Consider the following 112,750-nt stretch of genomic DNA (forward strand, 5'->3'; position numbering starts at 1 on the left):
ACGCGGTCTCCATCATCAAGGCCGGGCTGACGGCGATCGGCCGTCCGGCCGGTCCGGTGCGACCGCCGCTGACCAACCTCACCGAGGACGAACGCGCCGAACTCGGCACGTTGATCCGGACCGTCACCGGAGCGGACGCGGCATGACCGGCGCGGCAACGCTGGACACCATCACCGGAGTCACCCTCTCCTCGGTCACGCTTCCCCTGCCGACCGGAATCAGCGACGCCAAAGTGCTGACCGGTCGACAACAGCCGATGACCGAGGTGGCGGTGCTGTTCGCCGAGATCACCGCCGCATCCGGGTTGGTCGGCCTCGGCATCAGCTACTCGAAAAGAGCAGGCGGCCCTGCGCAATTCGCGCACGCCCGTGAGCTCGCCCCCGTGCTGCTCGGCGCGGATCCCAGCGACATCGCCAAGATGTGGGACAAGCTCATGTGGGCGGGTGCGTCGGTCGGTCGCAGCGGGCTCGCGGTGCAGGCGATCGCGGCCTTCGATATCGCGCTATGGGATTTGAAGGCCAAGCGTGCCGGGCTGCCATTGGCCAAACTACTGGGTGCCCACCGGGATTCGGTGCGCTGCTACAACACCTCCGGCGGATTCCTGCACGCGCCGATCGAGGAGGTGCTCGAACGGGCGACGGAGGCCCTGGCCGGCGGGATCGGCGGCATCAAACTCAAAGTGGGACATCCGGACAGCGCCGTCGACCTGGCGCGGGTCACGGCGGTGCGGGAGAAGCTCGGCGACCGGGTGCCGTTGATGGTCGACGCCAACCAGCAGTGGGATCGGGCGACCGCGCGCCGGATGTGCCGGGCGTTCGAACCATTCGGGTTGGTGTGGATCGAAGAACCCTTGGACGCCTACGATTTCGACGGCCACGCCCGGCTCGCGTCGGCCTTCGACACTCCGATCGCGACGGGCGAGATGCTGACCAGCGCGGCCGAGCACGCCCAGCTCATCCGGGCGGGCGGGGCAGGCGTCGTGCAGCCCGACGCGCCACGGATCGGCGGCATCACCCCGTTCCTGCGGGTGCTGGCCATGGCCGACAGCGAAAACCTGCAACTGGCCCCGCATTTCGTGATGGAAGTGCACGTCCACCTCGCCGCGTCGTACGCACGCGAGCCCTGGGTCGAGCACTTCGAATGGTTCGATCCGCTCTTCGACGAGCGCCTCGAGATCGCCGACGGACGAATGCACCTGTCGGCCCGTCCCGGCCTCGGCGTCACGCTCAGCGACCGAGCCCGCGCCTGGACCGTCGCCGAATACTCGGCCCGCGCCTGATCTTTCGGAGGAATCATGGACACCGACCCGAACAACCTAGCCCGAATCATCGACGCGGCAGCGGAATCCGCCGTCGCGCTCGCCGACGCCACCCCGGCCGACCGCGCGCGCTGGCTCGCACACGCCGCGGACGCGATCGATGCGGCGGCCGACGAGCTGGTCCCACTCGCCGCCACGGAAACACATCTCCCGGAAAACCCGCGCCTGCGTGGCGAATTGGCGCGCACCACCTTTCAGCTGCGCCTGTTCGCCGAGGTGCTGGCCGATGGCGAGTTCCTGCGCGCGACTGTCGACCACGCCGACCCGCAGTGGCCGATGGGCCCGCGACCGGATATCCGCCGCAGCGTCGTGCCGATCGGTCCGACGCTGGTGTTTGCCGCGAGTAACTTCCCGTTCGCGTTCAGCGTCGCGGGCGGCGACACCGCCTCCGCACTGGCCGCAGGCTGCCCGGTCGTACTCAAGGCGCACCCCGGGCACCCACGGTTATCAGCGCGCACCGGAGCAATCGTCCGCGAAGCACTGATCGAGGCAGGCGCGCCGCACGGCATCTTCGAGGTCATCCACGGCATCGACGCCGGCACCACCGCACTGCGCCACCCTGCCATTGCCGCAGCAGCATTCACCGGGTCGGTGCCGGGCGGACGGGCCCTGTTCGACGTAGCGACCGCCCGTCCCCGGCCGATCCCGTTCTACGGCGAACTCGGCAGCGTCAACCCGGTCGTCGTCCTGCCGGAAGCCGTCCGCGCGCGCAGCCGCCAGATCGTGGCGGGTTTCCTCGGCTCGTTCACCCTCGGCGCCGGACAGTTCTGCACCAAACCCGGCCTGCTGCTGCTTCCCGCAGGCCATGGTCTCACCGACGCACTCCGCACCGCCGTTCGCGACGCACCCGGGCAACGGCTGCTCAATGACCGCATCGCCGACGGTTTCCGAGCGCGAGTCACGAACCTGCGCGAACACCCCACTGTCACAGCGCTTTCCCTGCCTGACATCGAGGCCGACCTGCTGGCACCGACGTTGTTGCAGGTGTCCGCCGCCGACTTCCTCGCCGGAGCAGAGCTGCTCCACCAGGAATGCTTCGGTCCCGCCGCACTGATCGTCGAGTACGCGAATTCCGCTGAGCTACAAACACTTCTCGTAGCGCTCGAACCAGGTCTGACCGCCACGGTTTTCGCAGAGGACAGCGAGATCGAGGCGGTCCGCCCGCTATTGCCCGCGCTCACCGCGCTCGCCGGACGCCTGATCTGGAACGACTGGCCGACCGGCGTAACAGTCACCTGGGCCCAACAACACGGCGGCCCCTACCCCGCCACCACCGCGCCCACCACGACCTCGGTCGGCACCGCCGCCATCGACCGGTTCCTGCGCCCCGTCGCCTGGCAGGGCTTCCCCGACAGCCTGCTCCCGCCCGCCCTACGCGAGGGCAACCCGTGGCACCTCCCCCGCCGCATCGACGGAAAGCGTGACTGACCATGTCCCCTGTCATCACCGACGTCCGCCTCACCCCGATCCTCATCGCCGACGCGCCACTGCTCAATGTCGGTGGCGTACACCAGCCGTACACGCCACGACTGATCGTGGAGATCGAAACCGACAGCGGCACGGTAGGTCTCGGCGAAACCTACGGCGACCACCAATACCTATCCCGCGCAACGGAACTAGCACAGCACCTGGTCGGCATGCCGGTCTCCGCCATCAATGCGATCCGCTTGCTCGGCGCGGGCGACACCCGCCTACTCGACGACAACCCCGTCGCGGGCGGCCTGCGCGGCACGCTGACCACCGACAAGGTCCGCCTCAGCGTGATCTCCGCCTTCGAGACCGCGGCACTCGACGCGTACGGCCACGAGCTCGGCCTGCCCGTGCACGCCTTGCTCGGCGACAAGGTACGAGACCACGTCGACTACTCCGGCTATCTGTTCTACAAGTGGGCCGAACACCCCACACCGGACACCCCGATCGACGAGTGGGGCGAGGCACTCGACCCCGACGGCGTCGTCCACCTCGCCGAAAAGTTCAGCGCCCGCGGCGGATTCCGCTCCTTCAAGCTGAAGGGCGGCGTGTTCCCGCCCGAGGAAGAGGTCGCCGCGATCACCGCGCTCGCCAAGACCTTCCCCGAACACCCACTGCGCCTCGACCCCAACGGCGGCTGGTCCCTGACCACCGCGACAACCGTCGCCGAACAACTCACCGGCATCGTGGAATACCTCGAAGACCCCACCGCCCGCGTCGACGACATGGCCGAACTGCACCGCCGCACCGGAATGCCGTTGGCCACCAACATGATCGTCACCGCCATCGACGAAATCCGCCCCGCCTTCGACGCGAACGCCGTCCAGGTCGTGCTGTCCGACCACCACTTCTGGGGCGGCCTGCACGCCACCCGCGACCTCGCCGCGATCTGCCACGCCTACGGCAAGGGCATCTCGATGCATTCCAACACCCACCTCGGCATCAGCCTCGCCGCGATGACCCAGGTCGCCGCCACCGTCGCCCACCTCGACTACGCCTGCGACACCCACTATCCGTGGCAGGCCGAGGACGTCATCACCGCGCCGTTCACCTTCGCCGACGGTGCCATCGAGGTCACCGACACCCCCGGCCTCGGCGTCGAGCTCGATCGGGACGCGCTGGCCCGGCTACACGAACGCTGGCAGTCCATGCCCACCTTCCGCGATCGCGACGACGTCGCCGCCATGCGCGCCGCCGATCTCGAATACCGCCCACCCAGTTCGCCGAAATACTGAACTCCTTGTGATCCGCATCCGTACTCATTGCGAAATGGTCATACGGCTATCTACTGTCGGGTCTTCGGCCCGACGGTTCAGTCGTGCTGGTCACGCAGCGCTGTGTGGCCGAGAGGAGCGGTAGATGGATCTCCAGGACGTCGTAGCGGCGGGCGTGCTCGAGCAGCGAGAGCTGCTCGAACAAGGAGTCCTGTCTTCGCAGGAACTGGTCGCCGCCACGCTGACCGGCATCGACGCGGCCGCTGACCTCAATGCGTTCACTCAGGTGCGCCACGAGCAGGCCAGGGCCGAGGCCGTCGAACGGGACCGCGAGCGTGCCGCAGGCGGCGTCGGCCCGCTGCACGGCATCCCGATCGCGATCAAGGACGAGATCGACGTCGCCGGTCTGGTCACCACCTTCGGCACCCGGGCCAACTCGACGCCCGCCAAGGCCGACGCCGAGGTCGTGCGCCGGCTGCGGGCCGCGGGTGCCGTGATCGTCGGCAAGACCACGATGCCCGAATTCGGGCAGTGGCCGTTCACCGAGTCGAGCACCTACGGCGTGACCCGCAACCCCTGGGATCGGAACCACACGACCGGCGGTTCCAGCGGTGGCTCGGCGGCGGCGGTGGCGGCGGGCCTGGTCCCGGTCGCCATCGGCAGCGACGGTGGCGGCTCGATCCGGATTCCCTCGGCCTGCTGTGGACTGTTCGGCCTCAAGCCGCAGCGCGGGCGGGTGCCGGTCGCGCCGTTCGAGCATCTCTGGTGGTCGCTCGGGGTCACCGGGCCGTTGACGCGCGGCGTGCTGGACTCCGCAGTCGTGTACGACGTGATCCGCGGCAACACCCCCGATGACCGGTTCACCGCACCGGAGCCGGTGATGTCGTTCGAACAGGCCGCGCGGCAATCCAGCACCGGCCTGCGCATCGGCTACAGCACGAAATCGCCCAACGCACTGGCGAAACCGGATCCCGAGCACGTGCGCGCGGTGCACGACACCGCGAAACTGCTTGCCGACCTCGGCCATTCGGTGTTCGAGGTGGACCCGAACTACCCGGAATCACTGCAGGCCTTCTTTCCCCAGTTCTTCGGCGGCGTGCGCGACGAAGCTGATCATGTCGAGCATCCGGATCGCCTCGAACGCCGCACCCGCCAGACCGTCACGATGGGCACCTGGGCCCGGCGTCCGGTCGTCGAATGGGCCATCCGGCAGGGTGAAGCGTTGGCGCGCAAGGTCGATCGGGTTTTCGTCGACTGCGACCTGCTGCTCACCCCCACCCTCGCGGGCCGACCGCCGCGCATCGGCGCGCTCGATGGCGCGAGCACCGTTCGCGCCCAGCTCCGGTCCATTCCACTGGTGGCCTATACAACGCTGTGGAACGTGACCGGCCACCCGGCGGCGTCGCTGCCCGCGGGCGTCGGCGCGGACGGCCTGCCGCTCGCGGTTCAGCTGATCGGCCCGAGCAACGGCGAAACGACCATCCTCACGGTCGCGGCGCAACTGGAACAGGCCAGACCGCACGCCCGACCAGTGGTCTGAGACCAGGCGCGACGCTACAGTGGCCGATGTGACCGAATTGGACGATATCGCACCACGTTTCGTGGAGTTGGCGCACGGCATTGTCTGGTCCACCGTGTCGACGACCGATCCGGCGGGGCGCCCGCGCAGCCGCATCCTGCATCCGATCTGGCAGTGGGACGGGCAGGAGCTGACCGGGTGGATCGTCACCGGTAAGACTCGGCCCAAGGCGGCGCAGCTGGCACACAGTCCGTATGTGGCCTGCAACTACTGGGCGCCGACGCAAGACACGTGCCTCGCGGAATGCGCGGCCGAATGGGTCGACGACCCCGAGACGAAGACCACGGTGTGGGAACTTTTCCGGAGCACACCCGCACCGCTCGGCTACGACCCCGCCAGCCTCGGCATCCCCGGCTGGACCGGACCGGACTCGCCGCACGTCAGCGTGCTGCGGCTGCGTCCGTGGCGGCTGCGCGTGCTGCCGGGCGCAAACATCCGCAATGGGCTGCCTGCCACCTCGTGGCGCGCATAACAATAGCGAAACCCCCGTTCGGCGAATATCATTCATAAATAAGGCGGATTTACGAACAAGATTCTGTACGGTCGAGGTATGCGTAAGAGTGATTCACCCGGCGGCTCGACCCCTCCCGTGTCGCCGATCCACCCGCCGGCCGGCGTACCGATCGATGATATCGACCGAATCCTGCTCGACCAGCTCGCGCGGGACGGCCGGATGACGAACAACGCGCTCGCCGCCGCGGCGGGGATCGCGCCGTCCACCTGCCTCGGACGGGTGCGCGCACTGGTGGAACGCGGCGTGATTCGCGGGTTCCACGCCGATATCGATCCGGCCGCGCTCGGCCGGAGCCTGCAGGCCATGATCGCGGTGCGGTTGCGGGCCAGCGCACGCCAGCACCTGGCCGAATTCGGCGAGCAGATGTCGGAATTCGAGGAGGTGCTCAACGTGTACTTCATCGCGGGCGCCGACGACTACCTGATCCACGTGGCCACCTCGCACACCGACGAGCTGCGCCGCTTCGTGCTGAACAACCTGAGCGAGCATCCGGCGGTCGCCTCGACCGAGACGATCCTCATCTTCGAGCACATGCGGCCGCGGACGAATCCCACTACGTGACAAAGGCGGCCGACCCACGTGGGTCGGCCGCCTTTGCGAAACGTGTTACGCGGCCAGGCTTTCGGCCACGTAACCGTGCGCGGCCGCGACGGAAGCGGACAGCAGCACACCACCATGCGTACTGAGACCGTCCGCCAGGCCCTGGTCCTTGGCCACCGCCTCGCGCCAGCCGTGCTGGGCCAGCGAGACCACGTACGGCAGTGTGGCATTGGTGAGCGCGACGGTCGAGGTGTAAGGCACCGCGCCGGGCATGTTGGCGACGCAGTAGAACACCGACTCGTGCACCCGGTAGGTCGGGTCGGCGTGCGTGGTCGGCCGCGAATCGGCGAAGCAGCCGCCCTGGTCGATCGCGATATCGACCAGCACCGAACCCGGCTTCATCTGCGCGACAAGGTCATTGGAGACCAGCGTGGGCGCCTTCGCGCCGGGCACCAGCACCGCGCCGATCACCAGATCCGCTTCGCGCACGGCCTTTTCGACCTCGAGCCGGTTGGACATGATGGTGCGCACCTGACCCTTGTACTGCGCGTCGATCTCGCGCAGGCGGGCGATGTTCAGGTCGAGCACGGTCACCTCGGCGCGCATGCCGTGCGCGATGGCGATCGAGTTGCCGCCTGCGACACCGGCGCCGATCACGACCACGTTGGCGGGCGGGGTGCCGGGCACGCCGCCCATCAGCACGCCGCGGCCGCCGCCGTTGCGCATCAGGTGGTAGGCGCCGGCCTGCGGGGCCAGCCGGCCCGCGACCTCGCTCATCGGGGCCAGCAGCGGCAGCGAGCCGTCGCGGCCGGTGACCGTCTCGTAGGCGATCGAGGTGATGCCGGAGCTCAGCAGCGCGTCCGTGCACTCCTTGGACGCGGCGAGGTGCAGGTAGGTGAACAGCACCTGGCCCTCGCGCATGCGTGAATACTCCTCGGCGACCGGCTCTTTCACCTTGAGCACCAGTTCGGCGGTGCCCCAGACCTCGTCGGCGGTGTTCAGCACCCGCGCGCCCGCGACGGTGTATGCCTCGTCCTCGAACGCCGAGCCACGACCGGCACCGGACTCGATGTACACCTCGTGCCCGCGCGACACGAGCTCGTGCACACCGGCCGGGGTAATCGCGACCCGGTACTCGTGGTTCTTGACCTCGCGGGGGACCCCGATCTTCACCTGCGCTCCTGAATGTCGATGGATGTCGATAGTCGATCCGCATAATATGGACCGTTACTGCTAAAAGTATGAATATCCTGCGTGATCAGGTCTATATCTATGAAGATAATTCTTCAGATTGTAGATACAGTCGCCGAATCATCGGATCAGAGCCAGCTTGGATGCCCTCGCCCGCAAGATGTTCGACCGAGAAGCCTGGCGGTAACAAACCTCACAGTCGGTCGGCCGCCGATCGTGCCTAAGATACAACTTGTGTCTAAGACGTATTCATCAGCTGAGCAGGCCTATCGCGAGGTCAAGGAACGCATCCTGACCGGCACCTTGGCCGGTGGCGAGCTGATCAGCGAGGGCGAGATCGCCGCCGACCTCGGCACGTCGCGGACGCCGGTGCGCGAGGCGTTCCTGCGGCTGGAGACCGAAGGGTGGATGAAGCTCTACCCGAAGCGAGGCGCGCTGGTGGTACCGATCCCGCCGGACGAGGCCGAGCATGTCGCCTACGCCCGCTATGTGGTCGAGGCGGCCGCGGTGCGCGCGCTGGCCACGACCGATCGCACGGCGCTGACGTCGCTGTTCCGTTCGTCGCTCGACCGGCAGCGCGAGCTGGCCGCGGCCGGGGATCTCGACCAGTTCGCACTGGTGGACACCGACTTCCATCGCTCGTACGTGATCGCGGCGGGCAATCCGCTGCTGGCCGCCTTCTACGACTCGCTGCGCGAGCGGCAGCGGCGGATGAACAGCGTCGCGCTGCGCCGCGGCCCGATCGACATCGACCGGATCATCGAGCAGCACGCCCACCTGGCCGGGCTGATCGAAGCGGGCGAGGTGGACCGCTTCAGCACCGCCTTGGCCGAGCACCTCGCCGGCGTGCACCAACTAGAACTACGCGGACTGTGATGGCGACGCTGACCACCGCGGTCCGGCCCGCGCCCACCACGGTCAAATCGAAGGCGTGGTGGGGTGTCGCCGCCACGATGTTCGCGATCGCCTGGGGCGGCAACGAATTCACGCCGCTGCTGGTGATGTACAAGAACCACGGGCTGCCCGCCACCACGGTGGATCTGCTGCTGTTCTACTACGTCCTCGGCATCGTGCCCGCGCTGCTGATCGGCGGGCCGCTGTCGGATCGGTTCGGGCGTCGCGCGTTGCTGCGGCCCGCGCCGCTGATCAGCGCGGCGGGCTCGCTGCTGCTGGCGTTCGGGTCGGCGTCGGTGCCGGTGCTGTCCGCCGGACGAGTGCTGTGCGGGGTGGCGCTCGGGCTGGCGATGGCGGTGGGCAGCAGTTGGTTGAAGGAGCTCGCGCAACCGCCGTTCGGGCCCGCGCTGCCCGGCGGTACCGGGGCGCGGCGCTCGGCGATGAGCCTCACCGGCGGTTTCGCGGTCGGCGCGGGATTCGCCGGGGTGCTTGCCCAGTGGGCGCCATGGCCGAACACGCTCGCCTATCTGATCAACGTGACGCTATGTCTGGTCGCCGCACTATGGGTCGCTCGAGCACCGGAAACGGTACTCCCCCAAGAGAATCCGGGCCGGTTGATCGATGACCTGAAGGTGCCCGCGGCCGCGCACCGCCGCTTCCGTTGTGTGGCACTGCCGGTCGCGCTGTGGTTGTTCACCTCCGCCGGTACCGCGTACGCGATCATGCCGACGCTGATGGCGCCGCACATCCATGGCGCGCCGATCGCGTTCTCGGCGCTCGTCGGTGTCCTCACGCTGAGTTGCGGTTTCGCGATCCAGTCGGTGGCGCGGCGGATCGATAAGCCGGGCACCGCCCGCGCAGCCGTCGTCTCGCTGGTCTTCGTCACCTGCGGGATGGTCATGGCGGCTTGGGCTTCCGGTGCGCTGACACTCTGGGCGACGCTCACGACGGCCGTCGTGCTCGGCGCGGGATACGGCATCGGGCTGGTCGCCGGGCTCCAAGAGATCGAGCGGATCGCGCGCCCGGACGATCTGGCCGGACTGACCGCGGTGTTCTACTCGGTCAGCTACCTCGGCTTCGGCGTGCCCGCCCTGCTGTCGTTCCTGCATCAGCAGGTGAACTTCGGCTACCCGGCCATGTTCGCGGTCGCCGCACTCGCCGCGGCGGGCGGCTTGGGGCTCGTGATACGCGACTATCGCGCGTGATCGGCCGCGACGGCAAAATCAGTGGCGGCCCGCGAACTCCCGTTGCTACCGTTGCTGCCGCGCTGGTGGAAGCGCCCGAGCGATCGGTTACCGGGCCGACGGCCCAGGAAAGAGTGTCTATGCCCCGGATCGCGCCGAGCGCGCCTCACCGCGTCGAGTCGAACCGCATCGGTTCGTCCGCGCCCGCACAGCCAACCGCCGCTTAACCAAGCTCCGAGGCGCGCTCGGCCTGCTCCTGCTGTTACTGCATTCAGCCCTCAGCAAAGGAGTGATCCGGGTGTCAGACAACACCTCTCACAGTCCGAGCGCAGCACTGCGCACCGACACTTTCACCTGCGTCCGCTGCGGCCTCGCCGTGGCGGCGCTCGCGCCGGACAACAGCTGGCGCAACCACTGCCCGAGTTGCTTGAACTCGCGGCACACCCACGACCAGGTCGAGGGCGGCCCGTCCGACTGCCGCGCCAGAATGGCGCCGCTGTCGATCGCCGTGCTGCGCACCGGCGAATGGGCCGTGGTGCATCGCTGCACCCGCTGCCACGAGCTGGCGCTGCATCCGGTGTGTGGCGACGACAATCAGCTCATCCTGATGCGCATGGCGGTCCGGCCGCTGGCCGAACCACCGTTCCCGCTCGAAGTCTTCGGCGACCTGTAGGGGGTGCGACATGCCACGCAGAAAACCGGCGGGCCGCCGCCCACAACGCGCCAAGGACGTATTACACGGTCGCACAGGCGAATCCGGCGACGCGTTCCGCTGTATCGGGTGCCGGATGGATGTGCCGATCACCGCGCCTGGCACCGCCCACCGCAACCACTGCCCGCACTGCCTGACCAGTCGTCATGTGGACCGACGCGTCCCCGGCGACCGTGCCCAGCAGTGCCGCGGGCGGATGGACGCGGTGAGCATGTCCGCGCGGGACAACGGGGAATGGCAGCTGGTGCACCAATGCCTGGCCTGCGGTTCCGTCAAGGCGAATCGGATAGCGGGCGACGACAATGCCCTCGCATTGATGCGAATAGCGTTGCGTCCGTTGGCCGATCCGCGTATCGGACATCGCGCGCTGCTGGCGCTGTGACGGTTGTCCGGTGTCTACCGCGCGCTCGGTGGACACCGGATCTCCACCGGCTCAGGAGGATTCGCTGAGCAGTCCGGCCGGTCGGGTGTCGGCCTGGAGTGCGCGGCGCACGTGCGCGGCTTCCGCGTCCAGCGCGGCGGCCTGCAGGTAGGCGGCGGTGGTTTCGGCGAGCAGGGTGGTCCAGCGGGTGACGCGTTCGATGCGGTGGGCGAGTTCTCGTTCGGTCGCGGTGTCGTCGTCGCTCGCCGCCGCCTGTGCCGCGCGGAGCTTCTGCTCGGCCCGGAACTGGAGTTCGCGGCAGTGGTCGGGATCGAAGACCTCCGAGCGGATGTCGGCGGCTTCGGCTTCCAGTTCCGCGATGCGGGCCAGGCGTGGATCCGACTGGTCGATCGTTTCGTCCGGAGTCCACTCCTCCTCGGTGGATTCCCATGGCAGATCGAAGGTTTCGTCGTTCAGTGCCTTCTGCTCGAGGAACCGCCGATGGTCCTCCTCGGCCCACTCGAGGTAGTCCCGATACTCCGCCATGTCCGTGTCGGTGATCGGGCGATGCCGCGGATGGGCGGTCATCGACACCGCGATGCTGCCGTCCGCATAGCGGAGATTCACGGTGACGACGGTGACCGGGCGTGGTTCGGTTCGCTCCTCCACCCGCGCCATCATCACCTCGTAACGATGCTCCTCCACCGCACTGTCACACGCCTGCTCGAACACCCCGCACGCGATCTCGTAATGCTGGCCCGCGGTGCTACCAGTCAGCGGATGCGCCTCACCTAGGCGGGTCTCGCCCGATTCGACGGCCGCGCCGTCATGAACGACCTCCCAGGTGTAGGACTCGCCGACCTCGTCGGCGGACGTCCCCGACCGCGCCTCAGTGGTATCGCTGACGTCGTGCACAGTCCGCTCCCATCTCCTGGAACGTGGCGGGCGACCTGACTTCGCCGATGCCGTCCCGCCGGCGGTTTGCACGCCTATATTTCTCCATCCGCGCCCAGCACGCCAGCGGCAAATCTGGGGATCTAGTGCTGGACGGCCAGCCGGACGCCGAGCCCGATGAAGATCCCACCGGTGGCGACTTCGATCCGCCGCCGCGCGGCGTGCCGACGGCGCAGCCAGCCACCGATCCGCCCGGCGAGAACGCCGACCGCCCCGTCGACCAGGAACTCGAAGACGATCATGATCGCGCCGAGAATCACGAACTGCAGCCAGATCCGGCCGAGGCTCGGATCGATGAACTGTGGCAGGAAGGCGATCGTGAACGTCACCATCTTCGGATTCAGGAGATTGGTGAGCAGCCCGGACAAATACGCCTTCCGCCCGGAAACCCCCACCGCCTCGTCCTCCACCGGAAGGCCCGACCGCCGCCGAAGCGCTTGCACCCCAAGATAAATCAGATACGCGGCACCGAGCACCCGGACCACGGTGAAAGCCACCGGTACCGCGGCGAACAGCGCGGCCAGCCCGGCCGCCGCCACCGCGACATGGATCGCCTCGCTGGTCGCGACCCCGGCCGTGGCGAGCAGCCCGGCCCGCGCACCACCACGCATCCCGCAACCGAGAACAAAGAACATGTCCGGGCCCGGAATGATCATCGCGAGGAACGTGGTCGCCACGAAGGCGAGAAGAAGATTGTGGTCGACCGGCATCGACCGATTCTCGCAGCACAGTTCATATCCGGCTACCCAATATCGACCGTGTGGTCGACCGCGATGTCACCGAGCGACAGACAATATCGCGACGATATAGGTGGTATCTCGACCGTTCTGCACGCAGTGATGCTGGTCGCGTTCAACGAATCCGAGTCGGCGAACCAACTTTCTGCTCCGCAGGTTCCAGGCTTGGATGGCCGCGCGGATCGGCGTCGCTGGATTGTCTCGGCGCAAGTATTCGAGCACGGTGCCGCCGAAGTCCATGCCGTGACCTTTGCCGACCCATCGCGGATCCATGCCCACCCCGAGGTCGATCACATCGGGTTCCGCATCGAGGCCGGGAACTCGCGCTTCTGCTCCGGTGCAGAAGAATCCGACGATCCGGCCGGTGTCGCCGTCGGCCACGGCCGTGTACCCGTCCGCGGCATTCGGCGGGTCATCGGCAGCGGCGAGGTCATAGATCGCCCATGGACCGTCGTACTGCCAGCTCGCCACCTGGTGAGCGTCGCTGCGGGTCAGGGGACGCACTATCAGGCGATCGGGCCATCCATCATGCATTTCGCCATCGTCTCGCAATTGCCTGTTGGGGTCGAAGCAGTTTCGTGCTCACTGCGATCGCGGGTCAGCGGTTGGCGGCGGGAACGTCAGGTGGAAGACGGTGCCGCCGCCGGGGGCTGGTTCGGCGGTGGGGGTGGCGCCATGTAGATCGGCTACCTGTTTGACGATGGCCAGTCCTAGGCCGTGGCCGGGTTTGGTGCGGGCGGTAGTGGAACGGTAGAAGCGGTCGAAGATGTGGGGAAGGTCGGCGGGTGGGATGCCGGGGCCGTGGTCGCGGACTGTCAGATCGTGGTGATGGAGGGTGACGTGGATAACGCCTTGGGGTGGGCTGAATTTGGCGGCGTTGTCGAGCAGGTTGGTGATGGCGCGGGTGAGGCGGGCCGGTACGCCGCAGATGGTGGTCGGATCCAGTTCGGACTCGAACATCATTGTGGGCCAATGACGTTCGGCGGTACGGAGACAGTCGGCGACGAGTAGGTCGAGGCGTAGGTCTTCGAGCGATTCCGCGGTGGCGGAGGGGTCGTCGGCGCGGGCCAGATCGATGAGATCGGTTACCAGGCCGGAGAGTTCGTCGGACTGGGTGCGTAGCGCGGAGGCGGTGGCGTCCAGTTGTTCGGTGCTGAGGCGGGAGGCTCGGCGGAGTAGGTCGATGTTGGTGCGGAGGGCGGTGAGTGGGGTGCGGAGTTCGTGGGAGGCGTCGGCGATCAGGCGGTGCTGGGCGGCGCGGGAGTTGCGTTCGGCGGTGAGGGCCTGGTCGAGTTCGTCGAGCATGGTGTTGAAACTGGTTGCCAGGCTTTGGAGTTCGTTGGGGCCGGTGATGGCGATGTGGTGGCGGGGGTTGCGGGTGTCGGCGATGCGTTCGGCGGCGGCGGTCAGGGTGGTGACGGGCGCTACGGCTCGGCGGGCGACGATGAGGCCCGCGGCGATGGCGAGCAGGGTGCCGGTTGCCGCTGCGGCGAGGAGGGCGTAGGCGACGCGGCGGAGGCTGGTGTCGATCGGGTCGGCGCGCTGGGCGATCTGGACTGCGGTGCCGGAACGTAGTGGGGCGGTGTACATCCGGAGTGGGTAGCCATCAAGGCCGATATCGGTGAAGAACGCCGACCGGGTGCCTGCCGCGACCGCTCTGGTGGCGGAGTCGACGGGCAGTGGCTGGTTCGGGTCGTGCTCGGATTCGATGTGGCCGTCGGCGGCGACGACCTGGACGCAACTGGGCGCGGTCAAGTATCGGCAGGGTCCCGAGGCGGTGGCGACGTCGGCATCCGTGCCGATGGTGCGGCTGATGCGGGTCGCCTCCCGGCGCAGGCCGAGGTCGAGGGAGCTGTCGAGTTCGTGGGCGACCACGGCGTAGGCGGCCAGGCCCATGCCCGCCAGCGCGAGTGCGATGGCGGCAACACAGAAGAGCGCGATGCGGGCGCGCAGCGAGCCCGGCAGCCTCACGGCGGGGCCAGCCGGTAACCGATGCCGCGCAGGGTGTGGATGAGCCGGGGTTCGTGGCCGGCCTCGAGTTTGCGGCGCAGGTAGCGGATGTAGACCTCGAGCGAGTTCGACGTCGAGCCGAGGCCGGCGCCCCAGACGCGTTCGATGAGCGTCTCGCGCGGCAACGCCTGGCCCTCGTTGCGCAGCAGCACCTCGAGCAACGCGAACTCGGTGCGGCTGAGTTCGACGAGGCGGGTGCCGCGGCGGACCTCGTGGGCGGTGGTGTCCAGCACGAGATCCGCGCAGGACAGGACCGCGCCGTCGTCGGGGTAGGTGCGCCGGACCAGCGCGCGCACCCGGGCGAGCAGTTCATCCAGGTCGAACGGTTTGACCAGGTAGTCGTCCGCGCCGGCGTCGAGTCCGTCAACCCGATCGGCGACCGCGTCCCGCGCGGTGAGCATCAGGATCGGCGTGCGGTCCCCGCGCGCCCGCAGCCGTCGGCAGGCCGTCAGCCCATCCATGAACGGCATCAGCACATCCAGCAGCACCACCTCCGGCTGCCACCGCTCGATCTCGGCGAGCGCGGCGGCACCGTCGCCCGCGGCGCGGGTCTCGTAGCCCTCGCTGTCCATCGCGCGCACCAGTGCCGCACGGACCGCGTCCTCGTCATCCACCACCAAAACGCGCATCTTTCGGATACTACGGATCGGATCCGCGCAGGCCCGGGACCCGACGTCGTCTCATCGAACTCTCATCCGGCTCCGGAACCGTGCCCGGCATGAGACGTCGGAGCATCGAGCGAGGGATCGCCCTCACCACCGTGGCACTGATCGCGGGCCTCACCAGCACGGCCTGCGACAGCGACACCGCGAGCACGCGACCGGAGCAGCGCGGCAACCACGTGCTGGTGCCGATCAGCGGCGGCCAGGCGGACGTGGACACGGCATCGCTGTCGATCACCGGCGTCACCGGCGACGGAACGCGCATCGCGATCTCCGACACCGCGGTGGGTGACCTCGGCACGGCGGGCCCCATTCGGATCAGCGGCGATCTGGCGACGTGGACGTATCCCGACAAGGGACTGACCGTCGCCGCCGACGCCGCCGACGGCCGGCTGCGGGTCGTCCTGCACAGCGACCGCGACGAGCGGCTGGCTTGGCCGGTGACCGGCACCGACCCCGCCACCACGGCACTGCAGCTGCCGCGCGGCGAGGGCCTGTCGTTGCCGGTGACCGATCCGTTCTGGAACTCCCCCGACGCCGCACTCGTCGACAGCCCTTTGGACCTCAGCTACGCACTCACAATGCCGTTCTGGGGCAACAGTATTGGCCGGCGGGGCGTCAGCTACCTCACGCCGACCGACATCGGCACCACCCTGACCGTCACATCGCGTGACGGGAAACTGCGGGCACGGGCCGAACACGACTTCGACGCCAGGGCCGACACCCGCACCTACCAGGTGTCCTTCGCTCTCACCGATTCGTCTCCGGTGGCCGCGGCCGAGGACTACCGCGCGTGGCTGATCCAGCACGGCCAGTTCCGATCGCTGGCGGACAAGATCCGGCAGAATCCCTCGATCACCAAGCTGCTCGGCGCTTTCCACGCCTATGTGTGGGGCGATGGACGAGCACCGGAGGCGGTGCGGCGGATGCGTGAGCTCGGGCTGAGCCGAATGTGGTTGGGCGATGGCGCCGGCGGTGAGCCGATGTCACGCGCGACCATCGACGCCGCCACGCAGGCGGGATACCTTGCGGGACCCTACGATACGTACTACAACGCCCAAGACCCGGCGACCGCCGACGGTCCCGAGTCGATCTGGCCCGACGGCGTGTGGCCGACCGGTTGCGTCCACGACGCGGCCGGGGCCCCGGAGGCCGGTTTCCACGACCGCGGCTGCTACCTCAGTTCCGAAGCGCTGGCACGGAATCCGCGACTGCTCGAGGACCGGTACACGACCGTGACCGCCAACGGCGCCACCACGTACTTCCTCGACGTCGATGCCTCGGGTGAATTCTTCGACGATTACAGCCCCGGCCATCCGATGAATCAGGCGCGCGATCGCGACAACCGGCTCGCACGGATGCGGCGGCTCGCCGAAGACCGCAAGCAGGTGCTCGGATCGGAGTCCGCGGGCTCCTGGGCCAGCACGGTGGTCGCGTTCAGCCACGGCTCACAGACTCCCGTCTCCGATCTGCTGTGGAAGTCCGAGCGCGACAAGGAAACCTGGGGCGCCTGGACCCCGGAGCGCGCCCCGCGGTTCTTCTTCCAGCCCGCCGAGCTACCCGCCGCCGCGGCCAAGGCCATGTTCGACCCGGCCTACCGAGTCCCGCTGTACGAAACAGTCCTGCACGACTCGGTGGTCAACTTGGACCGCTGGGAACTCCCGTACTACAAACTGCCGCAACAACAAACGATGCGAGCACTGACCGCGATCCTGAACAACACCCCGCTGAACTTTGTGCTCGACCAAGCGCAGCTCACCACGCACGGACCCGAAATCGCCCGCCTGCAACAGTATTTCGCACCACTACACGAGGCGGCAGGCACCGCACCGATGACCGGCTTCCAGTGGCTCACCGAGGACCACCTGGTGCAGCGCAGCACCTTCGGCGACGGGAAGCTGACCGTCACCGCCAACTTCGGCTCGCAAACCTACGGTGATCTCGCACCGGGTTGCGTCGACGCGAAACTCGCGACCGACAGCACTCCGAGGCGACTCTGCCCCGGAAAGTAACCCGCATGACAAGCGGAGATACAAATAGACTGAGCGGCATCGGCATCCGAGGCCGGCAACCTTTGTGCGACAAAAGGACTATTTCGACCGGCCGGTCGGCATTGACCTGCCCAAGGTCCTATGGGCTTGTGGTGCCCGAAGTCTGCGCATTACGATTTATTCATGGAGGGAACCGGGGGGTTTACGGAATCGTCGAATAGCGTTTTCGTCGTTCCGGACGAGGTCAGCGCATTCGGGCGCAACGTCTACGACATCGCGAATGTCCTGCATTCAGCTCTCGATTCGGCGGCCAAGGATGTCGACGAGCTGCTGTCGCAGCGATGGTCCGGCGCCGCGGCGGACGAATTCGCGGACGGCTGGCGCGAAGCTCAGGACGCCGGACTGCGGATCGCGCGCACATTGACCGATATGGCCGCACAGTTAGGTGTCAGTGCGGACAACTACCGGAGCAATGACAGCGGCAGCGCGAGCAAATTCACGGAGCTGTAGATATGAGTTCGGAATTCAAGGTCGATCTGGATCATCTGGACCATGTTGTCGGTCGGCTCAACGCCTTGGCCGGGTTCGTCCATGATCACTTGGACCACCTCGACGAAGGAGTGGCCGCATTGCCCGGCAGCTGGGAGAGTATCGGCTCGCGGGCATACACCGACGCCCACCGCAAATGGGCCTCCGACGCAAGGGAATTCGCCGATGGCGTGGCCGAGATGAGTGCCGCCGCCCGGGCGGCCCATCGCGGGTATACCGGCGCGCTGCACGCCAATCGCCGCATGCTGCGCGGAGGGTAGTCGATGCCTCCAGCAGACACCGCGCTGATCGTCGATGCCAAGGTCTACTACGCCGCTGCCAAGAAACTGACTATGCTACGGGATGACTTGAAAAAGGCCGTTTCCGGGATCTTGGTTCCCGGGCTGAGTGCGACCGGCGGAATGGCCGGGACCTTCCCGGCCAACAGCGGCTGGTCTTCGGCGTACACGAAGTTGAGCGGTGACATCCGCGACGCGACGATTGCGTGCGCGAAATCGCTCGACCATTTCGGCGATGTGCTCGATATCGCCGGATACAACTGGGAGACGGCCGAATACAACAGCGCGGGCCCGGAACATCGCGCGGGGCCAGCACCGGTCGCGCCCGTTCCGTCGACGACGATGCCGATCAGCGAAGGCGATTTTCCTGCCGTGCCTGCGCCGAATCACGACAACGGACCCGGAATTCTGTTGGCGCCGAGCCCGGCCGGCATCCCGACGACCGTGCCGAACGGCCGGACCGACCTGCTCGACGCGGCCGCCAGCACCTGGGATGCGTTCGCGAAGTCCGAGCTCGACCTGGCCGGGCTGCGGCAAGTGGCCGAGAGTTTTGCTGCCATCAGTGCTCCCGAGGTCCCCGACATCGTCGAAGGGTTGTATGCGCTGCTGGACGGGATCGGCGATCTCTTCACCGGCGCCGGCCTGCTCGGCAACGCGGCGCGCGGATACCACGCCGGCCTCGTCGAGCTCAGAACGAGACTCGTAGCTGCTGGGCCCCAAGCATTTCCCAGCGCGAGCAAGATCGATGCGACGATCGAGAACAGCGCGGTGAGTTTCTCGGTCGACATGGTGACTCTGCTCGATCTGTATGGCGCGGAGCAAGTTTTCGACAATGTATTCTCGGCCAGCCCGCTGAACGGGATACTGGCAAACCCTGACTTCTACGGGCTCCATACCCTCGACGGCCTCGCGAAAATGGAGGCGCTGGCACGGTTGCCGCTTCTCGTCGAATCCGGAAATCCGAACGACAACACCGCGCTCCACGGGGAATTGGACAAACTCGCGAAATGGGAGGGTCCGGTGCCGACCCTGACAGCCATGGATCTCCAAGCACTGGACAAGTACGGTCCGCAGATGAAGTATTGGGCCCTCCTTGCCGTGAAGTACGGCAGGGAGGCCGGGATCGATCCGCGCCTGGTGCTTGCCATGGTGCTACAAGAGGGCGCGCCCCTGCGGACCGGCCTGGAGTCCGGCCTTTACAACGCATTGCAGGATCCGTCGACCTATCACCCCAACCCGGCCGGCCCCGCCGCCGGGAAAATGTGGGATGAGCTGCGGGTGCTCGGCTCCATGGCCCACATCGACAAGCACGGTGCGGGTAATTCGATCGGCCTGACCAATCAGAAAATAGCCCCGTTCAACGAGGTCAAGGCCAAATACCCGGACAAGTTCCAGGGAAAGGAGTGGACCGATCTGATCGGGAACGATGATCTGGCGGTCAAAGCGGCTGCCTACAACCTGCGAATGCTCAAGGACGACGCGGCATCCCACGCCACGCCGGAAGTACGGGCGAGTCAACCGTTGGACCAGTTCCTCGGATCAAGCTATAACGCAGGCGGAGTAGTCGCACGGTCGCGAGGCGTCGCCGACGGGGGCGATACATTTCTGTCGAACGAGGAAGAGCACGGCCGGAGCACCGTCAATGTTGTCGCACTCGCGAACGAAATCCTGGTTGGCAGTGGGGCTTTCCGGTAAGGATTCAATGAGCCGGTGCCCGCGCGGGGTGCGCTACGAAGACAAGGGACCCGGCGCCCCTCCGGCTCCGGGTCCCTCGCACCGACCGTGGCCGGTCAGGCAGGCGTGAATCGCGTTGGGAGGGACTCCAGTCCGCGGATCACGACGTTCGGCTTGTACGGCGGGGTGTCGGTGAGCAGGTCGATGTCTTTGACCTTGCGCAGCAACACCTCCAGGAGCACCTCCATCTCCAGCAGGGCCAGCGGCGCGCCCAGGCAGTAGTGGATGCCGAGGCTGAAGCCGAGGTGCTTCTTGGCCGGGTTCTTCGGGTCGGAGTAGCGGGCGACGTCGACCCGGTCGGAGTCGAGGTAGGCGGCGTCGTCGCGGTTGGCCGAATTGATCAGCACCACAACGCCTTCACCGGTCTCGAAGTCGTGGCCCGCCACGGTGATCGGCCGGGTGGCGGCCCGGGTGGTGATCTGTACCGACGGCTCCAGCCGAAGCAGTTCGTCCGGTGCCGAGGCACACAGTTCGGGACGCGCTCGCAGTGCGGCGATCTGGTCCGGATTGCGCATCAGCTGCAGCAGGCCGGTGCCGACCAGGTTCGCCGTGGTCTCGTGGCCCGCCACGAAGGTGGTGATGCAGGTGGCCAGCAGCTCCTGCTCGGTGAGCACATCGCCGCGATCCTCGACCTGGGACAGCACGCTGAGCAGGTCGTCCTTCGGGTCCTTGCGCCGCTCGTTGAGCAGTTCCCGGAAGTAGCCCATGAAGCCGCGCGATCCGGCGCTGCGCGCCTGCAACGCTTCCTCGGGCAACGTGTAGTCGTGGTCGAACCCGCGCGCCAGGTCCTGCGACCACTGGTGCACCTGGCCGTAGGCCTCCTTCGGCACACCGATCAGCTCGCAGGCGATGATCAACGGCAGCGGGTAGGCGATGAACTCGATGAGATCGAATTCGCCTGCCTCCAGGGCCTTGTCGACGAGTTGCTCGGTGAGCTCCTCGATGCGCGGCCGCAGCCTGGTCACCATGCGCGGGGTGAAGCCCTTGGTCACCAGGTTGCGCAGCCGGGTGTGGTCCGGCGGCTCCATCCAGAGGAACGAGGTGGGCAGCTCCTCGGGCGCGTCCTCCGGCGACACTGTGGGATGCATCATCGCGGCCTCTTCCGCGTGACTCCACGCGGTCGTCGAGAGCACGGCGACGCAGTCGTCGTAGCGGGTCAGCAGGCGATGACCGAGCGGGGTCTGGTGCACCCGGCCCGCCTCCCGCAAGACGCGGGCGGGGGTGTACGGGTCGGCTCTGCCTTCAGGGCCGAACAAGTGGGCGATCGCGGTCTGTACGGAATCCTGTTCCGCGACAGCCGTGCTCGCGTGCGACGAGTCCATGTCGAGTTGGTCCCTCCTGTGCGGTGCACCGGCGTGCTGCCGGTGCTGCCGGTCGTTCGGAATGCTCAGCGTTCGAAATGGGTAGGGAGGTGCGGGCCCGCGACGCTGCGGGCCGTCACCTCGTCGGCTCGATGGGGATCGGTGTGCGGTCGGCGGACGGTTGTGCGCCGGAGTCGGCGACGGCGACGGTTCTGCCGTTGCCGCGCAGCAGGATTCGGCTCGCGACGCGCGGATGCAGCAGTGCGGTCGGCGGTTCGACGAGGTTGGCCACGCGCATGAAGGTCCGCGCGACCAAGGAATCGACATGCGCGGCCCGGTGGACGCGCGCGACATAGGCGTTGGTGAGCCGGGTCCGCGGCGTACGCGAGCCGAGCACGCCGGGATGGCCGAGATCCGCGCCTGCCGCGAGCTGCCAGGCGACATCCACGACTTTGCCTGCGGCGGAATAGAACCGGGCGGGCAGCTCGGCATCGGCACCGCCGCGCAAGCAGTCACGCAGTGTGAGGGCCTGCTGTGCGGCCACCGCCATGCCCTGGGCGTACAGCGGGTTGAAGCTGCACAGCGCGTCGCCGAGCACCAGAAAGCCTTGCGGCACCGCGTCGAGTCGCTCGAACCGGCGGCGCACGGGCGACCGGAATCGGTGCGGCACAGCAGCACCGAGCGGTTCGGAGGTGGTGACGATCTGGTGGATATCCGGCGCCGAGATGGTGCTCGCGAAGGCCGCGAAACCGATGGGATCGGTCGGCGGATGGTCGCCGAGCATCCCGGCCAGGGTGACGTGCCAGCGGTCGCCCTCGACCCGAATCGATCCGCCACCACGGCCGTTCGCGCCGGTCGAGATGATCACCGACGAGTGGCCGTCCAATTGTCCTGGGGTGCGCCGGAACATCCGGGACGCGTACCCGAGGTCGACCTCGAGCTGGTCCTCCGCCGGTGCCTGCGCGCCGAGTGCGGTGAGCCACACGGGCGCCCGCGAACCACGGCCGGTCGCGTCGACCACCAGATCAGCCGGGTACGCCTGCGTGCCGTACGCACCGGAAACCGATACCGCATGCACCCGTCGGGCGTCGCCGATCAGTCCGCGAGCGGCCCCCTCGCACAGGCGAACCCCCGGTGCGGCCAAGGTCCGTTGCCGCAGCACCGATTCCAGCAGCGGCCGCGTTGCCATCACCGAGGTGAGTCCCGTCGAGGTCGGCGCGACCCGCAATCCGCCGACATACCAGCGGGTTCCGACCAGCGCCTCGGCCGTGGTCGCGCCACGCTCGGCCAGCTCGGAGGTGAACCCCGGATACAGCTGTTCGATGATGGTGCGACCGCGATCGAGCAGCCCGTGCAGATGCCGCGCCTGCGGCACCCCGCGCCGCACCTCGGCACCCTCGACATTGTCCCGCTCGACGATGGTGACCTGCGCGAAATGGTCGGAAAGTACGCGAGCCGCCAGCAATCCGGCGATGCCCGCCCCGAGCACGACCGCGTGCTGCGACGCTGTCACAACGTCACCGGCAGGGCCAGAATCCCTCGATGAATGAGGCTCGGCTGGTACTCGACGGTGTCGGTCGCGAGCGCCAGCTTCGGGGCTTCGCCGAGCAGCTGACCGAGCGCGGCTTCGGCCTCGATCCGGGCCAGCGGCGCGCCGACGCAGTAGTGGATGCCGAGGCTGAACCCGAGATGCTTTCGGGCGGGCCGGTTTCCGGCGTAGCGGGTGATGTCGAACGTGTCGGCGTCCGGGAAGACCCGATCGTCGCGGCTGGCCGACGCGGTCAGCACGACAACGCCGTCGCCGCGCTGGAACCGATGCTCGCCAACTGTGGTGTCCGCCAGCGCGACCCGAATGGTGAACTGTGTCGGCGCGTCGTAACGCAGCATCTCCTCCAGCGCCGGGCCCATCAGCTCCCGGTTGTCCCGCAGCAGCGCAAGCTGTTCCGGATTGCGCAGCAGCGCGAGCATGCCGTTGCCGATCAGGTTGATCGAGGTCTCCATGCCCGCGACCAGGGTGAGCAGCGCGATGCCGATCACCTCGGGCTCGGTCAGCTGACCGGCCACGCTCGCGGCGACCAAGGCGCTCAACAGATCCGGCGTCGGGTTCGCCTTCTTCTCCTGGATCAGCCGGGAGAAGTAGCCCATGCACTCCATCGCCGCCATGCCCCGCGCGGCCACCTCCGCCTCGCCGAGCAGCGAATCCGGATCGCTGCCCCGGGCGATCGCCAACTGCCACTGCCGGAACAGCGCACCGTCGGCCGGGTCCGCGCCGAGCAGCCGCACCGGCACCATCGCCACCGCCAGCGGCACGGCCAGCCCGTTCAGCACGTCCAGTGCACCCCGACGCGACGCCGCCTCGACCAGATCGCGCACGACCTGCCCGGCCAGGGGCACCATCTCGGCCATCATCTTCGGCGTGAACGCCTTGGCCACCAGCTTGCGGTAGCGGCCGTGCTCGGGCGGGTCCATCCGGACGAACGAGCCGGGGATCGCGGCGGTGGTGTCGCGGAACGGGCTGATGCCGGCGGCGTAACCGTGTCCCCAGTCGGAGCCGGTCAGGATCGCCGCGCACTCCTCGTAGCGAGTGATCAAAGTGACCGGCACGTCGCCGAATTCGTAGGGGAACAGCGGCGCGGCGTCGCGCACCCGGCGATAGGCGGGATACGGATCGGCCCGCTCGCTCGGCTCGAAGGCGTCGAAGGTGACGTCGGCGGGAACGGCAGTGCTCATCGGGGCTCCTGGTTCAGTGCGCGGCCGTGCCTCATCTGCTTTCCAGCCGGACGCGAAGTTGCGACATGCCGCGCACGACCACGTTCGGCCGGTACGGCGGTTCCTCGAGCAAAGTCATGGTGGCGACGCGCTCGGTGATGGCGCGCAGCACCACCTGCATCTCCAGCCGGGCCAGGGGCGCGCCGAGGCAGTAGTGCAGGCCGAGCCCGAAGGACAAGTGCCGCTCCGACTTTCGGCCGCGGGCATAGCGCGCGATGTCGAAGCGGTCGGCGTCGGGGAAGGCGAGCGGGTCCCGGTTGGCCGAGGCGAGCAGCACGATCACCGCGTCACCGGGCGCGAAAGTGCGTCCGGAGAGGGTGATTTCGTCGTGCGCGGTCCTGGTGGTGAGGTGCACGGGCGCGTCGTAGCGCAGTACTTCGTCCACCGCGGGCTCACACAGTTCGGGGTAGGCGCGCAGCCGCTCGAACTCGTCCGGATTGCGGATGAGCGCGAGCACGCCGTTGCCGATCAGATTCACCGTGGTCTCGTGCCCGGCCACCACGAGAATCAGCAGGGTGCCGAGCAATTCGGTGGCGGTGAGCTTGGCGCCCGCGTCGTCGGCCTGCACCAGCGCCGTGATCAGGTCTTCGCGCGGGGTTTTGCGCCGCTCCTCCACCAATTCGCCGAAGAAGTCCAGGAAGGCGTATACGGCGGCGGTCCGGGCCGCGAGTTCGTCCGGCGACAACAGCACGTCGGGATCGAGGCCACGGGCGATAGCCGTCGAAATCTCGCGCACGTGGTCGTGCGATTCCGCGGGCACGCCGAGCAGCTCGCACACCATGGTCAGCGGCAGCGGATAGGCCAGCGCGTCCAGCAGATCCACGTCGCGCTCGGCCAGCATCTTCGCCATCAGGTCGTCGACCAGCTGCTCGGCCCGCTCCCGCATGCCGCTGATGGTGCGCGCGGTGAACGCCTTGCTGACCAGCCCGCGCAGCCGGGTGTGGTCCGGCGGCTCCATCCACAGGAACGAGCCGGGCAGCTCGACATCGCTGTCGCCGTGCAGCAGCTGCGGTTCCTCCGCGTGGCTCCAGCGCGGGTCCTGCATGATCGTCTGCGCCTCGTGGTGGCGGGTCACCAGGTGCATGTCGTGCGGGCCCGGGACGAACGGCCCGGCGGCGCGCAGCACCTCGTAGCTGCCATACGGGTTGTGCCGCATGTGCGGTGCGACGCTCTCGATGACCGCCAGCTGGACCGGGGTCAATTCCTCGACCGCCGAATGGTCGGAACTCACCGGCAACTCCTGGATAACTGGAAACGGGATAAATTGCGGTAGCGAAAGCAATTCCGCGGTCCATCGTCGGGCTTCCCGACACCTCGGAGCGGCGGCGATCACCCGTTCCTATCGCGCCATAGCCGAATTCCTTTATCGTGCACTGCGATTGGTTGATCGCCCTTCTTTATCGAACACCGCAATTCACAATCAGTTCAAGGGGCCGTCACAATTCGCTGTTGTCGTGGCAGTCATGAATTCTGCGGAATCGGTCGAAACCCTGCACGGCCGCATGGCCGAGATCGCGGCCGGACACCCCGGGGTGTCGGCCACGTTCTGGTCGGTGTCGGAAACCGTGGACTATGCCGAGCTGCACCGGCGGTCTCGGTCGGCCGCGGCCGCCTTGGTGCGGCGCGGCGTCTCGCGTGGCGAGCCGGTCGGCATCCTGTGCCCTAACGCCCCTGAGTTCCTGATCAGCCTGTTCGGGGTGGCGGCGGCGGGTGGTGCGGCCACTCCCCTGCCGTTGCCCGCCGGTGCGCGGCAGATGAGCGGATACCCACAGAAACTGGCGGCCATCGTCGAGGCCGCGGGCATGCGGACCGTGCTGATGTCGCATCGGTTCGCGGAGCTGGCGGCGGTGCTCGGTGAGGCGGTGAACGTCGAATTGATCGACACCGCAACACTGTTCGCTGAGGGCGAGAACGACGACGCTCCGCTGCCAACCCTCGGCGCGGACGATCTCGCCATCGTGCAGTTCACCTCGGGCAGCACCGCGACACCCAAAGGTGTCCGCCTGACCCATCACAACGTGCTCAGCGGGTTGGCCGCGATTCGTACCGGCATCGCGCTCGACCTCGCCGACACCGGCGGCTTCTGGCTGCCGCTGTTCCACGACATGGGCCTGTTCGGCACGCTCTCGGCGATCCTGCGCGGCATCCCCGCGCACGTCTGGTCGCCGCTGGCGTTCGTCAAGGATCCGGCGCGCTGGCTCGCCGAATTCGCCACCAGCGGAACGACGATCACCGCGATGCCGAACTTCGGCTACGAGGCACTGCTCGCCGCGATACCGCCGGAGCAGGTGACCGACTACGACCTGAGCAAATGGCGGATCGCGTTCAACGGCTCCGAGCCGATCTCACGGGACGTGGTCACCGCGTTCTGCGCGCGTTTCGCGCCAGCGGGTTTCGCGCCGACGACCATGTTCGGCGTCTACGGCATGGCCGAGGCCACCCTCGCCGTCGCCTTCCCGCCGCTGGGCCGAGAGCCGCTGTTCGAGTTCGTCGATCGCGCGACCCTCTCCGAGGACGCACAGGCACAACAGGTTTCCCCGGACGCGTCGGGCGCGAAGGCGGTCGCGGCGGTCGGTTCCGCCGTCGACGGCCTGCGACTGCGCATCGTCGACCAAGACGACGACCACGAGCTGCCGGACGGCGCGGTCGGCGAGATCCTCATCCAGGGCCCATCGGTCACCGACGGCTACCTGACCGCCCAGCCCGAGACCGTGGCCGGCCTGTGCACCGATGGCTGGCTGCGCACCGGCGACCTCGGATACCTGCGCGCCGGTGAGCTTTTCGTCACCGGCCGGTGCAAGGACATGATCACCGTGCGCGGCGTGAACTACTACGCCCAGGACGTCGAGGCGGCCGTGCGCGACCTCGACGGCGTCTACAAGGGGCGCTGCACGGCCGCCACCGACCCCGACGGCGCGGACGTGATCGCGCTGATCGCCGAATCCGAACTGACCGACGCGGCCGCCGCGGCCCTCGGCGAACGCATAAGGGCGCAGGTCGCGGCCGAACTCGGGCTCGCCGCGGTCGAGGTGTACCTGGTCGCGCCGCGCAGCATTCCACGCACCAGCAGCGGCAAGCTGCAACGACTCGCCGCCCGCGATCTCGTCACCGCTCGAAAGCACTAACCACCAAGCCGATTCGCACCAACCGAACTGGAGTCACCTGTGCACAGCTATGAAGTCTTCCGTCATTACGAGCGCCTGCATTGGAAGCTGGCCGACCTGGACCTCGACGCCGTCGACCGCGCACTGGTCCGTCCCGAATACATCACGCTGGCCAAGAGCGCGACGATGGGCGAGTCCAACGTCATCGCCGCCGTGCACGGCTTCATGAACGAATTCGTCGACGACTACGACTTCTCCACCTTCGCGGTGGTGTGGGGCTACCAGGAGGTGCAGCACCACTACGCGTTTCGCTCCTGGCTCGGCGCGATCGGCGAAAGCGTGGACGACAAGGTGGTCGACTCCATGCGTGAGCCCTACGCACCGGGCAGCACCCCGTCGGCGACGCTGGCCACCAACATCATCTCCGAGCTCACGGTGAATCACATCTACCGCGCCGTGGCGAGCTGGGTACAGGAGCCGGTGCTGAAAGGGTTGCTGCTCAGCGCGAGTCGCGACGAGGCGGGGCATGCGCGGGAGTTCATCCACTATGCGACGAAGCGGCTGGAGCAGCGTCCGGAGGAACTGCCCTCGGTGCTGGAGACGCTGTACGTGTACAGCTCCGAGGCCAAGATCAAGCATCCGGTGAGCACCTTCAAGGCGGGCATCGCCGAGATGGGCGAGCACGAGACCATCGACACCGGCTTCGACCTGTTCCTCGAACAGGTCGCCGCCGAGGGCGAGCTGGATGTGTTGCACGACAAGGTGCGTCGCACCTTCGCCAACATGACGGGGCTGGATCTGTCCAGCAACGCCAAGGTCCGCCGCGCACTAGCCGACACGATCGCTTAACGCGATGGACCGCGCTATCGCCGTCGACGGCGCCGCCGTGCAGGTGCCGTGGTCGGTGATCCCCGACTACCACTGCTTCGGCTGCTCGCCACACAACCCGACCGGCCTGCGGTTGGCGTTCACCCCGCACCCGGACGGCCTGCAGGCCCGGTTCCGGCTCGGCCGCGAGTTCGAGTCGTATCCCGGTGTCGTGCACGGCGGTCTGATCGGCGTGATCTGCGACGAGGTGATGGGCAACCTGATCGTGCTCGCGCGCAACTACCCCGCGTTCACGGTGTCGCAGCGCACCCGCTTCCTCACGCCGCTGCTGGTGGACCACGAATACCGCTGCGTCGCAACACTGTCCGACCAGGCCCCGGATCGGCCGATCCAGGCCGCGGCCGAGATCCTCGACGGCAACGGCGCCGTCTGCGCCACCGCCACCGCCGCCTACCAACGGTTCGCGCTCGACGACGTGCGCCACCAACTCACGCTGGGCGACGACGAAGTCGCCCTGCTTTCCGACGCGCTCTCCGCCGCGAATACCTTCTCTACGAATGGAGTTCACTCATGACGAATCCCGCCGACACCCTGCGCACCGTCACCGAGATCGCCGCCACCGAGACCGGCATCGCCGCGGCGGACCTGCTGCCCGACGTCGACCTGCGCGGCATGGCGGGCGTCGACTCGGTGCGGGTGCTGCGCATGGTCGCCAAGATCGAGCGCACCTACGACATCGAGCTGGAGGACGAGGACGTCTTCGGGCTGTCCACCCTCAATGATGTCGTCAAGGTCGTCGATCGGGCGTTGCAGGAGGCGGCGGCGTGACCGTCACCGACCTGCCCGTCACCGCCGATACCAATCAGCACTACGACCTGGACCCGGACATCTTCGGCCAGTTCCTCGACCCGCTGCGCAAGTACAGCTCCGCGCTGTACGCCTCGGACACCGACACCCTGGAGCAGGCGCAGCGCAACAAGCTGCGCTTCGTCGCCGATCGGCTCGGGCTGCGCGGCGGCGAGCGGCTGCTCGACGTCGGCTGTGGCTGGGGTTCGCTGATCCTGTTCATGGCCGAGGAATTCGGTTGTGACGCACTGGGTGTCAGCCCGGCGCCGCGGCAGCACGAGTACATCGCGGAACAGGCGCTCGCGCGCGGTGTCGCCGAACGGGTACACACCCAGGTCGGGCATTTCGAGCGGCTAGAGCTGCCGCCGCGCAGCTTCGATGCCGTGACCCTGCTCGGTTCGATCGTGCACATGCCCGATCTCGGCGAGATCTTCCGCCGGGCCCGCGCGGTGCTGCGTCGCGGCGGCACGCTGTATGTCTCGGAGAGCTGCTTCCGGAATGCCGCGTCGCACAACGCCTTCGACACCAAGGTCGGCACCGAGTTCGTGCGCGAGGACATCTTCGGCTGGGGCGATCTGCGGCCGCTGTCGGATCTGGTGACGGCCGCCGAGGACGCCGGCTTCTCCATCATCGCGGTGGACGATCTCACCGACCACTACCGGCGCACCATCGACGACTGGATCGCGAACGTGTACGCGTCCGCCGAGCGCATCGACGCGCACGGGCCGGGTCTGGCCGCGAAGCTGCGGCACTACCTGGAGATCGCGAATGCCGGATGGGGTTACACGACAAAGCATTACGCGCTGACGTGTCGTAACGCCCGCTGACGGTCAGGAGAGCCACATGGATATCGAGTCAACACTGATTCCGGTCGGCGAGGTGGCCGAGGCGGTCGACGGCTTCCTCGCCGCCTCCCCCTCGTCGCGGGCCTGGGATGTGGAGACCGCGTTCGACTGGTCCCGCGCCGACGCGGGCAGGCTCACCGACGGCCAGCAGTCGGCGGTGCAGTTCGTCACGCTCATCGAGGACCATCTGCCCGGCTATTTCGAGGTCTACCACCGGTATTTCCCGGTGGACGACACGGTCAGCCGGGAGGCCTTCATCCACAACCGCGAGCTGTACCACTTCACCGTCCGCTGGGCGTTGGAGGAGGACACGCACTCGCGCGCACTGACCCGCTATCAGGAGGCCTCCGGGATCGCCGAACGTAGTTCGCTGCGTGCGGAATTGGCGATCGAGGGGCAGAAGCCGTTCGATCTGCCCTACGACCATCCGGTGCAGTTCTTCGCCTACGCGCTGGTGCAGGAGAAGGCGACGCAGATGTACTACCAGCATCTGCGCGACGTGGTGGCGGATCCGGTGCTCGCGTCGGTGCTGGCACGACTGTCGCGCGACGAGGCAAGGCATTTCAGCTTCATGGCCGATATGGTCGGCCGGTATCTGCGGGTGCACGGCGACGCGACGGTGGAGCCGATCCGTGACGTGATCGCCAACTTCCGGATGCCGTTGGCCGACACCATGCGTGGGTATTGGCGGTGGGCGTTGAAGATCGCCGATGTGGCGTCCTATGACCACACCGAGGCGTACGAACATCTCGTGAAGGTGATCGACCGAACGGTGGATACCCGCACCGATCGTTTGGACGAATTGGTGCGATTCATCGAGGAATGCCACACCCTCGCTTGATCCTCGGGCACAGAAATGGCCCTGCTCCCGAAATACATTCGGAAGCAGGGCCATTCGCGGTGCTTACTTCTCCGGGTTCAGCACCAGAATCGTGGTGGAGCCGTGCGCGATCAGTTTGCCGTTTCCGTCGACAATCCGGCCCTCGGCCGTCGCGGTCCGCCTGCCGACGTGAATCGCGTTGGCCTCGCAGGTGAGTCGCGAGCCGTCCAGGGTGACCGAGCGGATGAAGTTCACCTTGAGCTCCAACGTCGTATAGGCGACGCCGTCACCGAGTTTGGTGAACACGGCGCTGCCCATCGCGGTGTCCATCAGGGTCGCGATGACGCCGCCGTGCACGGTGAACATGGCATTGATGGTGGCCGGGTTCGGGTCGAGATAGTACCGGGTGTAGCCGTCGCCCGCGGTCTCCAGCCGGATCCCCAGCGACGCGCCGACACCCAGGTTCTCCTGCAGTCCGCGCTCGAAAACCGTGGTCAGTTCATGGACTCGGGACGCCACGGTGGCGTCGGCCGGTGTGCCTGCGCCGTTGGTGTGTGTGGCCGGCTCGTTGGCATGTGTCTCGGTGCTGGTCATGGCCTCTTCCTCCCTGGCGAACGATGCCAGGCCATTCGATCAGCGCCCGGTGAACGCCAGCAGGCTTGCCGCCATTGCATATTCAGCTTCGATCGGGTGATCGAAACAAGAGGGCGATCAGACGTGCACCAGGACGTTGGTGTCGTCGGCGTTGACCAGGCCGAAGCCGGTGCGCTGCTCGAGCTCGGTGAGCCTGCGCAGGATCGTGTCCGGGTCGGGGAAGCCGTGCAGGGTCAGTTCGGCCAGTAGCTGACCGCGGAAGGGCATGAGCGGGGCCACCGCGCCGAGGATGACCAAGGCTTCGAGAAGGTCGCGGTCGTCATCGAGCAGGGCGTACACGCCGCCGGAATCAAGGGTGCGCAGGACGTCATCGAGCCGGTCATCGGGCACTGTGTTGAGGCCGCTGTCCAGGTAGAGGTTCCGGGCGACCTCGGGGAGCTGCTCTTGAACGGTGGCGAGAAGGGCGGCCTGGGGTGTTCCGGCGAGGACACTGTCGACGACGAGTCGCATCCGCTCGAAGAGCTCGACGTACCGCTCGCCGGGGTGGGCGTGGGTGTGCAGCAGCGCCATTTCGTCGGCGTCGTCGGGCGCGATGCCCGGTGCGACGATATCGATCACCGACTCCGGACCGTGCACGACGATCGCCCGGTACAGGCCCGAGGACAGCGCGCTGAACACCAGTTCCACTGTGCCGGGCCCGGATTGCGGCGACGCCTTCGACGTCCGCCCGCGCAGCAGCACCCGGTTGCCGAGCCGCACAACGTATTTGCCGCGTCTGGCGACGGTCACCTGGACATCCTCGGTGCCGAGCCGCACGATATGACGGCGGTCGAGCAGCACGCCGAACGCCTGGCGCAGCCCCTCCGCGAGCTCAGCGTCGGCGCTGTCGGCCACCTCCTCCGGCTCGGTACTCAGCTCCGTCAGCAGCGTCGCATACTCACGTTGGCCCGCGCGCCAGTGGGCAGACGAAACATGCAGCGGGGAAGCCCATTTCGCTGAGTCCGTCGGCTCACCACGCAGAATCAGCTCTTCGAGCGTCGCGACGTCGGCCTCGGTGATATGTGCCAGCTCGCGTACCCGTCGGGTTATCTGGCCGACGATCAGGTTGGCCAGCTTGCCCATGTCCTTTTCGCCGGTGCCGAGCAGGATTTCGACGAGCCGCCGGTCCTCGAAGAAGAACCCGCGCAGCAAGGCGAGTGTCAGATCTGTTTCGGCGTACAGCCGCCCGCAGCGGCGACGCACGTCGCGCCACATGCTCTTGGCGCCCAAATAACCGAGCAGGTAGCCGTCGCTGTCGTCGGCGAGACTGGTCGCGAGCACGTTCACCTTGCGGCGGATGCCCGCCTCGCTGACCCGAATCGTCCTGAGGTGCACGCTGATCGGCAGGGACATCGCCAGCGTGGCCGCGCGATCACCGACCATCGGCGCGAGCTCGCCGTCCGCCGCGGGACTGAGGATGTGCGGCGCCTTCCCGGAGAACAGGTTGATCGCGGCCAGCATCGGCGCCGTCGCCACCGGGCTGCGGACGGTGTTCGCATCGAACTCGGCGAACAGCGCCAGTCCCTCGATCAGCGGCCGCAGCACCGCGGTCACCGTCTGATAGGCCACCGCGTCCCGCTGGATACGATCCACGGCACGCTCGTCACCGCTCAGCGCGGCCCGCGCCATCCGGTATTGCAGCCCGGTGATCGCGAAGCCGACCGCCGAGTGAAAGCACCAGTGGTGGGTGAACTCGTGCAGGCAGCCGAGCGTCAGGTCCGGCGAGGCTTTACCCGGATGCAGCAGCTCGTCGAGGTGGTCGGCGAGCCGGACGGCACCGAGGTGGGTGAGGTTGCTGGAAAGGTCGGTCCAGCTACGGGTTTGCGCCACCGTCGCCCTCGGGCAGGCCCTGCAGGCCCAGACCGTCGATGAGCTGCTTGATCACCTGCGCGTCCGGCGCCTCGCTCTCGCTGAACGAGATGATCGCCGAACGGTCCACCTCGCTGCCGTCGGAGTACAACACCTTGGCGCGCAACTCGATTCGCTGTTTGCGGCGATTCTTCAACGCCCACGCGGCCAGCGCCTGGATCGTCGGGATCGCGAAGGCCACGGCGAGCACCAGCATGGTCGGCTCGCCGTACCGGCTGCCCGGCACCGCCTCCGGCGTCAATCCCGGTGACTGCGTGGCCAATTCGCGGCTGATATCCCGGACATCGGCGTGGTCCAGGTCGAACAACGTGATCTTCACCGGTTCGGCGGTCATCGGACGACTCCCAGCTCTCGACCCGCCGCGACCCTTTTCGCCGCAAGCGCTGGCACCCGAGTATCGAGCAATTTCGCCCCGCTGTTAGCGAATCCGGATTACTCGTGTTCCGGCACGCCCAGCACCTGCCTGCCGATCTCGCCCGCGAGCACCTCGGTCGAGTACGCCATCAGCTGGCCGGCTTCGGCGTCGCGCAGATGGCGTTGGATGGGTGACTGTTTCAGGTAGCCCGAGGCGCCGCCCACCCGTACGCCCAGCTGGGCGACCGCCACGGCGATCTTGTTCGCCAGGTACTTGGCCCGCGACAGGTCGAGATAGAAGCTCGGCAGGCCGTTGTCGGCCTCCCACAGCGCGCGCTCGTACAGCGCGTGCGCGGCCGCCAGCTTGATCTGCATGTCGGCGACCTCGTACTGCACCCACTGCTGATGCGACAGCGGCCGGCCGAGGATCACCCGCGACTGCGCGTGCTCGATCAGCGCGTCCAGCGCCGCGTCGGCGACGCCGAGCGAGATCGCGGGCAGCCCGGCTTGAATCACCGCGTAGTCACCGAATCCCGGTGCACGACCACGATATTCGGCCCGCAGCAGCGTGTTGTCGAAGGACAGCAGCTGACTGCGGGTCGCCCGCAGGCCGAGGGTGTCCCAGATCGGGATGGTCGAGACCGTCTCGTCGGGCAGCACGCCGAAGAACGCGGGCACACCGTCGACTCGCGCGTTCACCAGCAGGTACTCGGCGATCTCGCAGCCGGAGACGAAGCGCTTCGCCCCGGTGAGCGACCAGCCGCCGTCGACCGCGACGGCGTCCTGCTGCGGATTGAGGAAGCGGTTCCCGCTGGCCGGTTCCGACAGCGCGTTGGCGAAGCGCTTGCCGGCCAGAAACTCGTCGGCGAAGAACGAGCCGAGCGTCGCCGCGGTGAGTTCCGCGAGTGCGACGCCTGCGCCCGCGTGCATGGTCCAGATCGTCGCGGTGGACGGATCCGCCTTAGCGAGTACACAAACCACATGCCCGAAGGCCGCGTAACTCAGCCCTAGGCCGCCCACCCGCTCGGGTAACACGGCCCGATCGAGGTCCGCGTCGTGTAGCGCCGTCAGATGCCCCACTGCGATTTCGGCCCGCTCGTCGTAGTCAGCCGCGGCGGCCCGAAACCCCTCCGCCAACTCGGCAACTCGGTCGAGCACCTTGCGCTCGACATCGCGGACCGGAAAAGAAACCTGGGCTGTAGTCACGAAACGCTCGCTGGTCGAAGGGATTCGGCTGACACCGCGGTCTCTGGGCGATCGCCGACCCAGGGTACGCAGCAGGCGTGCCGAACGCGGGTGGAACGGACAAGCCTGGCGCCTCGAGTCGGCGGGCGAAGGCCGGGCGAGCCGACCCCGCTATGCCGGTGCGGGGCGCCCGGTTCCGGTGCGGCGCAAGCCTTTGTAGTCGTAGTAGCGGGTGATCGCGAGGCCGAGGACCAGGCCGACGGCCAGGCCGAGGGCAGCCATCCAGACGCCTCGGCTGAGACCGGCCGGACCGCTGGCGTCGAAGTAGAGGATCGCGCGGACACCGAGGAAGACCTGGTGCATCGGCTCGAAAGAGGCCAGCCAGCCGAAGTATTTCGGGGTCGCCTCGATCGGCACGGTGCCGCCCGACGAGGGCAGGCCGAGGATGATGAACAGGATCAGGTTGATCAGCAGGCCCGCCGAGCCGACGGCCGCGAGCACGGACAGACCCGTGACGCCGACGGCGATGATGGCCAGCGCGCTGAAGAGGAACAGTCCGAGCGGGTGATCGATCGGCATGCCCAACACCTTGGCGACGATAAGGAACACGCCCGCAACAACATTGGCGGTCACCACCATCACGCCCCACTTGATCAGCAAGGTGTGGAACCGCGAGATGGGTGTCGGCGGGAAGTGGACGAACCACGGCCCGTATTCGGTGGGCACGAAGCCGAGTTGCGCGTCGATCATGGTGTGGATGGTCATCGACCCGACCAGACCGGCCAGCAGAAGCAGCAGTGCGTAGAAAAATGCCGTCAGGCCTTGACCGGTGCCGCTGGGCAGCGGATGGAACGGCTGGGTGACGATCTGCAGCGGTTCGGCGAGGGCCACCCGGGTGGCGCCGCTCAGCTCGGGGGCAGGCGGCCCGCCCGGCGGCGGCGTCAGCTGCGCCTGCACCTGCTCGGTCAACTGCGCGCCGACCTGCTTGTTCACCGCGTCCAGGGCCTGAGTGCCGATCTGGGTGACGATCTCGGTCACGAAGGCACCGCTGCGCGGATTGGTCTGCAACGTGATGATCGGGCGTTGGATGTCACCGGGGATCACGCTGCCGACGCCGAGGATGCCCAGCCGTTTGCTGAAGTCGCTCGGAATCAGGATGGTGCCGTAGACCTTGTTGTCCTGCATCCGCTGCGACGCCTCGTTGACGGGCAGGATCTGCAGATCGATCTTGTCTGCGGGTACCGCCTTTTTCAGCCCCTCGGTCACCTCGTCACCGAACTTGACCAGATGCTCCTGCCCCGGTGTGCCGATCATGTCGCCGACGTCCTGATTGACCAGCGCGATGGGAAAATCGTGCATGTTCTCTTCCGGATCGACCACATAGTCGAGGTACATCGTGCCGAGCAGGGCCATGAACACGGCCAGGATGGCGACCGGTAGGAGCCACAGGCGTAGCCCGAGGCGGCGGTCCGAACGAGCTGCATCCACGCGGTCCGTAGTCACGGTCTCGGACGGTAGCAGCAGACCGGACGCGGATTCGGGAGCTTCGCCGGGCTGTTTGCTGTGAGGATGCGAAGTAAGCCGACCACGGCGGATCCAGCAAAGCGATTGCGAAACGCAACCGGATGACTTAGCGTGATCTCACCGATTGCAGATTGCAAGCAGATTGTGGGAGAAGATGATGAGGGACACCGAGCCGCAGATCGCCGACGGAAAAGTGCGCTGGCACTTCACGATGTCCCTGGACGGGTTCGTCGCCGGACCTGACAACGAACTCGACTGGCTGACCGGTTTCTCGTTCCGTCCCGGACTGATCGGCGAATATGTCGAGACCACCGGCGCTGTGCTCGGCGGCCGAAAGGGTTGGGACGCAGCGGGTGACAACCGTCCGTACGGCGGCGCCTGGCACGGACCGATCTTCGTGATCACCCACCACCCCGAGGACGCGCAGCCCGCCGACCGGGTCACCTTCCTGAATTGCGACCTCGCCGAAGCGGTGCGAATCGGGCTAGCGGCGGCGGGCGGCAAGAACCTCGAGGTATTTTCGCCGACGATCGGCCGTCAGTTGCTAGAACTGGGACTGATCGACGAGATCGACCTGCATATCGCGCCGGTCCTGCTCGGCGACGGTATCCGGTTGTACGACAACCCCGGTGGTGTCCCGATCCGACTGCACGACGCAGCCTCAGCCGACCTGCCGACGGCCGTCAACGTGCGGTACCGACCGAGCAAGGCGTCCCACTAAGGCGACCGCAGATCGAGACGGCGCATCACTCGATCCACCAGATCCGGTGGCACGCCGGGTTCCCGCCGAGCGGTCATCGCCTCGGTGCGTCCGGCCGTCAGTATCTCCTGGTTGATCCGGTCGAGTTTGCGATTGAGACGGAAGCTCCGCTCGGCCGCCGCCTTGGTATCGTCGGCGGCTTCGGGATCGGCTCTGGCGAGCCGTCTTTCGATGCCGACATGCAATCGGTCGTAGACCTCGTCGGGCAGGTTCTCGGTGTGCGCCACCTCCTGCAGGCGGCTGAGCTCCGCGCGCAGAATGCGGGTCCACAACTGGCGCTCCATGTTTCGCTCCGCTTCGGTATCGACGCGAACTCCGGTGGCACGCACCACCAGTGACAGCGTCGGCCCCTGGATGAGCAGGGTGAACAGCACCAAAGCGAAGGCGGTGAACAGGATTCCGCTGCGCCACGGGAAGTCGGCGCCCGACTCGGTGGTCAGCGGTACGGCCAGGGCCAGCGCGACCGTGGCCACGCCGCGCTGCCCCGCCCACCATGTCACCATCGTCTCGCGCCAGGTGTACGGCTCGTCGGCCTCCCGGCGCCGCCACCAACGACCGAACACCGCCCAGGTCGCCATCAACCAGACCAGCCGGACGCCGACGACCGCGCCGATCACCGCACCGGAAACACCGAGGAAGCGCGGCCAATCCGGGCCGACATCGCGCAGCACGGTCGCCAGTTCCAGCCCGATCAGGCCGAAAGCGATTCCGGTGACGAGCATTTCGATGATCGACCAGAACGAATCGCCGATCAGCCGATAGTCACTGTCACCGAAATCGGTGGCGGCGTCGGTCAGATACAGCGCGCACACCAGCACCGCGAGCACCGCCGAACCACCCCAGGCCTCGGCAAGCCGATAGGCCGCGAACGGGAGCGCCAGACCCAACGCCACCTGCCACGCCGCCTCGTCCAGCCGCCGCATCAGCCAACTGCCGCCCCAGCCGAACACCAGGCCGACCGCGACGCCGACGACCGCGGACATCACGAAATCCAGCGCCGCGGACATGGCGGAGAACTCGCCGGTGACCACCGCCTGCACCGCGATCCCATACAGCACGATCGCGGTGACGTCGTTGAACAGCCCCTCGCCCTCCAGCACCGCGACCAGCCTGCGCGGCAACCCCAGCCGACCGGCCAGCGCGCCGACGGCCACCGGGTCCGGCGGCGCCACCAGCGCGCCGAGCACGAACGCGACGGCCAGCGGCACCGCGGGCTCCCACAGATGCACCGCCACCGCGACCACCGCCGCGGTGGCCACCACCAACCCGACCGCCTGCAGCGCGATCGCACTCCAGTTCTGCGCGAAGGTCCGCCACGAGGTGCGCCGGGCCGCCGCGTACAGCAACGGCGGAAGCAGCAGCGGCAGAATCAGATCCGGCGCCACCCGGACGTCCGGCACCGCCGGGATCAACGCCAGCACGCAGCCGAACACCGTCATCAAGACGGCCGGGGCCACGCCGAGCCGCCGCCCGATCGGCTGGGCGAGGATCGTGCCGAACAGCACGAGAAACGGCAACTCCAGATGACTCACGCCAACCCAGGCTGCTGTGTGTTGCTGAGAAACGAGGCAGTGGTCACCTGAGAATCGCTGATGTATCGGGCTGCCCCAAGCTCAGCCCTGAACGCTCGTCGCCGCGGTCTCGATGAGATCCGTGACCGCCTTGGGCTGCGACAACGCGACCGCGTGGCTGCCCGCCTGCTCGACGGTGGTCGCATTCATCCGCTTGGCCATCTCGCGCTGTCCGTCGGCGGGGATCATGTGGTCGTCCTTGGCCACCAGCGCCCAGCTCGGCAGCGACTTCCAGGCCGGAACTCCGCTCGGTTCCATGAACGAGGCCACCGCGATGGGGCGCTGCGCGGCGGCGAGCACGGTGGTCTCGCTCTCCGGCAGATCCTGGGCGAAGTTGTCGTGGAACTTGTCCGGCGCGATGGTCAATTCCTGGCCGGATCCGCCGCCGGGCAGCGGGAACTCGTGCGGGACACCGATTTTGGTGGCCGGTCCGCCGAACTTCGCGTCCAGTGCGCCGACCGGTTCACCCTGGTCCGGGGAGAACGCGGCCACGTAGACCAGCCCCGCCGCCTTGGGCGAACCCGTCGCGGCATTGGTGATCACGGCGCCGCCGTAGGAGTGGCCGACCAGGATCGTCTTGCCCGGCAGCCCGTCCAGCACGCTGCGGATGTACGCGGCATCGTAGGTGAGCCCGCGCAGCGGCACCGCCGCCGTGGTCACCTGGTAGCCGTCGCGCTGCAGCTGCGCGGCCACCTTGTTCCAGCTCGACCCGTCGGCGAAGGCGCCGTGCACCAGCAGCACGGCGGGCTTGTTCGCACTGGGCGCCGGCTCGCTGTCGGCGGACGCGGTGCAGGCCGAGGCGGTCATGCCCAGCGTGACCGCGGCCACGGTCAGCGCGGCTGCCCGCAGGCCGCGACCTGCCGAACCGGTACGGAAGATGTTGTTGCGCATGGTTTTTCGAACCTCTCAACGATGGAACTACGGACTCTCGCGGCGAGCAAGCTCCAAGTTAGCTGGACAATCAGGCAATAGCTATGCTTCAGAAGCCGAGATAGTTTGCCGAAACTCCAGGAGCGTCGATCGTGTTCAGTCAGTCCGAGGACCTCGACGCCTTCTCGGAAATCCTGGAGGCCGTCCGGCTGCACGGGGATACCGTCGCCCGGTTCGCCCCGCCCGCACCGTTCGAGGTGACCATCCCGGACGGCATCCGACTGCTGCATATTGTGGAGCGCGGCAGCATCCGGCTGTGTGTCGGCGACGACCCGCCGATCCTGCTCGGCCCCGGCGACCTGGTGCTGCTCGGCTGCGGCGACGCCCATGCGCTCAGCGCCGGCACCGGCGCGACGCCGCGGCCGCTGCAGGATTCGGACACCTTCCGCCTCGACTCCGAGCTCGCCGATCCCGAGGCGCCCCGCTGGGTCACCGGGACGTTCGCGGTGCAGGAGGCCATCGCGGCCCCGCTGCTGTCGGTGCTGCCACGGGCGATCCACATTCCGGCGGACCCCGGTCACCGCCCCTGGCTCGCGGCCATCCTGCCGGTGCTGCTCATCGAGGTAACCAGCCCGAATCCCGGTGCGACAGCGATGATTTCGCGGGTGCTCGATCTGCTCTTCATCCACACCCTGCGCGCCTGGTTCGCCGGGCACGACGCCGAACCGGGCTGGCTCACGGCGGCAATGGATCCCGCGCTCGGCCCGGTGCTGGCTGCCATACATCGGGATCCGGCCAAGCCGTGGACGGTGACGACGCTGGCTCGTGACGCCAGGATGTCCCGCTCGGCCTTCGCCGAACGCTTCACCCGTCTGCTCGGACGCGCCCCGGCGGCCTACGTCACCGAGCGCCGCCTCGACCACGCCGCCGAACTGCTGCGCTCGACCACCGACCCGGTCTCCCACATCGCCGCCGACATCGGCTACACCTCCAACGCCGCGTTCAGCCGCGCCTTTCAACGCCGCTACGGCGACGCACCGCAACGCTGGCGCAAGCTGACAGTGCGGTGAACGAGATGTCCGGTGGACGTCCGGGCGATCACCGTTTGGGGTGTGCCGGACTGCGGCAATCTGGTGCTTACGACGCAGTTCCCCGAGGTGGTGAAAGGAGAGTCCGATGATTATCGGAATGGTTAGCCACTGGGTTCGTTCAGTGCTCGAGCTAATCGGCATTTGACCCGGCCGTCCAATAATCCCTGGCGCGCAGACCCGCGGGACCATGTGGTCCCGCGGGCTCTGTGCCCCTCGACTGACGGGTAGCCTGAACCCCATGGACGCAGCCACTGCGACCGTCGGTGTCGAGGAGGAATTTCTCCTCGCCGAACCCGAAACCGGTGCGCCTGTCGCGAAGAATGTCGAGGTCGCCCGGACCGCGGCCGAACTCGGCATCGATCTCCAACTAGAACTCACCCGATGCCAGGTGGAAACCAGCACGGGCGTGCACCACGACGCCACCGAGCTGGCCACGGAATTGCGCGATCTGCGCTGCGGAATCGCCGCCTGCGCGGAGAAGAACGGCACCCAACTGCTCGCGGTGGCCATTCCGCCGACCGTGCCGGACAAGTTCCCGGTCACCGACACACCCCGTTATCAACGGATCGCCACCGCGTTCGGCATGCTCGCGCAGGAGCAGGGACTGTGCGGCTGTCACGTGCACGTGGCGGTGCCCGATCGCGAAACCGCCTTGCACGTCAGCAATTTCCTGCGTCCGTGGCTGCCGCTGTTCCTGGCGCTCACCGCGAATTCGGCCATCTATCGCGGTATCGATACCGGCTTCGCGAGTTGGCGCAGCATTCTGTGGCGACGGTGGCCGAGTGCCGGTCCGCCCCCGTATTTCGGGTCGGTCGCCGAATACGATGCGATGGTCGCCATGATGATCGCGAGCGGCAGCATCCTGGACAAGAAGATGGTCTATTGGGACGTGCGGCCGTCGCCGAGTTTTCCGACGGTAGAGATCCGGGTCAGCGATGTGCCCGCGACGGTCGAGGAGACGGTATTACTCGCGACGCTGGTTCGTGCGACGGTGATGACCGCGCAGGACTCGCTGGCGCACCATATAGCCGCGCCGCCGGTCAGTGACGAGGTGCTGCGCGCGGCGTATTGGAAGGCGGCCCGCACCGGGCTCGACGGCGACGCCGTAGACCCGGTCCACGGACGCATCATGCCGGTGCAGGACCTACTTGCCGAACTCATCGCCTACGTCGGTCCGGCCCTGGACGAGCTCGGCGACCAGCAACTCGTCACCGACTCCGTCGCCGCCGTGCTGGCCCGCGGCAACGGAGCGATGCGGCAGCTCAACGCTTTTCGCGCCCGCCACGACGTCGCCGATGTCGTGACAGAGCTGGCGGCAGCCACCTTGGCAGGCTGCCCCGCGGCTACAACCACATGAGACAGAAGATGTGTCCCACCGGATCGGCATAGACCCGGAACTGCTCGTTATCGTTGGGCTGCACCAGTTTTGCGCCGAGCGCGAGCGCCGCGGGCTCGGCCTGCTCGATGTCGTCGACCAAGACATCGAAGTGAATCTGCTGGGACGCTTCGGGATCCGGGAACCGCGGTGGCTGGTACTGCGGCGCGGTTTGAAAGACGATGCGCCTGCCGTCGTCGTCCACGGTAACGACCCAGGTGTCGTCCTCGTTCTCGGTCAGTTCGAGGCCGAGCAGGGCGATATAGAACTCGGCGAGCTTGCGCGGCTCCGGACAATCCAGCACTACGCTGCGCAAACGCCCGACGGGGCGGTCTGATGTCATGAGAGATCTCCCTCGATCGGCACCCTGCTCGCCTACCAGGCGTCGACGGGGTCAAACGTCGCGCCGAACCGGCCGGCGGCGCAACTCTCAGCAATGATGAAATATGTTGTGGTCAAATATGATTCGCCCCGGAAGAACACCCTCTCGCCCACTGGAACTCCTACGATGAGAAGAGACACGGTTCAGTAGACGAGGGGGCAACCGAGATGAACGACCTGACACACGTGATCGACCAATCCAAGCCGAGCATCGCCCGGGTGTACGACTACCTGCTCGGCGGCAAGGACAACTTCGCCGTCGACCGGACGATCGGCGATCACTTCAAGGAGAACCTGCCCGGCTCGGTGGCGATCGCCACCACCAACCGGCAGGCGCTGATCCGCGCCGTCCGCGACCTCGCCCGCGACGGCATACGGCAGTTCATCGACCTCGGCAGCGGCCTGCCCACCGCCGACAACGTGCACCAGGTCGCGCGCCGCTACGCCGCCGACGCCAAGGTGGTCTACATCGACAACGATCCCATCGTGCTCGCGCACGGTCGAGCGCTACTGGCCACCGACAGCAATACCACCGTCTTCCAGGCGGATCTGCGCGACCCGCGCACGATTCGGGAGCACCGCGAGGTCGCCGAGCTGATCGACTTCGACCAGCCCGTCGCCGTCATCTTCAGCGCCGTCCTGCACCACCTCAACGACGACGAGGAACCGGCCGCGGTGGTGCGCTACTGGTCCGAGCAGCTCTCGGCCGGAAGCATGGTGTACATCTCGCATTTCCGCTCGGGCGAGAACCGCGAGACCATCAACGCCGAGGAGAAGCTCCAGGCGACCTTCGGGCGCGGCCGCTGGCGCACCGACAAGGAGATCGAGGCGCTGTTCGGCGACCTGGACATCCGCGCACCCGGCATCGTGCCCTGCGCGAGCTGGCGGCCGGACCTGACGGTGGCGGACGAGACGACACCCGGCCACGCACTGACCGTCTGGGAGCAGCTCATCGTCACCGGATTGGCGCGCAAGGCCTAGACACGCGCAAGGCCTGGACATACGAAAGGGGCGCCGCGCGATTGCGGCACCCCTGGCTCGAAAACCGTTACTAATCAGCAGGTTCCAGGATCACCGGGAGCTTGCCGTGACCGTTCGAGATGAAGCTGACCACGGTCCCCAACTCCGCCGGATCCGCCGCCAACCGCATGTTCGGGAAGCGCGCGAAGATGGCGGGCAGTGCCAGCGCCGCCTCCAGCCGGGCCAGCGGCGCACCGAGGCAGTGGTGCACGCCGTGGCCGAAGGCCAAGTGGTCCTTGCTGACTCGGGTCACGTCGAAATCGTCGGCGGTGTCGCCGTGCACCTTCGGGTCGCGGTTGGCCGCGGCGTAGGCGGGCAGAATCGGCTCGCCCTTGGCGATCCGCACGCCCTCGATCTCGATGTCGTCGACCGCGAACCGCAGCGGCAGGTGCGCGACCGGCGCCTCGAAGCGCAGCGCCTCCTCGATCAGGTCCGACCAGCCGACCTTGCCCTCGAGCACCGTCGCCCGCTGCTCCGGCCGGGTGATCAGCGCGTAGATCGCCTGATCGAGCAGGTTGACCGTGGTCTCGTGGCCGGCACTGATGACGAGCAGCAGCGTGTCGATGAGTTCCTGCTCGGTGAGCTTGGAGCCGTCGTCCTCGCTGCGGTGCGAGATCAGCAAGCTGGTCATGTCGTCACCGGGGTGTTCGCGCCGGTAGGCCACCAACTCCGCGAGAATGCGGTACATCTCCATGTAGTTGGCCTGCGACTCTTCGGGACTGAGGGCGGTGTCGAAGATGCCGTCGACGCACTTGCGCAGGCCGGGATTCAACGACTCCGGTACGCCCATCAGTTCGGAGATGACCTCGATCGGCACCGGATACGCGAAACCCTCACGCAGATCGACCACTTCACCCTTGGGCAGCGCCGCGAGCTCTGAGATGAGCCGCTCGACGATCCGGTCGATTCGTGGCCGCATCGCCTCGGTGCGACGATGCGTGAACGCCGGAGCGACGAGCTTGCGTAGTCGCCGATGGTCGGCGCCGTACGCGGTGAACATGTTGTTCACCGCGACCCAGAGGAACAGCGGCCAGTCCTGCGGCACTTCACCTTTGGCGAACGCGGGCCAATGCTGCTTGGCATCCTTGGACACCTTCGGATCTACGAGCAGCCGCTTCAGCAGATCGGCGTCGGTGATCGACCAGGCCCGCACGCCGCCGGGCAGCTCCACCAGGGTGGCCGGTCCACGCTCCCGCAGGCGCGCGGATTCGCCTTGAATGTCGGTGCCCGTCGGGTCTAGGACTAGTGGCTCAGCGTCCATCGGGGGTCTCCTTAAAACACGTTCAACGGTGGTGACTTCGGGAACACTACCGGGAGGGAGACCAGCGCTCGGTGGAAAGGACCAGGCCGCCAAGACAATTCGCTAGCGGCGACGGCAAGATCCAACTCTGGCAACGCATCCAGCAGCTGGTCGATGGCGTCCTGCACGATCAGGTAGGCCATCGACCTGGCGGGGCAGGCGTGCGGCCCGACGCTCCATGCCAGATGCGACCGATTGTCCACGTACTCACCGACACTGATGGTCGGGTCGTTGTTGCAGCCGGACATGCTGATCACGACCGGCTGGTGCGCGGGCAACCAAACCCCATCGATCAGTATCGGTTGCCTCGGGTAGGAGACGCAATAGTTCGCCATCGGCGGGTCGGTGAACAGCACCTCGTCGAGCGCGTCTCGGGTCGAAAGACTACCGCCCAGAACGTTTCCGGCGAACCGGTCGTCGGTGAGCATCAGCAGCAGCGTGTTGACGATCAGGTTCTGCTGCGGCTCGATGCCCGCGCCGTACAGCGTGACGAGCTGGTGGATCATCTCCACATCGTCGAGCTTGGCGGGATGGGCGAGCAGCCGCGAGGTGATGTCGTCGCCGGGCTCTTTGCGCTTGGAGTTCACCAGATCGAACAGCGCGTCGGTGAGCATCGCGTTGCCCTTGTCGGCGTTCACGCCCTCGAAGATCGCGGCCATGCCGGTGGCGACCTGCTGGCCGATCTCCGGCGAGCAGCCGAGGGTCGAATTGAGTACCGCGAAGGTGAGCGGAAAGGCGTACTGGCTGATCAGGTCCGCGGCGCCGTCCTGGCAGAACGCGTTGATCAGCGGGATGGCGATCCGCTCGACGGTGGCGTGCAGGCTGTGCAGGTCGACCTCGGCGATGGCGGCCACGTTGGCCTGCCGGTACTTGCTGTGATCGAGTCCCGCGCTGCGCAGCGCGTTCGGCCGCCACTCCAGCATCGGCAGGATCGGGCACTCGCCGGGCACACCCTTCTGCCAGATGCGTGGGTCGGCGGGGAAATGCTCGGGGTCGTTGAGGATGCGCAGCGCGGTGTGGTACCCGATCACCAGCGTGGCGGGCACGTCCGGCGACAGGTTCACCGGCACCAATGAGCCGTATTGGCGGCGCATCTCGCGGTAGGCGAGGTGTGGGTCGGCGGCGTATTCCTCCGAGTACAGCGACACCCGTGGGCCGTCGGTGTCGATCGGTGATCCGTGCTGGACCGGGCAGGAACGCGGGGGCGTGGTCAAAGTCGTGACTCCTGACGATGGAACAGGAATTCAACAAGCGTGATCAGGGATCGCAAGCACGTGCCCCGGTCACGCGCGTCTAAGGAGGTAAGCGGGGTATCGGGCGTTAAATCCAGGGCGTCGCGGACCTCGCCCAGCGGAAAGTTCTTGAAGCCTTCGAATTGGTTGACGGCCACCGAATACGGCACACCGCGCTCCTCCAGCACCGAGAGCACCTCGTCCGACTTCTCGATGCGCCGGGTGTCGACCAGCACCAGCGCGCCGAGCGCGCCGCGAGCCAGTTCCTCCCACAGCGGGACGAACCGCTGCTGGCCCGGCGTACCGAACAGGTACAGCGCGAGTTGCGGGTTCAGCGTGATGCGGCCGAAGTCCATCGCCACGGTCGTCTGGGATTTGCCGGGCAGGCCGGCCATGTCGTCGACGCCGACGCTGGCCTCGGTGATCGTCTCCTCGGTGCGCAGCGGCTTGATCTCCGACACGCTGCTCACGAAGGTGGTCTTGCCCACCCCGAAATTGCCTGCCACCAAAAGCTTTACGGAACGAGTAACGGTCTCCGGCACATAGTCGACTGGACGATCAGACGGCGAGAGCACGGAGCCCATTAAGTACCTCCTCGAGCAGAGCGATCTCCGGCAGGTTTTCGGCCGGGGTAGGCGTAACCAGGTGTCCGTTGTCCATCAGATCGGCCGCGATGATCTTGACAACGGAGGGTGGCAGATCGAGGTACGCGGCGATCTCGGCGATCGACAGCGTGCCCCGGCGGCTACAGAGCTGGATGACCCGGCGTGCGTCGGGCGCGGCACCCGGTGACGGATCCTTTGCGGCACGGACCAAGGTGACCAGGTCCAACTCGCGAGTGGGACGGGTGCGTCCCCCGGTGCGCACATACGCCCGAACCAAATCGGGATCACGCCGGGCCCGTGGTGTCATGGCAATTCGCCACCATCAACGCGCCTGCGCGGCTGGCTGCCCAGCTCGTGCCCGACCCGGCCGGCGAGTTCGTTCATCCGATGCGCGATGAGCGCGACGTCGATCTCGGGGGTGGTCGCGACGCCGAGCAGCGCGCCGTCACCCGCGGCGGTGATCAGGATCATGCCCTGGTCGTACTCGGTCATGTTCTGCCGCACACCGTTGTCGGCGTCGCCGCAGAACTCGCCGAGCGCCTTGCCGAGCGAGCGCAGGCCCGACGCGGCGGCGGAGAAACGCTCCGCCTGGTCGCGTTCGATCCCCGCGGAATGCGCGATCCGTAAGCCGTCCTCGGACAGCAGGACCGAGAACCGGACGCCCGGCACGCTGAGATCTTCGAGTAGCCAGCCCAGCTTGTTGCTGCTGTCGGTCACGGGAGTGGCCATCAGGATGTCATCCCTTCCGTGTCATCGGAGTTATCGGACTGATCGGTGGCGGCCGCGCGGCCGCTCTGCGAACCGGTGTGCCAGGCCGCGGCGACGTCGGGCCGGGCCAGGCCGGGCTCGGTGCGCGGCCCGACCGGGGCCAGCGCGACGGTCCGGCGGCGTCGCTTGGGTAAGCCGCCGCTGGTGATCTCGTGCACGGCGAACGGCTCACTCTCACTAGGCTCTTCGATCTCCGGTGCCCGATGCGAGGCGGTGGCGGCGGCCGCCGCGGGAACGGGCTCGGCCGGGATCTCGACCTCGCGCGCGGGCACGAACTCCTGCTGCTCGGGCTGCGGGGTCAGCAGCAGCGCCTCGGGGATGTACACCATCGCGCGCATGCCGCCGTAGACGTTCGGGCCGTCGATGTAGACGGTGAAGCCGTAGCGACGGGCCAGCGCGGCGATGCCGGGGAAGCCGACCTTGGGTGAGGGGCCGAGCTGGTGGATGTCGACCGAGCGCTCGTGCGCGAGCACCTGCCTGGCCTCCTCCATCTGCTCGGCATTCATCCGCACGCCCGCGTCATCGATGATCACGGTGACGCCGTGGTGGCCCTCCTGGAAGCTGACATCCACGAAAGACGTTGGCGGAGAATAGCGCAACGCGTTGTCGAGCAGGGTCGCCAAGGTGTGCACCAGCGGCTCGACGGCGCGGCTGATGACCACCCGGTCCAGCTGGCCGGGGCGCACCCGCAGGTAGTCGCGGACGCGGCCGGTCGCACCACCGATGACGTCGGTGAGCGACTGGGCGGGCCAGCGCCGGCCGGGCAGGCCGCCGCAGACGATCACGTAGGACTGCGCCTGCCGGATCATCTGCTGCACGGTGTGGTCGATGCGGGTGAGGGTTTCGTACACCTCGTCGTTGCGGTGCTCACGCAGCGCGGAGCTGACCACCTGGCTGACGTCGGCGCCGAGACTGACCACGGACGTGCCGAACGAACGCACCGCCGCGCTGGTCGCCTGCCTGGACGCGGTGGACACCTCGGTGCGCACCTTGTCCTCGGCGGTTTTCATCGCCTGCTGAGCCTCGTGGTTGGTCTGGTCCCTGGTCTCGGACCGCAGCAGGCTCAGGTCGTCGGCGTAGCGCTCGGCGATCCACCGCAATACCTGCGCGGTGCGCGAATTCTCCAGGCCCGGCGGCACTTCGACCGTGGGGGCCTGACTGTCGAAGCGTCTGATCGCCTCGGCTACCGAAGGCATCGTGGTAGTCGCGAAGCGCTCGACGGCTTCCTCCGCGGCTCGTTGCTCTCTGCTGAGTGCTTCGGCCCTGGCTCGCTGCTGTCGCGCGTATTGCACTGCGTACAACGCGACCGCTGCCACTACCACGAGAGCAGCGGCGAGGATCCATGAAAGCACCACGGCGATATCTTGATTCATCAGTTCTTTCGTCGTCGATTGGCGCCGAGGAATCGACTCTCCGTCATGTGCTTCGTCTCGCCTTCCTCGCGACGCCGACCAGCACACCCTGGTCGGATCTGGTCCACGTCGGAGGACCGGCCACCTGCCGAACAACAGATTGTGTCCGAACAGTTACCAGAACCCGACGTCCCGACATTAGCAGCTATGCAACCAGTTCTCTTCAGATCCACTCACATGATTGCGTTTGCAGACAACAGATGCCGACCGCCGCGACATGCGCAATAATGCTGCGCCACTGATGATCACGATCGCTTGCCACGCGGTGACCAGCGGTCTTTCCGGTGCTGCGATAGAGGACACATCATCCGATCTATCGGCGGTGCCGCGTATCCCGCGCATGCTGTCAACCGCGCCTATCCGAAGCAGGTGGGGGAACAGGGTATTCGGCCGCAGTCGCGACCAGAAGTTTGCTGGAACGTCCAGTTTGTTCTTGAACGGTGTCGCGGGGTCCGACAGCGAGACTGTCCTGGCGCAGATTGCCCGGATGTCGCTGGACCGTACCTGGTCGGACGGGTCGAGGCCGATCATGAAGCCGAACTGAAGAGGCGGGCCTTCTCATTTCGGCACCAACTACGAGGGACCGCGGGTACCGGATACTATGCCGCCATGGCAAAGCTGAAGGTCTCCGTCGATGTGCCGATCTCGCCCGAAGACGCGTGGTCGCACACGTCCAATCTGGCCGATCTCGACAAATGGCTGACGATGCACGAGGCGTGGCGCAGCGAGGTGCCCGAGCAGCTGACCGTCGGCACCCAGTTGGTCGGCGTCGCCTCGGTAAAGGGTTTGCGGAACCGGGTTACGTGGACGGTGAAGGCCGCCGAGGCGCCGCGCAGGCTGTTGCTGACCGGCGCGGGCAAGGGTGGCACCAAGCTCGGGCTCGAATTGCTGGTGGCGCCGAAGGGCACCGGCTCGGAGGTGACCGTCGACATCGAGCTCGGTGGCAGGCCGCTGTTCGGTCCGATCGGCGCCGGGGTGGCGCGGGCGGTGAAGGGCGACATCGAGCGTTCACTGGCCAAGTTCGTCGAGCTGTACGCCTGAATCAGGCTGTGCGGCAAGCGCTACCGTGCCGCGGTGATGCGGCGGCCGAGCCCGGCCTTCAGATGGTCGATGACGGCGCGGGTCCGGCGCGGTAGCGGGGCGGCCGCAGCGTAGACCGCGGCGATGTCGGCGCTGGGGGTCTGGATGTCGGGCAGTACCTGGACGAGCGAGCAGTCGCGCAGCAGCGGCTCCACATGCCAGAGCGATCGCATCACCAGACCCCTTCCGGCCACACACCATTGGGTGATCACGTCGCCGTCGTTGCTGATCAGGTTGCCCGACACTCGGATCGAGATCTCCTTGTCGCCGCTGTCGAACCGCCACAGCGCGTAGTCGGACTCGTTCTCGCGCAGGATGATGCAGCTGTGCTGTTCGAGTTCCTTGAGATTCGCGGGAGTTCCGTTGCGCCGCAGGTACTCCGGTGCCGCACACAGCACCCGGCGGTTGGCCCACAGCCGGGTCGCGGTCAGACGCGAATCCTGCAGGGCGCCAACCCTGATGTCGATGTCGAAACCGGTGCCCGCGATATTCAGTGGCAGCGACGACAGTTCCAGATCCACCTGCACCCGCGGGTTTCGCTCGACGAAATCGGCGACCAGCGGTGCGATGTGGGCCCGGCCGAGGCCGATGGTCGACCGGACATGGACTCGGCCGCGCAGCTCGTGGCGCTGCTCGGCGATCGAATCCTCCAACTCCGCCAGCTCCGCGGCGATGACGGAAGCGCCTGCCGCGTAACGCTCCCCCTCCGGGGTCAGCGTCAGCCTGCGGGTGCTGCGTTGCACGAGTAACACGCCGAGCCTGGCCTCCATCTGCGCGAGCCGCTTGCTCACCGAGGACACCGAGACGCCGAATTCCCGCGCTGCTTCGGTCAGGCTGCGCGAACGCGCGACGATGTCGAAAAACGTGACGTCGTCGGTAGATGCGCCGGGCACGGCGACCTCCTCGTCTTTTCCATTCAGGAAAGAGTCTCTTTCTCGTTCCGTGCTTTTGCCGCGGAATATCCGAGCCTACCGTTGTGATCGGTCCCACAACAACGGATTCCGGGGCCGCTATCGAAGAGATCGGAGAACGCGACGATGGGTTCAACGCACCGTATTGCCGTCATTCCAGGAGACGGCATCGGCAAAGAAGTCGTGCCGCAGGGAGTTCGCGTGCTGGCGGCCGCGGCGGCGGCATTCGACTTCACCCTCGATGTCACCGAGTTCGACTTCGCGAGCGTGGAATATTACACCGCGACCGGGCAGATGCTGCCGGACCGGTGGTTCGACGAGCTGGCCGGGTTCGACGCGATCTACTTCGGCGCGGTCGGCTGGCCCGAGGTGGTGCCGGACCATATTTCGCTGTGGGGCAGCCTGCTGCAGTTCCGGCGGCACTTCGACCAGTACGTCAGCCTACGACCGGTCCGGCTGCTGCGCGGCATCACCAGCCCGCTCGCCGGTCGGCAGCCCGGCGAGGTCGACTTCTATGTGGTCAGGGAGAACACCGAGGGCGAGTATTCGAGTATCGGCGGCAAGATTTTCGAGGGCACCGAGCGGGAGACGGTCATCCAGGAGACGGTGATGACCAGGACCGGCGTCGACCGAATCCTGAAGTACGCCTTCGAACTCGCGCAGCGCCGGCCGCGACGGCGGCTCACCTCGGCGACCAAGAGCAACGGTATTTCCATTACGATGCCCTATTGGGACGAACGGGTCGCGGCGATGGCGAAGGACTATCCCGAGATCGAGGTGGACAAGTATCACATCGATATTCTGACAGCCAATTTCGTGTTGCATCCGGACTGGTTCGACGTGGTCGTCGCGAGTAATCTGTTCGGCGATATTCTTTCCGACCTCGGCCCCGCCTGCACCGGAACCATCGGCATCGCACCGAGTGGAAACATCAACCCGGAGCGGCTGTTTCCGAGCCTTTTCGAGCCGGTGCACGGGTCCGCCCCCGACATCGCCGGAAAAGGGATCGCCAATCCGATCGGTCAGATCTGGAGCGGGGCGATGATGCTGGAACATCTCGGCGAGCAGGCCGCCGCCGATGCGGTGCTGGCGGCGATCGAAACGGTACTGTCCCAGGGGAAAACGGCGCTGACGCCGGACATGGGAGGGGCCGAGACGACGGAATCCGTTGGCGGACAGGTGCGCGCGCGGCTCGAGTCCGCTACATCGATGGCCCGGTCATGAGCGTGCAGGCCAAGACCGCGCGGTCGTTCACGCTACCGACGCTCGACGGTATTCCGCTGATAGTGCCGGTCATCCTCACAGCGGGGGTGCTCGCGGCGGGCGTTTTCGACTCGATACCGAAGAACATGATCGGCGGGCTCGCCGTGATCGTCGGGCTCGGAATGCTGCTCGGGCCGTTGGGAAATCGGCTGCCGGTCGTCTCGAAGATCGGTGGTGGTGCGCTGATCTGCCTGATGGTGCCGTCGGTGCTGGTGTATTTCGGGGTGTTCAATGCGAACACATTGGCGGCGGTAAACGCCCTGATGAAGGAGGCGAACTTCCTCTACTTCGTCATCAGCACACTGGTGGTCGGCAGCATCCTCGGGATGAGCCGGAAGGTGATGGTCGGCGGGCTGATCCGCATCTTTCCGCCGCTGGTGCTCGGGACGGTCGTCGCGGTGTCGGTGGGGATCGGTGTCGCGATGGCGTTCGGGTACGGGTTTCACCGTGCGTTGTTCTACATCGTGGTGCCGATCATCGGCGGCGGCATCGGCGAGGGCGTCATTCCGTTGTCCTCGGCGTATGCGTCGGCTTTGGGCGGGGACTCGGGAAGTTATGTGGCGGAACTGATTCCGGCGGCGATCATCGGGAACATAGCGGCGGTCATACTCGCGGGGCTCCTGCGGCGGCTGGGTGATCGCCGGCCGCAACTCGACGGTGCGGGCCAGTTGGTGAAAGTGGCGACGCCGGACATCACTGCGGCCGCACCGCCGCCGGACACCGTCACGCCCAGTCGAAACCACGCGCTGGGCGTTCTGATCATCTGCGGACTGTTCGTACTGGCCACGCTGCTGGAACGGATCGTGCACCTGCCCGCTCCGGTGCTCGTGATCATCATGTCGGTGGTCTGCAAGCTGTTCGGTGTCTTTCCCGCCGACGTCGAGGACAGTGTGCGCGGAATCTACACGGTCATCTCCCGATACTTCATCTATCCGACGATGATCGGGCTCGGCATGCTGTATCTGCCGCTGAAGAACATCATGGGCGTGATCTCGGTGGGTTATGTGGCCGCCTGCATCGCGGTCGTTATCGCGATGGCCGCCACCGGATTCTGGGTGGGGCGGGCCATCGGGATGTATCCGGTCGACGCGGCGCTGGTGACGGTATGCCACAGCGGGCTCGGCGGAACCGGTGACGTGGCAATCCTTTCGGCGTCGAATCGGATGAATCTGATGCCGTTCGCGCAGATCTCGACCCGGATCGGCGGAGTGACCACGGTCATTTCGGCAGCGGCGTTGATCAGGGTGCTCGAAGGATGAGGGTCTTGGTCGCGCCCGACAAGTTCAAGGGAAGCCTGACCGCGGCCGAGGTCGCGGGACGGCTGGCCCAGGGGCTGGCCGGAACTGGAGTCGAGAGCAAGCAACTGCCGCTTGCCGATGGTGGTGACGGCAGTGTCGATGCCGCCGTCGCCGCCGGGTTCACGAGTCAGTCGTACACCGTCGCGGGTGCGATGGGGACGCCGTGGCGCGGGTGGATCGCGGTGCGCGGCAACACCGTGATTGCCGAGGTCGCGAATACCTGCGGCTTGGCAACCCTGCCCGGCGGCCGGAAGCAGCCGCTCGACGCGTCGAGTCTCGGTCTGGGACAGGCTGTTCGGCAAGCATTGCTGTTGTCGCCAGGCCGAATGGTGCTGGCCCTCGGTGGTAGCGCGAGTACCGATGGGGGCATGGGGCTGCTGACTGCCTTCGGGTTTCGGTTCACTGATCACACAGGGCGGGTTTTGCCGCCGAGCGGTCGGGCGCTGCTCGATATCGCCTCGATCGATGCCGCTGCGGCCGTGCGCCTGCCGCCGGTCGATCTCGTTATTGCCTCCGATGTCACCAATCCGCTGACCGGGCCCGACGGGGCTGCTGTCGTGTACGGACCGCAGAAGGGCGCCGATCCCACGGACGTGCGCCTGCTCGATCGCGGGCTCCGGCACCTGGTGGAGATGTTGTACCGCAACGGTTTTCCTGAGGCAAAGCGCCTCGCCAGGATGCCCGGCGCAGGCAGCGCGGGTGGGCTCGGATTCGCCGCGATGCTGCTCGGCGCGCGCATGAGCTCCGGAGCCGAGTTTTTCCTCGACCTGCTCGACTTCGATCGGCACTGCGGGGCAGCGGATCTCGTCATCACCGGTGAGGGCAGCCTCGATGCGCAGACCGAGCAGGGCAAGCTGCCCGCTGCCGTCGCCCGGCGTGCCGAGCCCGTTCCCGTCATTGCCGTAACGGGGCGCAACGAGATCCCTCGAAGCCATTGGAGCCGAACAGGTTTTACCGAGGTCTACGCGCTTGCCGACTACACCGATCGGGACACCGCGGGCGATCCCACGCTGACCGCCGACTTGCTCGTGCGGATCGGCCGCCAGATCGGGCAGTCGCGATCTTTGGAATCGACCGGTGCTCAACTCGGCAATTCTGCTGTAACGAGCCGATATCCAAGGTCCAGGGCCGACTGATCGAGCAGATCTGCATAGCGGGTATGCCATGTGCCGGTCGCCAGATCCGCTCGCAACCGCGACAGTCCCTCTTGCAGTTGCGGTTTCGGAGTGAGCGCCAGCATCGACATGCCCGCTTGCACTGTTTCGTCGAGATACGCTTCGGGCCTGCGCCAATAGGCGCCGCCGAAGCCGTCCACGCAATCGTGTGGGACCGGGATCGGCTGGATCACTGGATCTTTCAGCAAGGCCGTGAGCGCGGAGAGTGAGACGGCGAGTCTCGCGTCCGTCTCCGCCGCCGCCGGTAGATAGTCGCGAACCAACCAGAACTGCCGGAACACCGCGTGATCCCAGGTGAGAATCGCGATGCGGCGGCGGGCAATTCGCACCATCTCGGCAATGCCACGCTCGAGATCGGTCCAGTGATGGACGGTCAGCACGGCGAGCGCGGCATCCACCGCGTCGGTGCGCACCGGCAGGTGTTCGGCGGTCGCGCGTACCGCGGGCGCCGCGCCTGCCGGCCGTTGCGCGACCATCACCTGGCTCGGCTCCACGGCGAGCACGGTTCGGGCCGGCTCGTACGAACCGGTACCCGCGCCGATGTTCACCACCGTACGCATTCCGCTCAGAGCAGTCGTGATCATGTCCGCGATGCGCGGATCAGGTTGCCGGGTCAGCGAATACGTCCGGCCGGTCGCATCGTAGACGGTCATCGCCACGCCCGGCCGCACCGAACGCGAATTCCGGCAACTCTCACAATGGTGATCGACATGATCGGACATTACCGCGAGCGGTTGCCTGCTTGTCGACCCCGATATCAGGGGCCGCGATACGGCTTGATGGTCCGGTGAGACCGCGGCCGGGACAAGCAGGCGTCGCATCAGCTTCGCAGCCATTTTGTGAAAACGCCCAGTTCATACCTGGTTTTTACTAGATTTTCGCGATCGTTGCCGTTACGGTCTAGGACATGAATTCGAGCAGTGAAGCGCCGCAGGAACGGGTCGCCGACCCGCTGCTCGCTGCTGCCACCGATCTGCTCAAAACACCGTTGATGCCGCTAGCCGACGACGAGTTGCTCGACGTGATGCGTGACATGGAGAAGGCCACCCGCATTCTGGCGGCGGTCGGACACCGGTTGCTCTGCGAGGCTTCCGAACGCGGACTGCCGTCCCGCACCGGCGCGGGCACGCTCAAGAAGTTGCTGATGCAGACACTGCGCCTGTCCCACGCTGAAGCGGCGAGCCGGGTCGCGGCCACCCGCGCACTCGGCGCGCGCCGCGACGTCACCGGAGCTATTCGCCCACCCGAACTGGCGAACACCGCTGCGGGGCAGGCAGCTGGAGAAATCTCAGCCGACCATGCACGGCGAGTAGCCGCGGTGATGAACCGGGTCCCCGGCGGCGTCAGCAACCCGGAATACGAAGCCGCAGAACAAGTTCTGGCGGATTTCGCGCGCACCGGCTCGCCCGACGACATCGGTAAGGTCGGCGAGGCGATTCTGGCGCACCTGGATCCTGACGGGAAACTGTCCGACGACACCGACCGCGCTCGCATGCGGGGAATTCGCATCGGGCGTCAACGGGCAGACGGGATGTCACCGATCAGCGGCGAGATCACGCCGACCTTGCGCGCGCTCCTGGATCCCGTCGTCGCAAAGCTGGGCCGGCCGGGCATGAACAATCCTGATGATCCCGCAAGCCCTTGTGGTGAGGGTGGATACGTCGACCCCGATGAGCTGGTCGCCGCGGCCGGCCGAGACGTGCGCAGCGCCGCCCAACGCACCCATGACGCGGTGCAGGCGCTGCTGGAGCACTGCGTTGCTCCAGAGAAGTTGGGTTCGCATCGAGGCCTGCCGGTCTCGACGATCTTGACCATGAGCGTCGCCGATGTCGAGAAGGCGGCCGGGGTCGCGACGACCGCCACCGGCGGGACCGTCCCGATGGCCGAAGCCTTGAAACTGGCTGAAGAAGCCCAACCATTCCTCATGGTGTTCGACCACGCCGGTCTGCCACTACATTTCGGGCGAGCCAAACGGCTCGCGACCGCCGCACAACGGTTGGCGTTGACCGCCGCCCTGCGCGGGTGCACGCGTCCGGGCTGCGACGCACCCGCCAGCATATGCGCCGTCCACCACGTCACAGACGCGTACAGCGGTGGACCCACTGACATCGACAACGAAACATTGGCCTGCGACCGCTGCCACGCCATGATCCACGACGGGCCCGGCGGTTGGAAGACGGTTGTCCTCGGCCCGGACTCGGAATATCCGGGTCGCACCGGTTGGATTGCGCCGCCACATATCGACCCCACCGGCACTCCGCAGGTCAACCATCGGCACCACCCTCGCGAACTTCTCCTCCACACCCTCGACGACGGACGCGGCGACGGGGTATCGGAGCGCATCCCTGAGTCGGCAACGCCCGATGAGCAGGCCGGTGCCCCTGAACAGCCGGCTGCCGCGAACGAACCGCGGATTTCGGGATGTCAGACTCCGACGAGTCTGCGTCGTTCCAACCGCAGTACCGAATCCCACCCTGCGACCAGACCCCCAGCGTCTCAGCCTGCTGAGGCCCAGAACAATGCATGCCCGCCAGCGCCCTCGGGCACGAACTCCTCGCGAGCGACGGTCAATCCGGCGTGGCGTAACCAGGACCGATAAGTGTCGGCATCGGCGTGACTCCACCACATGGCGGCGCCACCGCCGAGCCAGTCGTCGTCCGTGCCGGTCCACGCGGTGTGACCGGTCGTGCCGGCAAACCAGCCGCCGCGCCGCAGCCAGATAGCTATCTTGTTGAGGAGTGCGAACTGCTCGTTGAGGGGCATGTGGATCAACGCGTAGAAGCAGACAACAGCGTCGAACGATCCAGCAGGAAACGTCACAGCCGCCGCATCAGACTGGATGAACTCGGCTTCGGGCACCAGCCGCCGCGCCCTGTCGATCTGGCCTGCACTGATGTCGACGCCGACAACCCGCCGCCCCGCCCTCGTCAGTGTGCGAGCGACCGGAATTCCGGAGCCACAACCGAGATCGAGGACCACGCCGCCTACTGGGACGCGATCACAGAGCTCAGTCAGCCAAGCCGCGTACTTCGTCTCGGCGCCGTAAGCCTCGTCGTAACGAGACGACAGCACGTCATATCCCCGCCGAACGAGTTCTTTCGGGTCGTCATCGGCATCCACGCGAGCATCGTCGCACCGAACCGGTCGCGATTCACCTCTAATTCGCGAGCCATCGGGAGTTCAGCGCCCGCTCGGCTCCTGCGGTGAGTGAGCCGAGGACACGCAACCGTGCGATGCCGCCGTCCGGGTAGATGTCGACGCGGACGTGCGTAGCCGCGCGGTCGGCCAGGGCAAGCCGGAACCGGTGCGGAGTGTCGGGTTGCAGCGTTGTTTTCGGCAGCAACTCGAACCATGCGGCGTCGTCGGCGGGTGGAAGCGGTTCGGGGCCTTGGTGATCGATGGCGAGGATGCGAGTTTGACCAGGGGCGTTGAACAGCAGGTTGGTGGTGTCGAGTTCGATCAGGGCGGGGATGCCCTGGGCCGCGAGTTCGATGACAGCCCAGTCGTTTCCGCTGTCACGACGACGCGCGGTCTCCCAGCCTTCGGCCTGGTTGCGAGCCAGACCGGGCGAGAGCATGTTGTCGGGCGCCGAGTAGAACATGTTGGAGCAGGACACCGTTCGAGCGCCGTTCTCCAGGGCGGCGAGATCGACGGTGAGGCCGGTGAGCAAGGTCGGGTCAGGTACCACTTCGCCGTGCACGCGCAAGCGGGCGACACCGCCGTCCGGGTAGATGTTGAGGCGGACATGGGTGAAGATCCGGTCGTCGGAGACCGGCAGCTCGTGTTTCGTATCGCCGCCCAGCGCGCTGCGCGGCACGATCTCCACCCATTCGGCCGAATCCAATTGAGCCGGTGACGGATAGCCGGGTGCACGGCAGGCCTCGATCGAGGTGAACGGCGGGTAGTTGCCCTTGAACCAGGCGGTGTCGATGACGACGCCGCGGATCACGCCGGGCATGCCGAGGCGGATGATGGCCCAGTCGTGGCCGGGGCCGCGGTGGCGGCGGGTCTCCCAGCCGTCGTACTCCTGGCCCTTGGGGCCGAAGGTGTGCTCGGCGAAGCGGGGTTGCCAAGGGTTGATGAGGTTTTCGCGTTCCTCGAACGATTCGTCGCTGGCGGCGATCACACCGGCACGGTTGGTGCGCAGCGCCAGGTCGGGCAGGCTGGTGAAGTCAGACATTGTTCCCTATCCGGTTGTGGTGCAAGGAGATAAGGCTGCCCGCGGGCGGGCGGCCGTTTCCGACGACGCGGCCGCGTAGCCAGGTCGCGTGGACGAGGCCACGGAGTTCGCGCCCGCCGTACGGGGTGATCGGGTTCTTGTGCGCCAACGCGCCGGGATCGACGGTGATCGACGCCCACGGGTCGAAGGCGACCAGGTCGGCGTCGCAGCCGACCGCGATCCGGCCCTTGTGCGACAGACCGGCCAGCTCGGCGGGCGCGGCGGCCATCCACCGGACGACGTCGGTCAGCCGGAAGCCGCGTTCGGCTGCGGCGGTCCACACGGCGGGCAAGCCGATCTGCAACGACGAGATGCCGCCCCATGCGGTCGCGAAGTCGCCCTCTTTCAGGTCAGGTGTGCATGGCGAATGGTCGGAGACCACGCACGAGAGCACACTGTCGGCCAGGCCTTGCCACAGCGCGTCCTGGTTGCCCACGTCACGGATCGGCGGGCAGCACTTGAACGCGGTGGACGAAGCCTCGGCGGCCGAGAGGGTCAGATAATGCGGGCAGGTCTCTGCGGTGATCCGGACGCCGCGCGCCTGCGCCGCGGCGAGCGGTTCGAGGCAGGCGGCTGCCGAGACGTGCAGGATGTGCGCACGTACCCCGGTCAGCTCGGCCAGCGCGATAACCTCCTGCACCGCAGCCTTTTCCGCCGCGCCCGGGCGCGAATCCAGGAACGCGCGATACGACCCGTCGACCGGATCGTGCAGGCGCACCGGATCTTCGGCGTGCACGACGAGCAACCCGTCGAACGCGACGAGCTCACGCATCACCTGCTCGACCTCACCGAGCCCGAGCGGCGGGAATTCATCTACGCCGGACGGTGAAAGGAAGCATTTGAAGCCGACCACACCGGCCTCGTGCAGCGGCCGCAGTGACGACAGGTTGCCGGGAATCGCGCCGCCCCAGAAGGCGACATCCACGTGGCACTGCCCCTGCGCCACAGCCTGTTTCGTAGCCAGGTGGGGCACGGTGACCGTCGGCGGCAACGAGTTGAGCGGCATGTCGACGATCGTCGTCACCCCGCCCGCCGCGGCGGCCTTGGTTGCCGTGGCGAACCCCTCCCACTCGGTACGCCCCGGCTCGTTGACGTGCACATGCGAATCCACCAAGCCCGGCAGCACCACGAGGTCGGCCAGATCGGTGGTCGCCGCCGCGGGAAGCGCAGCGTCGTACTCCGCCAACGCCGCGATCCTCCCGTCCTGCACGGCAATTGAGGCCGCGCAGATGCCTTCCGGCAGCGCGACCCGCCGGGACCGGATTACCAGATCATGCATGAGCACTCGCTCCCAGCCAGGCGCCGGCGATCTCACCGGCGAGCCTTTCCAACAGGGGTCCTGCCTGCGCTATACAGACTTCGGGGTCGGGCTCGAGGTCGGTCAGCGCGTACGCCTGCTCGATGTGCGCGCGGCGCAGCTGCTCGTCGGTGAGCGATCGTTGCCCGGCCACCGCGATCACCGGAACGGTGACGCTCGCCGCGGCCTGCGCGACTCCGACCGGCGCCTTGCCGTGCAGGGTCTGCGAGTCGAGCGAGCCCTCACCGGTGATGACCAGTCGTGCGCCCTCGACCTGCTCGGCGAACGACATCAGTTCCAGGATGATCTCGATGCCCGGCCGCACGGTCGCACCGAGAAAGGCGAGCGCGGCGTAGCCGACCCCACCTGCGGCACCGGCGCCGGGCCGGTCCGCGACGTCGGCGCCGAGATCGCGCTCGACGATCGAGGCCAAACGCGCCAGGCCCCATTCCAATTCGTTGATGTCGCCGGGTCGCGCGCCCTTCTGCGGGCCGTAAACCTGTGCGGCGCCACGTGGTCCGAGCAACGGGTTGTCCACGTCGGAGGCCACGATCACCGGCACCTGCAGCATGTCGCTGGCATCGATGCGGGCCAACCGGGTCAGCGCGGCCCCGCCGCGCGGCAGCTCGAGACCGTGCTCGTCGAGGAACCGGACGCCGAGCGCGGACATCATGCCCACTCCCCCGTCCGTGCACGCGCTGCCGCCCAGACCGAGCACCACGCTGCGGGCACCGCGTTTCGCGGCCGCCCGGATCAGCTCGCCGGTGCCGTAACTGGTTGCCGTCATGGCGGTTTGGAAAGTCGGCCGCACCGGCAGCCGACGCAGGCCGGACGCTTCCGCCAGCTCGATCACCGCCGCCTCGCCCCTCATCGCGAACGAGGCGGCCACCGGTAACCCCAGCGGACCGGCGGCGCTCGTCTGGAAGCGGACGAAGCCCGACTCCACGACGGCGTCGACCGTGCCGTCGCCCCCGTCGGCCACCGGCATGGTGACGACGGGGATGTCCGGGCGGACCCGGCGGAGTCCAGTGACGATGTGCGCGGCGACCTGAGGCGCGGTCAGCGACCCCTTGAACTTGTCGGGGGCGACGACGCAATGGCCATCACGCCACCCACCGCGCACATCTCTCGAGAGCGGAGCGTCCGGCCCGCTCACCTGCCGCCTCCGACCGGTTCCGGTGCCGGCTCGATGGCGACGGTGGCGGTGGGCGCGTCCGCGGCGGACAGCGCCAGCTCCTCGAATTCGACGATATTGTCGATCTCCAAGCCCATGGACACGTTGGTGACGCGTTCGAGGATGCACTCGACGACCACCGGCACTCGGTGCTCGGCCATCAGCATCTTGGCGTCTTCCAGGGCCTGGCCGATGTGTTCGGGTTCGAAGACGCGGATCGCCTTGCAGCCCAGCCCTTCCGCGACCTTGACGTGGTCCACACCGTAGCCGCCGACCTCGGGGCTGTTGATGTTGTCGAAGTCGAGCTGGACGTAGTAGTCCATCGAGAAGTTCCGCTGCGCCTGACGGATCAGGCCCAGGTAGGAGTTGTTCACGAGGACATGGATGTAGGGGATGTTGAACTGCGCGCCGACAGCCAATTCTTCGATGAGGAACTGGAAGTCGTAGTCGCCGGACAGGGCGACGACGGTGGCGTCGGGAGCGGCGGTTGCGACACCGAGTGCAGCGGGCAAGGTCCAGCCGAGCGGTCCGGCCTGGCCCGCGTTGATCCAGTGGCGCGGCTTGTAGACGTGCAGCAGTTGCGACGCCTGGATCTGAGACAGGCCGATCGTGCTGACGTAGCGGATGTCGGGTCCGAACGCCTTGTTCATTTCCTCATAGACACGCTGAGGTTTGATTGGCACGTTGTCGAAATGAGTCTTGCGCTGGCCCAGCTGCTTTCGGGCACGCACCTGACCAGCCCAATCCGAACGATCACGCAGCTCACCCCTCGCCGCAAGCTCACGGGCGACCTCGATGAACACCTTCAACGCGGCACCGGCATCGGAGGTGATACCGAAATCAGGGGCGAAGACACGTCCGATCTGCGTCGGCTCGATATCGACGTGCACGAAAGTGCGGTCCTTGGTGTAGGTCTCGACACCACCGGTATGGCGGTTCGCCCAACGGTTACCGATCCCCAGGACGAAATCGGCTTCGAGCATCGTCGCGTTGCCGTAGCGGTGCGAGGTCTGCAAGCCGACCATGCCCGCGTGCAGCGAGTGATCGTCAGGGATCGTGCCCCAGCCCATCAGCGTCGGCACCACCGGAACACCGGTCAGTTCGGCGAATTCGACGAGCAGCTCGGCTGCGTCAGCATTCACGATGCCGCCACCGGCGACCAGCAGCGGACGCTCGGCCGCGTTCAGCATCGCGATGGCCTTCTCGGCCTGCGCCCGGGTCGCGGCCGGGCGATGCACCTGCAGCGGCTCGTAAGTGTCGATGTCGAACTCGATCTCGGCGAGCTGCACATCGATCGGCAGATCGATCAACACCGGACCCGGCCGACCTTCCCGCATCAGCCGGAACGCCTTCTGAAAGGTGCCGGGCACCTGTGCAGGCTCGAGCACCGTGACTGCCCACTTAGCTACCGGTGCCGCGATCGAGGCGATATCGACAGCTTGGAAGTCTTCCTTGTGCAGCTTGGCCACCGGCGCCTGGCCGGTGATGCACAGGATCGGAATGGAATCCGCACTCGCCGAATACAACCCGGTGATCATGTCGGTACCCGCAGGACCGGAGGTTCCGATGCAGACGCCGATGTTGCCCGCGGTGGCACGGGTGTAGCCCTCAGCCATGTGCGAGGCAGCCTCCACATGGCGGGCCAGCACATGCTTGATCCCACCGTGCGCGCGCATCGCACTGTAGAACGGGTTGATCGCCGCGCCCGGCAAACCGAACGCCTGTGTCGCGCCTTCTTTTTCGAGAATCAGGACCGCCGCGTCAACGGTACGCATCCGTGCCATGCTCAACGCTCCTTGTTCTGGCGTGTGCTGCACGTTCGCATCGCATGCAGCACCGCACTGTCGGCAGGTTTGTCGCTGCGCACCCAGCCGTCGGGCAGCCGAATGCCGCATTCCTCGTGGCGCTCGAGCGCTTGCGCCACGGCGGGCATCCTCATGCCTCGACCCGGCCAGACAGCGCCTCGGCGACCAGCAGCAGACCGGAGTGGTCCAGCGAGCCGTAGCCCATGGCCCGGCCGGCCGCGATCAACTGCGCGGTGAGCGCGCCCATCGGGATGGACACCTCGGCCTCGCGGGCGGCCTGCAGGATGATGCCCATGTCCTTGTGGTGCAGGTCGATCCGGAAGCCGGGCACGAAGTTGCGGGCCAGCATGGTCTCGCGCTTGAGCTCGAGGATCTTGCTGCCCGCGAGCCCGCCGGCCAGCACGTCGAGTCCCTTGGCCGCGTCCGCGCCCAGGTTCTCCATCAGCAGGATCGCCTCGGCGACGAGAGCGTAGGTGCCGCCGACGACGAGTTGGTTGGCCGCCTTGACGCACTGGCCCGCGCCGCTGCCGCCGACCAGCGCGAAGGTCTTGCCGACCGTCTGGAAGATCGGTGTCGCGGCGGCGAAGTCGGCCTCGGAGCCGCCGACCATGATCGAGAGGGCCGCGTTGATCGCCCCGTTCTCGCCGCCGCTGACCGGGGCGTCGAGCACCCGGAGATCGTTCTTCTTGCCCTGCTCGGCGGTCCACTTGGCCGTCTTCGGGGTGATCGTGGAGAAGTCGATGTAGAGCGTGCCCGGGACGGTGTTCTGCAGGATGTCGGGGAAGACCTGTTCGATCTGTTCGTCCTGGGGCAGCATCGTGATGACGATGTCCTTGTCCCGGACCGCTTCCGCGACGCTCGCTGCGGCGGAACCGCCTGCCTCCTTCAGCTTTTCCAGGCCCTTGGGGCCGATGTCATACCCGGTTACTTCGTGTCCGGCCTTGACCAGGTGTCCCGCCATCGGGCTGCCCATGATCCCGAGGCCGATAAAGCCGATCTTGCTCATTTCATCCACTTCCAATCAAGCTCGGGGTCTTTGTATTCGAGGCCGATCCAGCCGTCGTAGCCTGCGGCGCTGAGGGTTTCGAAGAGCGTGGCGAAGTCGAGTTCACCGGTGCCCGGCCTGCCGCGACCGGGATCGTCGGCGATCTGTACGTGGCCGATGTATTGGGCGTAGGTCTTGATGACCTGGATGAGGTTCTCGTCCATCCGGGCCAGGTGGTAGAGGTCGCAGAGGAAGCGCACGTTCGGCTCGCCGGTCTGCTCGATCACGCGCACGGCGTGCTCGGCGCTGACGATCGGATAGTGCGGCGACTCATGCGCATTCAGCGCTTCGACCAGCACTGTGGCGTCGATCCGTGCGGCGGCGCGGGCGGCCAACCGCAGGTTCTCCAGTGCGAGCTCGTCCTGCTTCGCCGGGTCCTCGCCCGCGACGCGGTTGCCGTAGAGGGCATTCAGCGCGCGGCAGCCGGTGCGTTCGGCGATCCCGACGGCCACCTCGATGTTGTCGCGGAACCTGGCGATCTCACCGGGGACGGAAACGAGGCCGCGCCCCACCGGAATCAGATCGATGAAATTCAGGCCGACCAATTGCACACCGGCATCGTCGATCGCGCGAACAAACGCGTCGATCTCATTGTCCGCCGGTGTCGGATCTTCCCCGAAGGGCCACCAGAATTCGACCGCGTCGAAACCGGCGGCTTTGGCGGCGGCCGGACGCTGCAGCAGTGGCAGGTCGGTGAAAAGAATAGAGCAATTGACGTCGAATTTCGGGAGACCGGACTCCCCTGTGTAATGCTTCACTCAGCTCCTTCGCGATATTTCTTCCAGCTGCCGATGCGGGTGATATCGATCAGCTCCGGGTACGACGTGGGCGGTCGGCGCAGCACCATCGACAGGACCGACCTGCCGTCGTCCAGCTCGATCGCGCCGAGCTCCAGCTCGGGCGGCTCAGCGGGTAGCAGGTGTTCGCGGAGTACGTCGAGTGGCACGTCGAACAGCTCGCCGGTGATCGAGTAGCCACCGTCCGGCGACGGGTCGAGGCCGGGAAAGCGGTCGCCCACCGAGAAGAATCGGTAGCGCGGAGCGGTTTTCGCTTCTCCGGCGAACGGCGCGCCGTTCAACAAATGGTTGAGCGGCCCGCCGCGCATGGCGGAACCGTTCAGGAAAATCAACGGCATAATCGGGTCCTTTTGTGTCGAATTTCACCAAGTATGCGGGGATTACGCGGTGCCGGGATAGATGAGATCAACCCAAAGCTGATCGAGCAATTCGAAGCACCGTTTGTATGATGCTCCAGCTGAATGGCTTCACCAGATTGGCAGCAAGTCCCGATGGATAGGGCCGTCGCTGGTCGTGAGCGGTTGCGTCGAGCCGCCGCGGCGCACCGCGACGATCTCGGCGGCGATGGCGACCGCGGTCTCCTCGGCGGTGCGCCCGCCGAGATCGAGCCCGATGGGCGAATGCAGGAGGGCCAGTTCGGTTTCCGAGAGGCCGGCGGCGCGCAGGCTCGCCATTCGCTGGTCGTGGGTACGGCGTGAACCCATCGCGCCGACGTAGGCCACCGGTAGGCGTAAAGCCCTCTCCAGTAGCGGAATATCGAACTTCGCATCATGGGTCAGCACGCACAGCACGGTCCGGGAGTCGACGGTGGTGCGGGCCAGGTAGCGGTCGGGCCACTCGACGACGACCTGGTGCGCGTCGGGGAAGCGTGCCTGAGTGGCGAAGATCGGGCGGGCGTCGCACACGGTGACGTGATAGCCGAGAAACCGGCCGATCCGCGTCACGGCGGCCGCGAAATCTATTGCACCGAACACGATCATGCGTGGCGGCGGTACATAGGATTCCACGAAGATGGTGACCTCACTGTCACCGCAGCCGATGACGCGAACGCCGGTGGCGGCCACCTCGAGCATCGCCCGAGCTTCAGCCACCACGACCGGGTCGAACGTCGCCCCGAGCGTCCACCACGGCCCCAAAGCCATTGCGGCCCCGGTGCTCAGGTCGCGCACCAGCGCCACCGGCTCGGCCGATCGGAGCAGCGCTTCGATCGTGTCGTATTCGGCGGGGGTGATCGGCTGGATGAACACCTCGATCTTGCCTCCGCAGGTCAGTCCGACGGCGAAGGCGTCGTCGTCGCTGTATCCGAAGGTTTCGCGCACCGGTCGCCCGGTGCGCAGTGCCTCGCGGCAGAGCTCGTACACCGCGCCCTCGACGCAGCCGCCGGAAATGCTGCCGATGACAACACCTTCAGCATCCACCGCCAGCGCGGCGCCCGGTGGCCGTGGCGCGCTGCCGCTGACGCCGATGACGGTGGCGACGGCGTAGGACTTGCTCGCCGTATGCCATGGCAAGAGTTCTGCCGCGAGGTCACGCATTGCTATTCGCCGTTCTATCCGCCGAGCAGTAGTTCGATGGCCGTGATGCCGAAGTAACCGGCGAACACGACGCCGACAACCCAGATCAGCCAGTGGATTTCGCTGAATTTGCCGCGCGCCGCCTTGATCACTACGAACGCGATGACGCCCGCGCCCACGCCGTTGGTGATCGAGTAGGTGAACGGCATCAGCACGATGGTCAGGAAGGCGGGCACCGCGACTTCCAGGTCGGCCCAGTCGATCTTGCGGGCCTGGGTCATCATCAGCGCACCGACCAGCACGAGGGCCGGTGCGGCCGCCTGGATCGGCACCACGGCCGCGAGCGGGGTGAACAGCACTGCGAGGCAGAACAATCCACCGGTCATCACGCTGGCCAGCCCGGTACGCGCGCCCTCACCGACGCCCGTCGCGGACTCGACATACACGGTATTGCCCGCGCCGCCACTGATTCCGCCGATCACCTGCGCGACACCGTCGATGGTCAGCACCTTGCCGAGGCCGGGCATGGTGCCGCGCTCGTCTAGCAGTCCCGCCTCGTCACAGACCCCGAACACCGTGCCCATGGCGTCGAAGAACCCGGTGAGTACCAGGGTGAACAGCACGACGCCCGCGACAAGCCCACCCGCCCTGGCGAATCCGCCGATCAGGTCGATGTGGAGCAACAACCCGAAGTCCGGCGCGGCGAAGAAACCCTTCGGCGTCTCCGGCACGACCGGCCCCCACGTCTTCGGATCGATCTTCGCCAGCGAGTTGACCGCGATGGCCAGCACTGTGGCGATGGCGATGCTGATCAGGATGGCACCGGGCACCTTTCGGATGAACAACGCCAGCATGAGCAGCAGTCCGACGGCGAAAATCACCACCGGCCAACCCGAGAGGTGTCCGGCGACGCCGAGCGTGACCGGTGGCCCGGTCTGCGAGCCATGGCCGACCACGCCCGCGGACACCAGGCCGATCATCGCGATGAACATGCCGATCCCGACGCCGATGGCGTTCTTGAGCGAGAGCGGGATGGCGTTGATGATCATCGTGCGCAGGCCGGTCGCGGCCAGGATCACAATGATCACGCCCATCAGCACCACCAGGCCCATGGTCTGCGGCCAGGTCATGTGCGGAGCCGCCTGGAAGGCGACCACCGGAACGACGCCGAGGCCGGCGGCCAGGGCGAGCGGCACGTTGCCGACGAGGCCCATCAGGATGGTGCTGAGCCCGGCCGAGAACGCGGTCGCGGTGGTGAGCTGGGCGATGCTCAGGCTGTTGCCGTCGATGTCCTGTACCCCGCCGATGATCAGCGGGACGAGCAGGATAACGTAGGCCATCGCTACGAAAGTGGTGATACCGCCGCGTATTTCGCGGGAGATGGTGGTGTTGCGTGCACTCAACCGGAAATATCGGTCGAGCGGGGACCTTCCGGTGACCGGCTCCGGGACGGAGGAGTGGGTCTGGACTTGGGTCATGGCGTGCCCTCCTCGGGGCATGGCCGACCTACGAACCGGCCGTTACGGCCGGATCGCGTGGTTCGGTTCTGCTGTTGTGGGGCCTGCGCTGTGTCGTGGAGACGAAGCCGCGGTCGAACGGACCCGCCGCTGGAACGAACCATCTCGTTGACACGAAGAGACACAGCCCCTGTTGATCAACTGCTCCGGATGATGTCTTCCGGACGCACCGGCACTCGGTTGATGTGCACGGTTCCGCCCGCGGATCGGCATGCGTCCCGAATGGCCGAGACGATCGCGGGTGTCGAGGAGAGCGTGGGTGGCTCTCCGGCGCCGCGCAGCCCGTATGGGGCGTGCGGGTCGGCGTTTTCGAGAATCTCCAGCCGCTGTGGCGGCGTATCGAGAATCGTGGGGATCAGGTAGTCGGTGAACGACGGGTTGAGCACCTTTCCGTCACGGACTTGAATTTCCTCCATGACCGCCAGGCCGAGGCCCTGGGTGGAGCCGCCGTGGATCTGCCCCTCCAGCGACAAGCGGTTCATGATCTTTCCTACGTCCTGGACGGCGTCCAGGGCGACGACCTTGACCAGGCCGAGTTCGGTGTCGACATCCACCACGGCCCGGTGCACGCATAGGGCGAGTTGGGTGTGGCTGTTGCCCTGTCCGGTCACGGGATCCATGCCGGTGGTCGGCTTGTGGTGGTATTCCCTTGTCTCCTCGATGATTTCGTCACCGAGCAGGTCGACGATGGCGGCGTAGACCTCGCCGTCGCGGGAGACCACTTTGCCGCCGACGAGGTGGAGGCCGCGGGTGGCGCCGAAACGTCCTTGGGCGAGCGCGAGTACCCGCATCCGTACCGCTTCGCACGCGGCCTTCACCGCGCCGCCGGTCATGTAGGTCTGTCGAGACGCAGAGGAGGAACCGGAGTCGCCGACCTGGTTGTCGGCCGGGTGGATGGTCACCCGCTCGATGCCGAGTTCGGTGCGCGCGATCTGCGCTTCGACCGTGACCAGGCCCTGGCCGACTTCGGCCGCGGCGGTGTGCACCAACGCCACCGGTTCGCCGCCGATGACTTCCAGCCGCACCCGAGCCGTGGACAAGTCGTCGAAGCCTTCGGAGAAGCAGATGTTCTTGATGCCGACGCCGTAGCCGATGCCGCGCACGACGCCCTCGCCGTGCGTGGTCTGCGAGACGCCGCCGGGCAGGTTCCGGATATCGGAGGCGTCCAGCGGCGCGGGCAGCGGCATCGCCTGAGCCTGGCCGAGCATTTCGACCATCGGCATCGGCGCGTGCACGATCTGCCCGGTCGCCAGTTTCGATCCCTGCGCGACCGCATTGACCTGCCGAACGTGGATCGGGTCGAGATCGAGTGCCTCGGCAACCTTGTCCATCATCGACTCGTGCGCGAAACACGCTTGCACCGCGCCGAATCCGCGCATCGCACCGCAGGGCGGGTTGTTGGTGTACACCCCGTAGGCGTCGATCTTGATGTGCGGAATCTCGTACGGGCCCACCGCGAGCGAGGACGCGTTACCGGTGACATTGAGCGTCGCGGAGGTGTAGGCGCCGCCGTCGAGCACGATCTGCACCTCGGCGAAAACGATCTTTCCGGCGTTGGTCGCGCCGTATTCGTACCGCATCTTCGCCGGATGGCGGTGCACATGCCCGAAGAAGGATTCCTCGCGGTTGTACATCATCTTGATCGGCTTGCCGGTGTAGAGCGCGAGCATGCCCGCGTGGATCTGCATCGACAGGTCCTCGCGGCCGCCGAACGCGCCACCGACTCCGGCCAGGGTCATCCTGATCTTGTCGTCGGGCAGCGCGAGACAGGGACCGATCTGCTTGAGGTCGTTGTGCATCCACTGGGTCGCGACATAGAAGTCGAGCCCGCCGTCCTCGCCCGGCGCCACCAGGCCCGCCTCGGGGCCGAGGAACGCCTGGTCCTGGATGCCGACCTCGTAGTCGCCGCGAACCACCACGTCGGACATGGCGCGACCGACCGCGATATCGCCGACCCGGACGGGCTGATGCCTGGCGATTCCGCCGCGCTCCTGCACCTTGTTGGATTCTGGATCGGCGACCACCGCGAGCGGATCGGTGACGGGCGTCAACACCTCCCACTCGATCGCGATCACCTCGATGGCGCGGCGCGCGATCTCCGGGTGGTCCGCGGCGACGAGCGCGATCGGCTCGCCGTGGTGGCGGACCTCGCCGATGGCGAGCACCGGCTGGTCCCAGGTGTGGTCGAGGCCGTAGACGTTGCGTCCCGGCACATCCTCATGGGTGAGCACCGCGTGCACGCCGGGCAGCGCGAGCGCATGGGTGATGTCCATGCTGACGATGCGGGCGCGCGGATGCGGGCTGCGCAGAGTGGCGCCCCACAGCATGCCGTCCATCCACAGGTCGGAGGCATAGGCGAACTCGCCCTTGACCTTCAGGTTGCCGTCCGGCCGCAGCGGGCTTTCGCCGATGCCGCCCTTGCCCGGCGCGGCGACCTCGCCGGGGAATCGCGTGGTGCGTGCGGTGGTCATCGCTTCTCCTCTCGCCGGCGGGCGTCGGTACAGCCACTCGGTGATGTCATGCCCGTCCCCGCATCAGCCGTTTGCGCGCGGCGGCACCCGCGCGACCCACCTGGTCGTGCGAGACCGTGCGCAGTTCGTCGTTTTCGACCACGGTGCGGCCGCCGACGAGCAGCCTGGCCAGCGGCGGCGTCGGTCCGAAGACCAGCGCGCAGATCGGGTCTTCGACAGCGGCCCGGAATCCGTCCACCCGCCACATCGCGATGTCGGCGAGCTTGCCGACCTCCAGGCTGCCGATCTCCTGCTGGCGGCCGAGATTGCGGGCGCCCCCAAGGGTTCCGATCTCCAGCGCCTGCCGGGCGGTCAGTGCGGTCGGTCCGTGCACGGCACGCTGGAACAGCATGGCCTGGCGCATCTCGCCCGCCATCGAGGTGAGCTCGCTCGACGCCGCGCCGTCGACGCCGAGGCCGACCGGCGCGCCCGCGCGCAACAGCTCGGAGACGCGGGCGATACCCGCCCCAAGGCGAGCGTTGGAACTGGGGCAGTGGGCCGAGCCGGTACCGGTTTCGGCGAAGCGGCGGATGTCGGCGTCGTGCAGGTGCACCGCGTGCGCGAACCAGACGTCCTCGCCGAGCCAGCCGAGCTTCTCCATGTATTCGACCGGGGTGCAACCCATCTGCTCACGGCAGTGTTCTTCCTCGTCGAGCGTTTCGGCGAGGTGGGTGTGCAGCCGGACGTTCTTGGTGCGCGCCAGCAGCGCGGCGTCGGTCATCAGGCCCTCGCTCACCGAGAACGGCGAGCACGGTGCGACGGCGACCCGCAGCATCGAGTCGAACGACGGATCATGGTACTTGTCAATGGTTTCCGAGGTGTTGAGCAGGATCTCGTCGCGCTCCTCGACCACTTCGTCCGGCGGCAGCCCGCCGTCGGACTGGCCGCGGTCCATCGAGCCGCGGCACGGATGGAACCGGATGCCGAGCTCGTGTGCGGCCCGGACCTCGGCGTCGAACAGGTCGCCGCGGCCCTTCGGGAAGACGTAGTGGTGGTCGCTGCTCGTGGTGCAGCCGGTCAACGCCAGCCAGCCCAATCCCGCTGCGGCCGCGCCGTATACGACGTCGGCGTCCATGCCGGCCCAGAGCCGGTAGAGACCGGTCAGCCATTCGAACAGCGTCGAGTCCTGGAACAGGCCCTGGCTCGCCCATTGGTAGAGGTGGTGGTGGGTGTTGACCAGGCCGGGTGTGACCAGGCAGCCGGTGCCGTCGATACGTTGCGCGTCGGGCACGATGGGTGCCGGTCCCGCGCCGAGGGATTCGATCCGGCCGTTCGCGAGCACCAGGTACCCGGACGCGATCTCCGGGCCGACCACCGGTGCGATGTAAGCGTTTTCGATGACAGTCTTCATTGCGCCGCCGCCTTCCGCTGGGCCGCGAGCCGCACGGCGTCGAGGATCTTCTCGTATCCGGTGCAGCGGCAGAGGTTTCCGGCCAGTGCCTCGCGGATCTCCACATCCGAGGGATCGGGATTGTGCTCGATCAGGTCGTGTGCCTGCACGATGAGACCCGGTGTGCAAAAACCACATTGGACCGCGCCCGCTTCGACGAACGCCTGCTGCATCGGATCCAGTTTCGCGCCCCGTGCCAGACTTTCCACGGTCCGCACCGAACAGCCCTCGGCCTGACCGGCCGCCACCAGGCAGGAACACACCGGCGTGCCGTTCAAATAGACCGTGCAGGAACCACATTCGCCCTGCTCGCAGGCGTTCTTGGAACCCGGAAGGCCCATCCGCTCGCGCAGCATGTAGAGCAGGCTCTCGCCCTCCCACACGTCGTCGACGGTCTCCGTCGAGCCGTTCACGTCGAAGGTCACGCGCATCAGGCTGCCTTCCTTTCTGCTAGGTGGTCCGTCCATGCCCAGCCGAGGGTGCGGCGGGCCAGCACCGACAAGGCGTGCTTGCGGTAATCGGCGGTGCCACGGACGTCGTCGATCGGCTTGGCGGCGGCCGCGACGAGCGCGCCGAACTCGCGCAGCACCCGGTCGGCGAGCGGCGCCGGATCGTGCCACGGCAGCTGCGTGGCCAGGAATTCCTCGGCGGGCTGGGCGCGCAGCGGCGTCGGGCCGGACGAGCCGATGCCGGTGCGCACCGTCCCGGTGCTCGGGTAGAGCGCGATGGCGAACGAACACACCGCGATCACCATGGCGTTGCGGGTGCCGACCTTCGAAAAGTACTGCGGCCCTTCGGCGGGCGGCAGCCAGACCCCGCTGATCAGCTCGTCGGCTTCCAGGGCGTTCTTGCGCACCCAGATGTAGAAGTCGTCGATCGGGATCATCCTGGTGCCGCGGGCCGCCGACGCGACCTCGACCACGGCGTTGCCCGCGAGCAACGCCGGGTGGGCGTCACCGGCGGGCGAGGCGCCGCCGAGGTTGCCGCCGACGGTGCCGCGGTTGCGGATCTGCGGCGAGCCGACCGAGCGGGAGGCCTGGGCCAGGCCGGGCAGCTGCCCGCCGAGCCGGTTGATGATCCGGACGTACGGCACGCCGGAGCCGATCCGGATCTTGCCGTCGATCTCTGTGTAGTCGAACAACTCCCGGCACGGATTCAGGTCGAGTAGAGCGCTCGGGCGGCCCTTGTCGAAGTTGAGTTCGACCATCATGTCGGTGCCGCCCTGAATGGGGGTGGCGTCCGGGCGGCCTGCCTTGATGTCCAAGGCGTCCGCCCAGCTGGTGGGTCGTAGGAAATCCATCGTCACTCCCACGCGGGCCCGGCGGCGGGCGCGTCCTCGCGCAGCACGGTGCCCTCGATCAGGCCATAGGGGCGGTCGGCGGCGTAGAACACCTCGTTGTCGTTGTCCAGTCCGAAGGCGGACAGGTCGACGACGAAGTGGTGCTTGTTGGGCAGCGACAGCCGGACCTCGCCGATCTCCGGGCAGGTGTTGAGCACACGCTCGCCCATCGCGTACAGGGTCTGTTGCAGTGAGTAGCTGTAGGTTTCGGCGAACGCCTCCAGCAGCGCGCGCCTGGCCTCGCGGTAGGTTTTGTCCCAGTCGCTCGGCTCGCCGGTGAAGCGCCACTCCGCGTTGACCTCGGTGGCGAGGACGCGGTCGTAGGCCTCCTGCAGCGTCGTGTACTTGTCCTTCAGGTAGCCGTGGAACTCCGAACCGGTGGAGTTCAATACCACCAGACCCTGCAAACCCGCGACGACCCAGGCGTTTTCGCCGTCGTAGTGCACCCGCGCGGTGCGCACCTCCTGGCCGGAGCGGACGAACGAGTGCCGGTCGGTGCTCGCGTCGAGCACGATGCGTTCCCAGGCGTATTCCTCGACGCTGACCCGTGCGTGGTGAATGGTCGGCTGCGAATCGACGAAATGCTGTGCCAGCAGGACACCGAACGCCTCGGGCGAGGAGATGCCGTGTTCCTTGGCGAACGCGAACACGGTGTTCTTCTGCGTGTCGGTGGTCAGCACCGCGCCGTTGTCGCCGGTCAGGTGCACGTCATCCATGTCGCCGGAGAGCGCGACGCCGACATTGAGGTCTCGGATCTCTTGCACGCCACCGTTTTTCGTCACGCTGACGACATGGGTCTCCGCTTTGCCATATCGGTTCGGTCCGAGCTTGATCGACATTGTTCAGCTACCTCGATAGGTGGAGTAGGAATACGGACTGAGCAGCAGCGGCACGTGGTAGTGCGCGGCCGGGTCGGCGACGGTGAAGTCGATGGCGACCGAGGGGTAGAAGGGGCTGATCTCGCCGGTGTCGAAAGTCAGCCGGTGCGTGCCGGTTTCGGGCGCGGGCAGGTCCTTGATGCGGCCGTCGTCGTCGGTGTGCCGCTCGGCGAGCACGGCGCCGTCGGCGCGCGACAGCTGCACCCGCAGCCCCGCGGCGGGGCGACCGGTCACCGCGTTCAGCACGTGGGTGGACAGACTCACTGCTCCCCCAGCAGCTTTCGCACACGCAGGCGGGTGATGTCGGCGAGTTCGCTCTGCACCTTGATGCGTTCGTCGAGCTCCGAGTTGGCCAGGCGCTTGCGCAGCTCGGTGAGCATCTCCGCGGCGCTGCGCCCGGTGGCGCGAATCAGGAAGACATGGCCGAAGCGTTCCTCGTAGGCGAGATTGCCCGCGGCGAGCTCGGTGCGCACCGCGGTGTCCGCGGTCGCGGCGCCGGACTGTTCACCGCGCGACCACGCCGCCTCCCGCTCGGACAGCTCCGCCTTGGCCCGGTCGCCGATGCGCGGATGCGCCGACAGCGCTTCCTCCACATCCGGCCAGCCCAGCTCACACACCGCGGCTACGGCGGCGGCGGTGGCGCTCGCGGCGTCGGGGTAGGGCCGCGAGGCCGCCACCTTCTGTGCCCACTGCTTGGACGCACAGCAGGTCAGCAATTCCTGCTCGGCCCGGTCCGGCGGCAACGCGTTGAGCCATCCGATGTCGCCTGCCATCTGATCTCCTGTCGGGGTTCACCAATCTGTTCCGCAAGTACACCCGCCGAGGAACATCGCAGCTAGAAACGAGAAATCTGAACTGTGCGACAGTTCACACCCAACTCTTTGTGCGAATGTCCAAGGGCATTTACCAGGGGTGCGACTGTTAGCCTTCGCAGCGTGCGCCTTCGATCACTGCTGACCATGGCGGACCTGGGGCTCGAGCTCGTCACCGGCGAGGAAGAGCTGGACCGGTTCGTGCGTTGGGTGGTGACCACGGACATGCTCGATCCTGGTCGCTACCTGTCCGGAGGCGAGCTCGTGCTCACCGGCCTGCAGTGGCGGCATGATCCCGCCGACAGCGAGGTGTTCGTCCGGGCACTCGCTCAGGCCGGGGTGGCGGGGATGGCCGCTGGTGACGCCAGATACGGGGGTGCGCCGCCCGATGTGGTCGAGGCCTGCCGCAAGCATCGGATTCCGCTGTTCCGGGTCCCGGAGAATGTCGCGTTCGCCCAGGTCACCGAACAGATAACCCGTAACTTGTCGACCGGGCGGGCCGCGGATCTGACCGCGATCCTGGACCGGCATCGCCAGCTCGTCTCGGGTGCCGGACTCGGCTCGGTGCTGGAACTCATCGAACGCGATCTCGGCATGCGATGTTGGGTGGTGTCCTCCACCGGACGCGCGGTGGCCGGGCCGGGCACGCCGCCACCGGTCGAGGTGACCACGGCGTTTCTCAGCGCCCGTCGACTGCCGGTCACGTTTCTGCATGAGAGCAGCCGGTTTTCGCTGTTCGCCGTGGATGAGCATCGGACATCGCGGGCCGCCGACTGGTTCCTGGTCTTCGAGGGCGACTACACCGAATGGCCCGAGGAGCGGCGCGCGCTGGCCGGCGAACTCGCCGCGGTCGTCTCGCTGGAACGCGCGCGACAGGACGATCGGCAGAGCGCCGAGGGGCGGCTCGCGCAGGAACTCGTCGAGTTGATCGTGTCCGACGCCAAGCCGACCGAGATCATCTCGCGGCTGGAACTCACCGGGCTCGGGCCCGCCGAGACCTATATCGCGGTCGCTGCCGCCGCCGATGACACGTTGCGGCCCGGCGAGTTACGGGTGCTGCTGCGCGAAATCCTGTTCGGCAGAAGGCCTGCCGCCGGTGTGGTGGACGGCGAGGCGATCGCGCTGATTCCGGCAGGTCCGGATACTCCCGTGATCGACGAAATCAACCGTGCGGTAACCGCTTTGGAACCCGGACTACGCGGCAGCCGACTATCCGTCGGCGTCAGCGGCGTGGTCGACGGCGAGGGCCTGCGCGGTGCCGTCGAAGAAGCCCGCTACGCCCGGCGGATGGCCGCGGGCCGACTGCAACCCGCCAGCGTCGTCGGCCACGACGAGCTCGCGACCCACATGCTGCTGCTCGCCTCGGTCCCCGACGAGGTCCGCCGCATGTTCCGCCTGCGCCTGCTCGATCCGCTCACCACCTACGACCAGGACAATCGCGCCGACCTGGTGCACACCTTGGAGACCTTCCTGGAGGTCTCGGGCTCCTGGACCAAGTGCGCCGATCTGCTGCACGTGCACGTCAACACCCTGCGCTACCGCATCCAGCGCATCGAAGAACTCACCGCCCGCGACCTGTCCCGCCTCGAAGACCGCGTCGACTTCTTCCTCGCGCTGGCCTTGCGCTGAGTCGCGCCGATCCGCTTGGCGCCCAACAGCTTCAACCGCTACGGTGCTATGCCACCGACCTGGATGATCTTGCCGAGGCCGAGGCGCGGCATCAGGTCCTGATGCAGGATGCGGAGCAGGTCGGTCAGGACTGCCTGCTGTTCGGCGGTCAGACCGGAGAGCAGGTCGAGCTCGCGGGCGAGCACTTGATCGACCAATCGCTCGACCAGAGCGTGCCCGGCCGGCGTGAGTGCGACGACCACGCCACGCGAACCGTCGTCGAGTGTTGTCCTGGTGACCAGGCCCTCCCCTTCGGCGCGGGCGACCCGCTGGGAGATCGCGCCCGCGGTGAGCATGGTGCGTTCTTTGAGTTCACGGGTGGTCAATTGGTACGGCGGACCGCTGCGGCGCAGCACGCTGAGTAGGTCGAGGGTGGCCGCGTCGGCACCCTCGGCGGCCAGCACTCGGCGTCGGTCGTCGCCAAAAGCCTTGGCCAGATGCCATATTCGCGTCACGACGCCGATGCCGTCGACCGGCGTGCCCGGCCGTTCACGGAGCCACGCGAGCGCGATAGCGTCGACCGGATCGTTGTCGTCCATGCCACTCCTCGGTTGCGTTTAGACCTAAATGAAGTCTATGTTTAGGTCTAAATGTACTCGATGAGGGAGATCGACATGGGACGCAACATCGTGGTAACCGGCGGGGCCACCGGAATCGGCCGGGCGATCGCGCGCATTTTCGCGGCAGCGGGCGATTCGGTGGTGATCACCGGCCGCCGGGCCGAGGCGCTACAAGCGACAGCGGCGGAACTCGGTGTCACAGCACGCGTGTGCGACGCGACCGATCCCGCGCAGATCGAGGCACTGGTCGACCAACTCCCCCGCGAGATCGACGTGCTGGTCAACAACGCGGGCGGCAACACCGACTTCGACATGGATGCGCCGACCGACCTGAAGAGTCTTGCCGAAGCCTGGCGGGCCAACCTCGACGCCAATCTGATCAGTGCGGTGCTGATGACCACGGCACTGGACGACCGACTGGCAGCCGGCGGGTGCGTGGTGAACATCGGCTCGATCGCAGCGGACAAGGGTGCGGGAGCCTACGGCGCAGCCAAAGCCGGACTCGCCTCATGGAACGTCCAGCTGTCCGCGGAGCTGGGGCCGCGCGGTATCACCGCGAATGTCGTTGCCCCCGGCTACATCTCCGACACGGAGTTCTTCCGCGACAAGCTGACCGACGAGCGGCGCGACTCACTCGTCGCGGCGGCACACACCCGCCGAGCCGGAATTCCCGATGACATTGCCGCCGCGGTGCACTATCTCGCCTCACCCGCGGCCCGGCAGGTGACCGGTCAGGTGCTTGCGGTCAACGGCGGCGAACGCACCACTCGATGAGTGCGGCGAGTCCGGAAATCCAGGCGCGGCGCGCGGTGCAAGGCGGGCAATAGGGTCGATCCGGGCAAGTCGGCAGACAGGGGCTAGCATGGGCGAGCTGGTAACGGTGGATTTGCCGATCCCAAGGTGGTTCGATGACTAAAGCTGTTCCACGGCCGGTTGCACTGGGCGATGATGCGGCCCGGACACTGGCTAATGCCACGAAGAGCGTTCCGCAGATGGAGTCGATCACCCCACGGTGGTTGGTTCATCTGTTGAACTGGGTGCCCGTCGAGGCCGGTATCTACCGGCGTAACCGGGTCACCGACGAACAAACCGTCGATATTCAGTGCGATAACTTCGACGAGTCTCCGCTACCGGAGACATTTATCGACTACGAGCGAGACCCGCGGGAGTATCGACTCAAGGCCGTGCACACGATCCTCGATGTGCACACCCGCGTCTCGGATCTGTATTCGAGCCCGCACGATCAGATTGCTCAACAGTTGCGGCTCACCATCGAGGCAATCAAGGAGCACCAAGAGGGCGAGCTGATCAACAGCCCGGACTACGGTCTCATCGCGAATGCCACGAAGAAGCAGCGGATCTCGACGATCGCCGGCCCGCCGACGCCGGACGACCTCGACAACTTGATCACGAAGGTCTGGAAAGAGCCGGGATTCTTCCTCACCCACCCGCAGGGCATCGCGGCGTTCGGCAGGGAATGCACCCGGCGCGGTGTGCCGCCGCCGACCGTGAGCATGTTCGGGTCGCAGTTCCTGACCTGGCGCGGGATTCCGATCATTCCGTCGGACAAGGTTCCGGTGGAACGCGGGAAGACCAAGTTCGTGCTGATCCGCACCGGTGAAGCCCGTCAGGGTGTGATCGGGCTGTATCAGCCGGGACTGGCCGGTGAACAGGGACCGGGCCTTTCGGTGAAGTTCATGGGTATTGATCGCAGCGCGATCGCGTCATATCTGGTGTCGCTGTACTGCTCGCTGGCGATTCTGACCGACGATGCGGTGGCAGTGCTCGACGGAGCCGAGGTGGGCAAGTTCCATGACTACGCACCGACCTACCGGAGCTGACATCTCACGCCCAGGCGACGATGGCGGCGCCGAGTGGATGCTGCCGGACGAGGCGACGCTCAATCGCCTTGCCGGTGCGTTCTTCTCGGCGCTGCCGTCGGGGTCGGCGGGTCTGCCCGCCGCACCGGCGGGCCTGAGTGTGGCGCAGCCCGATATGCCGACGTCGCCGCCGAATGTGCCGGTGCCGTCCCCGGTGCCTGCCGCGACAGCGGCCGGCGCACCGGGGTTTTCCGGTGCGACGCATCCGGGTGGACATATACCGGCCGCGGCACCCTCTGGCGTGCAGGGTGTTTCGAGCACCACCCCACCCGGCGACCGAACTCCGGAACCGTCGGTGCCTGGAGCGCTCGGCGGCTCCAGCGCCGCGTCTCCCGGCGGCCGCACGCCATCGGCCTCGTCTCCGACAACATCAGGCGTGCAGGGTGTTTCGAGTACCACGCCACCCGGCGGGCGTACTCCAGCTCCGTCGGTGCCGGGCGTCAACGGCACCACACCCTCCGGCAGCGGCACTGTACCTGCTGGCGCACAGGGTTTTTCGGGGACCACGCCACCCGGCGGCAGTACACCGGAGCCATCGGTGCCGAGCTGGGGCCGCGACGTGCCGATGGCCGATGCGGCCGGGCAACCTGCGCATCCGCCGGTGAGTACCGCTGGCATACACAATGACCCGTTCCTCACCGCGCTGCCGTCGTTGCGCGGAGTGCTGTCGCCACAACGCTTTCCCGATGCGGCGCCGCAGCATTCGTCACCGGCGCCGAGCTTTTATTTCCTGGATGCGGCCGGTCCTGCGGCATCGATCCCCGCGTCGTACCGTGTGCCCGACGCGCATCCGCCCTTCGACGTGCACGCGGTGCGCAACGACTTCCCGATCCTCCGGGAACAGGTCAACGGCCATCCGCTGGTGTGGTTCGACAACGCCGCGACGACGCAGAAGCCGCGCTCGGTGATCGAGCGCATCGCCCATTTCTATGAGCACGAGAACTCCAATATTCACCGTGCCGCCCATGAATTGGCGGCCCGGTCCACCGACGCCTACGAGCAGGCCCGCGATATCGTGGCCCGGTTCATCGGCGCGTCCTCGGCCGAGGAGATCATCTTCGTCCGCGGCGCGACCGAGGGCATCAACCTGATCGCACAAACGTGGGGCCGCAAGAACATTCGCGCGGGCGACGAGATCATCATCTCGCACCTGGAGCACCACGCGAACATCGTCCCCTGGCAGATGCTGGCCGCCGAGACCGGCGCGCAGCTGAAGGTCATTCCGGTGGACGACAACGGCGAGCTGATGCTCGGCGAGTACACCAAACTGCTTTCCGATCGCACCAAACTCGTTTCGGTGACCCATGTTTCGAACGCGCTGGGCACTATCACGCCGGTGCGGGAGATCGTCGCCGAGGCGCAGCGGGCCGGGGCGGTCACCCTCGTCGACGGCGCGCAATCGGTCCCGCATACCGCCATCGACGTACGCTCGATCGGCGCCGATTTCTTCGTGTTCTCCGGACATAAGCTGTTCGGGCCCACCGGAATCGGCGTCGTCTATGGAAAATCCGAGATACTGCAAGACGTTCCGCCCTGGCAGGGCGGCGGCAACATGATCAGCGATGTGACGCTGGAACGTTCGCTGTTCCAACCGCCACCCGGGCGATTCGAGGCGGGCACCGGCAATATCGCCGACGCCGTCGGCCTCGGCGCCGCCATCGAATATGTCGAACGCCTCGGCATGGACACGATCGCGCGCTACGAGCACGAACTGCTCGAGTACGCGACACCCCGGGTCGCCGCGGTGCGCGGTATCCGGCTGGTCGGCACCGCCGCCGACAAGGCGAGCGTGCTCTCCTTCGTCATGGCGGGCTACGAGCCGATCGAGGTCGGAAAGGCGTTGAACGAGAAAGGCATCGCGGTTCGGGCGGGCCATCACTGTGCCCAGCCGATTTTGCGGCGCCTCGGGCTGGAGGCGACGGTGCGTCCATCGTTCGCCTTCTACAACACCTGTGCGGAGATCGATCGGATGGTCGCCGTTCTCGAACAACTCGCCGCTAGTTCGCCGCGGTGAACGCGGCGTCCGGCAGAACCTGATCGAACACCTTTACGTCAGCCGCAATCCCCTGCGGCTGACGTAAAGGGCTGCGCGCCAATGGCAGCCGCTACTACCTGGAATCAGTACGACTTGGCCTGACTCGACCACCGCGGGTTCAACGTTCCGGATAAGCGCGCAGGGAAGGAGATCTGCTGTGGGTTGCCGTCGGAGGTGTAGCGCTGCTCCGGGTTCGCCGCGAGCCGGTCGAGCCAGTACGTCGAGTCGAAGTCGACCGCTGTTCTGCCCGAACGGATTCGAGGAACGGCCGTGGGGTCCAGTTCGCCGTATGGCGACGGAGCAGGCTCGGCACCGACCAGCAGCACCGAATCGAACACGTAATTCGTTCCGTCCCAGCTGCCCGCGGTGGCCAGGCCGCGATCGTCCGGTGCGATGCCGAGCGGCAACGCCATCGTCCGTACCTGGCCCGGCGCCGCCGCCACGATCGCGCGGACGTTGTCCGCCAGCTCACGTTGGACGCCAATGCTGTCCAGCTGCGCGAGGTTCGCGTGCGTCGCGGTGTGCGCGCCGATCTCGTAACCGTGCGCGGCCAGCCAGGACAGCGCGCGCGGATTGTCGCCGAACGGCTGGTTGTTGACGTAAAAGGTCGCGGTGGGCGCGAATTCGGGATGCTCGGCGCGGAACTGTTCGAGGATCCCGATCGCCGTGTCGGGCGCGACCTTGCCGTCCTCGGTGATCGTGAGCTGGCTGAGCGTCGAGTCGTCGAAGGTGAGCACCACCGGATGGGTGCCCGCGGGCAGGTCGAAGGCGCCGGAGATGTAGGCCGACGTCGTCACCGGACGGTAGTTCTCGCGCAGCAGTCGATCGAGTTCGGCGCGGAATTTCGCTGGCGTCTGGTCGTATTCGCTGTCCGGCTCGGCCGCCAGCTGGTGGTACATCAGGACCGGGACCACGCCGAGTTCGTTGGCGCTTACCGCAGCCGGATCGGGCGCGGGACTGCTCGACGGTGGCGCGGTCGCCATCGCCCGAAGGGTAGCCGGGTCGGGGTCCGCGGCGCAGGCCGCGGCCGTCAACACCAGCACCGACAACATAACTCGAACACTGATGGTCGCGTTCTTCGCCACCGGGCAAACAGTACGCGAACGCGACCAATTCGTTGCGTAAGCAACTCGGACAAAGCAGGGACGGGCGCGGGCCGAACCCGCGATAGTTGAGCGATCTCCAGACGAAAGTTGGTGTGTGCGTTGCTAGAACGACTAGGCGTGACAGGACACCGGCGGTTGGCGGCAGTCCTGGTTATCTCAGTCTTATCAATTCTTGTCGCTTCTGTGACCCTGAGCTGGGTCCGCACCGAACCCCGCGGCTTGACCGTCACCGGTCTCCCGAACAGTCTGGTCGGCGCGGCGACCATGTCCGCCATGACATTGCGGGTAGACGCGGGTGAATACGACCCCGGCGCCCTGCAGCTCGAACTCGACGGTCAGCCGGTCACCGGCGCCATCGACGGTAACACCGTCGTCTACCGGCCGGGCGCGCTGCCCGATGGCGAGCACAAGTTCACCGCCGAGATCCCACCGAGCTTCCTCGGCTTCCTCCGCACCGGCCCCGGCGTGTCCAAGGCGTTCACCGTCGACAACGAGGCACCGACCCTGGAACTGACGCAGCCCACCGGCGTGACTTCTTACCGCCAGCCGGTTACCTTGCGCGGCAAGGCAAAAGACGCCGAGCGCGTGTCGGTCGGCAACCTGTCGGCGACTCCGGCCGACGACGGCTCCTTCGAGATCACGCTGCCGCGCGCGCAGACCGGCGCGCAGGTGGTCGCCGTGGACGCCGCGGGCAATCAGACCGCGCAGCCGATCACGGCGGCGATCGAGCAGCCACCGATCAAGGCAGTGCACGTCACCGCCTACGGCTGGTCCGACGACGGACTCCGCGAGGACGTGCTGAATATGGCTCGTGACGGGCGCATCAACACGGTGCAGCTCGACATCAAGGACGAAGACGGCGAGGTCGGCTACGACTCCCAGGTACCGCTCGCCCGCGAATCGGGTGCCGTTATGCGGATCTACGACGCCCCCGCGGCCTTGCGGCAGTTGCACGATATGGGTATTCGAGTGGTGGGCCGGATTGTCGCCTTCCGCGACAAGACCATGGCCGAATGGGCCTGGCAGGCAGGCCATCAAAACTGGGTCATCCAGACTCCGTCGGGCGAGCCGTACTCGAGCAGGTACGGCCCGATCGCCTTCACCAACTTCGCGAATCCAGAAATCCGCAGATACAACATCGATCTCGCGGTCGAGGCGGCGAAGCTCGGCTTCGACGGCATCATGTACGACTACATCCGGCGCCCGGACGGCGCGCTGTCGCAGATGCAGTTCCCCGGCTCCACCACCTCGCCCACCGTGTCGATCGCCGAATTCCTGCGTGAGAGCCGCGATCCCGTGCGCGACGCCGGCGCCGAGCAGAGTGCCGCGGTATTCGGGGTGGCCGCCACCCGGCCCGACGAGATCGCGCAGGACATTCCGATGATGGCCAAGTACGTCGACTACATCGCGCCGATGCTGTATCCCTCGCATTGGAACGCCGGCGAATACGGTGTCGTCAACCCGAATTCGCAGCCCTACGACATTGTCTTCCGCTCGCTGCAGGACTTCCGTACGCAGACGCAGGGCACCGCGGCCAAGATCGTGCCCTGGTTGCAGGACTTCAGCCTCGGCGTCAGTTACGGTTCCGGTGAGGTCAGGGCGCAGATCGACGCCGCCAATGACGCGAAGGTCAATGGGTTCTTCCTGTGGAGTCCCACGGTGCATTACAGCCTTGCGGGACCTGCGGACTGATCCCTATCGGACCGGCAGCAGCCGATCACGCAGCGCGGCAACGATTTCCCGGTGGCTGCCGGTCAGCTCGGGCATCAGCAGGTCGATGTTCAGCCGGCCGGCGAAACCGGTGATCACGAAAAACGGTGTCGCCGCGGGTGCGTCGGCCGGTATGGGCGCGTCGATATGGAACAGCGGCCAGAAGTCGTCCAGTTCGAGCGCGGGCGGATGGCGGAGCGTGGGTACTCTGCCCCAGTTCGTGGCAAGCGCTGCGGCCGGAGCCTGTTGAAGTTCTTGCAGCACAGCGAACTTGCTGCCGGCCGCCTGCACCGCGGCGTGCTGGATCCGTTGGTCGGCCAGATCAGCCGTGAGCCGGGCGCCGATCGCCCGCGCTATATCCGCGAGCTCGACGGCATCGCCCTCGGTGATGTACCTCCCATAGCGCAAGATGTTCGTCCCCGCGGTGAAGGCCACCGGCGGCGACATGCGCGATCGCAGTTCCACCAGATAGGCGTAGGGCATCTCGGTCAGTGGCACATCATGGACATCCGCGATGGCGAGCAGGATGGCCGCCGATACCAAGCTGTTGATCGTCGTGCCTTGCCGGTGGCCGAAGTCGACCAAGGCAGCGGTCTGCCCTTCATCGAGCTGGCAACGCAGATACGACAGCGCGATGACCTGGCGATCGCCGTCCGGCGCGGGCGGTACTTCACTGGGCACAGCTGTTCCGGTCTCGGCGGGGCCGATGCCGCGTTCGGCGTACAACGCCTCCAGCGACATCGGGTACGCGTGCCGCGCCACCGCCGGGACGGCCGTTCCCTCGATGAAATCGGTGTACAGCGACCAGAATTCCGCCAGTATCGCGAGCGAACGGTGACCGTCGGCAACGCTGTGGTGGATCAGCAGCGTCACATTCGCCCGATCGCCTTCGCACCACATGGAGTTCGCATACTGTCCGGGCCGCGTCCAGGTCCGTGTCGTAGCGGACGGACGCGACCTCGCCGTCGAACACCCGGATCACCGGCGGCACCGACGAGCCGACAATCACCGCGGCCTGATCATCGGCCACGAGACGTGCACTGAGGATCGGATACGCACGACGCAGCGCGGCAAAGGCCTGCGACAGCGCCGCGATGCCGAGGTAACCGCGCACCTGAACGGAGTAGCCGACGAACAATCCCGGACCGACATAGACCGCCTCGGTCGGTGCCAACGGTCGAATCGCGTGTGTTGCCGTCATGGTAGGTCTCCTCGGAGTGAGCCAGTTACCCTCAAGCTACAATACGAACGATCGATCGGTCGTATTGAATGGGCAGCATCACACCCCGCGCGGTCGGCGCGGTTACGCTGGTGGAGTGAACGTTGAAGTGACGCGCCTGCCGGGTATCGGTGTGCGCAAGGACTTTCCGGTCAAAGGCGTTCGCCGCCGGATCGGCGTCATCGATCACAAGGACGGCACGGTCTACCTGATCGTCAGCAAGTCCGACAATCCCGAAGCCACCGACCAGATTCCGTTATCGGCGGCGGAGGCGGCCGCATTGGCCAACCTGCTGGGCGCCCCGCAGCTGGTCGCGCAGCTGCGCGAGGAACACCGCGAGTTCGACGGCGTGAACACCAGGCAGTTCGCTATCCTCGGCGGCTCCCCCTATGCCGACCGCCCGCTCGGCGAGACCGAGATGCGCACCCGGACAAGGGTTTCCATCGTCGCCATCATGCGCGGCGGCTCGGTGGTCCCGTCGCCGGGCCCGGACTTCACCTTCGCCGCGGGCGACCTGCTGGTGATCGTCGGAACCACCGAGGGCCTCGACGCCGCCGCCAGCATCCTGACCAACGGCTGATCAGCCGCTGAACAGGTCGAATACCTCTTCCGCGCGGTCGCGGGTGCGATACATGTCCCAGGCGGTGGCGGCGAGGTCGTCCGGGTTCAGTGTGCGGCCCTCCATCGAGCCGAAGCGGGCCGGGTCGGCGGTGACCATGGTATGGATGTCGCCGCGTTCGATGAGACCGCCGATGGTGAGGGTCGCCGCGTAGACGCCACTGTCGGCGAGGGCGGCATTGAGGGTGACGGCGTAGTTGCGCAGGGCAGCGGAGGGCAGGGCCAGGTGGCCGAGCATCGGCATCGGCCGGACGCTGGAGAGTCCGCCCGCGAAGAGGAGAGCGCCGGCGCCTCTGGTGCGCATGGCCGGAAGGACTTCGTGCACCATGTCGACGGCGGGCCAGACCCAGTCGAACGCGGATTGCGCTGTGGCGGCGTCTGTTTCGGCGAGCGGGATCGGCTGCTGGGTCGGCCCGGGCCCGTAGTAGGCGAGCTCGATGTCGCCGTCGCTTGCGATCTCGCCGAGCACCGACCTCAGCCGGGCTCGGTCGGTGATATCGACGGCGTAGGCGCTGGCATCAACGCCTTGTGCGGCAAGGTCTTTCAGATAGCCCTCGTGCCGCGCTTCGCTGCGTGAGATCAGCGCGACCCGGAATCCTTCGCTACCGAAACGCCTGGCCATGGACATGCCGAGGCCTGGTCCGACGCCGACGATCACGGCGGTAGATGTAATGGACATGACGCTCTTTCCAAAGATTGAGGGGTCCCTCAATTTCAAAGGTAGCATGAAATCGAGGAGCCCCTCGACTTTTGTATGATGGTGCCCATGACCAAACCGTTGCGCCGCGATGCCGCCCGCAACCGCGAGAAGCTGTTGCGGGAAGCGGCCGATGTCTTCACCGAGCAGGGACTCGACGGGTCCCTGGAAGAGATCGCGCGACGGGCCGGAGTCAGCATCGGCACGCTGTACAACCACTTCCCGCACCGCGACGCGCTCATCGACGCGCTGCTGCCGCCGCGCCTCGCCGCCATCGACGAATTCGCCGCCCGGGCCGCGGCCGAGCCGGATGCCTGGGTCGCGTTCAGCGGGTTCCTCGAGGAATTGCTCGGCCAGATGACCACCGACCGCGGCTTGCTCGAGGCACTCACCGGTGACCATCCCGCCGCCGCCCAGCTGACCGAGGCGTGCCATCGCGGCATGTCGCATCTATCGACGCTGCTGCACCGCGCTCGACAGGAGGGTTCGGTGCGCGCGGACGCGAGCGACGAAGACGTGGTGCATCTGGTGTGGGCACTGTCGCTACTCGGCGAGGCAGCCGGATCACCCGCGTGGCGCCGCTGCCTGGAACTCGTCCTCGACGGCCTGCGTCCCGTTCATCAACCGACCCGATAGGAACAGCACCGTGCCATATGCCAAGGCCGCCAACGGCGTTCGCCTCGCCTATCAAACCGCGGGCGCGGGCGCTCCGCTACTGCTGCTGGCCGGGCAGGCCAACAATCATCATTGGTGGGACGGGATCCGCGAGGACTTCGAGACCCGGTATCGCACCATCACCCTCGACTGGCGCGGCACCGGGGACAGCGATAAGCCCGACGAGCTTTACAGCACAGTCGGATTCGCCGACGATGTGGTCGCGGTGCTCGACGACCTGGGTATCGAGCACGCCGCGGTGTACGGCACATCGATGGGTGGTCGCGTCGCACAATGGCTGGCCGCCCGCCATCCGGAGCGGGTGCACGCCCTGGTCCTCGGCTGCACCTCCCCCGGCGGCAAGCACAGTATCGAACGCGGTCCTGAAATTCGACAGTCGCTCATCGACCCCGATCCGGACGCAGCGCACCAGGCTCTGCTCGAGCTGATGTACACCCCGGAGTGGTTGGCGCACAACGCCGGCCCGCACAACACCCTCGGCGATCCCACCATGCCCGCCTACGCCAAGCGTCGCCATCTCATGGCCAGCAACAGGCACGACGCCTGGGATGTCTTGCCGGACATCACAACTCCCACCCTGATCGTGCACGGCACCGAGGACCGGTTCAATCCGGCCGCGAACGCGCCGCTGCTCGCCGAACGCATCCCGCACGCGCAGCTGCGGTTGATCCCCGGCGCCCGGCACGCGTACTTCGACGAATTCCGGTCCGTCGCGGGCCCGCTCGTGCTGGACTTCCTCGACGAGGCGCGTACCTAACCCCCATTCGCGCACCTGCCGAATTGATCGAATTCCACTGAAAGTCTTGACTCAGGCAGGTTCCCGGGGTTACTATTCCTACAGAGGAAACATTCGACGTGGTTGCTACACGACCCCAATTATCGAATGCCTATTGTGCTGCGCCGAAACTGCGAGTAACTTGGGACGTTGCGCTGGCTGCCTCCCGTCCGTCCACACGAACCCAATTGCGTGAATCACCATCGATAATGTGGTGTTCGCTTCTTGCGGTGTGCGAGTTTCGCTCGGGTAGGTGACCACACGCAATTCATCAGCAGTGTGAGGTCGCGGAAGGACGCACCGTGTCAGTCTCGTCCCAAAAAGTCACCACTACAGCCCAGGTAGTTGCCGGTATCCCCGGTGCCCCGCAGCGGGTGTCGTTCGCCAGAATTCGTGAGCCCCTCGATGTGCCGGGCCTGCTCGACGTGCAAACCGACTCCTTCGAATGGTTGATCGGCGCGCCGCGATGGCGGGCGCGCGCCGCCGCACGTGGCGAGAACAACACGGCGGGCGGCCTCGAAGAGGTGCTCGCCGAACTTTCCCCGATCGAAGACTTCGCGGGCACCATGTCGCTGACGCTGTCCGACCCCCGATTCGAAGAGGTCAAGGCCTCTATCGATGAGTGCAAAGACAAGGACATGACCTACGCGGCGCCGTTGTTCGTCACCGCGGAGTTCATCAACAACAACACCGGTGAGATCAAAAGCCAGACGGTCTTCATGGGAGATTTCCCGATGATGACCGACAAGGGCTCCTTCATCGTCAACGGCACCGAGCGCGTCGTAGTCGCCCAATTGGTTCGTTCGCCGGGTGTCTACTTCGACCAGTCCGTCGACAAGACCACCGAGAAGGACCTGCACAGCGCGCGGGTCATTCCGTCGCGTGGTGCGTGGCTGGAGTTCGACATCGACAAGCGCGACACCGTCGGTGTCCGCATCGACCGCAAGCGTCGCCAGCCGGTTACCGTGCTGCTCAAGGCTTTCGGCTGGACCGCGGAGCAGATCGTCGAGCGATTCGGGTTCTCCGAGATCATGATGTCGACGCTCGAGAAAGATCACACGGCGGGCACCGACGAGGCGCTGCTCGATATCTACCGCAAGCTGCGTCCGGGCGAGCCGCCGACCAAGGAGTCGGCGCAGACCCTGCTGGAGAATCTGTTCTTCAAGGACAAGCGCTACGACCTGGCGCGCGTCGGTCGCTACAAGATGAACAAGAAGCTGGGCCTGGACATCGACTCGGCCACGCTGACCGAGCAAGACCTCGTCGCGATCATCGAATACCTGGCGCACCTGCGCGCGGGCGACAAGACGATGACCGCCGAGGGTGGCGTCGAGGTGCCGATCGGGGTCGACGACATCGACCACTTCGGCAATCGCCGGGTACGCACGGTCGGCGAGCTGATCCAGAACCAGATCCGAATCGGCTTGTCCCGCATGGAACGGGTCGTCCGGGAGCGGATGACGACCCAGGACATCGAGGCGATCACACCGCAGACACTGATCAACATCCGTCCGGTCAGCGCGTCGATCAAGGAGTTCTTCGGGACCTCCCAGCTGTCGCAATTCATGATGCAGGACAACCCCCTTGCCGGACTGACCCACAAGCGCAGGCTGTCCGCGCTCGGGCCCGGCGGACTTTCCCGGGAACGGGCCAGCATCGAGGTCCGCGACATCCACTTCAGCCACTACGGGCGCATGTGCCCGATCGAAACGCCGGAAGGCCCGAGTATCGGTCTCATCGGCTATCTTTCGGTGTTCGCGCGGGTCAACCCGTTCGGTTTCATCGAGACGCCGTACCGCAGGGTGGTCGACGGTCAGGTGACCGACGAGGTGGTTTATCTGACCGCCGATGAAGAGGAACGGTATATCCGCGCCCAGGCCAACTCGCCGGTCGACGCCGAAGGGCGGCTGGTGGAGAACAAGGTGCTCGCGCGGCGGTTCGGCGACGAGGTGGAGTTCGTCGCGCCGGTCGAGGTCGACTACATGGATGTGTCACCGCGGCAGATGGTTTCGGTGGCGACGGCGATGATCCCGTTCCTCGAGCACGACGACGCCAACCGCGCCCTGATGGGTGCCAACATGCAGCGCCAGGCGGTGCCGCTGATCCGTTCCGAGGCTCCTGTGGTGGGCACCGGTATGGAACTACGGGCCGCGATCGACGCGGGCGATGTCGTCGTCAACGAGAAAGACGGTGTGGTGGAAGAGGTTTCCGCCGACTACATCACCGTGATGGCCGACGACGGCACGCGCAAGAGCTACCGCCTACGCAAGTTCGCCAGGTCGAATCAAGGCAACTGCGTCAACCAGCGGCCGATCATCGATGAGGGCGCGAGAGTCGAAGCGGGACAGGTGCTGGCCGATGGCCCGTGCACCGAGAACGGCGAGATGGCGCTCGGCAAGAACCTGCTCGTCGCGATCATGCCGTGGGAAGGCCACAACTACGAGGACGCGATCATCCTGTCGCAGCGCCTGGTCGAGGAGGACGTGCTCACCTCGATCCACATCGAAGAGCACGAAGTCGACGCTCGGGATACGAAATTGGGCGCGGAGGAGATCACCCGCGATATTCCGAACATCTCCGACGACGTGCTGGCCGACCTCGATGACCGCGGCATCATCCGGATCGGTGCCGAGGTGCGCGACGGCGACATTCTCGTCGGCAAGGTCACCCCGAAGGGCGAGACCGAGCTGACCCCGGAGGAACGGTTGCTGCGCGCCATCTTCGGCGAGAAGGCGCGCGAGGTCCGCGACACCTCACTGAAGGTGCCGCACGGTCAATCCGGGAAAGTCATTGGTATCCGGGTGTTTTCGCGCGCGGACGATGATGATCTGCCGCCCGGCGTGAACGAGCTGGTGCGCGTGTATGTGGCGCAGAAGCGCAAGATCCAGGACGGCGACAAGCTCGCCGGTCGCCACGGCAACAAGGGTGTTATCGGCAAGATCCTGCCGGTCGAGGACATGCCGTTCATGCAGGACGGCACCCCGGTCGACATCATCCTGAACACCCACGGTGTGCCGCGCCGGATGAACATCGGCCAGATCCTGGAGACCCACCTCGGGTGGATCGGCAAGACCGGCTGGGAGGTCGAGGGCACACCCGATTGGGCGGCGACACTGCCTGCGGAGATGCTGGCCGCGCCCGCGAACAGCAATATCTCCACGCCGGTGTTCGACGGCGCGCGGGACGAGGAGCTCACCGGGTTGCTCGGCTCGACACTGCCCAATCGCGACGGCGATGTGCTGGTGGGCGCAGATGGCAAGGCGACGCTGCTGGATGGCCGCTCTGGTGAACCGTTCCCCTATCCGGTCGCGGTCGGCTACATGTACATCCTGAAGCTGCACCACTTGGTCGACGACAAGATCCACGCCCGTTCGACCGGTCCGTACTCGATGATCACCCAGCAGCCGCTCGGTGGTAAGGCACAGTTCGGTGGTCAGCGCTTCGGCGAAATGGAGTGCTGGGCCATGCAGGCCTACGGCGCCGCCTACACGCTGCAGGAACTGCTCACCATCAAGTCCGACGACATCGTGGGCCGGGTCAAGGTTTACGAGGCGATCGTCAAGGGCGAGAACATTCCGGAGCCGGGCATTCCGGAGTCGTTCAAGGTGCTGCTCAAGGAACTCCAGTCGCTGTGCCTCAACGTCGAAGTGCTGTCGTCCGACGGCCTCGCGATCGAGATGCGCGACGGTGAGGACGAGGATCTGGAGCGCGCCGCGGCGAACCTGGGCATCAACCTGTCCAGGAACGAAGCGGCCACCGTCGAAGATCTGCCCAGCTGATTAACCATGGGCCGAGATCGCCTGCTGGACAGGTGATCTCGGCCCATGATCGCTAAACGTGCACTGCCGCAACCGCGTCGGCGAGCTCCGGATTCTTCGGCTTGGTGCGCGGCAGGAAGAACGCGGGCACCAGGGTGAGGATGATCAGCACCAGCGCCACGATGTAGGTGTGGCTGAATGCCGATGCGGCCTGGCTCAATCCGGTCTCCAGCACGCCGGGCGGCAGCTTGCTGGCGAATTCCGGATTGGCGTTGGCCGCGATCGCCGGCTTGGCGAATTCCCGGTTGTTCAGGAAGTTGGTCAGCACCACCGAGATGGTCGCGGTGCCGATCGAACCGGCGGTCTGGTTGACGATGTTCATCAGCGTCGAACCGCGGGCCACCTGCTGATGACTCAGCGTCTGGATGGCCGCGGTCATGATCGGCATCATCGTGCAGCCCATACCGAGACCCATCACGAACAGCGCGCCGAGCATCAGCGGGTACGAGGTGTCCACCGTGAGCTGGGTGAAGAACACCGTGCTGACCGCGATCAGCGTGATGCCGACCAGCACGATCTTTCCCGGCCCGATCTTGTCGACCAGCTTGCCGGCGACCGGCATGGTGACCATCGCGCCCAAACCCTGTGGGATGAGCAGCAATCCGGCCTGTAGCGCCGATTCCCCACGGACCTGCTGCAGGTACGTCGGCAGCAGCAGCGCGCCGCCGAAGAACGCGATCGCGAACAGCACCATGGTGAGCACCGCGAAGGTCAGCGAGCGGTTGCGGAACAGGTGCAGATCGATCAGCGGGTGCTCGGTGCGCAGCGCGTGGAACACGAACAGCACCATCAGCACAGCGCCGATGATCGCGGGCAGCAACACCTTTGTCGCTACCACCGTGCCCTCGCCGGGAATCGACGAGACGCCGAACAGGAACAGCGCGAGTCCGGGCGAGGCGAGCAGCATGCCGAGGAAGTCGAACGACTCCGACGGCTCCGGCTTGTCCGCGGGGAACACGACGTAGGCCAGGATCAGCGCGATGACGCCGATCGGCACGTTGATCAGGAAGATCCACTGCCAGTGGAATTCGATCAGCCAGCCGCCGAGGATCGGTCCGCAGATCGGTCCGAGCAGCATCGGCACGCCGAGCACCGCCATCACCCGGCCGACCCGCTGCGGGCCCGCCGCGTGCGTCATGATCGTCATGCCCAACGGCATCAGCATGCCGCCGCCGATGCCCTGGATCACGCGGAATGCGATGAGCGACTCGATGTTCCATGCGGTGGCGCACAGCACGGAGCCGAGTACGAAGAAGGTCAGCGCCGCCATGTACAGGCGTTTGGTGCCGAACCGGTCCGCTGCCCACCCGGTGAGCGGAATGACGGTGGCAAGAGCGAGGGTGTAGCCGGTGATCGTCCACGCCGCGATGGCGTAGCTCGTCTCGAATTCGGCTTGGAAGGTGGGCAGCGCGATATTGACGACGGTGATGTCCAGGATCGACATGATCGCGCCGAGCACGACCACGCCCGCTACTTTCAAGACCGCCGGGTCTAGTTTGTCGGCGGTCGGGTCAGGCGCCGCTGCCTGATTATCCGGAGGTTGAGTCACCGCTTCAGCGTTCCACCTCTTCGCCTCCTACACCAGCAATTTCTCTGGCAATTCGGCAGAAGAATTTCCCAAAGCGGTCAGGGCGGCGGTTGTCGCGGCCTCGCTGGCGGGTAGCAGCGGCAGTCGGACAGCCGCGCTGGGGATGCGTCCCTGGGCCGCCAGCGCCGCCTTGATGACGGTCGGGTTCGGCTCCGCGAACAGCGCGCTGGACAGGGCGGCGAGGCGGTGGCCGAGGGCTCGGGCCTCGTCGATCCGCCCCTCGCGCCAGGCCCCGACGAGCGCCGTGAAGGACGCGGCGGCGAGGTTTGCCGAGGCGAGGATGCCGCCCGTCGCACCGAGCGCGAGCAGTGGCGAGAGGTAGATATCGTCGCCCGCGAGAACCGCGAAATCGGCTGGGCGCGTGCGCATGAGCTCGATGGTGGCGTCGTCGATGCTGCCGACGGCGTGTTTGACGCCGATGATGTTCGGGTGTTCGGCCAGCTGGCGGAGGGTGTCGGCGCTGAGGGTGCGGCCGGTGCGGTACGGAATGTTGTAGATGATCAGCGGCACGGGGCTGGTGGCGGCGAGGGCGCGGAAGTGGGCGAGCACGCCCGCCTCGGAGGGGCGCGTGTAGTACGGGACCACCGTGAGGGCGGCGGCGATGTCCGAGCTGAGGGCCGCGACCGCTTCGATCGAGTCGCCGGTGGAGTTGGAGCCCGCGCCGACGATCAAGGGGGCGTGGTGTTCTCGGCACACGTTGACGCAGATGTCGACGACTCGTTCGCGTTCGGCCGGGCTCAGGGTGGCGGTTTCCGCAGTCGTGCCGAGCGCGACAAGGCCGGTCGCGCCGTCGGCCAGGACCGAGTGGGCCAATCCGGCCAACGCGTCGGCGGCTAGCGCGCCGTCGGCGGTGAACGGCGTGACAAGGGGAACGAATAAGCCTGCGAGCGTCATAGGTATGAGCTTGACCAGCTTGAACCTTCAGGTCCAGTTCACGTTTCTACAGTCGAGCATAAGATTGACTGATGCTCGATATTCGCAAGTTGCGGCTGCTGCGCGAGCTCGCGCATCGCGAGACCATCGCGGCAGTCGCCGACGCGCTCGCCTACACCCCCTCGGCCGTCTCGCAGCAGCTCAGCGCGCTCGAACGCGAGGCGGGCGTGCCGTTGCTGGAGCGGACCGGGCGACGGGTCACGCTGACCCCGGCCGCCCGCACCCTGGTCGAGCACGCGGAAACGATCCTCGCGGTGCTCGAACAGGCGGCCGCCGAGCTGGCGACCACGCGCGCCGAACTGACCGGAACGCTGCGGATCGGCGCGTTCCCGACCGCGGTGCGGACGATCCTGTCCCCCGCCCTCGTCGCGTTGAGCCGTGACCATCCGGGACTCGAGCTGATGGTGACCGAGCTGGACCCGGCGACCGCGCCCGCCGCGTTGCGGGCGGAAACCTTGGATGTCGCGCTGGTTCAGGAGTACGACTATGTGCCCGTCGAGCCGGATCCGGCGCTGGATACCGAGCCACTGCTCGAGGAGACCATCTACCTGGCAGCGCTTTCCGACGAGCCGTTGGCGGCTTGGCGCGAAACATCGTGGATCGCAGGCACTCCCGACACGTTGTGTCACACGATGACCGTGCGCGCCTGTCAGGCAGCGGGATTCACGCCGCGGATCCGGCATCATGCCGACGACTTCGGCACCGTGCTCGCGCTCGTTGCGGCCGGGCAGGGCGTGTCACTGGTGCCGGAGCTCGGCGCGTTGACGTGTCCGGCGGAGGTCACACTGACGCCGCTGGCGACGCGGCGGCGGACGTTGCTGGCGTATCGGCGCGGCACCGGGAACCATCCCGCCGTGCTGGCCGCTCGCTCGGCACTGCGTACCTCGGTCGCGGCGATCGATGCCGAGGGGTTGGCTCAGCGCAGCAGGTAGCGGCTGGTCGGGACCACGTCGATGTCGCGGTCCGCGCCGAAGGTGTTGACGCTCTTCATCAATCGATCGATGCGGCGGGTCAGTTCAGCGTTGTCGCCTGCACTGCCGTAGAAGGCATGCGGGTCGGTCAGGGCCTCGATCGGGAAGAGTTCTTCGACGATGGCCGCGATATCGGGAGCCGCCTCGGTGACTGGTTCGAGCACGAGATTCTGGACGTAACCGAAGGTCGCCTGGGTGGCGATGGCGACCTCGGTGTGCTGGTCACGCCAGCGATGCAGCCAGTCGGCCTGTGCCAAGGTGTGCGGTCGGCGTAGGAATGCGAGGTTGGCCAGGCCGGGCGCCCGCTCGCGCAGCGGCACGAAGGGCGGGTCGATCGGCCGCGTCTCCTCGACGCGCCAACCGGCGACGCCCTGCGCGACCGAGGCGAGAATGTCGGCGACGGCGACGGCTTCGCGGCGACGGGATACCCACACACTCACTACTGCCGCAACCGGTTCATCGAAGGCGGTCAGTCGCAACATCGCGTTCGCCACCGTGGCGTCGGAGATATTCGCCTGCACGGCAACGGTTCCGGCGGTCGCCAGGCGGGCGGTCAGCTCGTCGGCGAGGAGATCGCCGATGTCCCAGAGTGCGAACATCACCTTCATCGCGCGGCCACTTTCTGCAACAGGTTTCACTTCGGCGCAGCGTAGCTCACGCTCGCTCGGTACCGAGCACAGTGCGTGAAACCGGCCACGCGTGGCTAGGGTTTGCGGAGTGAGTGAGTTGGATCATCTGGTGCTCGCGACCCCGGATCTGCCGGATGCGGTGGCTACAGTGACGCGGTTGCTCGGCGTAGCGCCCGTCCCCGGTGGGCGGCATGGCGGCCGAGGGACGCGCAATTTCCTGCTCGGCCTCGGCGACGGCGGCTATCTCGAGATCATCGGTCCGGACGACGACCAGCCCGCGCCCGCGCTCCCCCGGCCGTTCGGGGTCGATGGGTTGGCCGAGCCGCGGCTGGTGACCTGGGCGGCGCGGGTGCCCGACATCGACGCGGCCGTTACCGAGGCCCGCGCGACTGGATATGACCCTGGCGAGGCTTCCGGCATGTCCCGCGAGACGCCGGACGGCCAGGTGCTGCGCTGGCGGCTGACGTTGGCGCACGACCACACGGGTGTGGTTCCGTTCCTTATCGATTGGGGTGCGACCGCGCATCCTTCCGAGAGCCTGCCGCAGGTGACGCTGCGCGCGTTCGAGAGCGGCAGCCTCACCCTGCTCTGAATATTTGCCATCACCTCGGGTAACCGGTCGGCACTGACCGAAGGTGGGTGGCCTGTGAAGACGATATCGACCGATATTCCGGCGCGGTTGGATCGATTGCCGTGGTCGCGCTGGCATTGGATGGTGGTGATCGGCCTCGGCTCCGTCTGGATCCTGGACGGGCTGGAGGTCACCGTCGTCGGCAGCGTGGCCAGTCGGCTCTCCGAACCGGGCAGCGGCATAACCATCACCGCCGCACAGGTTTCCGGCCTCGCGGCGGCGATGTATGTCGCCGGGGCCGGCTGCGGCGCGCTGTTCTTCGGTTGGCTCACCGACAGATTCGGCCGCAAGAAGCTGTTCCTCATCACGCTCGCCGTGTATCTGTTCGCGACCGCGATGACGGCGCTGTCGTTTTCGATGTGGTGGTTCATCCTGTTCCGCTTCCTCACCGGGTTCGGCATCGGCGGCGAGTACGCGGCGATCAACTCCGCGATCGATGAGCTCATCCCGCGAAAGTATCGGGGGCGCATCGACATTGTGATCAACGGGACGTTCTGGCTCGGCGCGGTCGGCGGTTCGCTGCTGTCCATCGTGGCGTTGAACACCAACCTGTTCCCGGCGAATATCGGCTGGCGCTTGACCTTTGCGCTCGGCGCCGTGTTCGGGCTGATCATTCTGGTGGTGCGCCGGCACGTGCCGGAGAGTCCGCGGTGGATGTTCATCCACGAGCGCGAGGACGGGGCCGAGCGGACCGTCGCCGACGTCGAGAAGCAGGTCCGCGCCGACACCGGTCGCGAACTGGAGGACGTGTCGGATCAGCGGATCGAGATTCACCAGCGGCGCACCATCAGCTTCCGGGAGATCACCGAGGTGCTGGTGAAGCAGTATCCGAAGCGCGGCGTGCTCGGGCTCTCACTGTTCATCGGCCAGGCGTTTCTCTACAACGCCATCACCTTCAATTACGCGCTCATCCTGTCGAAGTCGTTCCACGTGGCCGACGATCGGGTCGGTTACTACTTCGCCGTGATCTGCTTCGGCAACTTCCTCGGGCCGCTGCTGCTCGGCAAACTGTTCGACACGGTGGGGCGCAAGCCGATGATCGCGGGCTGCTACATCGGCTCCGCGGTGCTCTTGTTCGGCACGGCATGGCTTTTCGCGGCCGGGGTGTTGTCCGCCGTGACGCTCACCGCGTGCTGGACCGCGGTGCTGTTCGTCGCCTCGTGTGGTGCCAGCGCGGCGTATCTGACGGTGAGCGAGATCTTTCCGATGGAGACGCGCGCCATGGCCATCGCGTTCTTCTATGCCATCGGGACCGTCGCGGGTGGCGTGGCCGGGCCGCTGGTGTTCTCGAAGCTGGCCGCCGACGGCGATCCGGGCAAGACCGCCCTCGCCTTCGCGATCGGGGCCGCCGCGATGTTCGCCGCCGGGCTCGTCGAGCTGGCGTACGGCGTCAAGGCGGAAGGGCGGTCGCTCGAGGACATCGCGAAACCGTTGAGCGCCGCCAAGCCTTCCTAAATTGTCTCAGACAATTTAGTCTTGAGGCCAGCTACGCCGAAGGGACACCGATGTCAGCCGCCATGCCGCACGCACCGACCCGCGCCTTCAACAGCCTCGTCACCCAGAGTTGGAATCGGCTCGCCCGGGTGTACAACATCCCCCTGGTACAGCGGGTCGCCTACCGGCCGCCCCAGGACGAGATCATCGCGCAGCTGCGGCGCGACGATATTCGCCGGATAGCCGATGTCGGTTGCGGCACAGGGATTCTCGCGTCACGCATCCAGCAGGACCTGAAGCCCGACGTGGTATACGGCTGCGACGCCTCCGTGGGCATGCTGCGGCAGGCGAAAGCGCGCTCCGGCCAGGTGCATTGGATCAATCGGCGGGCCGAGGATCTCGGCCTACCCGATGGCGCGGTCGATGCCGTCGTCTCGACGCACGCCTTCCACTTCTTCGACCATCCGGCGGCGCTCGCGGAGTTCCACCGAATCCTCTCCCCCGGTGGACTACTCGCGATCGTGCTGATCAATCCGCGGCACCGATTCGCGCAGTTGTTGCAGCCGACGCCGATTCAGAACGTCGCCTACTTCCCCTCGCCCGACGAGATGCGACTGCTGGTCGAGGCGGCCGGGTTCCGGGTCACCGAACAGCGCGCGGTGCGCAGGCCGCTCCCGACCCCGCTCGTGCCCGACGTGCTGACCGTCGCCCGGCGCCCCTGATCGGAGAATCGCTGTGCCGCAACCCAGCTCGACCCAGCACCTGACGGCGCGGATCGACCGGCTGCCCGCCATCGCGCGCACGGCCCACTGGTACGTCTGATCCCGGCATTTCCCAAGGTCACGACCTTTCCTCCGCCCCTGCGCGGCTCGCCGACGAACTGTCGGTGCCCCCAGGTACTCTTGGCGACCGGACCGTGCTGCCCCAGCCCCCGCCAGCCGACCGAATTTGCTACCGACATCGGTCTTGGGTTGAGAGGGGCAGGTCGTTGGATCAGTCTGTTGGTGTTCCGGATGTCGCACGTGGCGACGAAACCTCGAGCACGGTACTCGTCGACGCTTTCGAGCCGGAGACGGTTCGACCGGCTGAGGAAGTGCTGGGCGCGGGCCGCGCACAGAGCGCGGGCACCTTTCGCTTCTGGCTGGCCGATCAGCGCTGGGAATGGTCCGACGAGGTCGCGGTCATCCACGGCTATGCGCCAGGGTCCGTCCGGCCGTCCACCGAATTACTGCTGTCGCACAAACATCCAGAGGATCGCGAGCAGGTGGCGAACATCATCGCCCGCACAGTCGAGACCGGCGAGCCGTTCTGCAGCCGCCACCGGATCATCGACACCAAGGGGTGCGTGCATCACGTCCTCGTCGTCGGCGACGACATGGTCGACGACGACGGCACCATCGTCGGCACCTCTGGGTATTACGTCGACATCACCAACGCGCTCGAAGAAGACCGCAGACAGACCCTCGACGGCGCGCTGCCCGAGCTGTACTCCGCGCGGGCCGAGATCGAGCAGGCCAAAGGTGCGCTGATGCTCATCTACGGGATCACCGCCGAACAGGCGTTTCGGGTGCTCATCTGGCGGTCTCAGGAGACCGGGACCAAATTGCGGGCACTGGCCGCCCAGCTCGTGTCCGAGGTCACGACGCTGGACGGGCCGATGGTCGAGCTGCGCACCCGGTTCGACCACCTGCTATTGACCGTGCACGAACGCATGTGAGCTCAGCGCTCGAGGATCTTGCCCGGGTCGATGGTGCGGTCGACCACGGCCCGGGCAAGATCCGGCAGCCGTCCTCGCGTGCGACGGGCGTAACCGCGCAGCGCATTGAACGCGGCTTCCGGATCGAGATCACCGTGCGCGGCCAACATGCCCTTGGCCTGCTCGATGACGATCCGGCTCTGCAACGCCAGCTGCAACTGCCCGTTGACCGTCTTGTGATCCGCCAGCAACCGAGCCTGCAGAATTGCGATACTCGCGATATCGGCCAGCGCCTGCCCGACCAGCAAATCATCCTCGGTCAGATGCTCCTCGCCCGCACTGAACAGATTCAACGCGCCGACCCGGTCCATCCGCAACCGCAACGGCAACGCGTACACCGACCGAAACCCGTCCAGCAGAGCCTGTTTGGCGAACGCGGGCCACCGATCACGCGCCTGCTCGAGGTCCTCGACAATCACCCGCTCACTACCGCGATACGACTGCACACACGGCCCGTCCTGCGCCTGAATCTGCAGCAACTCCAGCCACCGCGTCGCCTCACTCGTCGACGCCAGCACCTTCAACTCACCATCCTGCCCCGCCAGCAACACCGCGGCAGTATCGACGGGTAGCAGGTCGACGGCCCGATCCAGCAGCTCCTGCACCACATCCACCGGGTCGTAGTCCTCCACCAGCGAGTCCGCCAGCTGCACAAACGCCTCGACCAGTCGCCGCTCCCGACTCATACCCGCCGCCTCCTTCCATTCCGCCGGGAACCCACAGCGCCCGACCTTTCATACAGTCGGGAATGCCCCCACTGCCCGCCACCAACCGGCCCCATCCTTCGACCCCCGTCACACCCGCCGCCTCGGACACCATCACACCCACTGCGCCCGACCAGCTTTCACCCCACCGCCACGCCGCTAACCAGGCGATTCGCTCCCCCGCCCCAACCTGAGGTAATCTCTTCGAGCGCCCAGCAACGGGCGCAGAACGGGCTGTGGCGCAGCTTGGTAGCGCACCTGACTGGGGGTCAGGTGGTCGCAGGTTCAAATCCTGTCAGCCCGACAGTAGAAAACCCCTTCTGACCTCGGCCGGAAGGGGTTTGCTGTTTTCAGACAACTCGCAGTTGGGGACCATTTGGGGACCGCTGGGGCGCTCGTAGGTGGATCGTCAGCAAGTTGCCGTCGTTCTGGAGTGCCTCGATGTCCGGATGCAGGTATCGCTGGGTGATCCGCGGATCGGTATGCCCGGCGATCTGCTGGAGTCGATGCAGTGGAACCCCGGCGTCGGCGAACCAGGTGAGTCCGGTGTGCCGGAGGTCGTGCCGACGCAGATGCTCGTAGCCGAGCTTCGCAACGACCTCGTGCCAATGCGTCGCCTTCCTCAGCACACCGGTTTGGATTCGGCCACCACGTGGACCGACGAACAGCCGAGCATCCTTCTTCTCGTTGGCTGCCGCGATCCGCTTTTCGACCAGAGGGCGAATGTCCTCAATGATCGGAATCCGGCGGGACCGTTTGCCTTTCGTGCCCTTGTCCTTCAGCCCACCCGGACCAGGTGACGTTTGCCGACGAAGCCGCCAGACCCACTCCGTTGTGTCGATGTCGCCAACTCGGCAGCCGGACACCTCGCCGATACGCACCGCGGTGCACGCCGCGAAGATCACTACGTCGCCCCACCCTTGGTAGCCGTCGGCCGACGCTGAGACCAACGAATCAGCGAGATTGGTCAGCGTCATCCAGTCTGGGAGCGCAAGCGACCGCGGGTCATCGAGTTCGTCCTCATATCGTTCGTACTGGCGTTGCCAGCCGCTGACCTCGACCCGATTCCGTTCGATCACTTCGTCGCGGACTGCCTGGTCCAGCACGCGGGACAGAGCGGCCAAGCTGTTCTTGACCGCCGATTTGCTGGTTCCCTCAGCGATCCAGCTCATCACCGCGCGGTCGGCCAGACCGGCGGTCATCATGGTCACCGGGATGTGGCCAAGTGCCGGAACCACGCGGCGGTTCCAGGCTGGAAGGTAGGCATCCCCCGCGGTCTTCTCTTCTAGGCCGCGCATCGCTGCGTCCCAGTTGTCATCGCCGTAATCTTTGAGAGTTGCGGTCGCGGTCTTCGGGTCGACTCCGCGGGCTGCGGCCCTTCGGATCCGGTCTACCCACTCGTCGGCTTCCTCGCGTGTGTCAAAGGCCGCCGACTTCGACGGGCGCGCCTTGGTGACAGGGTCCGTCCATCGCACGCGAGCACGGAACGGCGTGGCTCGATTGCGCTCTTCGATGTCCGCTCGGATCTCCACACCGAGCGGAATCAATCGAACCGGGTCAGTCCCCATCACGCTGCCGTCGGGTCGATGCGGTTACGCCGGAGGTAGGCCAGAACGTCGGCACCGAGGTACCGCGTCACTCGACCGGATAGATGAACGAACGGAGGACCCTGCGGTGGGCACGCCGTCCGCCAGCGTCGCAGACTGGACGGATCGACCTTGAGAACGGCGGCAACATCTTCCGTTGTGTACCAGCCGTTCTCGGTCAGCTCCCATACTTCTCGTGCACTGGTGTCGGTCATGGTCGGGTTCCTTCTTCTCTGGTGTATTCCTGGGCGGCAGTGAGGGTTCGCGTAACGGTCGATGAGCTGAGTTCGACTTGCTCGGCGATCCGGGCGTGTGACCAACCTTGGTCGTGACGTAGGCGCAGAATCTCGGCTACTTTGCGCGGATCCCGGCGCCCGGCCGGGTCTGCGCCGCACACACGATCGGCGACCACGGACCAACGATCGCGCGATGCGCTGGCCTCGATTTCGATGCATTCGACCGGTTCGAGTTCGCCCGCGTTACAGGATTCGGTCAACTCCGTCGATGTCGAGCGAGTCTCGGTGCGTACTTCACGCACCGACACGGTGCGGACTGGTTCAGGGCTGTGCACCGGCTCCGGTTCACTGCGCACGGCCGGTCCGTGACGGTGCTCACCGCCGATCATGTGCGCGAGCGCCGCACCCATACCGAGAACCACAACAGGAAGGCAGGCAACCAGGACCGTGACCGGCCACGGTGCCGTTGTCATTCCTGCCGCCTGCATGAGGTGATAGGCGACTTGCCCGACCGCACCCAATACGAGGCTGCCGAACGCGGAATACTTGGCGTAGCTGCGGGTTCGGTCCGAGCGGATTCGACCGGACAGCCACACGTACAGCGCGTAGGAGGCGTATGCCTCCATCCCGATCGGCAGAGTGATCGCGGTGTTGATCGTGAAATGGTCGGCGATTCCGGGCAGCGGGTGCACTGGGCCGAACCCGGTCAGCTCACCGAGTCCGACCCAGCCGGACCAGATCGCCACGAACGCTGGTAGCGCCAGCAGCAGTACCGGCCACGCCCTGGGTGGCACGCCCGCCTCGCGCGCACTGTCCTCTGGTGCGTCGCGGTGCACTGCATCGCTGCTGCGCACCGCGTCTGCACCGGACCAAGCTTCGGTCACGGGTCACGCACCGCCGCTCGCGCCGGTTGGGGTGTAGACGGCGGTGTAGAGCTTGGCGCGTTCGTCGTTGGGGTCCTGTCCGATGTAGGTGACCGACAGCACGGCACCGATCTCGAACGCTCCGGCGCTCGCTTTTTCCAGGGCGCCGCCGATGGCCTGTTCCATGCGCCATGTCGGGTACAGGTTGCGTGGTCCGGCGGGGGTGTCGATGGTGATGAACAGCTGAAGGACTGGGTTGCCCTTCTTGTCCTTGTCGACCTCGCCGGGGGCGCCGTTGAACTTCAGTTTCGGCTGCTCGCCGATCTCAGTGATGCGCCCGTAGATGGTGGTGTTGGGTGGGGTGTTCTTGCCGAATGCGCTCGGGGGCTTGCTCGCTGCGGCCTTGAAGCGCTGGCTGTAGTCGATGCTCATGAGGGTGTTCCTTCCGGTGATATCGGTGAATGGTGTTCAGCGGCCGCGGGTTCGGCCCGCCGGCCGAAACCTCTGTTGTTGTGGTCGGTCGAGATAGGGCACGGGTGCGAGATCTTCGATCTGGTATCCGGCGTCGAAGTGGTCGGATAGGTCCTTGCCGTCGCGGGCTTGTAGGACACGGATCTCTCCGACCCGGCCTGCGAGGGTGTCGGCGACCTTGGCGGCGTGGCGGTATCCGGGGCGGTCGCGGTCAGCGACCACAATCACCCGCCCCGCCCCGGTCAGCCAGCGCGCATGCTCCGGCTTCCAGCTGCCCGCACCCATGGCGTTGCAGGTTGCGATCAGCCCGGCCGCGTTGGCCCGCTGCACGTCTTTCTCGCCTTCGCACACGACGATCTCGCGACCGGTGTCGAGGGCTTCGCGGATTTGATCGAGCCGCCATGGGATCGGCGCGAAACCTCCTGGTTCCCAGGCAGTTCCGGTCCATCGGGCTTGCCAGAAGCCTTTGGCGTGGCCGTGCTCGTGCGGCGTGTGGACGCGGGTTACCGCACCTTCGATACGTCCGTCTGGCCAGCGATACACGTAGGTATCGATGTTGGCCGCCGGTCCGATCTGTGCGCCCAGCTCCCGACGTGACGGGATCGGGAACCGAGCGGCTTGGATTGCTCGCTCGACGGGTGTGAGCGCCTGCTCGACCGCGGGACGGCGTGGGTCGGGCCGCCGGTTGACGCGTTGGGAACCACGTTCGGGGAGCCGGTCGAACATGTCGCGGACTCGAAGATTCAAGCGCGCCAGCACATCCCGGTCATCACATCCGGCGAAGCAACGCACAATGGTCTTGGCTTGCTGCAGGTCGTAACGCACCCCCAGCGACGGGGTGTGGTGGTGCCCATCGGCTTCGTGCACCGGGCAGAGATAGCGCACCCACCCCGACTGTGCCCCTTTTCCGGCGCCCATCGTGCGATCCAACGCGGTGGTGATGATCTGCCACGAACGCCCTTGCTGCTGTTGTGGTTCCACGACCTCACCGCCCCCGCTCGATTCCGAGACGCTGACGCGCGGTACCGAAGACCGGTACCGGCGTGTCCGCGGTGAACCTGGCGACATCAGGCGCGTTGCGCTCGTAGCCGACCTGGAAGGTGTTGCCCGAGAGCTCTTGTGTCTGTTCGAGACTGCGGCGCTGGATATCGTCGACCATTTCGTGGCCGAGGCGGCGGTAGTGATCGAGCCAATCCATGTAGTCGCGAGTCAGTTTGGGATCCCACTCCCAGCTGTGGTGAGCTTTGTTCAGGTAGGCCCATTGCTCGGCGTGCGGGCCGGCCGACCAGCGTGAGTTGATCTCGTCACGTCGGCGCGCCTGCTCATCGCTATCGCTGTCCCAACTGCCGAGGTTCTCGGCGTGAAACAGTTCCTCGTTCAGGCGTACCCGCTCGGCGAAGTCGGTGCGCATGGCGTCTTCGTGTTCGCGTTCCATCTCAGCGGCTCCGTTCGATCACGCGACGACGCGGAGTCCGCTCACCCGAACTGGTTTTGCGTTCGGCGCGAATCAGCTTCTTGTAGCAGGCGTCGCAGCGGCCGCGGCCGCCGTAGCGGGCACCGCCGTGATCGGCTGCGCGCCGATCACCTGTCGCCACACCGCATTTCACGCAACTGCCCGGATTTCGCACCGGGTTGGACCGTGGCGCGGATCGGGTTGGCTGTTGTTCGGTCAGTCCGAGCATTGCCAGCAGTTCTGTGGCGTCGGCGCGATTGGCCGCGTGCCCGGCGACGGTGAGCCGAGCGCGCCGAAGGGTTTCGGGGTCGATTCTCATCGACGATGGGATGTCGTTCATGTCAACGGCTCCGTTCGGTTCCGTTGCGCGGCCGCGCGTTTCGCTCCACGCCGTCGAGACTCTGATCGGTCTCGCGGGGCTGTCGCTGGGTGTTGCCGAGTTGGTCGAACTCGGCACGTTCGCGGCTACCGTGGCGATCCTGTTCCGTGAGCCTCACTAACGTGTCATCGAGGTCTTCGTAGGCTTTGTCGCGCTCGCGCTTGTAGCGGTCACGCTCGGCTGCGACCTTGCCGACCTGGGGACGTTGACGCAGTTCTTCGATCTCGGCCGCAAGGCGTTGGTTGCGGTTCTTCAGCGCCTCGATTCGGCCGTCGGACTTGGCCAGCTGCCGTTTGAACTCGTCTCGGTCTGCGGTGACCGCGTCCAGTCCACGCTGCAGCATCCCGACGCGGTTGGTCAGCCGGTCCCGGTCGGCGGCGATCTCCCCCAGGCGGCGCTCGATCTCGGCAAATCGGTTCTGATCCGCGCTGGTGTCGGGCGGCTGCTCGACCGGGCGGGCCTGCTGGCCCTCCGTTCGGGTGCGGTCCTGGTGCCGCTGATGTTCGGCGTGCAGCCCGCGGACTTCGTCGGTGACCATCCCAAGTGGGCCGTTGGCGATCTCGCTGCTGTTGCTGCGCCCGATCTCGCGGATGGAGGCGGTGAAGTCCTCCCCGCCCCGATTACTTGTGGTTCGGTAGGTGTCGAGCTGCGTCAATGTCCACTCATAGGCCTGCTCGCGAGTAGCGAAGCGCTTCAACCGATCCCGGTCCTGATGTGGCACCGACGCGTACTCGTGTTCTTCGAGGTGGATCACGTCGGCCGGTCCCACCAGCGCAACGAACGGCTTGCTGTCTTTCGCGATCGGCGATCGGCCCGGTGCCGGCGTGTGCAGGCGTTCGAGTTGCTCCTCGCGGCTGCGGGATTCGGCAGGCGCATACGACATCACTCGGGGCAGCGGGCGCGGCATGCCCGCGGAGTTACGTGCTCGTGCGACTTGGGCGCGGTAGCGCAGTGCTTCGATCCCGCGCACCTTGTGTGCCCGGGAAAAGAGCTTGCCCGGCTTGTACTCGGGGAACACCGTGGCAGCGTCGAGACCATCAAGGGCGATGCCCTTTTCGATCTCGGTGAGGTGCTCGTTGCCCAGGATGCGGTCACGCTTGTCCTCGTAGTGGCGCACCAGTGCGGCGGCGTCGCGGCGGCGCCGGTCCTCGTCCACGCGCGGGTCGTTCTGGCGTTGAGCGGCAGCCAGGGCGTGCATGCGGTAGTTGTCGACGCCGTGGACGGTCCAGGTGAGCTGGTGACTGCGTTCGGCTCGCTGCTGCTTGAGCTCGGCTCGCCATTGCCGGGTGATATCGCGGCGGATCAGGCTGCGTTCCAGCCAGTTCGAGGCTTGGGCGTGCTGGCGCAGCATGGAGCTCATCGAGACGACGAACTTGCGGGCCTCACTGGTGATTTCGTCCATTTCAGACATTGCCGTGGTCCTTTCGAGCGGTGGTTATCGGGTGCGTTCGATCGGGGGGCGCTGGGAGAGTTGCTGTTCGCGCTCCTCGCAGGCTCGGGTGGTGAGCCTCAACCGGCTGGCGTAGCCGCGTGCCCGGCTGAGCTGTTCACTGGCCCGCCACAGGTTGCTGTCGGCGCTGGCCAGCCACCCCTCGGTGTTCTGGGCGGCATGGAGGGGGCTGATCGGGTCACCGAGGTTGTCGACGTCCAGCGATCGTGGTGACTGGCCCAACTCGTGGTAGCGCTGCTGCAGATCGAGCAGCTTGCGCTGAAGGTCTTCTAGCTGGTCTTGGACCTCACCCACTTCGAGGTAGAGGTCTGAGGGGATGGGCAGGATCGGTTCGTTCTGGTTGTCGGGCATGGCGTTTCGTCTCCTTCGGTGTCGGCTTAGGTGGTTGCGGTGCGGGCGGTTTCGTGCCGGGTGCGTGCCGCGTCGGCTCGGTTGAGCAGGGCGCGGAACCGTCCGACAACGAAGCTGAAGATGGCGGCGACGGACCGGCTGAATGCGGTCGTGACTAAGGCGATGGCTTGCGGGATCGGTGGCCGGAGGGCGGCGTTCCACCACAGGTAGGCGATCCAGGCGAGGCCGTAGACCGAGATCGGGACCACCACTACCAGCGCTTCACCCCAGGTCGCGAAGATCGACAGAACGACCACAACAGCTGAGCCACCGGCTCCGGCGCGTATCAACCGCGGTCGCGGTCCACGGGCATTGCTCATGCCGACGGTCACCTCGTCGTGGACGTCACGGTCTGCTGTGGCGTCGGTTTTGACCAGGCGCAGTCCGGGTTTCACCGGCTGCTCGGTCGAGGCTGGTGCGTCTTGTCCGGTCCGGAACGGGGCTCGTTCGGCGACGGCGGCGAGGAACTCGGAGACCTCGTCGGCGAGCTTCTCGCCCTGGTCTTTCGGGTCGTTCGGCTCGAAGTCCTCGGGATCTTCGTCGTTGTGGTCATGGTTACGGATGATGCGCATTGGTGGTGCCTCACAATCGAATTGGGCGAATCAGGAAGAAGCGAAGTGGTCAGGCGGCGACGTCGGCGCCTGAGGTTGATGCGGTCGCCGCGGCAGCTGCGGCGGTTCCGGGCAGCGGGGATAGTTCACTGGGGTCGACGGGGACGACGTGGCCCCACTGGGCGCGTCCGGCTTTGGCGTAGACGACCTGGCCGGTCTCGAAGCGGCGGACCCGGTCGGGGTCGACCAGCCACATCTCACCGACACTGACTTGGCCTTCATCGCCGTGACGCTGGCCTTTGATCAGGTGCCGGGACGGCAGCATCCGGCGAATGGATCCGAAGTGCTTGCACAGGTCTCCGGCGTTCTCGCAGTAGCCGATGACCACCCCGCCCGCGCAGGCTTTCAGCAGCCGGTTCAGCGACCACTGATCCGCGGTCACGCCCTCGGGAGACTGCGAGGACAGCACCATCGCCACGCCCTGGGAGCGGCCGCGTTCGAGGACTTCCTCCAGCCCGATCGAACCTTGCTTGGTTGTCAACGCGCTGGCTTCGTCCAGCACGACAGTGACCGAGCGGCGCTGGTCTTTGGCGGTGCGTCCGGCGCGCTGCATGATCAGTCGCAGGATCGCCGCGACCTGAGCACGGGCGGCGTCCTTGTCCAAGCCCGGCACGGTCACGAACAACACGTCGAGGTCGTTGATGTCTTTGCCGCCGTCGAACACGACGGTTCCGTTGTGGTCCTGAAGCAGGTCGAACAGGTTGGTGCACTTGATCAATGCGTCATCGAGCTGGGGAGTCTTCTCGGCCTGCGCTGCCTCGATCATGCGTTTCACGTCCGGGGCGTTGCCCCAGATGTCGAGCAGCTTCTCCTGGTTGAGTCGCTCCAGGAACTCCGTCGAGTTGCGCGGCGGGCCGACTGGAGCGTCCACCACCAGTGACACGATCCGGCGGCGGATCTCATCGAAATGCTGGCCTTCTGAGGTGCTGGCTTCGCCCGCGTTGAGCAGATCACCGACGATCGCGCGCAGGTCGCGGGCGGGCATTCCCGTCCAGATGTCGAGCCGGTCGGCCAGCGGCATCATTGCGATCCGGTCCGGGTGGATGCCCATCGTGATTGCGTTGGCCCGCAACTCGATTCCGAGGTCTTTGTCGTCCTCGCCGCCCTTACAAGAGATCACCGCCAGCAGCGGGCGCGGATGCTTCTTGCGGATCCCTGGGACGTCTTTCCACTGCTGCCAGGCGCGCCATTCGTAGTCGAACGTCGCTAGCGCGTAGCGCTTCATCAGCTCGGTCTTGCCCGCACCGGTCGTGGCGAAGATCCCAAAGTGACGGCGGGCTTCCTTGTGCGGGATCGCCAGCCACGACTGATGCCGCGCGGTCAGCTCCGACCACACCCCCAACGGATTCGACGTCGTGCGATCGGCCAGCGGGCCAAGCACGATCGAATCACCAGCGCTGTAGGGAGCACCGAGCTTCGCCGCCCGAGCCGCGGCCGTGAACTTGCGAGAGGCGATCGCATGCTGAACCAGCTCGGTGCGGCCCAGGGACTTCAGGCCGACGCTGTGGGTCTTGTGCAGGAACTTTGCCCACCAGTAGGAGGCGATCAGCGCCGCGAACGGCACACCGAGGGCGAGCATCATCCGCAGTCCGGCCCAATCGCCGTCGCTGACGCGGGCGGCGCCGGCCACGAACAGCACCGCGGGTACCGACCAAGAACCGCCGGCCAATGCGGAGGTCGCAGGCAGCAGCAGTGAGGCGATCGCGAAGTTCCGCAACCGATGTGGCGCCAACGGCCACCGCGCCGCGACGGCCACGATCATGACCAGCATCGCGACGACCACCACCCCGCACACCGTCGCCGTGGTCGCCACGTGTGCGACGGCGGACATGTCGGGCAGCTGCAATCCGTCGAGGTGTTTGATCGGCGGCGCGTCCGGGCGAATGAGCCCGGTGTGCGACGGCTCCGGCGCTGTAGTCGGTGTCGGGCTGGTGGTGTGGGTGCCGAGCGGGTCGCAGTCGGCTGGGGTGAGAATGGGTTGGCAATTCTGGTTGCTCATGACGCCCTGCCTGTGATGTGAAGTCCGTTGCCGCCAAGGCGTTTCCCCGCCTTGGTCTTGTTGCGGCGCGCGAGGTAGCTGGTCCACTCGTCGTCGAAATCGCCGATCGCGAACAACAGCGACAACTCCGCCAGCTCACGCGGCAGCCGGTCATAGGCCGCGTTGACGTTGTCGGCCACCGAGGCCGACCGGCACAGATACAGCAGCCCGACCACCGATTCCGGGTTCGCGTCACGCGCGGCACGCAATGCGCCCTGCAATGCGGTGTCCATGTGCGCGCCGTGTTTGACGCTGAGTTCTACCTCCAACGCCCACCAACCGCGCTGACCCTCGACCTCGCCTAGGAACCGGCCATCGTGGATGTGCGGGCGTCCCGCTCGGGGGACGCGTCCGGTGCTGAAATCGGTCAGCCCGGAACGGGATTCGGTGGTTTCGTCCTTGGCGCGCTGCCACAACCGGCGCTCGGAGATCCAGCGTTCCGGGGCGGTGCCGACGAGCATGATCCGGGCTTGACCAACCGCGCGATAGTGCTCGGCATACATCAGTGGCGGATGCCAATCCCTGGGCCGCCACCCCAGATAGCGCGCTGCGGTCACTCGCGTCGGCACCACCCACTTCTCGCCGGGCTGCACCTGCTCCAACTCACCGATGCGCTTGTCGTCGAACAGCGCCTTGACCAGGCTGTAGGTGTGGTTCTTCTCCATTCCCAGAAACCACGCCAACACATCGACCTGCATGCCATGCATCTCCGACAGCGCGGCCAGTGCCGCGGTCTTGCGCGCCGTCGACATCGACGAGCGCTGCGAGCGCAGTAAGTCCTGCACCGTGGTCCGCGGCAGACCGACGCGGCGGCTGATCTCGACCTGGCTGAATCCGCTCTCATGCAAGGCGGCAATCTCACCGAGTCCGGCCTCGACCTTGCGCGCCGATATGCCCAACAACCGGGCGATGTCGCGATAACCGATACCGCAGCTGCGCAGCCCGTCGATGAGCTGGTCGCGGTATTCGAACTCAAGATCCGCGTATCGACTCGCCGCTCTCTTGTTCTGGTTCATCGGGTTCGCTTCCTTTCCTGCCCTCGCGTGGTGGTCCGGCGGCGGGCGGCGAGATCGGTGCGGGCTTGCTCGATCACCTCGCGCATGTCACTGGCATCGATCCCCCGGCGCTCACACGCGGCCACCGACCGCGTCCAACGCGCTAGCTGCAAAGCTGCCAACTGCGCCTCCGACGACTCGCGTTTCGGCACTGCCTTGTCCGCGTCGTAGAGGTACGCCACCATCGGCGGCTTCCCGCGTCGGCTTCGCGTCACCTGCGCTTGCGGTTCACGCTCGCTCGGGCGTTGATCCCGTTGCGCCAGCTGCTTTTTGGTCCGCAAATGCTGCGGCGCCATCCGCCACGGCCACGTCGGAATTCCGTGCTCACGGCCGTCCGGATCGAGAAACGGCCTCATCGCGACCGCTCGATTCCCGCATGAGTACTTCGTGCAGTACCGGGAGCGTTCCGATCCTGGTGAGGTTCGAAGACCTCGGCGAACCACCGATCATGGGTTGCCAACCACCGGCCATTTGCCGTGGCCTGTTCGGCCCATACAGTTCGGGCCGCCGCGTCCCAATGACGCAGCTTCTCTTGCTCGGCGCTGTCGTCGACGTAGCCTTTCGCGCTACGAACCTCGGTGGCCGCGTCCAACATGTCCGACAACACGCCATCGACCACACGCAGACGTTGCTTCTCCGCGTCCAGAGCTTCAAGCTCCCCGCGAATCTCGTCGGCCGCGCTCATCGAGGCACTCCCGCAACCTGAGAAGCAGGAACACACGACCCCGGGCGCTCAGCTGGCACACCGGAGTTCACGGAGCGGCAGATGTTTGGCGATGGCGTGTAGTGCTGGTAGTCGACCCAGGCCGCACTGCAACCGGCCATCGCGATCAGAAGCAGCGCCGCCAGCGCACCGAGCCGAACCATCGGCGGCAACACACCCAGCGGCGCATACACCGACGCGACGCCCGTGAACTCCGGCCCAGCCATCGAATGCAACGGGCTGTGACCACCGCGGCGATCGAAGTGCGTAACTGTGTAGCCCTGCAGCATCGGGCCCTGCGTCCACGGCGCGGTCACCGGGACCGCCGCCGATCAAGAACCCCGCGCCGATCAAGCACCTTCCGGGTGCCTTCGAGTCGCAGCTCGTCGACATACACCCAATGAGGGGTACCGACTCCGCACCACTGAACTGGCACCATCCCGGCGTCCGGCGGACGGATAGTGGGCGATTGGGCGGCGCGATCGTCTCGGTCTGCTAGGTCCAAACCATCGCGAGATAGAGCCGGAACGAGCCAGACCGATACCCGCCCCCAACGTTCGGGATCGCGGAGCACGTGCACAAACGCGCCGGGATTAGTGACCGACCTACGTGACTTCGGATCCGTGGAGTTCAGCTTCAGCACTGCAATCACCACCGCGACCGAGGTCGGCGAAGCGATCGCCACAGACCGAATGCTCCGAGCAGCATCACGGTGAAGCCAACGACTACGGGCGCTGTGATCACAAGGAAGCCGATCGAAACAGCCGCTACTGCCAGGCAAAACGTCCGAGCGCGCATCACGCACCTCTGCCCGGTCGGTGGCCATCGGTCGACAGCGGATCGACCGGTTCTAGTGTCATCATGTTCTCTATAGGACTCATGCTTTGAGCGTGAGTGACGAGTCCATAGGTTGTCAAGACCTCATGAGGACATAAGATGAACATGTCACCGCAACGAGGAAGGGAATCCAGTGCCCGCAAAGTACGAGCTAATTGCCAACGAGATCAGGCGACGGATCACGACAGGTCAGCTGCAGGCGGGCGACCGGGTGCCTGGGGAGATGGTTCTGACCGAAGAGTTCAGTGTCAGCGTGCCAACCGTCCGACAGGCGCTGGCAGTCCTGCGTCACGAGGGACTTATCGAGGCCAAGCACGGTGTCGGGACCTACGTTCGTACGCCGCGCATCAAAATCCGCCGAACGGATGAGCGGTATCAATGGGAGAAGAACCGCGTGCAAGAGCCGGAGTCGGTCCGTCGCTCGACGGGCGCGACCGAGCATGACACCGGCCTTACGATGCCGGATCTCGCCTTCAGTGCCACCTACAGCACAGTCGAGGCAACTGACGATCTGGCTGACGCTTTCGCGGTACCCGTGGGTACGAAACTCTTGCAGCGCGACTACCGCACCCAATACCGCAGCGAAGGTTGGCCGTTCGGGCTCATTCGCTCATATCTCGTCTACGAAGTCGTCGAGGCGAATCCGGACCTCCTGGACGACACGAACGAGCCGTGGCCTGGCGGCACGCAGCATCAACTGTCAACGATCGGGATCGAGCTGGCATGCATCAGGGAAGAGGTTCAGGCGCGAACACCTACCGCTGATGAGTCGGAAGCACTTGGGCTTCCGTCGATCGGTGTGGCAGTCTTCGAGTTACGAAAGTTCTCGATCGACACGACTGGTCGCGTCGTCGAGGTGTCCGACGTCGTTCTCCCCGGCGATCGGACAGAG

General features: G+C 66.6%; 112 protein-coding genes and 1 tRNA gene (2 of these 113 cut by a window edge). 46 read left to right on the plus strand and 67 right to left on the minus strand.

Annotation, left to right across the window (positions count from 1 at the left end):
• The 7 genes from kdgD to ACFWF1_RS07185 form a co-directional block, all read left to right on the plus strand.
• On the plus strand, positions 1-146 hold the final stretch of the coding sequence (gene kdgD / locus ACFWF1_RS07155; protein ID WP_379286179.1) for a 5-dehydro-4-deoxyglucarate dehydratase. Its footprint begins 784 nt before the window's first position; the window shows 146 of its 930 coding nt (coding positions 785-930); its start codon lies beyond the left edge, outside the window; the stop codon is at positions 144-146.
• A complete protein-coding gene (locus ACFWF1_RS07160) occupies positions 143-1,279 on the plus strand; it encodes a mandelate racemase/muconate lactonizing enzyme family protein (RefSeq protein ID WP_379286180.1) in 1,137 nt (378 codons plus the stop codon). Before kdgD ends, ACFWF1_RS07160 begins: the two co-directional genes overlap by 4 nt.
• Before the next feature lie 15 nt (positions 1,280-1,294).
• Positions 1,295-2,746, plus strand: coding sequence for an aldehyde dehydrogenase (NADP(+)) (locus tag ACFWF1_RS07165; RefSeq protein ID WP_379286182.1), 1,452 nt, complete (start codon positions 1,295-1,297; stop codon positions 2,744-2,746).
• Positions 2,743-4,023, plus strand: a complete 1,281-nt coding sequence (locus tag ACFWF1_RS07170) for a glucarate dehydratase family protein (protein ID WP_379286287.1) — start codon at positions 2,743-2,745, stop codon at positions 4,021-4,023. Before ACFWF1_RS07165 ends, ACFWF1_RS07170 begins: the two co-directional genes overlap by 4 nt.
• A gap of 124 nt (positions 4,024-4,147) precedes the next feature.
• Complete coding sequence (locus ACFWF1_RS07175; protein WP_379286184.1) at positions 4,148-5,542, plus strand: amidase; 1,395 nt, start codon at positions 4,148-4,150, stop codon at positions 5,540-5,542.
• A gap of 28 nt (positions 5,543-5,570) precedes the next feature.
• Positions 5,571-6,053, plus strand: a complete 483-nt coding sequence (locus ACFWF1_RS07180) for a pyridoxamine 5'-phosphate oxidase family protein (protein ID WP_379286186.1) — start codon at positions 5,571-5,573, stop codon at positions 6,051-6,053.
• 78 nt (positions 6,054-6,131) lie between these two features.
• A complete protein-coding gene (locus tag ACFWF1_RS07185) occupies positions 6,132-6,656 on the plus strand; it encodes an Lrp/AsnC family transcriptional regulator (RefSeq protein WP_357384102.1) in 525 nt (174 codons plus the stop codon).
• A 45-nt stretch (positions 6,657-6,701) separates the two neighbouring features.
• Here ACFWF1_RS07185 and ald read toward each other — a convergent pair whose 3' ends face one another.
• Positions 6,702-7,808 (minus strand): alanine dehydrogenase, encoded by a 1,107-nt coding sequence (ald, locus tag ACFWF1_RS07190; protein ID WP_379286188.1) that lies wholly within the window; start codon positions 7,806-7,808, stop codon positions 6,702-6,704.
• Positions 7,809-8,060: 252 nt separating this feature from the next.
• On the opposite strand from ald, the gene ACFWF1_RS07195 reads away from it, so the two are divergent.
• The 4 genes from ACFWF1_RS07195 (at position 8,061) to ACFWF1_RS07210 (ending at position 10,998) form a co-directional block, all read left to right on the plus strand.
• Positions 8,061-8,702, plus strand: coding sequence for a GntR family transcriptional regulator (locus tag ACFWF1_RS07195; RefSeq protein ID WP_379286190.1), 642 nt, complete (start codon positions 8,061-8,063; stop codon positions 8,700-8,702).
• Complete coding sequence (locus ACFWF1_RS07200; RefSeq protein ID WP_379286192.1) at positions 8,702-9,925, plus strand: MFS transporter; 1,224 nt, start codon at positions 8,702-8,704, stop codon at positions 9,923-9,925. The genes ACFWF1_RS07195 and ACFWF1_RS07200 overlap by 1 nt, the downstream gene beginning before the upstream one ends.
• A 277-nt stretch (positions 9,926-10,202) precedes the next feature.
• Positions 10,203-10,577: an RNHCP domain-containing protein gene (locus ACFWF1_RS07205; protein WP_379286193.1), complete on the plus strand. Its 375-nt coding sequence runs from the start codon at positions 10,203-10,205 to the stop codon at positions 10,575-10,577.
• 10 nt (positions 10,578-10,587) lie between these two features.
• Positions 10,588-10,998, plus strand: a complete 411-nt coding sequence (locus ACFWF1_RS07210) for an RNHCP domain-containing protein (RefSeq protein ID WP_379286194.1) — start codon at positions 10,588-10,590, stop codon at positions 10,996-10,998.
• A 51-nt stretch (positions 10,999-11,049) separates the two neighbouring features.
• Here ACFWF1_RS07210 and ACFWF1_RS07215 read toward each other — a convergent pair whose 3' ends face one another.
• The 5 genes from ACFWF1_RS07215 to ACFWF1_RS07235 form a co-directional block, all read right to left on the minus strand.
• Entirely contained in the window at positions 11,050-11,892 is an 843-nt protein-coding gene (locus ACFWF1_RS07215; protein WP_379286196.1) for a hypothetical protein, read from the minus strand.
• A 122-nt stretch (positions 11,893-12,014) separates the two neighbouring features.
• Positions 12,015-12,641 (minus strand): LysE family translocator, encoded by a 627-nt coding sequence (locus ACFWF1_RS07220; protein WP_379286198.1) that lies wholly within the window; start codon positions 12,639-12,641, stop codon positions 12,015-12,017.
• A gap of 66 nt (positions 12,642-12,707) precedes the next feature.
• Entirely contained in the window at positions 12,708-13,202 is a 495-nt protein-coding gene (locus ACFWF1_RS07225; RefSeq protein ID WP_379286200.1) for a GNAT family N-acetyltransferase, read from the minus strand.
• Positions 13,203-13,250: 48 nt separating this feature from the next.
• Complete coding sequence (locus ACFWF1_RS07230) at positions 13,251-14,639, minus strand: ATP-binding protein (RefSeq protein ID WP_379286202.1); 1,389 nt, start codon at positions 14,637-14,639, stop codon at positions 13,251-13,253.
• Positions 14,636-15,307, minus strand: a complete 672-nt coding sequence (locus tag ACFWF1_RS07235) for a response regulator transcription factor (RefSeq protein WP_379286204.1) — start codon at positions 15,305-15,307, stop codon at positions 14,636-14,638. Before ACFWF1_RS07235 ends, ACFWF1_RS07230 begins: the two co-directional genes overlap by 4 nt.
• 89 nt (positions 15,308-15,396) lie before the next feature.
• Here ACFWF1_RS07235 and ACFWF1_RS07240 point away from each other — a divergent pair, with 89 nt between their 5' ends.
• The 4 genes from ACFWF1_RS07240 to ACFWF1_RS07255 all read left to right on the plus strand — a co-directional run bounded on the left by ACFWF1_RS07240 (position 15,397) and on the right by ACFWF1_RS07255 (position 19,853).
• Complete coding sequence (locus ACFWF1_RS07240; RefSeq protein ID WP_379286206.1) at positions 15,397-17,352, plus strand: glycoside hydrolase; 1,956 nt, start codon at positions 15,397-15,399, stop codon at positions 17,350-17,352.
• 162 nt (positions 17,353-17,514) lie between these two features.
• Entirely contained in the window at positions 17,515-17,841 is a 327-nt protein-coding gene (locus tag ACFWF1_RS07245; RefSeq protein ID WP_379286208.1) for a WXG100 family type VII secretion target, read from the plus strand.
• Positions 17,842-17,843: 2 nt separating this feature from the next.
• Positions 17,844-18,140 (plus strand): WXG100 family type VII secretion target, encoded by a 297-nt coding sequence (locus tag ACFWF1_RS07250; protein ID WP_379286210.1) that lies wholly within the window; start codon positions 17,844-17,846, stop codon positions 18,138-18,140.
• 3 nt (positions 18,141-18,143) lie between these two features.
• A complete protein-coding gene (locus tag ACFWF1_RS07255; protein ID WP_379286212.1) occupies positions 18,144-19,853 on the plus strand; it encodes a hypothetical protein in 1,710 nt (569 codons plus the stop codon).
• A 95-nt stretch (positions 19,854-19,948) separates the two neighbouring features.
• On the opposite strand, the gene ACFWF1_RS07260 is transcribed toward ACFWF1_RS07255, so the two are convergent.
• The 4 genes from ACFWF1_RS07260 to ACFWF1_RS07275 all read right to left on the minus strand — a co-directional run bounded on the left by ACFWF1_RS07260 (position 19,949) and on the right by ACFWF1_RS07275 (position 25,193).
• Positions 19,949-21,214 carry a cytochrome P450 gene (locus ACFWF1_RS07260; RefSeq protein WP_379286214.1) on the minus strand — a complete coding sequence of 422 codons (1,266 nt, stop codon included), beginning with the start codon at positions 21,212-21,214 and terminating at the stop codon, positions 19,949-19,951.
• 115 nt (positions 21,215-21,329) lie between these two features.
• Complete coding sequence (locus ACFWF1_RS07265) at positions 21,330-22,706, minus strand: NAD(P)/FAD-dependent oxidoreductase (RefSeq protein WP_379286215.1); 1,377 nt, start codon at positions 22,704-22,706, stop codon at positions 21,330-21,332.
• Complete coding sequence (locus tag ACFWF1_RS07270) at positions 22,703-23,923, minus strand: cytochrome P450 (protein WP_379286217.1); 1,221 nt, start codon at positions 23,921-23,923, stop codon at positions 22,703-22,705. Before ACFWF1_RS07270 ends, ACFWF1_RS07265 begins: the two co-directional genes overlap by 4 nt.
• 31 nt (positions 23,924-23,954) lie before the next feature.
• Positions 23,955-25,193, minus strand: coding sequence for a cytochrome P450 (locus ACFWF1_RS07275; RefSeq protein ID WP_379286219.1), 1,239 nt, complete (start codon positions 25,191-25,193; stop codon positions 23,955-23,957).
• A gap of 232 nt (positions 25,194-25,425) precedes the next feature.
• Between ACFWF1_RS07275 and ACFWF1_RS07280 the strand changes: the two genes are divergently transcribed.
• From ACFWF1_RS07280 to ACFWF1_RS07305, 6 genes are read left to right on the plus strand one after another with little or no spacing between them, the layout of a single operon-like run.
• Positions 25,426-27,087 (plus strand): fatty acyl-AMP ligase, encoded by a 1,662-nt coding sequence (locus ACFWF1_RS07280; protein WP_379286221.1) that lies wholly within the window; start codon positions 25,426-25,428, stop codon positions 27,085-27,087.
• 39 nt (positions 27,088-27,126) lie between these two features.
• Positions 27,127-27,915, plus strand: a complete 789-nt coding sequence (locus ACFWF1_RS07285; RefSeq protein ID WP_379286223.1) for a ferritin-like domain-containing protein — start codon at positions 27,127-27,129, stop codon at positions 27,913-27,915.
• 4 nt (positions 27,916-27,919) lie between these two features.
• Positions 27,920-28,468, plus strand: coding sequence for a PaaI family thioesterase (locus ACFWF1_RS07290; RefSeq protein ID WP_379286225.1), 549 nt, complete (start codon positions 27,920-27,922; stop codon positions 28,466-28,468).
• On the plus strand, positions 28,465-28,722 hold the full coding sequence (locus ACFWF1_RS07295) for an acyl carrier protein (protein ID WP_357384065.1): 258 nt from the start codon (positions 28,465-28,467) through the stop codon (positions 28,720-28,722). Before ACFWF1_RS07290 ends, ACFWF1_RS07295 begins: the two co-directional genes overlap by 4 nt.
• Positions 28,719-29,567, plus strand: coding sequence for an SAM-dependent methyltransferase (locus ACFWF1_RS07300; RefSeq protein ID WP_379286227.1), 849 nt, complete (start codon positions 28,719-28,721; stop codon positions 29,565-29,567). The genes ACFWF1_RS07295 and ACFWF1_RS07300 overlap by 4 nt, the downstream gene beginning before the upstream one ends.
• A gap of 16 nt (positions 29,568-29,583) precedes the next feature.
• A complete protein-coding gene (locus ACFWF1_RS07305; protein WP_379286229.1) occupies positions 29,584-30,426 on the plus strand; it encodes an acyl-ACP desaturase in 843 nt (280 codons plus the stop codon).
• A gap of 63 nt (positions 30,427-30,489) precedes the next feature.
• On the opposite strand, the gene ACFWF1_RS07310 is transcribed toward ACFWF1_RS07305, so the two are convergent.
• From ACFWF1_RS07310 to ACFWF1_RS07330, 5 genes are all read right to left on the minus strand, one after another.
• Positions 30,490-30,999 (minus strand): PaaI family thioesterase, encoded by a 510-nt coding sequence (locus ACFWF1_RS07310; RefSeq protein ID WP_379286231.1) that lies wholly within the window; start codon positions 30,997-30,999, stop codon positions 30,490-30,492.
• A gap of 117 nt (positions 31,000-31,116) precedes the next feature.
• Positions 31,117-32,868, minus strand: coding sequence for a hypothetical protein (locus ACFWF1_RS07315; RefSeq protein ID WP_379286233.1), 1,752 nt, complete (start codon positions 32,866-32,868; stop codon positions 31,117-31,119).
• Positions 32,852-33,241 (minus strand): hypothetical protein, encoded by a 390-nt coding sequence (locus tag ACFWF1_RS07320; RefSeq protein ID WP_379286234.1) that lies wholly within the window; start codon positions 33,239-33,241, stop codon positions 32,852-32,854. Before ACFWF1_RS07320 ends, ACFWF1_RS07315 begins: the two co-directional genes overlap by 17 nt.
• Before the next feature lie 98 nt (positions 33,242-33,339).
• A complete protein-coding gene (locus tag ACFWF1_RS07325; RefSeq protein ID WP_379286236.1) occupies positions 33,340-34,467 on the minus strand; it encodes an acyl-CoA dehydrogenase family protein in 1,128 nt (375 codons plus the stop codon).
• Positions 34,468-34,617: 150 nt separating this feature from the next.
• Positions 34,618-35,949: a YhgE/Pip domain-containing protein gene (locus ACFWF1_RS07330; protein ID WP_379286238.1), complete on the minus strand. Its 1,332-nt coding sequence runs from the start codon at positions 35,947-35,949 to the stop codon at positions 34,618-34,620.
• Between the two features lie 178 nt (positions 35,950-36,127).
• Between ACFWF1_RS07330 and ACFWF1_RS07335 the strand changes: the two genes are divergently transcribed.
• Positions 36,128-36,691, plus strand: a complete 564-nt coding sequence (locus ACFWF1_RS07335) for a dihydrofolate reductase family protein (RefSeq protein WP_379286240.1) — start codon at positions 36,128-36,130, stop codon at positions 36,689-36,691.
• Here ACFWF1_RS07335 and ACFWF1_RS07340 read toward each other — a convergent pair.
• On the minus strand, positions 36,688-38,262 hold the full coding sequence (locus ACFWF1_RS07340) for a Na+/H+ antiporter (RefSeq protein ID WP_379286242.1): 1,575 nt from the start codon (positions 38,260-38,262) through the stop codon (positions 36,688-36,690). The two genes, ACFWF1_RS07335 and ACFWF1_RS07340, sit on opposite strands and share 4 nt — an antisense overlap.
• A gap of 81 nt (positions 38,263-38,343) precedes the next feature.
• The gene (locus ACFWF1_RS07345; RefSeq protein WP_379286244.1) at positions 38,344-39,192 is read right to left on the minus strand and encodes an alpha/beta fold hydrolase; all 849 of its coding nucleotides are present in this window, start codon (positions 39,190-39,192) and stop codon (positions 38,344-38,346) included.
• Positions 39,193-39,323: 131 nt separating this feature from the next.
• Between ACFWF1_RS07345 and ACFWF1_RS07350 the strand changes: the two genes are divergently transcribed.
• On the plus strand, positions 39,324-40,241 hold the full coding sequence (locus ACFWF1_RS07350; RefSeq protein WP_379286246.1) for an AraC family transcriptional regulator: 918 nt from the start codon (positions 39,324-39,326) through the stop codon (positions 40,239-40,241).
• 259 nt (positions 40,242-40,500) lie between these two features.
• The gene (locus tag ACFWF1_RS07355; protein ID WP_379286248.1) at positions 40,501-41,619 is read left to right on the plus strand and encodes a glutamate--cysteine ligase; all 1,119 of its coding nucleotides are present in this window, start codon (positions 40,501-40,503) and stop codon (positions 41,617-41,619) included.
• On the opposite strand, the gene ACFWF1_RS07360 is transcribed toward ACFWF1_RS07355, so the two are convergent.
• Positions 41,606-41,980, minus strand: a complete 375-nt coding sequence (locus ACFWF1_RS07360) for a VOC family protein (protein WP_379286250.1) — start codon at positions 41,978-41,980, stop codon at positions 41,606-41,608. The two genes, ACFWF1_RS07355 and ACFWF1_RS07360, sit on opposite strands and share 14 nt — an antisense overlap.
• A gap of 206 nt (positions 41,981-42,186) precedes the next feature.
• On the opposite strand from ACFWF1_RS07360, the gene ACFWF1_RS07365 reads away from it, so the two are divergent.
• Positions 42,187-42,999 carry an SAM-dependent methyltransferase gene (locus ACFWF1_RS07365; RefSeq protein ID WP_379286252.1) on the plus strand — a complete coding sequence of 271 codons (813 nt, stop codon included), beginning with the start codon at positions 42,187-42,189 and terminating at the stop codon, positions 42,997-42,999.
• 70 nt (positions 43,000-43,069) lie between these two features.
• On the opposite strand, the gene ACFWF1_RS07370 is transcribed toward ACFWF1_RS07365, so the two are convergent.
• The 7 genes from ACFWF1_RS07370 to ACFWF1_RS07400 form a co-directional block, all read right to left on the minus strand.
• Positions 43,070-44,299: a cytochrome P450 gene (locus tag ACFWF1_RS07370; protein WP_379286254.1), complete on the minus strand. Its 1,230-nt coding sequence runs from the start codon at positions 44,297-44,299 to the stop codon at positions 43,070-43,072.
• Between the two features lie 11 nt (positions 44,300-44,310).
• Positions 44,311-45,552, minus strand: coding sequence for a cytochrome P450 (locus ACFWF1_RS07375; protein WP_379286256.1), 1,242 nt, complete (start codon positions 45,550-45,552; stop codon positions 44,311-44,313).
• A complete protein-coding gene (locus ACFWF1_RS07380; protein WP_357384033.1) occupies positions 45,549-46,154 on the minus strand; it encodes an ATP/GTP-binding protein in 606 nt (201 codons plus the stop codon). The genes ACFWF1_RS07375 and ACFWF1_RS07380 overlap by 4 nt, the downstream gene beginning before the upstream one ends.
• Positions 46,129-46,482, minus strand: a complete 354-nt coding sequence (locus ACFWF1_RS07385) for a DUF742 domain-containing protein (RefSeq protein WP_379286260.1) — start codon at positions 46,480-46,482, stop codon at positions 46,129-46,131. The genes ACFWF1_RS07380 and ACFWF1_RS07385 overlap by 26 nt, the downstream gene beginning before the upstream one ends.
• Positions 46,479-46,904 carry a roadblock/LC7 domain-containing protein gene (locus ACFWF1_RS07390; protein ID WP_379286262.1) on the minus strand — a complete coding sequence of 142 codons (426 nt, stop codon included), beginning with the start codon at positions 46,902-46,904 and terminating at the stop codon, positions 46,479-46,481. The genes ACFWF1_RS07385 and ACFWF1_RS07390 overlap by 4 nt, the downstream gene beginning before the upstream one ends.
• On the minus strand, positions 46,904-48,316 hold the full coding sequence (locus ACFWF1_RS07395) for a sensor histidine kinase (protein ID WP_379286263.1): 1,413 nt from the start codon (positions 48,314-48,316) through the stop codon (positions 46,904-46,906). Before ACFWF1_RS07395 ends, ACFWF1_RS07390 begins: the two co-directional genes overlap by 1 nt.
• Before the next feature lie 177 nt (positions 48,317-48,493).
• Complete coding sequence (locus ACFWF1_RS07400; protein WP_379286264.1) at positions 48,494-48,886, minus strand: hypothetical protein; 393 nt, start codon at positions 48,884-48,886, stop codon at positions 48,494-48,496.
• Between the two features lie 78 nt (positions 48,887-48,964).
• On the opposite strand from ACFWF1_RS07400, the gene ACFWF1_RS07405 reads away from it, so the two are divergent.
• Entirely contained in the window at positions 48,965-49,396 is a 432-nt protein-coding gene (locus ACFWF1_RS07405; RefSeq protein ID WP_379286266.1) for an SRPBCC family protein, read from the plus strand.
• A 20-nt stretch (positions 49,397-49,416) separates the two neighbouring features.
• Here ACFWF1_RS07405 and ACFWF1_RS07410 read toward each other — a convergent pair whose 3' ends face one another.
• Entirely contained in the window at positions 49,417-50,328 is a 912-nt protein-coding gene (locus ACFWF1_RS07410; protein ID WP_379286267.1) for a LysR family transcriptional regulator, read from the minus strand.
• A 144-nt stretch (positions 50,329-50,472) separates the two neighbouring features.
• On the opposite strand from ACFWF1_RS07410, the gene ACFWF1_RS07415 reads away from it, so the two are divergent.
• The 3 genes from ACFWF1_RS07415 to ACFWF1_RS07425 are packed head-to-tail and all read left to right on the plus strand — an operon-like array spanning position 50,473 to position 54,043.
• Positions 50,473-51,570 carry a tartrate dehydrogenase gene (locus ACFWF1_RS07415; protein ID WP_379286269.1) on the plus strand — a complete coding sequence of 366 codons (1,098 nt, stop codon included), beginning with the start codon at positions 50,473-50,475 and terminating at the stop codon, positions 51,568-51,570.
• Positions 51,567-52,868 carry a 2-hydroxycarboxylate transporter family protein gene (locus ACFWF1_RS07420; RefSeq protein WP_379286271.1) on the plus strand — a complete coding sequence of 434 codons (1,302 nt, stop codon included), beginning with the start codon at positions 51,567-51,569 and terminating at the stop codon, positions 52,866-52,868. The genes ACFWF1_RS07415 and ACFWF1_RS07420 overlap by 4 nt, the downstream gene beginning before the upstream one ends.
• A complete protein-coding gene (locus ACFWF1_RS07425) occupies positions 52,865-54,043 on the plus strand; it encodes a glycerate kinase (RefSeq protein ID WP_379286273.1) in 1,179 nt (392 codons plus the stop codon). The genes ACFWF1_RS07420 and ACFWF1_RS07425 overlap by 4 nt, the downstream gene beginning before the upstream one ends.
• On the opposite strand, the gene ACFWF1_RS07430 is transcribed toward ACFWF1_RS07425, so the two are convergent.
• A complete protein-coding gene (locus ACFWF1_RS07430) occupies positions 53,989-54,735 on the minus strand; it encodes a class I SAM-dependent methyltransferase (protein ID WP_379286275.1) in 747 nt (248 codons plus the stop codon). The two genes, ACFWF1_RS07425 and ACFWF1_RS07430, sit on opposite strands and share 55 nt — an antisense overlap.
• Positions 54,736-54,989: 254 nt before the next feature.
• On the opposite strand from ACFWF1_RS07430, the gene ACFWF1_RS07435 reads away from it, so the two are divergent.
• Positions 54,990-56,681: a DUF222 domain-containing protein gene (locus tag ACFWF1_RS07435; RefSeq protein WP_379286276.1), complete on the plus strand. Its 1,692-nt coding sequence runs from the start codon at positions 54,990-54,992 to the stop codon at positions 56,679-56,681.
• Here ACFWF1_RS07435 and ACFWF1_RS07440 read toward each other — a convergent pair.
• The 18 genes from ACFWF1_RS07440 to uraD form a co-directional block, all read right to left on the minus strand.
• Positions 56,579-57,202, minus strand: coding sequence for a class I SAM-dependent methyltransferase (locus tag ACFWF1_RS07440; protein ID WP_379286278.1), 624 nt, complete (start codon positions 57,200-57,202; stop codon positions 56,579-56,581). The genes ACFWF1_RS07435 and ACFWF1_RS07440 overlap by 103 nt on opposite strands.
• A 37-nt stretch (positions 57,203-57,239) precedes the next feature.
• Positions 57,240-58,262: an allantoicase gene (gene alc, locus ACFWF1_RS07445; RefSeq protein WP_379286279.1), complete on the minus strand. Its 1,023-nt coding sequence runs from the start codon at positions 58,260-58,262 to the stop codon at positions 57,240-57,242.
• Complete coding sequence (gene allB / locus ACFWF1_RS07450) at positions 58,255-59,580, minus strand: allantoinase AllB (RefSeq protein WP_379322158.1); 1,326 nt, start codon at positions 59,578-59,580, stop codon at positions 58,255-58,257. The genes alc and allB overlap by 8 nt, the downstream gene beginning before the upstream one ends.
• Positions 59,573-60,754, minus strand: coding sequence for a glycerate kinase (locus ACFWF1_RS07455; RefSeq protein WP_379290861.1), 1,182 nt, complete (start codon positions 60,752-60,754; stop codon positions 59,573-59,575). The genes allB and ACFWF1_RS07455 overlap by 8 nt, the downstream gene beginning before the upstream one ends.
• Positions 60,751-62,556, minus strand: a complete 1,806-nt coding sequence (gene gcl, locus ACFWF1_RS07460) for a glyoxylate carboligase (protein WP_379290860.1) — start codon at positions 62,554-62,556, stop codon at positions 60,751-60,753. Before gcl ends, ACFWF1_RS07455 begins: the two co-directional genes overlap by 4 nt.
• A gap of 2 nt (positions 62,557-62,558) precedes the next feature.
• Positions 62,559-62,696, minus strand: a complete 138-nt coding sequence (locus ACFWF1_RS07465) for a hypothetical protein (protein WP_379290858.1) — start codon at positions 62,694-62,696, stop codon at positions 62,559-62,561.
• An 11-nt stretch (positions 62,697-62,707) separates the two neighbouring features.
• Positions 62,708-63,583 carry an NAD(P)-binding domain-containing protein gene (locus tag ACFWF1_RS07470; protein WP_357383999.1) on the minus strand — a complete coding sequence of 292 codons (876 nt, stop codon included), beginning with the start codon at positions 63,581-63,583 and terminating at the stop codon, positions 62,708-62,710.
• Positions 63,580-64,380, minus strand: a complete 801-nt coding sequence (locus ACFWF1_RS07475) for a hydroxypyruvate isomerase family protein (RefSeq protein ID WP_379290857.1) — start codon at positions 64,378-64,380, stop codon at positions 63,580-63,582. Before ACFWF1_RS07475 ends, ACFWF1_RS07470 begins: the two co-directional genes overlap by 4 nt.
• Positions 64,377-64,757, minus strand: a complete 381-nt coding sequence (locus ACFWF1_RS07480) for a gamma-glutamylcyclotransferase (protein ID WP_357383995.1) — start codon at positions 64,755-64,757, stop codon at positions 64,377-64,379. The genes ACFWF1_RS07475 and ACFWF1_RS07480 overlap by 4 nt, the downstream gene beginning before the upstream one ends.
• 129 nt (positions 64,758-64,886) lie before the next feature.
• Positions 64,887-65,954, minus strand: a complete 1,068-nt coding sequence (locus ACFWF1_RS07485; protein ID WP_379290855.1) for an XdhC family protein — start codon at positions 65,952-65,954, stop codon at positions 64,887-64,889.
• Positions 65,955-65,968: 14 nt separating this feature from the next.
• Entirely contained in the window at positions 65,969-67,411 is a 1,443-nt protein-coding gene (locus tag ACFWF1_RS07490; protein WP_379290854.1) for an NCS2 family permease, read from the minus strand.
• A gap of 176 nt (positions 67,412-67,587) precedes the next feature.
• Positions 67,588-69,921 (minus strand): xanthine dehydrogenase family protein molybdopterin-binding subunit, encoded by a 2,334-nt coding sequence (locus tag ACFWF1_RS07495; RefSeq protein ID WP_379290853.1) that lies wholly within the window; start codon positions 69,919-69,921, stop codon positions 67,588-67,590.
• Between the two features lie 46 nt (positions 69,922-69,967).
• Positions 69,968-71,311: an 8-oxoguanine deaminase gene (locus ACFWF1_RS07500; protein ID WP_379290852.1), complete on the minus strand. Its 1,344-nt coding sequence runs from the start codon at positions 71,309-71,311 to the stop codon at positions 69,968-69,970.
• Positions 71,308-71,781, minus strand: a complete 474-nt coding sequence (locus tag ACFWF1_RS07505; RefSeq protein WP_379290850.1) for a (2Fe-2S)-binding protein — start codon at positions 71,779-71,781, stop codon at positions 71,308-71,310. The genes ACFWF1_RS07500 and ACFWF1_RS07505 overlap by 4 nt, the downstream gene beginning before the upstream one ends.
• A complete protein-coding gene (locus ACFWF1_RS07510) occupies positions 71,781-72,650 on the minus strand; it encodes an FAD binding domain-containing protein (RefSeq protein WP_379290848.1) in 870 nt (289 codons plus the stop codon). Before ACFWF1_RS07510 ends, ACFWF1_RS07505 begins: the two co-directional genes overlap by 1 nt.
• A 2-nt stretch (positions 72,651-72,652) precedes the next feature.
• The gene (pucL, locus tag ACFWF1_RS07515; RefSeq protein WP_379290846.1) at positions 72,653-73,528 is read right to left on the minus strand and encodes a factor-independent urate hydroxylase; all 876 of its coding nucleotides are present in this window, start codon (positions 73,526-73,528) and stop codon (positions 72,653-72,655) included.
• Between the two features lie 3 nt (positions 73,529-73,531).
• Positions 73,532-73,831, minus strand: coding sequence for a hydroxyisourate hydrolase (gene uraH / locus ACFWF1_RS07520; protein ID WP_379290844.1), 300 nt, complete (start codon positions 73,829-73,831; stop codon positions 73,532-73,534).
• Positions 73,828-74,340, minus strand: a complete 513-nt coding sequence (gene uraD, locus ACFWF1_RS07525; protein WP_379290842.1) for a 2-oxo-4-hydroxy-4-carboxy-5-ureidoimidazoline decarboxylase — start codon at positions 74,338-74,340, stop codon at positions 73,828-73,830. The genes uraH and uraD overlap by 4 nt, the downstream gene beginning before the upstream one ends.
• A 162-nt stretch (positions 74,341-74,502) precedes the next feature.
• Here uraD and ACFWF1_RS07530 point away from each other — a divergent pair, with 162 nt between their 5' ends.
• The gene (locus ACFWF1_RS07530) at positions 74,503-76,008 is read left to right on the plus strand and encodes a PucR family transcriptional regulator (RefSeq protein WP_379290841.1); all 1,506 of its coding nucleotides are present in this window, start codon (positions 74,503-74,505) and stop codon (positions 76,006-76,008) included.
• A 38-nt stretch (positions 76,009-76,046) separates the two neighbouring features.
• Here the strand turns inward: ACFWF1_RS07530 and ACFWF1_RS07535 are convergent, their stop codons facing one another.
• Positions 76,047-76,586, minus strand: coding sequence for a MarR family winged helix-turn-helix transcriptional regulator (locus tag ACFWF1_RS07535; RefSeq protein WP_379290839.1), 540 nt, complete (start codon positions 76,584-76,586; stop codon positions 76,047-76,049).
• A gap of 75 nt (positions 76,587-76,661) precedes the next feature.
• On the opposite strand from ACFWF1_RS07535, the gene ACFWF1_RS07540 reads away from it, so the two are divergent.
• The 3 genes from ACFWF1_RS07540 to ACFWF1_RS07550 all read left to right on the plus strand — a co-directional run bounded on the left by ACFWF1_RS07540 (position 76,662) and on the right by ACFWF1_RS07550 (position 80,501).
• Positions 76,662-77,381: an SDR family NAD(P)-dependent oxidoreductase gene (locus ACFWF1_RS07540; protein WP_379290838.1), complete on the plus strand. Its 720-nt coding sequence runs from the start codon at positions 76,662-76,664 to the stop codon at positions 77,379-77,381.
• A gap of 134 nt (positions 77,382-77,515) precedes the next feature.
• On the plus strand, positions 77,516-78,448 hold the full coding sequence (locus ACFWF1_RS07545) for a family 2A encapsulin nanocompartment shell protein (protein ID WP_357383968.1): 933 nt from the start codon (positions 77,516-77,518) through the stop codon (positions 78,446-78,448).
• The gene (locus ACFWF1_RS07550; protein WP_379290837.1) at positions 78,420-80,501 is read left to right on the plus strand and encodes a family 2A encapsulin nanocompartment cargo protein cysteine desulfurase; all 2,082 of its coding nucleotides are present in this window, start codon (positions 78,420-78,422) and stop codon (positions 80,499-80,501) included. Before ACFWF1_RS07545 ends, ACFWF1_RS07550 begins: the two co-directional genes overlap by 29 nt.
• 104 nt (positions 80,502-80,605) lie before the next feature.
• On the opposite strand, the gene ACFWF1_RS07555 is transcribed toward ACFWF1_RS07550, so the two are convergent.
• Entirely contained in the window at positions 80,606-81,607 is a 1,002-nt protein-coding gene (locus tag ACFWF1_RS07555; RefSeq protein ID WP_379290835.1) for a polysaccharide deacetylase family protein, read from the minus strand.
• A gap of 204 nt (positions 81,608-81,811) precedes the next feature.
• On the opposite strand from ACFWF1_RS07555, the gene ACFWF1_RS07560 reads away from it, so the two are divergent.
• The gene (locus ACFWF1_RS07560) at positions 81,812-83,320 is read left to right on the plus strand and encodes a putative glycoside hydrolase (RefSeq protein WP_379290834.1); all 1,509 of its coding nucleotides are present in this window, start codon (positions 81,812-81,814) and stop codon (positions 83,318-83,320) included.
• Between the two features lie 3 nt (positions 83,321-83,323).
• On the opposite strand, the gene ACFWF1_RS07565 is transcribed toward ACFWF1_RS07560, so the two are convergent.
• Positions 83,324-84,211: a hypothetical protein gene (locus tag ACFWF1_RS07565; RefSeq protein WP_379290833.1), complete on the minus strand. Its 888-nt coding sequence runs from the start codon at positions 84,209-84,211 to the stop codon at positions 83,324-83,326.
• A gap of 443 nt (positions 84,212-84,654) precedes the next feature.
• Between ACFWF1_RS07565 and ACFWF1_RS07570 the strand changes: the two genes are divergently transcribed.
• Positions 84,655-85,137 carry a cation:proton antiporter regulatory subunit gene (locus ACFWF1_RS07570; RefSeq protein WP_379290831.1) on the plus strand — a complete coding sequence of 161 codons (483 nt, stop codon included), beginning with the start codon at positions 84,655-84,657 and terminating at the stop codon, positions 85,135-85,137.
• Here the strand turns inward: ACFWF1_RS07570 and ACFWF1_RS07575 are convergent, their stop codons facing one another.
• Entirely contained in the window at positions 85,138-85,854 is a 717-nt protein-coding gene (locus ACFWF1_RS07575; RefSeq protein ID WP_379290829.1) for an SDR family NAD(P)-dependent oxidoreductase, read from the minus strand.
• A gap of 87 nt (positions 85,855-85,941) precedes the next feature.
• Here ACFWF1_RS07575 and ACFWF1_RS07580 point away from each other — a divergent pair, with 87 nt between their 5' ends.
• The 3 genes from ACFWF1_RS07580 (at position 85,942) to ACFWF1_RS07590 (ending at position 91,101) form a co-directional block, all read left to right on the plus strand.
• Positions 85,942-86,508 carry a TetR/AcrR family transcriptional regulator gene (locus ACFWF1_RS07580; protein ID WP_379290827.1) on the plus strand — a complete coding sequence of 189 codons (567 nt, stop codon included), beginning with the start codon at positions 85,942-85,944 and terminating at the stop codon, positions 86,506-86,508.
• A 10-nt stretch (positions 86,509-86,518) separates the two neighbouring features.
• The gene (locus ACFWF1_RS07585; RefSeq protein WP_379290825.1) at positions 86,519-87,304 is read left to right on the plus strand and encodes an alpha/beta fold hydrolase; all 786 of its coding nucleotides are present in this window, start codon (positions 86,519-86,521) and stop codon (positions 87,302-87,304) included.
• Between the two features lie 320 nt (positions 87,305-87,624).
• Positions 87,625-91,101: a DNA-directed RNA polymerase subunit beta gene (locus ACFWF1_RS07590; RefSeq protein WP_379290823.1), complete on the plus strand. Its 3,477-nt coding sequence runs from the start codon at positions 87,625-87,627 to the stop codon at positions 91,099-91,101.
• Positions 91,102-91,153: 52 nt separating this feature from the next.
• Here the strand turns inward: ACFWF1_RS07590 and ACFWF1_RS07595 are convergent, their stop codons facing one another.
• Both ACFWF1_RS07595 and dapA read right to left on the minus strand, forming a co-directional pair.
• Positions 91,154-92,689, minus strand: coding sequence for a DHA2 family efflux MFS transporter permease subunit (locus ACFWF1_RS07595; protein ID WP_379290821.1), 1,536 nt, complete (start codon positions 92,687-92,689; stop codon positions 91,154-91,156).
• A gap of 27 nt (positions 92,690-92,716) precedes the next feature.
• Entirely contained in the window at positions 92,717-93,622 is a 906-nt protein-coding gene (dapA, locus tag ACFWF1_RS07600) for a 4-hydroxy-tetrahydrodipicolinate synthase (RefSeq protein ID WP_379290820.1), read from the minus strand.
• Positions 93,623-93,693: 71 nt separating this feature from the next.
• On the opposite strand from dapA, the gene ACFWF1_RS07605 reads away from it, so the two are divergent.
• Positions 93,694-94,593 (plus strand): LysR family transcriptional regulator, encoded by a 900-nt coding sequence (locus ACFWF1_RS07605; RefSeq protein WP_379290818.1) that lies wholly within the window; start codon positions 93,694-93,696, stop codon positions 94,591-94,593.
• On the opposite strand, the gene ACFWF1_RS07610 is transcribed toward ACFWF1_RS07605, so the two are convergent.
• Positions 94,578-95,270, minus strand: a complete 693-nt coding sequence (locus ACFWF1_RS07610; protein ID WP_379290817.1) for a hypothetical protein — start codon at positions 95,268-95,270, stop codon at positions 94,578-94,580. The genes ACFWF1_RS07605 and ACFWF1_RS07610 overlap by 16 nt on opposite strands.
• 79 nt (positions 95,271-95,349) lie before the next feature.
• On the opposite strand from ACFWF1_RS07610, the gene ACFWF1_RS07615 reads away from it, so the two are divergent.
• The 4 genes from ACFWF1_RS07615 (at position 95,350) to ACFWF1_RS07630 (ending at position 99,043) form a co-directional block, all read left to right on the plus strand.
• A complete protein-coding gene (locus tag ACFWF1_RS07615; protein WP_379290815.1) occupies positions 95,350-95,853 on the plus strand; it encodes a VOC family protein in 504 nt (167 codons plus the stop codon).
• A 54-nt stretch (positions 95,854-95,907) separates the two neighbouring features.
• Complete coding sequence (locus tag ACFWF1_RS07620; RefSeq protein ID WP_379290813.1) at positions 95,908-97,347, plus strand: MFS transporter; 1,440 nt, start codon at positions 95,908-95,910, stop codon at positions 97,345-97,347.
• A gap of 50 nt (positions 97,348-97,397) precedes the next feature.
• Positions 97,398-98,048 carry a class I SAM-dependent DNA methyltransferase gene (locus ACFWF1_RS07625; RefSeq protein ID WP_379290811.1) on the plus strand — a complete coding sequence of 217 codons (651 nt, stop codon included), beginning with the start codon at positions 97,398-97,400 and terminating at the stop codon, positions 98,046-98,048.
• 266 nt (positions 98,049-98,314) lie between these two features.
• Positions 98,315-99,043 carry a PAS and ANTAR domain-containing protein gene (locus tag ACFWF1_RS07630; protein WP_379290810.1) on the plus strand — a complete coding sequence of 243 codons (729 nt, stop codon included), beginning with the start codon at positions 98,315-98,317 and terminating at the stop codon, positions 99,041-99,043.
• A 2-nt stretch (positions 99,044-99,045) separates the two neighbouring features.
• Here ACFWF1_RS07630 and ACFWF1_RS07635 read toward each other — a convergent pair whose 3' ends face one another.
• Positions 99,046-99,768, minus strand: coding sequence for a GAF and ANTAR domain-containing protein (locus ACFWF1_RS07635; RefSeq protein WP_379290808.1), 723 nt, complete (start codon positions 99,766-99,768; stop codon positions 99,046-99,048).
• A gap of 248 nt (positions 99,769-100,016) precedes the next feature.
• Here ACFWF1_RS07635 and ACFWF1_RS07640 point away from each other — a divergent pair.
• Positions 100,017-100,090 (plus strand) — tRNA-Pro (locus ACFWF1_RS07640).
• Positions 100,091-100,136: 46 nt separating this feature from the next.
• On the opposite strand, the gene ACFWF1_RS07645 is transcribed toward ACFWF1_RS07640, so the two are convergent.
• From ACFWF1_RS07645 to ACFWF1_RS07710, 14 genes are all read right to left on the minus strand, one after another.
• On the minus strand, positions 100,137-101,261 hold the full coding sequence (locus tag ACFWF1_RS07645) for a tyrosine-type recombinase/integrase (protein ID WP_379290806.1): 1,125 nt from the start codon (positions 101,259-101,261) through the stop codon (positions 100,137-100,139).
• A 92-nt stretch (positions 101,262-101,353) separates the two neighbouring features.
• Complete coding sequence (locus ACFWF1_RS07650) at positions 101,354-101,587, minus strand: helix-turn-helix transcriptional regulator (RefSeq protein ID WP_379290805.1); 234 nt, start codon at positions 101,585-101,587, stop codon at positions 101,354-101,356.
• The gene (locus ACFWF1_RS07655; protein WP_379290803.1) at positions 101,584-102,492 is read right to left on the minus strand and encodes a hypothetical protein; all 909 of its coding nucleotides are present in this window, start codon (positions 102,490-102,492) and stop codon (positions 101,584-101,586) included. The genes ACFWF1_RS07650 and ACFWF1_RS07655 overlap by 4 nt, the downstream gene beginning before the upstream one ends.
• 3 nt (positions 102,493-102,495) lie before the next feature.
• A complete protein-coding gene (locus ACFWF1_RS07660; protein WP_379290801.1) occupies positions 102,496-102,903 on the minus strand; it encodes a hypothetical protein in 408 nt (135 codons plus the stop codon).
• 36 nt (positions 102,904-102,939) lie between these two features.
• Positions 102,940-103,923 carry a hypothetical protein gene (locus tag ACFWF1_RS07665; protein ID WP_379290800.1) on the minus strand — a complete coding sequence of 328 codons (984 nt, stop codon included), beginning with the start codon at positions 103,921-103,923 and terminating at the stop codon, positions 102,940-102,942.
• A 4-nt stretch (positions 103,924-103,927) separates the two neighbouring features.
• Positions 103,928-104,377 (minus strand): hypothetical protein, encoded by a 450-nt coding sequence (locus ACFWF1_RS07670; protein ID WP_379290798.1) that lies wholly within the window; start codon positions 104,375-104,377, stop codon positions 103,928-103,930.
• 1 nt (position 104,378) lies between these two features.
• A complete protein-coding gene (locus ACFWF1_RS07675) occupies positions 104,379-104,735 on the minus strand; it encodes a hypothetical protein (RefSeq protein WP_379290796.1) in 357 nt (118 codons plus the stop codon).
• 1 nt (position 104,736) lies between these two features.
• Complete coding sequence (locus ACFWF1_RS07680; RefSeq protein ID WP_379290794.1) at positions 104,737-106,185, minus strand: hypothetical protein; 1,449 nt, start codon at positions 106,183-106,185, stop codon at positions 104,737-104,739.
• A 24-nt stretch (positions 106,186-106,209) separates the two neighbouring features.
• Positions 106,210-106,575 (minus strand): hypothetical protein, encoded by a 366-nt coding sequence (locus tag ACFWF1_RS07685; RefSeq protein ID WP_379290792.1) that lies wholly within the window; start codon positions 106,573-106,575, stop codon positions 106,210-106,212.
• 26 nt (positions 106,576-106,601) lie between these two features.
• A complete protein-coding gene (locus tag ACFWF1_RS07690; protein WP_379290790.1) occupies positions 106,602-107,186 on the minus strand; it encodes a hypothetical protein in 585 nt (194 codons plus the stop codon).
• A 49-nt stretch (positions 107,187-107,235) separates the two neighbouring features.
• On the minus strand, positions 107,236-109,224 hold the full coding sequence (locus ACFWF1_RS07695; RefSeq protein WP_379290788.1) for a hypothetical protein: 1,989 nt from the start codon (positions 109,222-109,224) through the stop codon (positions 107,236-107,238).
• Entirely contained in the window at positions 109,221-110,279 is a 1,059-nt protein-coding gene (locus ACFWF1_RS07700) for a hypothetical protein (protein ID WP_379290786.1), read from the minus strand. Before ACFWF1_RS07700 ends, ACFWF1_RS07695 begins: the two co-directional genes overlap by 4 nt.
• Positions 110,276-110,674 (minus strand): RRQRL motif-containing zinc-binding protein, encoded by a 399-nt coding sequence (locus ACFWF1_RS07705; RefSeq protein WP_379290784.1) that lies wholly within the window; start codon positions 110,672-110,674, stop codon positions 110,276-110,278. Before ACFWF1_RS07705 ends, ACFWF1_RS07700 begins: the two co-directional genes overlap by 4 nt.
• Entirely contained in the window at positions 110,671-111,003 is a 333-nt protein-coding gene (locus ACFWF1_RS07710; protein ID WP_379290782.1) for a hypothetical protein, read from the minus strand. Before ACFWF1_RS07710 ends, ACFWF1_RS07705 begins: the two co-directional genes overlap by 4 nt.
• A 988-nt stretch (positions 111,004-111,991) precedes the next feature.
• Here ACFWF1_RS07710 and ACFWF1_RS07715 point away from each other — a divergent pair.
• Positions 111,992-112,750, plus strand: the 5' portion of a protein-coding gene (locus ACFWF1_RS07715) for a GntR family transcriptional regulator (RefSeq protein WP_379290780.1). Its footprint extends 36 nt past the window's final position; the window shows 759 of its 795 coding nt (coding positions 1-759); its start codon is at positions 111,992-111,994; its stop codon lies off the right edge, out of view.

The organism is Nocardia sp. NPDC060255 (assembly GCF_042727395.1).
Classification (GTDB): Bacteria; Actinomycetota; Actinomycetes; order Mycobacteriales; family Mycobacteriaceae; genus Nocardia.

What these genes read in the sequence shown, in the direction of transcription:
- ACFWF1_RS07705 (WP_379290784.1), bottom strand. Translation starts at nt 110,674, where the DNA reads ATGAGGCCGTTTCTCGATCCGGACGGCCGTGAGCACGGAATTCCGACG.
- ACFWF1_RS07550 (WP_379290837.1), top strand. Translation starts at nt 78,420, where the DNA reads ATGACTACGCACCGACCTACCGGAGCTGACATCTCACGCCCAGGCGAC.
- ACFWF1_RS07235 (WP_379286204.1), bottom strand. Translation starts at nt 15,307, where the DNA reads ATGCGCGTTTTGGTGGTGGATGACGAGGACGCGGTCCGTGCGGCACTG.
- ACFWF1_RS07675 (WP_379290796.1), bottom strand. Translation starts at nt 104,735, where the DNA reads ATGAACGACATCCCATCGTCGATGAGAATCGACCCCGAAACCCTTCGG.
- ACFWF1_RS07485 (WP_379290855.1), bottom strand. Translation starts at nt 65,954, where the DNA reads ATGCGTGACCTCGCGGCAGAACTCTTGCCATGGCATACGGCGAGCAAG.
- ACFWF1_RS07310 (WP_379286231.1), bottom strand. Translation starts at nt 30,999, where the DNA reads ATGACCAGCACCGAGACACATGCCAACGAGCCGGCCACACACACCAAC.
- ACFWF1_RS07650 (WP_379290805.1), bottom strand. Translation starts at nt 101,587, where the DNA reads ATGACCGACACCAGTGCACGAGAAGTATGGGAGCTGACCGAGAACGGC.
- ACFWF1_RS07635 (WP_379290808.1), bottom strand. Translation starts at nt 99,768, where the DNA reads ATGAGTCGGGAGCGGCGACTGGTCGAGGCGTTTGTGCAGCTGGCGGAC.
- ACFWF1_RS07670 (WP_379290798.1), bottom strand. Translation starts at nt 104,377, where the DNA reads ATGGAACGCGAACACGAAGACGCCATGCGCACCGACTTCGCCGAGCGG.
- ACFWF1_RS07505 (WP_379290850.1), bottom strand. Translation starts at nt 71,781, where the DNA reads ATGCGCGTGACCTTCGACGTGAACGGCTCGACGGAGACCGTCGACGAC.
- dapA (WP_379290820.1), bottom strand. Translation starts at nt 93,622, where the DNA reads ATGACGCTCGCAGGCTTATTCGTTCCCCTTGTCACGCCGTTCACCGCC.
- ACFWF1_RS07540 (WP_379290838.1), top strand. Translation starts at nt 76,662, where the DNA reads ATGGGACGCAACATCGTGGTAACCGGCGGGGCCACCGGAATCGGCCGG.
- ACFWF1_RS07685 (WP_379290792.1), bottom strand. Translation starts at nt 106,575, where the DNA reads ATGCCCGACAACCAGAACGAACCGATCCTGCCCATCCCCTCAGACCTC.
- ACFWF1_RS07395 (WP_379286263.1), bottom strand. Translation starts at nt 48,316, where the DNA reads ATGAATCAAGATATCGCCGTGGTGCTTTCATGGATCCTCGCCGCTGCT.
- ACFWF1_RS07390 (WP_379286262.1), bottom strand. Translation starts at nt 46,904, where the DNA reads ATGGCCACTCCCGTGACCGACAGCAGCAACAAGCTGGGCTGGCTACTC.
- ACFWF1_RS07430 (WP_379286275.1), bottom strand. Translation starts at nt 54,735, where the DNA reads ATGACCGTCTACGATGCGACCGGCCGGACGTATTCGCTGACCCGGCAA.
- ACFWF1_RS07400 (WP_379286264.1), bottom strand. Translation starts at nt 48,886, where the DNA reads ATGATCGGCCTCGACCCGTCCGACCAGGTACGGTCCAGCGACATCCGG.
- ACFWF1_RS07365 (WP_379286252.1), top strand. Translation starts at nt 42,187, where the DNA reads ATGAACGACCTGACACACGTGATCGACCAATCCAAGCCGAGCATCGCC.
- ACFWF1_RS07420 (WP_379286271.1), top strand. Translation starts at nt 51,567, where the DNA reads ATGAGCGTGCAGGCCAAGACCGCGCGGTCGTTCACGCTACCGACGCTC.
- ACFWF1_RS07225 (WP_379286200.1), bottom strand. Translation starts at nt 13,202, where the DNA reads ATGCATGATGGATGGCCCGATCGCCTGATAGTGCGTCCCCTGACCCGC.
- ACFWF1_RS07405 (WP_379286266.1), top strand. Translation starts at nt 48,965, where the DNA reads ATGGCAAAGCTGAAGGTCTCCGTCGATGTGCCGATCTCGCCCGAAGAC.
- ACFWF1_RS07245 (WP_379286208.1), top strand. Translation starts at nt 17,515, where the DNA reads ATGGAGGGAACCGGGGGGTTTACGGAATCGTCGAATAGCGTTTTCGTC.
- ACFWF1_RS07425 (WP_379286273.1), top strand. Translation starts at nt 52,865, where the DNA reads ATGAGGGTCTTGGTCGCGCCCGACAAGTTCAAGGGAAGCCTGACCGCG.
- ACFWF1_RS07240 (WP_379286206.1), top strand. Translation starts at nt 15,397, where the DNA reads ATGAGACGTCGGAGCATCGAGCGAGGGATCGCCCTCACCACCGTGGCA.
- pucL (WP_379290846.1), bottom strand. Translation starts at nt 73,528, where the DNA reads ATGTCGATCAAGCTCGGACCGAACCGATATGGCAAAGCGGAGACCCAT.
- ACFWF1_RS07535 (WP_379290839.1), bottom strand. Translation starts at nt 76,586, where the DNA reads ATGGACGACAACGATCCGGTCGACGCTATCGCGCTCGCGTGGCTCCGT.
- ACFWF1_RS07370 (WP_379286254.1), bottom strand. Translation starts at nt 44,299, where the DNA reads ATGGACGCTGAGCCACTAGTCCTAGACCCGACGGGCACCGACATTCAA.
- ACFWF1_RS07250 (WP_379286210.1), top strand. Translation starts at nt 17,844, where the DNA reads ATGAGTTCGGAATTCAAGGTCGATCTGGATCATCTGGACCATGTTGTC.
- ACFWF1_RS07355 (WP_379286248.1), top strand. Translation starts at nt 40,501, where the DNA reads ATGGACGCAGCCACTGCGACCGTCGGTGTCGAGGAGGAATTTCTCCTC.
- ACFWF1_RS07160 (WP_379286180.1), top strand. Translation starts at nt 143, where the DNA reads ATGACCGGCGCGGCAACGCTGGACACCATCACCGGAGTCACCCTCTCC.
- ACFWF1_RS07695 (WP_379290788.1), bottom strand. Translation starts at nt 109,224, where the DNA reads ATGAGCAACCAGAATTGCCAACCCATTCTCACCCCAGCCGACTGCGAC.
- ACFWF1_RS07415 (WP_379286269.1), top strand. Translation starts at nt 50,473, where the DNA reads ATGGGTTCAACGCACCGTATTGCCGTCATTCCAGGAGACGGCATCGGC.
- ACFWF1_RS07605 (WP_379290818.1), top strand. Translation starts at nt 93,694, where the DNA reads ATGCTCGATATTCGCAAGTTGCGGCTGCTGCGCGAGCTCGCGCATCGC.
- ACFWF1_RS07345 (WP_379286244.1), bottom strand. Translation starts at nt 39,192, where the DNA reads ATGCGCAACAACATCTTCCGTACCGGTTCGGCAGGTCGCGGCCTGCGG.
- ACFWF1_RS07660 (WP_379290801.1), bottom strand. Translation starts at nt 102,903, where the DNA reads ATGAGCATCGACTACAGCCAGCGCTTCAAGGCCGCAGCGAGCAAGCCC.
- ACFWF1_RS07280 (WP_379286221.1), top strand. Translation starts at nt 25,426, where the DNA reads ATGAATTCTGCGGAATCGGTCGAAACCCTGCACGGCCGCATGGCCGAG.
- ACFWF1_RS07385 (WP_379286260.1), bottom strand. Translation starts at nt 46,482, where the DNA reads ATGACACCACGGGCCCGGCGTGATCCCGATTTGGTTCGGGCGTATGTG.
- ACFWF1_RS07185 (WP_357384102.1), top strand. Translation starts at nt 6,132, where the DNA reads ATGCGTAAGAGTGATTCACCCGGCGGCTCGACCCCTCCCGTGTCGCCG.
- ACFWF1_RS07165 (WP_379286182.1), top strand. Translation starts at nt 1,295, where the DNA reads ATGGACACCGACCCGAACAACCTAGCCCGAATCATCGACGCGGCAGCG.
- ACFWF1_RS07320 (WP_379286234.1), bottom strand. Translation starts at nt 33,241, where the DNA reads ATGACCGCCGAACCGGTGAAGATCACGTTGTTCGACCTGGACCACGCC.
- ACFWF1_RS07210 (WP_379286194.1), top strand. Translation starts at nt 10,588, where the DNA reads ATGCCACGCAGAAAACCGGCGGGCCGCCGCCCACAACGCGCCAAGGAC.
- ACFWF1_RS07680 (WP_379290794.1), bottom strand. Translation starts at nt 106,185, where the DNA reads ATGTCTGAAATGGACGAAATCACCAGTGAGGCCCGCAAGTTCGTCGTC.
- ACFWF1_RS07260 (WP_379286214.1), bottom strand. Translation starts at nt 21,214, where the DNA reads ATGGACTCGTCGCACGCGAGCACGGCTGTCGCGGAACAGGATTCCGTA.
- ACFWF1_RS07295 (WP_357384065.1), top strand. Translation starts at nt 28,465, where the DNA reads ATGACGAATCCCGCCGACACCCTGCGCACCGTCACCGAGATCGCCGCC.
- ACFWF1_RS07545 (WP_357383968.1), top strand. Translation starts at nt 77,516, where the DNA reads ATGACTAAAGCTGTTCCACGGCCGGTTGCACTGGGCGATGATGCGGCC.
- ACFWF1_RS07480 (WP_357383995.1), bottom strand. Translation starts at nt 64,757, where the DNA reads ATGCCGTTGATTTTCCTGAACGGTTCCGCCATGCGCGGCGGGCCGCTC.
- ACFWF1_RS07175 (WP_379286184.1), top strand. Translation starts at nt 4,148, where the DNA reads ATGGATCTCCAGGACGTCGTAGCGGCGGGCGTGCTCGAGCAGCGAGAG.
- ACFWF1_RS07335 (WP_379286240.1), top strand. Translation starts at nt 36,128, where the DNA reads ATGAGGGACACCGAGCCGCAGATCGCCGACGGAAAAGTGCGCTGGCAC.
- ACFWF1_RS07290 (WP_379286225.1), top strand. Translation starts at nt 27,920, where the DNA reads ATGGACCGCGCTATCGCCGTCGACGGCGCCGCCGTGCAGGTGCCGTGG.
- allB (WP_379322158.1), bottom strand. Translation starts at nt 59,580, where the DNA reads ATGCATGATCTGGTAATCCGGTCCCGGCGGGTCGCGCTGCCGGAAGGC.
- ACFWF1_RS07470 (WP_357383999.1), bottom strand. Translation starts at nt 63,583, where the DNA reads ATGAGCAAGATCGGCTTTATCGGCCTCGGGATCATGGGCAGCCCGATG.
- ACFWF1_RS07625 (WP_379290811.1), top strand. Translation starts at nt 97,398, where the DNA reads ATGTCAGCCGCCATGCCGCACGCACCGACCCGCGCCTTCAACAGCCTC.
- ACFWF1_RS07490 (WP_379290854.1), bottom strand. Translation starts at nt 67,411, where the DNA reads ATGACCCAAGTCCAGACCCACTCCTCCGTCCCGGAGCCGGTCACCGGA.
- ACFWF1_RS07700 (WP_379290786.1), bottom strand. Translation starts at nt 110,279, where the DNA reads ATGAACCAGAACAAGAGAGCGGCGAGTCGATACGCGGATCTTGAGTTC.
- ACFWF1_RS07580 (WP_379290827.1), top strand. Translation starts at nt 85,942, where the DNA reads ATGACCAAACCGTTGCGCCGCGATGCCGCCCGCAACCGCGAGAAGCTG.
- ACFWF1_RS07380 (WP_357384033.1), bottom strand. Translation starts at nt 46,154, where the DNA reads ATGGGCTCCGTGCTCTCGCCGTCTGATCGTCCAGTCGACTATGTGCCG.
- ACFWF1_RS07500 (WP_379290852.1), bottom strand. Translation starts at nt 71,311, where the DNA reads ATGAAGACTGTCATCGAAAACGCTTACATCGCACCGGTGGTCGGCCCG.
- ACFWF1_RS07495 (WP_379290853.1), bottom strand. Translation starts at nt 69,921, where the DNA reads ATGACCACCGCACGCACCACGCGATTCCCCGGCGAGGTCGCCGCGCCG.
- ACFWF1_RS07575 (WP_379290829.1), bottom strand. Translation starts at nt 85,854, where the DNA reads ATGTCCATTACATCTACCGCCGTGATCGTCGGCGTCGGACCAGGCCTC.
- ACFWF1_RS07200 (WP_379286192.1), top strand. Translation starts at nt 8,702, where the DNA reads ATGGCGACGCTGACCACCGCGGTCCGGCCCGCGCCCACCACGGTCAAA.
- ACFWF1_RS07510 (WP_379290848.1), bottom strand. Translation starts at nt 72,650, where the DNA reads ATGGATTTCCTACGACCCACCAGCTGGGCGGACGCCTTGGACATCAAG.
- ACFWF1_RS07255 (WP_379286212.1), top strand. Translation starts at nt 18,144, where the DNA reads ATGCCTCCAGCAGACACCGCGCTGATCGTCGATGCCAAGGTCTACTAC.
- ACFWF1_RS07270 (WP_379286217.1), bottom strand. Translation starts at nt 23,923, where the DNA reads ATGAGCACTGCCGTTCCCGCCGACGTCACCTTCGACGCCTTCGAGCCG.
- ACFWF1_RS07710 (WP_379290782.1), bottom strand. Translation starts at nt 111,003, where the DNA reads ATGAGCGCGGCCGACGAGATTCGCGGGGAGCTTGAAGCTCTGGACGCG.
- ACFWF1_RS07435 (WP_379286276.1), top strand. Translation starts at nt 54,990, where the DNA reads ATGAATTCGAGCAGTGAAGCGCCGCAGGAACGGGTCGCCGACCCGCTG.
- alc (WP_379286279.1), bottom strand. Translation starts at nt 58,262, where the DNA reads ATGTCTGACTTCACCAGCCTGCCCGACCTGGCGCTGCGCACCAACCGT.
- ACFWF1_RS07305 (WP_379286229.1), top strand. Translation starts at nt 29,584, where the DNA reads ATGGATATCGAGTCAACACTGATTCCGGTCGGCGAGGTGGCCGAGGCG.
- ACFWF1_RS07690 (WP_379290790.1), bottom strand. Translation starts at nt 107,186, where the DNA reads ATGCGCATCATCCGTAACCATGACCACAACGACGAAGATCCCGAGGAC.
- ACFWF1_RS07360 (WP_379286250.1), bottom strand. Translation starts at nt 41,980, where the DNA reads ATGACATCAGACCGCCCCGTCGGGCGTTTGCGCAGCGTAGTGCTGGAT.
- gcl (WP_379290860.1), bottom strand. Translation starts at nt 62,556, where the DNA reads ATGGCACGGATGCGTACCGTTGACGCGGCGGTCCTGATTCTCGAAAAA.
- uraD (WP_379290842.1), bottom strand. Translation starts at nt 74,340, where the DNA reads ATGGCAGGCGACATCGGATGGCTCAACGCGTTGCCGCCGGACCGGGCC.
- ACFWF1_RS07220 (WP_379286198.1), bottom strand. Translation starts at nt 12,641, where the DNA reads ATGCCGGTCGACCACAATCTTCTTCTCGCCTTCGTGGCGACCACGTTC.